This is a genomic window from Uniformispora flossi (assembly GCF_049534875.1).
In the GTDB taxonomy this organism is placed as follows: Bacteria; Actinomycetota; Actinomycetes; order Streptomycetales; family Streptomycetaceae; genus Yinghuangia; species Yinghuangia aomiensis.
Genome location: NZ_JBMULZ010000022.1, coordinates 1 through 115,343, shown reverse-complemented (window position 1 = coordinate 115,343; position 115,343 = coordinate 1). Strand labels below are relative to the sequence as shown.

Genomic DNA, 115,343 nt, shown 5'->3' with positions numbered 1-115,343 from the left:
GTTCTGGCGCAAGCTCGCCCAGTTGCTGCAGCAGGACACCGGGCTGTCGGAGCCGGAGTTCGCGATCCTCAGCGCGCTTCAGCGGTCGCCAGGCGGGCGCCTGCGGCCGTTCGAACTCAGCGGCGTCACCCAGTTCGAGAAGAGCCGGCTGCACCACCAGCTGACCAGGATGGTCGGCCGCGGCCTGATCAACCGGGACCGATGTCCCGACGCCGCACGCGCCACCATGGTCGCGCTGACCGACCACGGCCGCGAGGCCATCCTCGCCGCCCTCCCCCGGCGGGCCGCGCACATCCGCGAATGGCTGATCGAACCGCTGGAAGCGGGACAGCTCGCCGCGCTCACCGAAGCCGCGGACGCGATGCTGGAGAAGCTGCGGATCGACGAAACCGTGGGTCCGGACCCGGTGGCCGGCCTCGCCACCGGCCACGACGACGCGGGCGGCTGCTCGGCCGACTGACCGCCACCGGTCCCGGAGCACGGGTCACGCGTGCCCGGCCTGCCGCCGGCCGCGGCCCCGCCCGACCGCGCCGTCCCGGACGATCCGCGGATCGAGCACCGGGTAGAGGAGGTCGACCAGCAGGTTGACCGTGGCGAACACGGTCGCCCCCAGCAGGACCAGCCCTTGGACGACGGGAAGGTCCTGTTGGCTGACCGCGGTGGTCGTCAGCCGCCCGAGGCCGTCCCGCGAGAAGACCGTTTCGACGACCACGGACCCCGACAGCATGCCGCCGACCAGCAGGCCGACCATCGTCAAGGCCGGCAGCACGGCGTTGCGCAGCCCGTGCCGCACATGGACCGCGACCCGCCCGACGCCCTTCGCCCGGGCGGTGTCGACATACCCCTCGCGCAGGGCCGCCTCCAGGCTGCGGCCGAGCAGCTGGGCGATGACGGCCGCGGCGGGCAGTGCCAGGGTGATGGTCGGCAGCACCATCGCGCCCGGGGCGTCGTTGCCGATCGCCGGGAACAGATGCCACTGGAAGGAGAACTGCTGGAGCAGCAGCAGTCCCACCCAGTACGTGGGCAGCGACACGGCCAACGCCGGCAGGCTGTCGAGCAGTCCGCGCAGCCATCGCAGCCGCACCAGGGACGTCGCCAAGGCGAGGGCGGTGCCGAGCAGGACCCCGACCCCCAGACCCGCGGCGGTGATCGCCGCGGTCGGGGGCAGGGCCTGCCCGATCAGGTCGGAGACGTGCTCGCGGGATTGGATGGACTGGCCCAGGTCGCCGCGGAGCAGGTGCCCGAGTTGCGTGAAGTACTGCGCGAGTACCGGCCGGTCAAGCCCCAACTCGTGCCGCATAGCGTCGAGTTGGTCCGGGGTGAGTTCCGAGTTCGGGCCCGCCATCACCTCCACCGGATCGCTGGGCAGGGTGTAGAGGACCGCGAAGGAGACGGTGAACGCTGCCCAGATCACGAACAGCGCCTGGCCGACCCGCCACAGGAGATAGCGCGGCATCCCGCGCCCGCCGGCCACGGGGTCAGGGGCTCTCGTCGAGGGACCGGCTGGGGAGTTCGCGGCGCAGCACGGGGGCGATCTCGGCGAAGAAGACCTCCAGCGTGCCGAGGTAGTCCTTGCGGTCCAGGATGTCGCCGTCGACGTGGATGTGCAGCATCTCGTGGCCGAACTGCTCGTGCTGGGCCAGGACTTTCTCGACGATCTGCTGGGGGCTGCCGACCAGGACCGAGCTGTGCTCGATCCAGTCCTCGACGGTCTCGTACTTGATGGAGGAGGCGTCGTAGCGCTTGTTGATCGCGAGCCGGGCTTCGAAGGCGGGCCGGTACTTGGCGACGGCTTCCTGCGAGGTCGCTGCCGCGAAGTAGCCGGCGGTGCCCGCACCGACCAGGGCGTCGCGCGGATCGTGCCCGTGCGCCGCGAAGCGTTCCCGGTAGTGGCGGATCAGTTTGGCGTAGCGCTCCAGCGGGCCGCTGCCGTTGGACGAGAAGACCGGGTCGCCGTGCCGGGCGGCGAAGTCGGCCGAGTCCTCGCTGCTCGCGCTGCCGTGCCAGATCCGGATGTGCTTGCGTGCCGGGCGCGGCAACGGCTCGGCGTCGACGAGCGGGCGGCTGTGCCGCCCCTCCCAGGTGACGTTGTCTTCGGACCACAGGCGGCGGAAGAGTGCGTAGTTCTCCTGGAGGCGCGCCCATTGCGTCTCGGGAGTGACCCCGAAGAGCCTGCTGGAGCGGGGGTATCCGCCTTTCCCGATGATGAGGTCGAGTCGGCCGCCGGACAGGTTGTCCAGCGTCGCGTAGTCCTCGAAGGCACGCAGCGGGTCGAGCATGCCGAGGGTGGTCACGGCGGTGAACAGCCGGATGGTGGAGGTCTTGGCGGCGATGTGGGCGAGGATGACCGGCGGCGACGAGGAGACCGCGGGCCGGTCGTGCCGCTCGCCGATGCCGTAGGCGTCGAAGCCCAGTTGCTCGGCGAGGACGGCGTGCTCGACCAGGTCCTGCAATTGGACGTCGTCGGGCTTGTCCTGCCGGGGCAGGTGGGGAAGGAGGAGGAATTTCATCGCTGTTCCTGCTTGAGGTAGGTCTCGATCGCGTCGGCCGCGCGCCGGGCGCCGCCCGACTCGCGGGTGTGCTTCCGGAGCCGGGCCACGTTTGCGGCGATGTCTTCGTCCCGCGACACGGTCAGCAGCGCGTCGCGCAGGGCGGCGGCATCCAGGTGCTCGGGCGGCAGGACGCTGCCGATGCCCAGTTCGGTGACGCGCTCGGCGTACGGCAGGACGTCGACGCCCTGCGGGACGACCACCACCGGTGTGCCGCTGTGCAGCGCCTCGGACAGGCTGCCGGTGCCGCCGTGGGTAACGAAGGCGACCGCCTGTTCGAGCACCTTCAAATGCCGTATCCAGCGGTGTACCTCCACGTTGGAGGGGAGCGGCCCTAGGTCCTCGGGGTCCAGGCCGCCGCCGACCGAGATCACCGCGTGCAGCGGCTGATCGCGGAACGCTTCGACGGCGGTCTTGAAGAAGTCCAGGTGGACGTTGTTGACGGTGCCCAGCGAGATCAGGACGACGGGGTGGCCGTCGGCCGGCGGCTCCCAGTCGTCGAGGAACGCGCGCTCCCCCAGGCTCGGTCCGATGAAGACGAAGCGCTCGTCGAACGTCTCGTACGCGGCCTGGAATTCGCGCGGCACGAAGACGATGGTCAGCTCGTCCGGCTCGCGTTTGGTCCACAGGTAGTCCTGGACCTGGTCGGCGAGTCCGTAGCCGTCGAGAACGGCGGTGATCTCTTCGACGGGGTCGGTGAGCCGGAAGTCGGGGGCGAGCGCGAAGATCCGCTCGAAGTACGAGTAGTGCGCGTTCGATACGACACTCGGTGCCAGGTGGACGGCCGGGAGCCCCCAGGTCGCCCGCAGCACGCGCCCGGCCTGGAAGGCCGCTTCGTCGTAGGCGATCAGGTCCGGACGGTCGTCGCCGTAGTGCGCCTCGACGGCGCGCAGGATGGCGACGTTCTCGCGGAAGAACGCCTCCGTGGGGGTGATGGAGCTGTCGGCGGCCAAGCTCTCCAGCGGCTTGACCGAGGTGTACGGCAGCACTTCGGCACCGGTGCTCCGGACCTTGTCGGCGAACTCCTCGACGGTGACGTAGGTGACATGGTGCCCGCGGTCCACCAGTTCGGTGACGACCGCGAGTTTGGGGAAGAGATGGCCGTTGGACGGAATGTCGACGACCAGGATCCGGGACGGCATGGGAGTCCTCCTTCGTGTCGGGCCGGCGTCGTACGGGAAGCGGGAAGCGGGAACCGGATCAGGAGCGCTTACGTGCCGGGGAACGAGATGACCCGGTCCGGCACGACGCGCACCACCACGCGCGGCACTCCGTCGTCCTGCGCGTGCGTTTCGCCGAGGTATTTCCGGGCGAGTTCGTCGGACAATCGGCCGGCGTCCTGCTCGGTGAGCTGCGCGGTTCCCCGCAATTCGGCGGATTGGTACGGGTTTTCGGCGTCGTGGACGCTGATGCTGATCCGCGGGTCGCGGGCCAGGTTCGCGGTCTTGCCGCGGCCTGCCGGGGCGACGAACAGCAGCGTGTCGCCGTCCCGCTTGATCCAGACCACCGAGGCCTGCGGGCTGCCGTCGGCCTTCACCGTGGCGACAACGGGGAAGTTGCGGCCGTCGAACAGGGCGCGGGTGGCCGCGTCGAGTGGCACCGGCATGGCGGCGATCCTCCTTGTGCTGAGGTGAAGGTGGTCAGGACAGCCAGACGTTGACGAGCGGGGCGAGTCCGGCTCCGGCCGCCAGTTCGAGGCCGTGCACCTTCTTGCCGGCGGCGAGCACCGTGGTCTGCTCGTAGACCGGCAGGTACAGCGTCTGCTGCACGATCTGCTGCTGGGCCTGGGCGAGGAGCTGCTTGCGGGCGGCCGGGTCGCCCGCGGACAACTGCTGCTCCAGGAGCGGCTGCAGCGGCCCGTCGGGGATGCGGTAGTAGTTCGGCGCGGCATTGGAGAACGACGAGCGCAGGATGTCGCCATCGGCGGAGGTGCCGTTGGTCCAGAAGAAGTCGTACTTGACCTGCTTGAGCCCGTCCACGATCTGCAGTCCGGTCTGCTCGAGCAGTTGCAGGTCCACCCCGACCTTGGCGAGCTGCGCCTGGATCAGCTCCAGCGACTTCTGGGCCGCGCTGGAGATCCGGAACCAGGCCGCGACGAGCGTGAGCTTCTTCCCGTCCTTCTCCCGCACGTTGTCCCCCGAGCGGGTCCAGCCGGCCGCGTCGAGCAGCCGGCCGGCCTCGGCCGGGTCGAACGTCAGCGACGTGCCGAGGTCGACGTAGCCGGGCGTGGTGTGCGCGAGGACGCTGGTGGCGGTGGCGAAGTCCTGGGTGAGGACCGTGTCGCGGACCTCGGTGCGGTTGACGGCCAGGCTCAGCGCGCGGCGGACGTTGGCATCGTCCAGCGGGGCGCGGGCGGAGATCGGCACCAGGCCCCACACCAGACCGGGGCTCGGCGAGGTCACCACCTGCTGGCCGCTGTCGCGCAGCGTCCGGATGTCGGCGGCGGGGACGTCGTTGATGGCGTCCACCTGACCGGACTTGAGGCTCCCGGTCCGCACGCCCGATTCGGGGACGACTTTGAAGACGACCTTGTCGAGGTGCGCCGCGCCCGCGGTGTGCAGGCTGCCCCCCGCCCAGGTGTACCCGTCGCGACGGTTCAGGGTCACCTGGTTGGGACTGAACGATTCGAGGACGAACGGCCCGGACCCGACGACCTTGTCGACCCGCTGGTCCCACGGCAGCGCGAGCGTGGCCGGAGCCTGGATGGCGAATGCCACGCGGGCCGCGTTCACCAGGAACGCCGCGTTCGGCTTGGCGAAGCTCACGGTGACGGCCTGCGGGTCGACGACCTTCGCGCCGGTCAGCGCCTGCACGACGGGCACGATCGCCGGGTTGAGCTTGGCCTTGTTGGCGATGATGTCGTCGAAGTTGGCTTTGACGACGTCCGCGGTCAGGGGCGTCCCGTCGGAGAAGGTGACGCCGCTGCGCAGGTGGAAGGTGAACTCGGTGGCGGTCTCGTTGACGTGCCACGAGGACGCCAGCCACGGGAGGATCTCGCCGGTGGCGGGGTCCTGGTCGACCAGGGAGTCGAAGATCTGCCGGTTGACGTAGACCGCGGAGGTGTCGGTGAAGGCCCGCGGATTGGCGCTCTGCGACGAGGACTGGAGGGCCACCGTCAAGGTGCCGCCCTGCCGGGGTGCTCCGGCGTCCTTGGCCCCGGGCGCGGCGCTGTCGTCGGTCCCGCCGCCGCAGGCACCGAGCAGCAGGGCCGCCGCCACGGTGGCCGCCGCCAGGGCGACACGGGATCTGAACTTCTCGGCGTACATGCTTGTACTTCTCCTTAGAGACGGCATCCGTGCGGATGCGCGCAGAAATTCGGGCCGGCCGCTCGGGCGGCCCGGCTCCTTTCCCGGATTCAGGACCGGGCGGCGGGGGCGGATGCCCCGGGGACGGCGGCCAGCAGCGCCTGGGTGTACGGGTGGCCCGGACAGCCGAGGATCCGTTCGGCGGGACCGCTCTCGACGAGTCGTCCCTGCCGCATCACGCCGACGTGGTGGGCGAGTTGGCGCACCACGGCGAGGTCGTGGGAGATGAACAGGTAGCTCAGCCCGAGCCGGTCCTGGAGGTCGGCGAGCAGGTCGAGGATCTGCGCCTGCACCGACACGTCCAAGGCGGACACCGGCTCGTCGCACACCAGGAGTTCCGGGTCGAGCGCCAGCGCGCGGGCGATCGCGACGCGCTGCCGCTGTCCCCCGGAAAGTTCGGCGGGCCGGCGGTTGGCGACGTCCGCGGGCAGCGCCACCAGGTCGATCAACTCGGCGGCTCGGAAGGCGCGTTCGCGTCGTGTGCCGATCCCGTGCGCGGCCAGCGGGTCGCGGACGATCGCGGCGACCGTCATCTTCGGGTTCAGCGACTCGTACGGGTTCTGGTAGACGAGCTGGGCGCGGCGCCGCAACGGGCGCAGCGCACGTCCGCGCCGGTCGGTGACGTCTTCTCCCCCGATGTGGACGCGTCCGGCCGTCGGTTCGGCCAGGCGGAGCAGCAGCCGGGCGACCGTGGACTTGCCGGAACCGGATTCGCCGACCAGTGCGTATGTTTCGCCGCGGGGCACTTCGAAGGTGACGCCGTCGACGGCCCGGAGTGGTTCGGGGCTGCGCGGCACGCGGTAGTCCATGACCAGGTTCTCGACCCGGGCCGCCGGCGGCGCCTTCGGTGTCCCGGGCGCGGCGGCGACCGGGCGTCGGCGGGTCGCGGTGGAGAACGAGGGTGCCGCGGCGATCAGTTGCCGGGTGTACGGGTGGCGCGGGTCGCCCACGATGGCGTCGGGCACGCCTTCCTCGACGACCTCGCCCGCGGCCATCACCACGATGCGGTCGGCGCGTTCGGCGGCGACCGCCAGGTCGTGGGTGATCAGCAGGACGCTGGTGTGGGATGCCCGGGTCAGCTCGCCGAGGTGGTCGAGGATCTGGCGCTGGACGATCACGTCGAGCGCGCTGGTCGGCTCGTCGGCGACGATCAGCCGCGGACGGGCGGCCATCGCGATGGCGATGAGGACGCGCTGCCGCAGCCCGCCGGACAACTCGTGCGGGTACTGCAGGGCGCGCCGCTCGGGGTTGGGTATCCCCGCGTCGGCGAGGAGGCGCAGCACGGCGTCCGGTGCGCTCCTGCGGTCGGCCAGTCCGTGCGTGGTGAGTGCCTCGGCGACTTGCCGGCCGACCCGCCACACCGGGTTGAGGGCGGTGCCCGGGTCCTGGGGGATCAGGGCGATGCCGCGGCCGCGTACGGCGCGGCGGCGGCGTTCGCCGAGCCGGGTGAGGTCCTGTCCGTCGAACGTGATCGTGCCGCCGCCGATACGGGCCGCATCGGGCAGCAGGCCCAGTACGGCGTGCGCGGTGGTCGATTTGCCGGACCCGGACTCGCCGACCACGGCGACCGTCTCGCCCGGATCCACGCGCAGGCTCACCCCTTGGACGGCCGTGAGCAGCCCGCGGCGCAGCCGGTAGTGGACGACGAGGTCGTCGACGTCGAGCAGCGGTGCCGGGTCGCGGCGGGGGGCGGTCATCGGAGGATGGTCCGTTCGCTGTCGAAGGCCCGGGACAGCCGGTTGGCGGCGATCACGGTCATGGCCACCGCGAGGCCCGGGAAGGTGGTCAGCCACCAGGCGACGCTCAGGTAGTCCCGGCCGTCGGAGACCATGGAGCCCCATTCGGGGGTGGGCGGCAGGACGCCGTAGCCGAGGAAGCTGAGCGACGAGACGGCGAGGATCGCCGCGGCGAACTCGAGGGCGGCCAGGGCCCACACCGGTCCGAGCGCGTTGGGCAGGACGTGCCGGAACAGGACGCGGGTCCGGCGGGCGCCGCTGGAGTGGGCGGCGTCCACGTACCGGCTTTCCCGGATGCGCAGCACTTCGGCGCGCATGATCCGGGCGCACGTCGCGATGCTCGCCACGCCGACGGCGATGGCGGCGTTGTGGGTGCCGGGGCCGAGCGCGGCGATCAGGGAGAGGGAAAGCAGCAGGGCCGGGACGGAGAGCAGCATGTCGACGATCCGCATGATCACCAGGTCGGCGGCACCGCGCAGGAAGCCGGCGAGCAGGCCGAGCAGCGAGCCGGTGACCAGCCCGACGCCGGTCGCGATGAGCGCGGACAGCAGGGAGACGCCGGCACCGTGGACCAGCCGGGCGTACTGGTCCCGGCCGAGCGAGTCGGTGCCGAACGGATGCGCCCAGGACGGCCCGTGCAGCTTGTCGGCCGGATGCACGGCCAGCGGGTCGGCCGCGCCGAACAGCTCGGGGGCGAGGCCGGCCGCGACGACCACGAGGAGCCATCCGACGGCGAGCGCCAGTCCGGGCCGCACTCCGGGGCCGCGCAGCCGCGGGGCCGGCCGTGCCGCGGTCGTCCGGCCCTCGTCCGCGTCCGTCTCGCCCGGCGCGGACGCCGGACGGGGTGCGGTGGCGGAGCGCAGGGTCACAGCCTCTCCAGGTCGGTCTCGTGGTGGTGGCAGACGGGCGACGAACGGGGTGCCCGGAGAGAGTCTTGCGGGGCGGGGGCCGCCCGGCCCCCCTCAGTGACCCCCTACATACGCCCTCAGTTGGCGGGGAGTGCGCGGCCTCAGCGGCGGGCCGCGGTGAAGTCGCGGATCGTGGTGACGACGTAGTCGATCATCTCGTTGGTGATGCCGGGGTAGACGCCGATCCAGAAGGTGCGCTCGGTGATGGTGTCGCTGTTGCGCAGATCGCCGACGACCCGGAACTCGACGTCCTGATAGGCCGGTTGGCGGGCGAGGTTGCCGGAGAACAGCATGCGGGTGCCGATCCTGCGCGCCTCCAGATGGTCGACGATCTCGGCGCGGGAGAAGGACGCGTCGTCCGCGACGGTGAGTACGAAGCCGAACCAGCTCGGGTCGCTGCCGGGGGTGGGTTCGGGCAGCAGCAGCCCGCGCGCGCCGTCGAGGCCGTCGCGCAGCCGCTGCCAGTTGCGCCGCCGGGCGGCGCCGAACTCCGGAAGCTTGTCGAGCTGGGCCAGGCCCAGGGCGGCTTGCAGGTCGGTGCTTTTGAGGTTGTAGCCGACACGGGAGAAGGTGTACTTGTGGTCGTAGCCGTAGGGCAGGTTGCCGAGTTGGTGGCCGAAGCGCTTCTTGCAGGTGTCGCTGGCCGCCGGCTCGCACCAGCAGTCCCGGCCCCAGTCCCGCAGCGACTCGACGATCTTGGCCAGGGCGACGCGGTCGGTGACCACGCATCCTCCCTCGCCCATGGTGAGGTGGTGCGCGGGATAGAAGCTGGCGGTGGCCAGGTCGCCGAAGCTGCCGGTCGGCCGTCCCGCGTACAAGGACCCCACCGCGTCGCAGTTGTCCTCGACGAAATGCAGGTCGTGCGCATCTGCGAGCTGCCGGATCTCCGCCGCCGGGAACGGATTGCCCAGCGCGTGGGCGATCATGATGCCGCGGGTGCGCGGCCCGATGGCCTCGGCGACGAGATCCGCGGTGGTGTTGTAGGTACGCAGCGACACGTCGACCATCACCGGCACCAGGCCGTTCTGCACGATCGGGTTGACCGTGGTGGGGAAGCCGGCCGCGACCGTGACGACCTCGTCGCCGCGGCGGAGCCGCCGCTTTCCGGTCTCCTTCTGCGTGAGGGCGGTCAGGGCCAGGAGGTTGGCCGAGGAGCCCGAGTTGGTCAGGTGTGCCTTGCGCCGCCCCAGCAGTTCGGCGAACCGTCGTTCGAACGTCGCGGAGGCCGGACCTGCGGCAATGCGCATGAGCAGTGCCGCTTCGACCAGGGCCGCCCGGTCGTCCTCGTCGAAGACGGCGCCCGACGGCAGGATCGGAGTCTCTCCGGGTACGAACTCCCGCTGCGCCTGCTCGTCGCGGTGGTATTTGCGGGCAAGTTCGAGGATGAGGTCTTTGTCTGTCGCGCTCATGCCGGTCCGATCCGCTCGTTGGTGGTGACGCCGGGTCGGCAGAGCGCCATTTCCCGGACCCGGTCGACGAGTTGGGCTTGGCGTAGGACGGATTCGCCTTCGAGACCCGAGGGTTGGCCCTTCCGGACGCGGGCGACGAAGGCCGCCACGACCGTCGCGAACTGGTCCTCGGCGGGCAGTGTCAATTCCTCTACGTGGTCCTGCCGCTCGATCCTGATCACGGGCTGGTGGGTGGGTGGCGGGGTGTAAGCCCACTGCACGGATATGCGCCCGGAGCTGCCCCACAGCGCGTACCGGGACCGGTAGGAATGGCGCATGCCCCAGGTGAGATGGGCACTCGCTCCGCCGGGTGCCACCACGAGCGCGGCACCGGCTGTGTCGACCGCGCGTTCGGGATCGACGTCCAAGGTGGCGCCGACCACGTCGACGTACGCGCCGAGGTGGAACAGCGCGGTGCGGATCGGGTACACGCCGATGTCGGTGAGTGCGCCGCCGCCGATGTCGGGCTGCCAGCGGATGGCGTCGTAGTCGTGCGACGGGAAGGCGAACTCGGCAGTGAGACTGCGGAGTTCCCCGATGACGCCGTCGGCGGTCAGCTCCCGGACCCGGGTGTGCTGGGAGTGGCAGAGGAACATGAAGCTCTCCAGCAGCGCGAGCCCGCGTGCTTCGGCCAGGTGCACCAGCGCGACGGCGCTCTCGAACGTCGGGGCCAGCGGCTTCTCGGACAGCACGTGTTTGCCGGCCCGCAGTGCCCGCTCGATCCACTCGGCGTGCAGCAGTGCCGGCAGCGGCACGTACACCGCGTCGATGTCGTCGCGCTCCAGCAGCCGTTCGTACCCGGTCACGGGTTCGCCGCCGAAGCGGTCGGTGAAGGTCCGCGCCTTGGCCGCGTCGCGGCTGGCGATCGCCACCAGCTCGACATCGGGATTCGCGGCGATCGCGGGCAGCATGCGCCGCCAGGCGATTCCGGCGCATCCGATGACGCCCAACCTGAGGGGCCCTGCCTCCACGCGTTCCGCGCTCACTGCCAGACCTCCGGTTTTCGTGCAGGAAGAGCTGTCGACCGAACGCCGAGATTAGGAAGGGGATCTCCCGGGGGTCAACCCCTCGGGATATCGGGGAAAACCCCGGCGGCCACCCCTAAACGACCCTTGACTCCCGCAGTCCGAAGGCTGCGCCGAAAATTCCCTGGCATCGTGGGCGGGGCATTTTCTTGGCTGCTTTTTCCGGCTGCTCTGGGAGGCTCAATGTCCGGCATCATCGCCACGCCGGCGGCGGACCGGTCCACCGCCGTACGCATCACCGAGTCCGCGCTCGCGGTCGACGGCGTCTCCCTTCTGGCGGATCTCCAGGCATGGATCGCGGAACGCCGCGGTGTCGACGTGGTGGCCGTGGAGCGTGTCCCGCTGGACGCTTTGGACCGCTGGCACACCGATGCGGCGACCGGCAACATCGTGCACGAGAGCGGGAAGTTCTTCCGGATCGAGGGCCTGTCCGCGGAGGTACGCGGGTCGGCCGTGCCGGCGTGGACGCAGCCGATCATCACGCAGCCGGAGATCGGGATCCTCGGCATTCTGGCCAAGGAATTCGACGGCGTCCTGCATTTTCTCATGCAGGCGAAGAACGAACCGGGGAATTTCTACGGTGTGGAACTCTCCCCCACCGTGCAGGCGACCCGCAGCAACTACACAAAAGTCCATCGGGGATCCTCGGTGCCCTACGTGGACTACTTCCTCGACACCGCACGGAACCGCGTCGTCGCCGACGTCCTCCAATCCGAGCAAGGCGCTTGGTTCTACCGGAAACGGAATCGCAACATCATCGTCGAGACCGATGAGGACGTGGAACTCCGGGACGGATTCGCCTGGTTCACTTTGGGGCAGATCCACGTGCTCATGGCGCGCGACGCGGTGGTCAACATGGATTCCCGCACCGTGCTGTCGTGCCTGCCCTTCTCCGGCGCGGGCCTCGCGGCGTCGTTCGCCCGTCCCGAGGGAGACTTCCGGGCCTCCTTGCGGCGCTCGTGCAGCGACGACGCGGGCGGCCTGCTGAGCACCGGGTCGATCCTGAGCTGGATCACCGATACCCGGAGCCGCCACGAGGTGCGGGCCGCCCCCATGCCGCTGAACCAGGTCGAGGGGTGGACCCGCACCGAACTGGCGGTCTCCCATGAATCCGGGCTCTTCTTCGACGTCATGGGCATCAGCGTGCGGGCCGGGCACCGCGAGGTTGCCGGCTGGTGCCAGCCGATGGTGGAACCGATCGGCATCGGCGTCAACGCGTTTCTCGTCAAGCAGGTCGACGGAGTACTGCACGCCTTGGTGCACGCGCGCGTCCAGCCGGGCTTCCTCGACGTCATCGAGCTGGGACCGACGGTGCAGGCCACGCCCGGCAACTACGCCTGGCTGCCGGACGCGGCGCGGCCCCGGTTCCTCGACGAGGTGACCGCGGCCGCACCGGAAGCGATCCGCTTCGACAGCCTGCTGTCCGAGGAAGGCGGCCGCTTCTTCCACGCGAGGAACCGCTACGTGGTCATCGAAACCGACCCCGGTTACGCCCCCGACCCGGGGCCCGACTTCCGTTGGCTGACCCTGCACCAGCTCGTAGGCCTGCTGCGGCACAGCCACTACGTCAACGTCGAGGCGCGCAGCCTGATCGCCTGCCTGCACAGCCTGACGGGCGCCGCCGGCTGACCCGGTCGGCGCCCGCTCCCCCCTTCCCCCCAAGCGCTGTGAGCGGCGTCGGCTAATGCATGTGCTCGTGGCCCGTCGGATGCCCGCCCCCGTGGTGGCCCATCCGCGCGAGCACTTGCTTGGGTGCCACGACGAACGGGCGCATCATGCCCTCGTCTTCGTGTTCGAGGATGTGGCAGTGGTAGAGATATCGTCCTGCTGCTCCAGTGAACTGGCCTGCCACGCTCACCACTTCGGAGGGCTGCACGCGAATGGTGTCCTTCCAGCCCTGTTCTTCAGGACCGAGCGTCCCGGGAGCCTGGTAGGTCGCGGTCCACCGGACCACGTCGTCCGCCCCCGGTTCGGCGCGCGCGGTGTAGACGTCGCGGCCCAGCGCCTGGAACCCCAGCAGATGGACGTGCATGGGGTGGCCGGGCCCGGCCAGGTGGACGAAGTTCCACACTTCCCAGGCATCCTGGGCGACGAAGAAGCCCAGCGTGTCGTCGAGGACGCTCGCGGACTTGCGGAAGGACCGCGGAGTCCCGCCGCGGTCGGTGACGGTGACAATCCGGTCGCCGGGTTGCGCCTGGTAGCCGGCGGGTATCTCGGTCAGCTCCCATATCTGCGGGTGTCCGAGCGGTCCGCCGTCGTCGGTGGACAGCGCGATCCATCGTTCGACGTGGTCGGTGGGAAGGTCCGCCCGGGTCAGCCGCCGGAACGACGGCGACAGCACCGCCGGCAGCCTGAAGGTCTCGGCGGACCGCGCCCTTTCGACCCGGAACTGGAGCACCTCGGGACCCAGCGGAGAGGGCGCGCTCGTGTTGATGTCGGCCAGCACCAGGCGCTTGCCGGCGAACTGCGTGAAGTCGATGAGCACATCGGCGCGTTCCGCCGCGCCGAGAGTGAGTGCGTCGAGACGCACCGGTGCGGGCAGCAGGCCCTGGTCGCCGCCGATCTGCACCAGGGCGCCGGCGACCGGGGTGGTCGTGCCGTCGGGGTTCTCGACGCGCAGCTGCACGGTGTATTCGCGGGTGTTCGCGCCGTTGAGCACGCGGAAGCGCCACCAGCGGGCGTCCACCGAGGCGTACGGCCAGATGACGCCGTTGACCACGTTGTAGGGGCCGATGGACGGCAGTTTGAGCCGGGTCGGCATGTCGGCGGGACCGCCGTCGATGTAGCCGACGCGGTGCAGAAGCCGCCCGGTGGGGACGCCTTGGGCGTCGGTGTCGATGTTGCGGTCGGCGATGAGCAGCGGCACCTCGCGGTTGCCGGACGGCAGGTTCAGCGCGTCTTCCTCGGCGTCGCGGATCAGGTACTGCCCGGCGAGTCCGGCGTAGACGTTGAAGGCCGTGATGCAGTTGGCGTGGTCGTGGTACCAGAGCGCGGTGGCGCGTTGCGCGTTCGCGTACTCCACGAGCTGGGTGTCGCCGGGCGAGATGCCGTTCTCCGTCCATCCGTCGTTTCCGCCCCCGGTGACGGCGCCGTGCAGATGGACGACGTTCCAGGCGGGCAGCGCGGCGACGGACGCGTCGGGGGTGGCGGTCCCGCGTCCCGCATCGAGCAGCGAATTGAGGTCCGTGAACGGCACGGCGATGGCCGTCACCGGGAACTCCCCGCCGATCCGGTTGCGCCAAGCCACCCGCAACCGCTGGTCGCGGCGGACGACGATGGTCGGCCCCGGTACCGATCCTTCGTAGGCCCACACCGGCGTCGCCGGCAGCTCGGAGTGGAACTGCACCGTGGTGGCGACCTGCCGGACGGTGATCTGCGTGGTCGACGCGGAGGGTTCGATCACCGGAGGAATGCGCAGCGGATCACGGAACTTGGTGAGCCTGGTACTGGTCGCGGGCTGTGCGGCCTGCGGGCCGCCGCTGCCCTCCCGGGACTCGGACGAGGCGGCGGGCACGGCGCTGCGCACCAAGGTGGCCGCGCCGAGCACGGCGGCAGTGGCGCCGACGAATTGGCGTCGATTGGGCATGCGTGGGGACCCCCTGCGGTACGGACCGGTGACGGTGCCGATCGTCCGGGCGCGGTCGGCCCCGTCTCAACGCCGAGCGGCGAACTTAGGGGTGTAGGCCACCACGCACCGGGGTTTTCGGAGTCTCCTCCTCCGCGTAAGCCGGCGAATGGGCCGGGGATGGGCGCGCGGTTCCCGGCCAGTGGGTGCCGATCCGTGAGGATGGGTCACGGGCCGGCGGCGGCGATCACCTCGCGGATCGGACCGCGTCGTTGCCCAGGACGGAATTTCGCACGATCACAACCCCAGGGGGGTGTCACGTGGTTTCGCTGACGGAACGCGACGAACACTTCGACCACCTGGACCGGCTGCTCACCGGATGTCCGGCACGGAACGGACACGCGGTTCTCGTCGAGGGGCCGGTCGGCACCGGAAGGACCGCGCTGCTGCGGGCCTTCGCCGAGCGCGCCGGGCAGCACGGCATCCGGACCCTGGGCGCGAGCTGTTCCGCCGCCGAGAGCACCCTGCCGTTCGGGGTCGTCACCCAGCTGCTGACGGGCACCGCATGGCCGCCGGAGCACGCGGAGCGGATCGCGGCGGTCCTCGACGCGGTCGGCGGGCACGGCGTTCCCGGACCGGGCGACGGCCCGCCGCCGCCCGGACTCGTCCGTGCCTGCCACGAGGTGACCCGGGCGCTGCTCGCCGTCGCCGCAGACACCCCGCTGCTGATCACCGTCGACGATCTGCGCAACGCCGACCTGCCGTCGCAGCATTTCCTGCTGCACTTGGTACGTCGGCTGCCGCAGGCCGGCGTACTGCTGGTCATGACCGACGAGCCCGTGCTGCGCGCCGAGCACCGCCGCTTCCGCGCCGAGTTGTCCCGGCACCAACACGTCGACCAGCTGCGCCTGGCACCGCTGTCCCCCGCCGGGGCACGGGAGGTGGTCGTCCGCGGCCTCGGCGAGGCGGGCGCACGCAGTGCGGGCGAGGCAATCCTGGCTGCCGCGGGAGGCAACCCGCTGCTGCTGCACGCCCTCGTCGACGACCACCGGCGCTCCGGTGCCGTCCCGGGGCAGGAGTACGCCCTGGCGCTGCTCGGCTGCCTGCACCGGGCGGAGCCGGTCACTCTCCGGGTGGTCCGGGCGCTCGCGGTCCTCGGCGACGACGCCGACGACGACGAGACCGACCGGTTCGCGGACGACCCCGACGGACCCGAGACCGCCCGGGAGGTGCTGCGCGCGCTGGACGCCGCCGGCTTCCTCGACGCCGGCCGCTTCCGGCACCCCGCGGCCCGGACCGCGGTCCTGGACGATCTGTCGGCAACCGAACGGGCTTCACTGCACGGCAAAGCCGCCCACCTGCGCTACGCCCGCGGTGCCGACGCACCGACGGTGGCACGGCACCTGATCGAAGCCGACCCGCGCCACGGACCGGCCGGGGCCTTGGTCACCGGCCGCGTCGCCGACCGGGTCCGGCCCCCGTGGGCGGTCACCGTGCTGACGGAGGCCGCCGAGCACGCCCTGTTGGACGAGCAGACCGAACTGGCCGCGCAGTACCTGCGGTTGGCGCACCAAACCAGCACGGACGAGGCCACCCGGGCCATGCTGCGGTCCCGGCTCGCCGCGGCCGAGTGGCAGCTCGACCCCGCCACGGCCGCCCGGCACCTGACTCCGCTGGTCGCCGCCGTCCACGCCGGGCACCTGGATACCGCGGCAGGCCTGGTGCTTGTCCGGCAGCTGCTGTGGCACGGCCGCAACGACGAGGCGCTCGCCGTGCTCGACCGGCTGCGGACGGGGGTCGGCGCCGCCAACCCGGGCAGTATCGAGGAGGCGGCCGCCGTGCGGGACGCGGAGGTGTGGCTCGCCTACACCTACCCGGCGCCGGCCCGCGGCCGGCGCACCCCCGTGCTCCCCGCGGACCTGCGGCACAGTGTGGTCACGCCCGGCACCGACCCGCAGTTGCACGCCGCGGCGGCTCTCGCGGACGCGCTTTCCCGCGGGCGGGCCCACAAGACCGCCGACCGGGCCGAGCAGGTCCTCGGCGATCTGCAACTGCGCCGCCGAAGCCCGTGGGCGGAGGAAGCCGCCCTGCTGGCGCTGCGCGTGCTGGTGCTGGCCGGCCGCCTCACCGAGGCCGCGGGCTGGAGCGAACGGCTGCTCCGCGCCGCGGAGGACCGGGATTCACGGACCACCCGGGCCGTCTACGCCGCGGCACGGGCCGACGTGGCCACCCGCCAGGGCGACCTGACGTCGGCCGCCGAACTGTGCCGTGCGGCGCTCCGCCACCTCACCCCCAAGGGCTGGGGCGTCGCGGTGGGCCTGCCGCTGGGCACGCTCGTCCTGGCCGCCACCCGCATGGGGGAGCACGAGGAGGCCGCCAAACAGCTCACCCACCCGGTGAGCGAGGCGATGTTCCAGAGCCAATACGGGCTGCACTACCTCCATGCCCGCGGCCACCACTACCTCGCCACCCAGCACAGCCACGCCGCGCTCGCGGACTTCCTGTCCTGCGGCGAACTGCTCCGCGGCTGGGGCCTGGACACGGCAGGACTGCTGCCCTGGCGCACCAACGCGGCCGAAGCGTGGCTGCGGCTGGACAACAGGGACCAGGCACGGCGGCTCCTCCACGAACAGCTCGGCCGCCCGGACGTCGACGGCGCGAGCACACGCGGGCCCGCACTGCGCGTCCTGGCCGCGGCCGGTCCCCCCGGGCGCCGGCTTCCGCTGCTGACCGAGGCGATCGACCTCGCCGAGGAGTCCGGCGACCGTTTCGAGCAGGTGCGCGTGCTGGCCGACCTGAGCCGTGCGCACCTGTCCCACAACGACAAGCGCCGGGCCAGGCTGCTGCTGCGGCAGGCCCTGCACGTGGCGAACATGTGCGCGATGAAGCCGCTCGCCCAGGAGCTGCTGTCGGTGTCGACCGCGCTGGGCGGTGCCGAGTCGATCGCCGACGGTATGGAACGCACCGAAGGGCTCACGGACTCGGAGCGCCGGGTGGCTTCGCTGGCGGTGCTCGGCTACACCAACCGGGAGATCGCCGGGAAGCTCTACGTCACCCCCAGCACCGTGGAACAGCACCTGACCAGGGTGTACCGCAAGCTCGGCATCCGCCGCCGGAAGGACCTGCCCGCGGACCTGTGGGCCAACCTGAGGAAGACGGGATGAGGGAGATGACCGACTCGACGGACGCCGCCGTCCCGGCACGGACGGCGCCCGCCGCCCAGCAGCCCGACTGGCCCGACCGCGCCCGGCTCGCCCAGGTGCGCCGGCGGCTGCGGGAACTGCCGCCGCCCGTCGCGCCCCGCGCGGTGGACCGGCTGCACCGGCACCTCGCCCGCGTCGCCGAGGGCCGTGCGCTGCTGCTCCAAGGCGGCGACTGCGCCGAGACCTTCGCCGGCAACACCCCGGCGCACATCCGCGCGAACCTGCGCACCCTGCTGCACACGGCGGCGGTGCTGGAGGTCTCGTCCGGCCTGCCGGTCGTCCCGGTCGGCCGCATCGCGGGCCAGTACGCCAAGCCCCGCTCCAGCCCGGTCGACGCCCACGGCCTGCCCTCCTACCGCGGCGACAGCGTGAACGCCTCGGCACCCACGGCCGCCGCCCGCGTGCCGGACCCGGACCGCCTGCTGCGCGCCTACGCGGACGCCCGGTCGACGCTGGACATCGTGGCCGCGGTGGAGGCCGAGACCGGGACCGAACTGTTCGCGGGACACGAGGCGTTGCTGCTGGACTACGAGACCCCGCTGTCCCGGCGCGCCCCGCACGGTGCCCGCTACGGGCTGTCCGGGCACTTCCTGTGGATCGGCGAACGCACGCGGCACATCGACGGCGCCCACGTCGAATTCGCCCGCGGCATCGCGAACCCGCTGGGGGTGAAGATCGGTGCCGGCACCACGGCGGACGAGGTGCTCGCCTACGCCGAGTCCCTCGATCCGCACCGCACCCCGGGCCGGCTCACCCTCATCGGCCGGATGGGCGCGGACCGCGTCGCGGACGCCCTGCCGCCGCTGGTCGCGGCGGTGGCGGCGGCCGGTCATCCGGTCATCTGGTTGTGCGACCCGATGCACGGCAACACGCGCCTGGCGGCCTCGGGCCACAAAACCCGGCATTTCGACGCGGTCCTCGCGGAGATCCGCGGCTTCTTCGCCGTGCACGCCGACCTCGGCACCCATCCGGCCGGTCTGCACCTGGAGTTCACCGGCGACGACGTCACCGAATGCCTCGGCGGGTCGCAGGACGTGCGCGACGCGGACCTCCCGGCCCGCTACCGCACCGCCTGCGACCCGCGGCTCAACGCCCGGCAGTCCCTCGATCTGGCGTGCCTGGTCGCGGAGATCCTGCGGGAACGCGCGCGGGCGGCGGCACACCGGGAACCGACGCGCGTCGGCTGACCGGGGGCGCACCCTCGACAAGACGGGCTCGCAGGTCGCCGGCCAGCGCCGCGAGCCCGTCGTGGTCCCGCGCCGCACCGAACACGTAGAAGTCCGGCCGGACCAGCACCGCCGCCGAACCCGATGCCGCCAAATACGGCAGATACACGCCGTCGGAGTCCTCGACGACCCGGTCCCCCGCCGCTGCCCGGATCAGGCCTCCGGTTCCCGGCGTGCCGGGCGGCACGATCCAGACCACCTTCGCCCCCAACGCCTTCAGGACGAGGCGCTGTTCGTCGTCGAGCAGGGTGTCCGCGAAACGGTCGGCCACCAGCACGAAGCCGCGGCCCACCACCTCGTCGAACCACCCGGCAGGCCCGCCGTCGACCGATACCCGTCCCTGCGGCACGAGTTCGCCCGCCGGGGCCGCCGGGCGGCCGTCCGTGGTCCGATGCAGGAGTCCGCCGGTGAGCGCCTGTACGGGCGTGCGCGGCTTGGCCGCCCCGACCTGCCGATGCCGGGCCCGTTCCTGCGCGGCCAGCATCGCGGTGTCGCGGTCGCGTGCCGCGACCGGGTCCGTCTGGCAGATGACCCGCCCGAGGTCCATGGACATCCGCAGCGCGTGCCGCACATGCTCGCGCCGTTCGGCCGTGTACGTGTCCAGCAGGTCCGGACCGGCCTGTCCGGCGAGCACCAGGTCCAGCTTCCAGGCCAGGTTGGCGGCGTCCCGGAAACCGGAGCACATGCCCTGCCCCGCGAACGGCGGCATGAGGTGTGCCGCATCTCCGGCGAGCAGCACCCTGCCGCGCCGCCACTCGTCGGCATAGCGGGCCTGGAAGGTGTAGACGGCATGCCGCTCCAGGGTGGCGTGCGCCCGGTCGATGCCGAACAGGCCGAGCAGCCGCCAGGCGTTCTCGACCGTGCCGAACTCCTCGGCGTCCTCGTCGGGGAGGCGCATGAACTCCCAGCGGCGGTGTCCCGGGCCGGCCGAGACCGCGGTGCGGGGTCGGGACGGGTCGCAGACCTGGAGGTTGTTCGGCTCGAAGAGGCGCGGCTCGTGCAGGGCCACGTCACAGGTGAGCCAGTCGTTGAAGAATGCGAAGTCCGTCGAGGTGACGCCGAGTTCGCGGCGCACCAGGCTGTTCGCACCGTCGCAGCCCACGACCCAGCGGGCGGTCACGGTCCGGGCTTCGGGTCCGTCGACGTCCAGGGTCACCCGGTCCCCGTGGTCGGTGAGACCGGTGACGCGGCTGCCGCGCAGCACTCGCAAGGCAGGCAGCGTGGTGCCGTGCTCGGCGAGGGCCGCCTCGAGTCCCGGTTGGTACATGGAGGTGGAATCCGGCCAGCCGGAGTGCCCATGCTCGGGGACGTCGACCCGGAAGAGGGTCTGCCCTTCGTGGTTGTGCCAGACGTAATCCCGCGACGGCTCGGCAATGCGCTCCATCGCGCCGCCGATCCCCGCGGCGGCCAGGATGCGGGCGGACTCGCCGTCGAACGACACCGCGCGCGGCATCGGGTACGGACGCGGCCACCGCTCGACCACGGTCACCCGGTGGCCGCGCGCGGCCAGCAACAAGGCGGTGACCTGCCCGACCGGGCCGTACCCCACGACCGCGACATCCTCGACGGCGGTCACGGGGCATCCAGCCGCAAGATGTCAGCGAGGACCCGCGCGTAGTCGTCGGGACGGACGACTCCGCGCATCCGCTCGTGGCCGTCGTCCACCGACAGCAGGCGTTTGCCGATGAGGATCCGCTGCCCGTTGTCGACGGCGCGTCCGCGCACGACGATGCCGCTGCCCGCCAATTGTCTGGCGAAGGCGTCCAATTCATCCGAGGGGGCCAGCCATTCGGCCAGTTCGCGGGGGTGCGGGTGGAAACGGTAGACGGCGCGCCAGTCGCCGGCCCGCCCGCGGCGTTCCACGACGTGATAGCCGTCGGCGCACACGATCCGGTAGTCGGTGCCGTACTGGCGGGTGACCGTCTCGGGCTCCACCGGCAGCGGCTCGAGGTACGACGGCCCGACGAAGCCCACGTCGACGAGCAGCAACCGCCCGCCGAGACGGACGCTGGTGAAGACGTGTTCCAGATCGGGGCCGAAGGTGTCGTCCGGCTGCCGGATTCCGGCCGCCAACACCGCGGTTTCGAAGCCGAGGCGATCGAGCAAGTGCCGGAAGATTCCGTTGAGTTCATAGCAGACACCGCCGCGGCCGCCGAGCACGATCGCGTCGAAGACCGCGTCGACGTCGATGTCCACGCCGGCCCACAGCGAGGTGCCGCGGCCGGTGTTGAGCGACGAGTCGTACGGCAGGCTCGTCAGATGGCGCTTGTGGAGGTCGCGCAGTGTCTCCCAGGTCGGCTCCGGGGCCGCGGGGAAGTCCAGCGCTTTCAGATACGTGTCGACGGAGAAGGCCACGATCAGTTCCCCTCTTCGGACGTTCCGAAAAGCAACTCCGCAAGATGCGCGGCCAATTCCTCCGGGGTCGGTTGGTCGAACACGAGCAGGGTCGGGAGTTCGAGTCCCGTGGCGGTCTGCAGCCTGTCCCGTAGTTCCACGGCGGTCAGCGACACCAGGCCGATGTCGAAAAACACGCTGTCGGGTGCGACGGGTTCGCCCGCATCGTGACCGAGCACGGCCGCGGTCTCGGCCCTGACCAGTTCCAGCAGCAGTTCCCGGCGTCGCCGGGGCGATTCGTCCAGCCGCCGGGCGAAGTCGGTGCCGAGGGCGTCGTCGGTCGGCGTGTCGGTCTCGGATTCCATCGGCAGCTCTCCTGAGGTGGCCGCTGTGGCCGGCGTGGCCGGGGCGGACTCCAGCCAGTAGTGGCGGTGCTGGAAGGCGTAGGTCGGGAGATCGGCGGGGTGCACCGGCGGGGCGTCGGCGAAGGCCGGTGTCCAGTCGACGGCAACGCCTCGGACGTGCAGCTTCGCGGCGGAGAGCAGGAACCGGTCGAGGCCGCCGTCGTCGCGGCGCAGCGTCCCGGTGACCACGGCCGGGACACGGGGCCCGGCGTCGGCTTCCAGGGTCTCGGTGACGCTGTGGACGAGCACGGGGTGGGGGCCGACTTCGACGAACGCGCGGTATCCGGCGGCGGCGAGCGCCGTCGTCGCGTCGGCGAACCGGACGGTCCGACGCAGGTTGCGATACCAGTAGCCGGCATCCAACTCCGGTCCTTCGAGCCACCGGCCGTCGACGGTGGAGTAGAACGGGACCCGTGCTGCCCGAGGCTTCACCCCTGCCAGGGCCTGCGTCAACTCTGCCTCGATCGCCTCGACATGCGAGGTGTGCGAGGCGTAGTCCACGGGAACCCGCCGGACCCGTACGCCCTCGGCTTCGTAGGCGGCGACGAGCCCGTCCAGCGCGCCCGGATCACCCGCCACCACGACCGACGAGGGCCCGTTGACGGCAGCCAGCTCGATTCCGCCGCCGAGCCGTTCCCGAGCCCGCTCGGCGGACACCGCGACCGACACCATGCCCCCACGACCGGCAAGACCCCGCGCGATCGCCTGCGACCGCAACGCCACCACCGCCGCCGCGTCCGCCAAACTCAACGCTCCCGCGATGTGCGCGGCCGCGATCTCGCCCTGCGAATGCCCCACCACCGCATCCGGGACCACGCCAAAGGACTCCCACAACCGCGCAAGAGCCACCATCACCGCAAACGACACCGGCTGCACCACGTCGACCCGCTCCAACGGTGCCTCGTCGCGCAGCACATCGAGCAGCGACCAGTCCACGAACGGCGCCAGCGCTTCCGCCGCCTCCCCCAGCGCCTCGGCGAACACCGGCGAGGAGGCCGACAGCTCCCGGCCCATCCCCACCCACTGTGCCCCCTGTCCCGGGAACACGAACACCGTCTCGCCGTCGACGTCGGCCGTGCCGGTGACGACTTCGGGGGCCGGCTCGGCACGGGTGAGGGCGGCGAGGCCGTCGCGGAACCGGTCGCCGCGGGCGACGACGACGGCGCGGTGCGCCAGCGCGGCCCTGCCGGTGGCCAGGATGCGGCCCGCACCGGCCGCACGGCCGTTCGGCCCTTCCGCGAAGTCGTGGACGCGTCGGGCCTGTTCGCGCAGCGCAGGTGCGGTGGCGGCGGACAGGACCCAGGGAACGGGGGCCGCGGGACGGTGCTGCTCCGGCGCCACCGGCTCCGGATCGCCCTGTTCGAGGACGACATGGGCATTCGTCCCGCTGACGCCGAAGGCGGACACCGCCGCTCGGCGCGGGCGGTGCTCGTCGGGCCAGTCCCGGGCTTCGGTGAGCAGCTGTACGGCTCCCGCCGACCAGTCGACGTGTGTCGACGGCTTGTCCACGTGCAGAGTGCGCGGCAGCACGCCGTGCCGCATGGCCTCCACCATCTTGATGATGCCCGCGGCCCCGGCGGCGGATTGGGCGTGCCCGATGTTGGACTTCAGCGAGCCGAGCCACAGCGGCCGCTCGGCCGGCCGTCCGGCGCCGTAGGTGGCGAGCAGGGCTTGGGCCTCGATGGGGTCGCCCAGGGTCGTGCCGGTCCCGTGGCCTTCGACGGCGTCGATGTCGGCGGGGGCGAGGCGGGCGTTGGCGAGGGCGCGGCGGATGACGCGCTCCTGGGCGGGGCCGTTCGGGGCGGTGAGTCCGTTGGAGGCGCCGTCCTGGTTGACGGCGGAGCCGCGGACGACGGCCAGCACGGGGCGGCCGAGGCGCCGGGCGTCGGAGAGCCGTTCGAGGAGCAGTACGGCCACGCCCTCCGCCCAGCCCGTGCCGTCGGCGGCGTCGGCGAACGCCTTGCAGCGCCCGTCCCGGGCCAGGCCGCGCTGCCGGGAGAACTCGACGAAGGGCGACGGCTGCGCCATCACCGCCACTCCCCCGGCGAACGCCCGTGAACATTCGCCGGTGCGCAGCGCCTGCACCGCCAGGTGCACGGCGACGAGCGAGGACGAGCATGCGGTGTCGACGGTCATCGCCGGGCCTTCGAGGCCGAGCGCGTACGCCACCCGGCCGGAGGCCACGGAGCCCGAGTTCCCGGTGGCGAGGAAGCCTTCCAGGCCGGCCGGCACCTCCCGCAGTGCGGTGGCGTAGTCGTGGTACATCACGCCGGAGAACACTCCGGTGTCGGTGCCGCGCAGCCGGTGCGGGTCGATCCCGGCGCGTTCGGCGGCTTCCCAGGTCACCTCCAGGAGCAGGCGCTGCTGCGGGTCCATGGCCAGCGCCTCGCGCGGCGATATTCCGAAGAAGGCCGCGTCGAAGTCGGCAGCGCCGTGCAGGAATCCGCCCTCGCTGACGTACGAGGTCCCGGGCCGGTCCGGATCCGGGTCGAACAGTCCCGTCAGGTTCCAGCCGCGGTCGGCGGGGAACGGCCCGACGCCGTCGCGGCCTTCGGCGACGAGGCGCCACAGGTCGGCAGGCGAGGCCACGCCGCCGGGCAGCCGGCAGGCCATGCCGGTGATCGCGATGGGCTCGCCGGCGGCCGCGGTCAGCCGGGCGTTCTCCCGGGTCAGCCGTTCGTTGTCGGTCAGCGCCGTCCGCAGCGCCTCGACCAGCCGGTCCTTCGGGTCAGTGGTCGTGGTCATGACTGCCTTCCACCGAGGGCTCGTGCGACAAGTGCGTCGACGTCCATGTCCGCGATGGCGATCGCGGTTTCGGACGGGGCTTGTGCTTCCTGGGCTGCCGGATCGAATGCGGTCGCCGGTTCGGGGATGCCCGGCTCGTCCGGCTCGGGAAGCAGCCGGGTCAGCAGGTGGCGCGCGAGTGCGCCGGATGTCGGGTGGTCGAAGACGAGCGTCGCCGGGAGCCGGATGCCGGTGGCCTTGGTGAGGCGGTTGCGCAGTTCCACCCCGGCCAGCGAGTCGAACCCCACGTCCTTGAACGCCTGCCCGGCGCCGACCGCGTTCTTCGTCGCATGGCCCAGCACAGCGGCTGCGGCACCGCGGACCAGGTCGAGTACTTCCTTGGCCCGCTCGCGTTCGGTCAGCCGGGCGATGCGCCGGACGAAACCGCCGGTCTCCTCCTCGGCCGCCGTGGCCGTCCGGCGCGGCGGCCGGACGAGGGCGTGCAGCGTCGGGTTCAGCTCTCCGGCGCCGGCCTGCGCCCGGAGCGCCCCGTAGTCCAGCTTGGTGGGGACCAGCAGGGCATCCGTCGCACCCAAGGCCGCGTCGAACAGCGCCAAGCCTTCGTCGTCGGAAAGCCCCCGCAGCCCGCTGCGGGCCAGCCGTGCGACGTCGGCGTCGCCGAGGTGTCCGGTCATGCCGCTCGCCCGCGACCACAGTCCCCAGGCCAGGGACACGGCCGGCAGGCCCTGCGCGCGCCGGACGTGCGCGAGCCCGTCGAGGTAGCCGTTCGCCGCCGCGTAGTTGGCCTGCCCCGCGTTGCCGAGGACGCCGGCACCCGACGAGAAGAGGACGAACGCCGCCAGGTCCCGTCCTCGGGTCAGCTCGTGCAGGTGCCACGCGGCATCGACTTTGGGCCGGTACACCGCTTCGAGCCACGCCGGGTCCAGCACGGCCGGGACGCCGTCGTCCAGTACCCCGGCCGCATGCACGACGGCGGTGAGCGGGTGCTCGGCAGGTATCTCGTCGAGCACGGCGGCCAGCGCCTCCCGGTCGCCCGCGTCGACGGCGACGGCCGTGGCGTAAGCACCGTGCGCCGCCAACTCGGACAGCAGTTCCGCCGCTCCGTCGGCGGCGGGACCGCGCCGCCCGGCCAGCACGACATGGCGTACGCCGTGCGCGGTCACCAGGTGCCGCGCCACCAGGCCTCCGAGTGTGCCGGTACCCCCGGTGATCAGTACGGTGCCGTCGGGGTCCAGGGGCGTGGCCCGCGCCTCGCCGGCTCCGGCGACCCGGGTCAGCCGGGGGACCGTGGTGCGGCCGCCGGCGACCGCGGCTTGGGGGACGCCGGACGCGAGGATCGCCGGGAGCAGGCGGCGCGCGTCGGCGGCGGAGTCGGTGGCCACCAGCGCGACCCGTCCGGGCTGTTCGAGCTGGAGCGTGCGCGTCAGACCCCAGACGGCGCCCGCGGCGGGCGCGATCCCGGGGTGGTCGGTGAGGATCGCCAGAACCAGCTTCTCGTTTGCCGGGTCGACGAAGCGGCTGTGCAGGAACTCCACAGCGTCGACGACGAGTTGCCGAGCCGCCGCGGGGTCCTGCGCCGGGCGGCCGGTGAGGTCGAGGACGACCCGGTCCGGGACGGGGGCTCCGGTCGGCGACAGCGCGAGCGGAGTGCCCCAGTCGAGCCGGTAAAGGTGGTCGCCCGCGGCCGTGCCGAGGGCGGCGACGCGCGAAGCGGCGACCGGGCGCAGCGCCAGGGAGCCGATGTGCGCAACGGGGGCTCCGGCGGGATGGGTCAGGGTGAGGGCGAATGCCTCGGGACCGGTGCGGCGCGCGTGGACGCGCAGTGCGGTGGCGCCGGTGGCGTGCAGAGCAACGTCGTTCCACGCGAAGGGCAGCAGGAGGTGTCCCGGCTCCGGTTCGGCAAGACCGAGGAAGTGCGTGGCTTGGAGGGCGGCGTCCAGCAACGCGGGGTGCAGCCCGAAGCCGTCGGGGCTCAGGTTCTCGGGGAGAGCGGCCTCCGCGTAGACGTCCTCGCCGTGGCGCCACACCGACCGTAGGCCGCGGAAGGCGGGGCCGTACGCAAAGCCGTCCGCCGCCAGCCGGTCGTGGAATCCGTCGAGCGGTAGCGGCTCCGCGTCGCGGGGCGGCCAGGCCGCGGCCGCGGCGGAACCGTCGGGCGGAGGGACGTCGGTCGGCACCAGGAACCCGTCGGCGTGCCGAGTCCACGAATCGGCGTCCTCGGACCGCGAGTAGACCGCGACGGTGCGCCGCCCGCTCGGCACCTCTGCCGGGCCCACGGCCACATGCAGGCGTACGGCCTCCCGGGCCGGAACCGCGAGCGGCGTCTCGACCACCAGCTCCTCGATGCCGGCGAGCCCCACTTCTTCCCCGGCTCGCAGCACGAGTTCGAGCAGGGCCGCGCCGGGCACCACGACGCTTCCGGCCACCGCGTGGTCCGCGAGCCACGCGTGCTCCTTCTCCCCGGCGCGACCGGTCAGCACGACAGTGCCGTCGGGCTGGGCGACGACCGCGCCGAGCAGGGCGTGCTCCGCGGATTCGAGCCCGACTTGGCGCACGTCCGCCGAGGCCCGGACCGGGTCCAGCCAGTACCGCTCGTGCTGGAAGGCGTAGGTGGGCAGTTCCGGACGAGCCGGGGGAACCGTGCCGAACAGCGGTGTCCAGTCGACGGGGACACCCCGGACATACAGCTCGGCGGCGGACGACAGGAACCGGTCCAAGCCGCCGTCGTCGCGGCGCAGTGTGCCGGTGACCACGGTGGGCGCCTGCACGTGCTCGTCCAACGTCTCGATCACGCTGGGCACCAGGACGGGATGCGGACTCACCTCGACGAACGCACGGAAGCCTTCGGCGGCGAGCGCCGCCGTCGCGTCCGCGAAGCGCACGGTCCGGCGCAGGTTGCGGTACCAGTAGCCGGCGTCCAACTCCGGGCCGTCCAGCCGGCCGTTCTCCACCGTGGAGTAGAACGGAATACGTGCCGCCTGCGGCTTCAGGCCGCCCAGGAGCTGCGCCAACTCGTCGTGGAGCGCTTCGACATGGGACGTGTGAGACGCGTAGTCCACGGGGATGCGCCGGACGCGCACGCTTTCGGCTTCGTACGCGGCGACCAGGGCCTCAAGAGCATCCGTATCGCCCGCGACGACGACCGAGGAGGGGCCGTTCACCGCGGCCAGCTCCACCCCCGCGCTCAGCCGTTCCCGCACGCGGTCGGCGGGCAGCCCGACCGACACCATCCCGCCGCGACCGGCCAGGCCGCGCGCGATGGCCTGCGACCTCAGCGCCACGACCGCCGCGGCTTCCTCCAGCGTCAGGACGCCGGCCACGTACGCCGCGGCGATCTCCCCCTGGGAGTGGCCGACCACCGCATCCGGGACGACTCCCCAGGACTGCCACAGCCGTGCCAGGGCCACCGTCACCGCGAACGACGCGGGCTGCACCACGTCGACCCGTTCCAGAGGCGCCCCGTCGCGCAGCACGTCCCGCAGCGACCAGTCCACGAACGGCGCCAGCGCGTCGGCCACCTCCGCCACGGCCTCGGCGAACACGGGTGAGGAAGCCGACAGCTCCCGTCCCATGCCCGCCCACTGCGCTCCCTGCCCCGGGAACACGAAGACCCGCCGGCCGTCGACGTCGGCCGTCCCGGCCACCGCCCCGGGCGCGGTCTCCCCGCGCGCGAGCGCGTCGAGCGCTGCGGCTCGGTCGGGAGCGACGATCACCGCCCGGTGGTCGAGGGCGGCCCGCGCGGTATACAAGGCATGGCCGACGGCCGCGTCGGAGAGGTCCTGCGGCGCGGCGAACGACGCACGCAACCGGGCCGCTTGGCCGCGCAGCCCGGCCTCGGTGGCGCCGGACAGCACCCACGGCAGGACAGCGGCCCCGGGCTCCGGACGGGGTTCGTCCGCGGCTGCGGGTGCCTGTTCGAGGATGACGTGGGCGTTGGTCCCGCTGACCCCGAACGAGGACACCGCCGCCCGACGCGGCCGGTCCGCCTCCGGCCACTCCCGGGCCTCGGTCAACAGCTCGACCGCACCCGCCGACCAGTCCACCTTCGACGACGGCACTTCCGCGTGCAGCGTCCGCGGCAACTCCCCGTGACGCAAGGCCAGCACCGTCTTGATCACCCCGGCCACACCCGCCGCGGCCTGTGTGTGCCCGATATTCGACTTCAACGAACCCAGCCACAGCGGGCGTTCGGCAGACCGTTCGGCGCCGTAGGTGGCGAGCAAGGCCTGCGCCTCGATCGGGTCGCCCAACGTCGTGCCGGTCCCGTGCGCCTCCACCGCGTCCACGTCCGCCGCCGTGAGACCGGCGTCCGCCAACGCCTGGCGGATCACCCGCTCCTGCGACGGGCCGTTCGGCGCCGTCAACCCGTTCGATGCGCCGTCCTGGTTGACCGCGGAACCCCGGACGACGGCCAGGACCCGATGCCCCAACCGCTGCGCGTCAGAAAGACGTTCGAGTACCAGCACGCCGACTCCCTCGGCGAGTCCGGTGCCGTCCGCCGCGTCCGAGAACGCTTTGCAGCGTCCGTCCCGGGCGAGTCCGCGCTGCCGGGAGAAGTCCACGAAGACCTCGGGTGTCGCCATCACGGCCACGCCGCCGGCCAGCGCCAGCGTGCTCTCCCCGTCACGCAACGACCGGACGGCCAAGTGCAGCGCGACCAGCGACGACGAGCACGCGGTGTCCACCGTCACCGCGGGTCCTTCCAGGCCCAACGTGTACGCCACGCGGCCGGAGGCCACCGCGCCGGAGTTGCCGATCCCGAAGTAGCCTTCGAGCCCCGGGGGCAGGTCGAGCACGTGGTGTGCGTAGTCGTGGTACATCAGCCCGGTGAAGACGCCGGCCCGGTCGCCCCGCAGCGACGTGGGGTCCAGACCCGCGTCCTCCAGCGCCTCCCAGGACACCTCCAGCAGCAGGCGCTGCTGCGGATCGATCGCCAGGGCCTCGCGCGGGGAGATCCCGAAGAAGCCGGCGTCGAAGCCGCCCGGGTCGTCGAGGAAGCCGCCCTGATCGGTATACGTCCTGCCGACGGCGTCCGCGTCCGCGTCGACGAGAGTGTCGAGGTCCCATCCCCGGTCCTGCGGGAAACCGGACATCGCGTCGGTGCCGTCGCGCACCAGGCGCCACAGATCGGTGGGCGAACGGACGCCGCCGGGCAGCCGGCAGGCCATGCCGACGATCGCCACCGGCTCGTTCCGCCGGGACTCGGCGTCCTTGAGCCGCTTGCGGGTCCGCTGGAGGTCGGCGGTGGCGCGCTTGAGATAGTCGCGGAGCTTGTCGTCGTCGGGCATGGCTGTCTTCCCAGGGTCGTCGTGTCAGGGCTGGAGTTCGTTGTCGATGATCCGGAACAGCTCGTCGTCGGAAGCGCTGTCCAGGTCGACGCCGTCCTCGTCCGCCGGACCGGTCGCCGCCCACCGGGCGGCCAGGGCTTCCAGTCGGGCGGCAATCCGGGCCCGTTCGGCACCGGCGGCCTTGGCGTCGGCTGCCGCTCCCCGCAGCACGGCCTCCAGTCGTTCCAGTTCGGGCAGGTAGGACGGCTGTTCCGGCGCGGCGGCGAGGCCGAGGCGGTCGCGCAAGTGCCGCGCGAGCGCGGCGGGCGTGGGGTGGTCGAAGACCAGCGTCGCGGGGAGCCGGGCGCCGGTCGCCTCGGCAAGCCGGTTGCGCAGCCGCACAGCCGTCAGCGAGTCGAACCCGACATCGGTGAACGTCTGCGACGCCTTCACCGTCCCTTCCGCGCTCTGCCCGAGGACGTGGGCGGCTGCGCCGCGCACCAGATCGGTCAGCAGGCGCAGTTGCGCCGCGTCGTCGAGGGAACGCAGGCGCCGGGTGAGGGCGTCCGATCCGTCCTCGGCACCGGGCGCGGCGGCGGCGGTGCCGCGCGGCACCCGTACGAGTCCCCGGAGCAGCGGGTTGAGGTCGCCCTTCCGGGCCTGCCCACGCAGCACCGCATGGTCGAGGCGCGTGGCGACCAGCACGGCGTCGTCCGCCCGCAATGCGGCATCGAGCAAGGACAAGGCCTCGGCCGTGGACAGCCCGCGCTGTCCCCCGCCGCTCTCCAAGCGCGCTACACCCGCGTCCCCGAGGTGGCCCGTCAGGCCGCTGGCCTGCGACCACAGGCCCCAGGCGATCGATACGGCGGGCAGTCCCCGCTCGCGGCGCAGGTGCGCCAGCCCGTCCAGGAATCCGTTCGCCGCGGCGTAGTTGGCCTGCCCGGCACTTCCGAAGACTCCCGCGCCCGAAGAGAAGAGGACGAAAGCCGCCAGGTTCCGGTCCTGCGTCAACTCGTGCAGGTGCCAGGCGCCATCGGCCTTGCCACGGAGTACCGCGTCCACGCGGGCGGGTGTCTGAGCCGTCAGCACACCGTCGTCGAGAGCGCCGGCCGTGTGCACGACGGCGGTCAGCGGGTGCCGGGTGGGCAGGCCGTCGAGGACGGCGGCCAGCGCCCGCCGGTCCCCCGTATCCGCTGCCACGATCCGGACGTTCGCGCCTGCCGCTTCGAGGTCGGCGGCCAAGTCGGCCGCTCCCGGTGCGGCGGGGCCGCGCCTGCCGACCAGCACCAGATTCCGTGCGCCGTGCGCGGCCACGAGATGCCGCGCCACCAGGCCGCCGAGAGTCCCGGTGCCTCCGGTGATCAGCACGGTGCCGTCGGGGTCGAGCGGCCGTCCCGCGGCGGAATCCGTACCGCTCGCCGAGTCCGGGGCGGCGCCGTCGTCCGGCACGCGCGCGCGGCCCAGACGGGGGACCGTGACCTGGCCGGTGCGGACGGACACGTGGGGCTCGGACGCGGGAAGGGCCGACGGCAGCAGGGCCGCCGTGCCGTCGGTGTCCACGAGGTGGATGCGACCCGGGTGTTCGAGCTGCGCCGAGCGGACCAGGCTCCGGACCGAGGCGACCGCGGGGTCCTCCGCGGTGTTCGGCGTGATGACCAGCAACGGGCCGTCGCTCGCCACGATTCGGGTGTTCAGGAAGGCGAGGGCGCGCGTGGTGAGGTCGCGGACGGCGGCCGGAGGCGGGAGGTCGGTGGGAACGGTCAGGTCGAGGACGGCGTCCCGCGGAATCGAGCCGGTGTCCAGCGCGGCGGCGCCGGCCGGGACCGGCGTCCAGTCCAGGCGGAACAACGCGTCGGGTGCCGTCGCCGCAGCCGCACCGGGACGCAGCACGAGGCCGCCGATCTCCGCGACCGGTCCGCCCACTTGGTCGGTGAGGGTAAGCGAGATGCCGTCTGTGCCGAGCGCCTTGGCGTGCACGCGGAGTGCCGCGGCACCCGATGCGTGCAGCGCCACGCCGTGCCAGGCGAACGGGAGCAGGATCCGGCCGGGCTCCGGGGCCGGAGCCGCGCCGAGGTTCGCGGCCTGAAGCGCCGCGTCCAGCAGTGCCGGATGCAGGCCGAAGTCTTCCGCCGCGGAGACAAGTTCCTCGGGGAGTGCCACGTCGGCCCAGACCTCGTCGGCACGCCGCCACGCGCGGCGGAGGCCTCGGAAGGCGGCCCCGTAGCCGTATCCGGAGTCGGCCATCCGCTGGTAGAAACCGTCCACGGGTACTTCGTCCGCGCCGGGAGGCGGCCACTGCTCGTAGCCGAACTGCGGAGCGGCGGCCGGTCCCACCGCGAGGAATCCGGCGACGTGCCGGGTCCAGGGCTCTGCCTCGTGCGGCCTGGAGTGGATGTGCACGGGGCGTCGGCCGTCCGCGCCGGGGGCGCCGACCGTGCAGCGCAGCTCGGCGCTCTGCCGCTCCGGGAGCACCAGCGGGGTCTCGATGACCACCTCGTCCAGACCGTCCGCGCCCAGGTGTTCGCCGGCCCGAAGGGCGATCTCGAGGAATGCGGCACCGGGCAGGAGGACGGCCCCCGACACGACGTGGTCGGCGAGCCACGGATGCGTGCGTACCGCGATGCGGTTGGTGAACACCGCGCCGCCGTCGGGCAGATCCACGACCGCTCCGAGGAGCGCGTGGCCGGTCGACGCCAAGCCGAGGGACGCCGCGTCGGCTGCCTCGGACACCGGCTCCAGCCAGTAGCGCTGGTGCTGGAAGGCATAGGTCGGCAGCTCGGACGGGGTTGTCGGGGTGGTGCCGGTGAAGGCCGCAGTCCAGTCGACGGGGACGCCGCGGACGTGCAACTCGGCGGCGGAGAGCAGGAACCGGTCCAGACCGCCGTCGTCGCGGCGCAGCGTGCCGGTGACCACGGTCGGCGCCGACTCCCGCTCGTCCAGAGTGTCCAGCACGCTCGGGACCAGGACCGGGTGCGGGCTGACCTCGACGAAGGCGCGGTAGCCGTCGGCCGCCAGCGCGGCGGTCGCGTCGGCGAACCGCACGGTGCGACGCAGGTTGCGGTACCAGTAGCCGGCGTCCAACTCGGGTCCGTCGAGCCACGTGCCCTCGACGGTGGAATAGAAGGGGACTCGCGCGGTCTGCGGCGTCACGCCCGCAAGTACCCGCGCCAACTCCTGCTCGATCGCCTCGACATGGGAGGTGTGCGAGGCGTAGTCCACCGGGATGCGCCGGACCCGCACACCTTCGGTCTCGTAGGCGGTGACCAGCGCGTCCAGTGCGGCCGGATCGCCCGCCACGACAACCGACGAGGGGCCGTTGACGGCGGCCAACTCCACACCCGCGCCGAGCCGTTCCCGAACGCGATCGGCGGAGACCGCGACCGACACCATGCCGCCGCGACCCGCCAGACCCCGCGCGATCGCCTGCGACCGCAACGCCACCACCGCCGCCGCGTCCTCCAGACTGAGCACGCCGGCAACATGCGCCGCAGCGATCTCGCCCTGCGAATGCCCCACCACCGCATCCGGGGCGACCCCGAACGACTCCCACACCCGCGCCAGAGCCACCATCACCGCAAACGACACCGGCTGGACGACGTCCACCCGGTCCAGCGGCGCCCCGTCGCGCAGCACGTCCGGCAACGACCAATCCACAAACGGCGCCAGCGCCTCGGCAACTTCCGCCAGCGCCTCCGCGAACACCGGTGACGAGGCCGACAGTTCTTGGCCCATCCCCACCCACTGCGCCCCTTGCCCCGGGAACACGAAGACCCGTCGGCCTTCCACGTCGGCCGACCCCGTGACCACTCCGGGTCCGGTCTCACCGCGGGACAGCACCGCCAGCGCGTCCCGCACGGCGGCAGTGTCGGCGGCGACCACCACGGCTCGTTCCGTCAGCAGGCCTCGGCCGGTGGCCAGCGCGTGTCCGACCCCGGGCACGTCGAGCGCGGGCTGCTCGGAGGCGTAGTCGAGCAGGCGCGCGGCCAGGGCGCGGCGCGCGCTGTCCGTCGCCGCGGAGATCGGCCACGGCACGGCTCCGTCGACCGCCGCGGGTGCGTCGTCCCCGGCGCGGGCGGCGTCGGCCGGCTGGGCCTCTTCCACGATCACGTGTGCGTTGGTGCCGCTCACCCCGAAGGCGGAGACGCCGGCCCGGCGCGGCCGGTCGCCGTGCACCGGCCAGTCGCGGTGTTCGGTGAGCAGCCGGATGCCGCCCGTCGACCAGTCGATGTGCGACGAGGGCGCGTCGATGTGCAGGGTGCGCGGCAGTTGGCGGTGCCGGATCGCCTCCACCATTTTGATGATCCCCGCGACTCCGGCTGCGGCCTGGGTGTGTCCGATGTTGGACTTCACCGATCCGAGCCACAGCGGCCGTTCGGCGGGTCGTCCGGCGCCGTAGGCGGCGAGGAGGGCGTGCGCTTCGATCGGGTCGCCCAGGGTCGTGCCGGTGCCGTGTGCCTCGACGGCGTCCACGTCGGCCGCCGTGAGGCCCGCGTTCGCCAGGGCCTGCCGGATCACCCGCTCCTGCGATGGTCCGTTCGGTGCGGTCAGGCCGTTGGACGCGCCGTCCTGGTTGACGGCCGAGCCCCGCACGACTGCCAGCACCTCGTGCCCCAGTCGCCGGGCGTCCGACAGTCGCTCGAGCAGGATCACGCCCACGCCTTCGGCCATGCCGAATCCGTCGGCAGCGTCGGCGAAGGCCTTGCTTCGGCCGTCCGCGGCGAGCCCGCGCTGGCGGGAGAAGCCGATGACGCCTTGCAGGGTGGACATCACCGAGGCGCCGCCCGCGAACGCGAGGTCGCATTCGCCGCCGCGCAGCGCCTGCGCGGCGAGATGCAGGGCGACCAGCGAGGACGAGCAGGCGGTGTCGACCGTGACCGAAGGGCCTTCGAGGCCGAACGTGTACGAGAGCCGCCCGGACAGGATGCTGCCCGCGTTGCCGGTGACCAGGTAGCCCTCGTCGGCTTGGGCGCCGGTGCCCTGGGTGCCGTAGTCCTGGCCGTGGGTGCCGATGAAGACGCCGGTGGGGCTGCCGCGCAGGGCGGCGGGGTCGATGCCGGCGCGTTCCAGCGTCTCCCAGGCCACTTCGAGCAGCAGTCGCTGCTGGGGGTCCATCGCAAGCGCCTCGCGCGGGTTGACGCCGAAGAACGCCGCGTCGAAGTCCGCGATGCCGGGCAGGAACCCGCCGCCGCGCACATAGGTCCGGCCGGGCACGTCCGGGTCGGGGTCGTAGCTGCCGTCGAGGTCCCAGCCGCGGTCGGTGGGCAGGGCGGTGACGGCGTCGCCGCCGGCCGCGACGAAGCGCCACAGGGCGTCGGCGGAGTCCAGGCCACCGGGGAAGCGGCAGCCGGTGGCGACGATGGCGATCGGCTCGCCGTCGTCGGCCGGCGACGGCCGCCCGCTCGTGCGCGCGGGCACGGCGTCCCGGGTGCCGCCGAGCAGCTCGTCGCGCAGGTGAGCGGCGATCCCGGCGGGGGTGGGGTGGTTGAAGACGAGGGTGGCGGGGAGCCGCAGGCCGGTGGCGGTGTTGAGCCGGTTGCGCAGTTCGACGGCGGTCAGCGAGTCGACGCCGAGGTCCTTGAACGTCCGCCGGGGGTCGATGTCGCCGGCCGCGGTGTGGCCGAGTACGGCAGCCGCGGCGGCGCGCACGGTATGCACGAGGAGTTCGTCTTGTTCGGCGGCACCGAGCCCGGCGAGGCGGGCGGCGAGTGAGGTGCCCTCCTGCCCGGTGGTCGTCACGGCTTTGCGCAAACTGCGCCCGGCAGCGCGGGCGGGCGCAAGTTCCCGCAGGAGCGCGGGGACGTCGTCGAGACCGCGGAGGACGGACGTGTCGAGCCGGATCGGCACCAGTGCCGCCCGGTCGCTCTCCAGGGCCGCGTCGAAGAGCCCGAGTCCCTGCTCTGCGGACAGCGGCCGGGTGCCGGTCCGCGCCATCCTGGCCAGATCGGTGTCGCCGAGCCGCCCGCCCATGCCGGCGCTTTCCGCCCACAGGCCCCAGGCGAGGGACACGGCCGGCAGACCGAGGGTGTGCCGGTGTGCGGCCAGGCCGTCGAGGAACGCGTTGCCGGCGGCGTAGTTGCCTTGGCCCGCGCCGCCGAGGACGCCGGATGCCGAGGAGTAGAGCACGAACGCCGCCAGGTCGAGGCCGGCCGTCAGTTCGTGCAGATGCCAGGCCGCGTCCGCTTTGGGGCGCAGCGCGGTGGCCCACTTGTCGTCGTCCAGTGCGCCGATGACGCCGTCGGCGACGACTCCGGCCACGTGGACGACGGCGGTGAGCCGCTCCGCCACCGGGGTGATCACCGACGCCAGCGCGTCCCGGTCGGCGGCGTCCGCGGCCTCGACGCGTACCCGGGCTCCGAGCGCGGTGAGTTCGGCGCGTTGGGCGTCGGAGATGCCCTGGCGCGCGACGAGCACCAGCTCCCGGACCCCGTGGTTCCGCACGAGGTGACCGGCGAGCAGTCGGCCGAGGCCGCCGGTGGCCCCGGTGATCAGGACCGTGCCGCCGTCCAGCCGGGACGGAACGGCCGGGACGGGCTGTTCGGCGCGCCGCAGCCTCGGGACCAGGCGCCGTCCGTCCCGCACGGCGATCCGCGGTTCGTCCCGCACGGCCGCGAACGCTGCCGCGACTCCGTCGAGTTCGCCGGTCTCCACCAGCACGAACCGGCCCTGGTTCTCCGACTGCGCGGCCCGCACGAGGCCGCCCACCGCCTGGTGGACGAGGTCGTCGGGACGGGTCACGACCACGAGAACAAAGTCCTCGGTCCGCGGATCGGCCAGCCAATCCTGGAGGGCCCGCAGCACTTCGCGCCCTACGGCGTGGACGCGTTCGGGCACGGTCGCGTGCGGGTCGCCGTCACCGACCCGCAGCAGCACCACGGGCGGCACCGTGTCGCCGGATCCGATGTCGGCGTGGTCCGCCCACACGACGTTCTGATGTTCCGGCTCCGCAGCCGGAGCTGGCACCCACGCGACCTCGTGGAGCGCCGCATCGGACGGTGCCACCTGGGCGGGATCCACGGGCCGCAGGGTCAGCGCCGCCACTTCCACGACCGGCGCCCCCGTGTCGTCCGCGGCGCGCAAGGTGAGGGTGTCGGGTCCCGCCGGTGCCAGGACCACCCGAAGGGAGCCGGCGCCGGTCGCGTGCAGGTGGACACCCGACCAGGAGAAGGCAAGCCGGGGCCGGCCGCCGTCGGGGAAGAAGCCTGCGGCGGCAAGCGGGTGGAGGGCGGCGTCCAGGAGTGCCGGGTGGAGGCCGTATCCGTCGGAGTCGGCAGGTGCGGGCAGCCGCAGGTGGGCGTAGACGGTGCCTTCGCTGGTCCACGCGGACTCGACCGCGTGGAACGCGGGGCCGTAGTCGACCGCGAGGCCGTCGTAGAGTCCGGTGAGGTCGACGGGCCGCGCACCGGGCGGCGGCCACACGGTCAGGTCGGCCCATCCCGGTCCGGTCCCGGGGGTTCCGGGCCCGTCGGCGAGCACGCCCGTGGCGTTCTCGGACCATTCCCGACCCGTGCCCGCGCGGGTCAGCAGGCGCACCGTTCGGCGGCCGTCGACCGGTTCGGCGACGTGCACCTGAAGGTCGGTGCCGCCGCCGTCCGGCACGACGATCGGTGCCGATATCGTCAGCTCTTCGATCTCCGGGGCATCGAACGCTCCCCCGATGTGCGCCAGCACATCGAGCAGCGCCGTACCGGGCAGCAGGATCGCACCGCCGACCCGGTGGTCCGCCAGCCACGGCACGCCGCGCGTGGTCAGACGCCCGGTGAAGACCGCACCGTCTCCGCCGGCCAGGACCAATCCGGTGTCCAGAAGCGGGTGTTCCACGGCGTCGACACCGAGTGCCGCGACGTCGCCTCGCCCGGGGCCGGGTTCCAACCAGTAGCGCTGGTGTTGGAAGGCATAGGTCGGCAGCTCGGACGGGCTTGCCGGGGTGGCATCGGCGAAGGCCGGCGTCCAATCGACCGGGACTCCGCGGACGTACAGCTCGGCCGCGGAGAGCAGGAACCGGTCGAGGCCGCCGTCGTCGCGGCGCAGTGTGCCCGTGACCACCGTGGGTGCCGAAACCAGCTCGTCCAGCGTCTCGGTCACGCTCGGGACCAGCACCGGGTGCGGGCTGACCTCGACGAAGGCGCGGTAGCCGTCGGCCGCCAGCGCGGCGGTCGCGTCGGCGAACCGCACGGTGCGACGCAGGTTGCGATACCAGTAGCCGGCATCCAACTCCGGTCCCTCGAGCCATCCGCCGTCGACGGTGGAGTAGAACGGGACCCGCACCGCCCGAGGCTTCACCCCGGCGAGGACCTGCGCCAACTCCTCCTCGATCGCCTCGACGTGGGACGTGTGCGACGCGTAGTCCACGGGGATACGCCGAACCCGCACACCCTCGGCCTCGAACGTGGCGACGAGCGCATCCAGCGCGGGCGGATCGCCCGCGGCGACGACCGACGAGGGGCCGTTGACCGCGGCCAACTCCACACCCGTGCCAAGCCGTTCCCGAACCCGATCGGCGGACACCGCGACGGACACCATGCCGCCACGACCGGCAAGACCCCGCGCGATAGCCTGCGACCGCAACGCCACCACCGCCGCCGCATCCCCGAGACTCAGCGCCCCCGCGATATGCGCGGCGGCGATCTCCCCTTGCGAATGCCCGATCACCGCATCCGGGACGACGCCGAACGACTCCCACACCCGCGCCAGGGCCACCATCACCGCGAACGACACCGGCTGCACCACGTCGACCCGGTCGAGGAGCGCGGCGTCACCGTCGCGGACCGTGTCCGTCAACGACCAGTCCACGAACGGCGCGAGCGCCTCGCCCACGTCGGCCAGGGCCTCGGCGAACGCCGGCGACGAGGCGAGGAGTTCCCGCCCCATCCCCGCCCACTGCGCACCCTGCCCGGGGAACACGAAGACCCGTCGGCCGTCGACATCGGCCGTCCCCGACACCACGGAAGCTCCGGCCTCACCACGGCCCAGCGCCAGCAGCGCGTGATGCGCCGCGGCCTGGTCGGGTGCCACCACGACCGCGCGGTGCGCCAGGGCGGCACGCGAGGCTGTAAGGGTGCGTCCAACTGCCGCCACGTCCCACGTCCCCGGCGCGTCGGCGACGGACGCCAGGCGTTCGGCTTGCGACCGCAGCGCGTCGGCGGTGCGTCCGGAGATCGCCCAAGGCACGTAGGGCGAGGCCGCGTGCGGGCGATCGGCGGCTTCGACGCCCGGGGGCGCCTGTTCGAGGATGACGTGCGCGTTGGTCCCGCTGACCCCGAAGGAGGACACCGCCGCGCGACGCGGCCGGTCCACCTCCGGCCACGCGCGAGCTTCCGTCAACAGCTCGACCGCACCCGCCGACCAATCCACCTTCGACGACGGCGCGTCCACATGCAACGTGCGCGGCAGTACCCCGTGACGCAGCGCCAAGACCGTCTTGATCACCCCGGCGACGCCCGCCGCGGCTTGCGCATGACCGATGTTCGACTTCAGCGACCCCAGCCACAAAGGCTGCTCGGTCGAATGCCGCGCCCCGTACGTGGCCAACAGCGCTTGTGCCTCGATGGGGTCGCCCAGTGTCGTCCCGGTGCCGTGGCCCTCGACCGCGTCGACGTCCGCGGCCGTGATCCGGGCGTTCGCCAACGCTTGCCGGATCACCCGCTCCTGCGACGGACCGTTCGGCGCCGTCAATCCGTTCGACGCGCCGTCCTGATTCACCGCCGAACCGCGCACGATCGCCAGCACGTCGTGCCCCAGCCGCCTGGCGTCCGACAGGCGTTCCAGGACGAGCACGCCCACGCCCTCGGACCAGGCGGTGCCATCCGCCGCGTCGGCGAACGCCTTGCACCGGCCGTCCTCGGAAAGGGCGCGCTGCCGCGAGAACTCGACGAACGACGTCGGTCGGGCCATCACCGCGACACCGCCGGCCAGTGCCAGCGTGCTCTCCCCGTCGTGCAGGGACCGGGCAGCCAAGTGCAGCGCGACCAACGACGACGAGCACGCCGTGTCCACGGTCACCGCGGGCCCCTCGAAGCCCAGGGTGTACGAGACCCTGCCGGAGGCCACGGAGCCCGCGTTGCCGGTGCCGAGGTAGGCCTCAAGGCCGTCCGGAAGGTCGTCAAGTCCGGTCGCGTAATCGTGGTACATCAGCCCGCTGAAGACCCCGACGTTCGCGCCCCGCAGCGACGTCGGGTCCACGCCGGCCGTCTCCAGTGCCTCCCACGACACTTCCAGCAGCAGCCGCTGCTGGGGGTCCATCGCCAGGGCCTCGCGTGGGGAGATCCCGAAGAAGGCCGCGTCGAAGTCCCCGGCGTTCGTAAGGAATCCGCCGTGTCGTGCGTAAGAGGTGCCGGGTGCGTCCGGGTCGGGGTTGTAGAGCGCGTCGAGGTCCCAGCCTCGGTCTGCGGGGAACTCGCCGATGGCGTCCCGGCCTTCGGCGACGAGGCGCCACAGGTCGGCCGGCGAGGCCACCCCGCCGGGGAGGCGGCAGGCCATGCCCACGATCGCGATGGGTTCCTCGGAGCGCGTGCGGTTGGTGTTCGCGGTCGTCGGCGACGCGGTCGTCCCGTCGAGCAGGTCGAGCAGGTGGCGGGCGACGGCGGCGGTGGTCGGCCGGTCGAAGGCGAGGGTGGCGGGCAGGTGCAGTCCGGTCGCGGCGGCGAGCCGGTCGCGCAGGCCGACGGCGAGCACGGAGGTGTACCCGAGGTCTTTGAACGGGACGTCGGCGGGGACGGCCGCCCGGCCCGGCGCGAGTGCGGCGACCTCGGTGCGGGTGAGTTCGAGGACGGCGCGGTAGCGCTCGTCGTCGCCGAGGCCGGCGAGGCGGTGACGCAGCGCCGCGGCGGCGGCGTTGTCCGAAGTCCGGGTGGGTGCCGGGCTGTCGATGAGGCCGCGCAGCGGTGCCGGGACCGCGGCGGCGTCGAGGGCGTCCAGACCCTCGGTGTCGAGGCGGAGCAGCAGCAGTGACGTGCCGTCCACCAGGTGCGCGGCATCGAACAGGGCCGCGCTGTCGTGCGCGGTGAGGCGGCCCAGCCAGCCCGGTGCGGCCTGCCCGTCGCCCACGGCGGGGCCGGTGTGGAGCGCCAGTGCCGGCAGGCCTCGTGCGGCACGGTCGTACGCCAGCGCGTCCAGGAAGGAAGCCGCGGCGGCGACGTCCGCCGTGCTCCGCGGGGCGCCCAGCACGCCGTCGGCGGGCAGGTCGACCACGAAGGCGGACACGTCCGGGCCCGCGAGTGCTTCGTGCACGTTGAGCGCCGCCGCCACGGCTTTCCCAAGCCCGGGGAAGACGGCTCCGGTGGTGTGGACGACGGCGTCGATGCGGGCGTCCGCCCGGGCGGGCAGCGCGTCGGCCGCGTCGCGGTCGGCCAGGTCGGCGTCCAGCAAGGTGACGTGGGCGTGGCGGCCGAGGAGTTCGGCGCGCAGCTCGGCGGCGCCCGGATCGGCGGCGCCGCGCTCGCTGACCAGCACCAGCCGGCGGACTCCGCGCCCGGTGACCAAGTGCCGGGCGATGCGCGCGGCGGCAGGCCCGTCCGCTCCGGTGACGAGGACGGTCCCGTGCGGCGCGGCGCGGACGGCGGCACCGGGGTCGGGCGTGCCGCCCACCGGAGCCTCGGGCCCGCGGGCGGACGAAACACGGGACGCCCGAGGACGCAGCGGGACGCCTTCGCGCACGGCGAGCTGGGACTCGCCGAAGGAGGCCGCGGCAACGGCCTCCGACAGGCCGGTGTCCGGGGGGAGGTCGAGGAGGGCGAACCGGCCCGGATGGGACGCCTGCGCGGTGCGGACGGCTCCCCACAGCGCCGCCTGGACGAGGTCGAGGCGGGGATCGTCGGCACCGGTGGCAACCCCGGCCCGGGTGAGGATGGTCAGCGGTGTGGCGGCGAACCGGTCGTCGGCCAGCCAGGCGGCGAGGTCCGCGCCGAGGTCGTGCACCGCGGACACGACGGTGTCGGCGAGCGCCCCGGCACCGGCTTCACGGACGTTCGCGGACAGCACGACGATGTCCGGAACGGTCCCGGCGGCGCGCAGGGCGGTCAGATCGGGGTATGTCGTGGCGCCGTCGAGCCGTCCGGCCGCCGCCGCGGCGTCGGCGCCGACGACGGCCCGGCGCAGCGTGCCGGCCCCGGGGCCGTCGGGCACCGAGGACAGCGGCAGCCAGTCGGTGCGGTAGAGGTGTTCATAGGTCCCGCCGCCGGTGGCGCGCAGCCGGGCGGGCCCGTCCAGCAGGAGGTGGCGGGTGATCTTGCCGGAGGCGGTGCGCGGGATGCGGTCGGTTTCGTACAGCTCTTCGGGGACCTTGAAGTACGACAGCCGCTCGCGGCACGCGGCCAGCAGGGCGTCGGCGTCGAAGCCGTCCTCGGTCGGGACCACGAAGGCGACGGGCACCTCGCCGAGCACGTCGTGCGGTTTGCCGGCCACCGCGACGTCGGCCACGCCCGGCACCAACCGCAGCACCTCTTCGACCTCGGCGGGGTGGATGTTCTCGCCGCCGCGGATGACGAGTTCCTTGATGCGCCCGGAGATGGTGAAGTATCCGGCCCGGTCGCGGCGGGCGAGGTCGCCGGTGCGGTACCAGCCGTCGCGCAGCGCTTCCGCGGTGGCATCGGGCTGATTGTGGTAGCCGAGCATGACGCTGGGGCCGCGGACCCACACCTCGCCCTCGGTCCCGTCGGGGACGTCGAGGCCCGTCTCGGGGTCGACGACGCGCACGCCGAGGCCGGGCACGGGCAGCCCGCACGACCCTTCGACCCGGGCCCCGGTGGGCCAGTTGACGGTGATCGACCCGCAGGTCTCGGTCGATCCGTAGGCGTCGATGAGCGGTGCGCCGAACGCCGCTTCGAAGGACCGCCGCAGCGCGGCCGTGGTGGCGGCCCCGCCGACCAGGCACATCCGCAGGTCGGGTGCCTGGAAGCCGTCTTCCCGGGCGGCGCGCACCAGCTGGTGGTACATCGTGGGGACGCCCGCGAGGTAGGTCGCCGACTCCTCGCGGACCGCGTCGAGGACGTCGCCGGCCGCGAAGCCGTCGAGGATCCGGGCGGTGGCGCCCACCGCGGTGACGCTCAGGACGCAGGCGATGTGCGACAGGCTGTGGAAGAGCGGCAGCGGCCACACCACCCGGTCGTCGGGCCCCAGGCCCGGGACCGGCACGTAGCAGGCGGCCACCGACCACAGGCAGTTGCGCTGGGTGGACAGCACACCTTTGGGGCGTCCGGTGGTGCCCGAGGTGTAGAGCATCCAGGCCGGGTCGTCCAACGCGAGGTCGTCGCGGGCCGCGGCGGCCGGTTCCGCGCTCGCCAGTGTTTCGAAGGACAGCGTGCCCGCAGGCACGGGCCGGTGACCGGTCACCACGATCGTCAGGTCGGCGCGTTCGCGCAGCAGGGCGCCGAACTGCTCGGCGCGCACCGGGTCGATGACGACGGCGCGGGCCCCGCTGTCGTCGAGGAGGTAGTCCAGCTCGGCGGCGGTGACCCGCGGGTTGAGCGGTACCCCGATCGCGCCGGCGCGCAGGATCGCGAGGTAGCTTTCCACGGTCTCGACGCTGTTGCCGAGCAGAATGGCGGCGCGGTCGCCCGGCTGGATCCGGTGCTCTGCGAGGTGGCCCGCGACGCGCCGGGTCCGCGACTCCAATTCGCCGTAGGTGACGACGCGGGAGGCGTCCCGGAATGCGGGCTTGTCCGCGCGGTCCGCGGCATGCCCGGCCAGGATTTCGGGGAGCGGCCGGATCAGTTCGGTGCGCAGCATGCCGTCACTTCCAATTACTGGCAGGAGAAGGGCAATGGACGGCGGGCACCGCGGATTCCTCGCGGGGAATTCGCCGTCGATTCCAGTGTTGTCGCGCCGCCGCTCGCGACTTCCCCTAACCGTCCCCCTACGAAGACCCTGTCCGCGGTCCCGGCGATAGCGAAACGCGCCCCGGCACTCGGGTGAGTACCGGGGCGCGTGGCGGCGCGGGCATGGCTGCGGACGCGCAGCCGGGACACGGCACGGTCACGGGGCGGCCAGGGGCGGACACAGCGCCAGCAGGTCGGCGGGACGGCGCAGCGCGGCGTCGGGTTTCTCGGCGAGGAGCGCGGCCTCGTCCGTCTCGCCCCACAGCGCCGCGACGGCGGTGACGCCTGCTCCCCGGGCGCTGGCCAGGTCGGTGACCGCGTCGCCGATCATCATCGCGCGGCTTTGCGGCACGTCCAGCAGGCGGAGGGCGTGCAGCACGATGTCGGGTGCCGGTTTGGCCCGTGCGACCTCGTCGGAGCCGATCACGTGGTCGAAGTAGCGGCGCAGGCCGAGCTGTTCGAGCAGGTTCCGGGCGCGTGGGCCGCTCTTTCCGGTGGCGACGGCGAGCCGCAGGCCGCGGTCGTTCAGTTCGGCGAGTAACTCGCGTACGCCGTCGAAGACGGTGACCTGGTGGGCGAGCCGGTAGCTCTCCCGGACGAACGGTCCTTCCAGTTCGGCGGGCAGGCCCATGATGCGCATGATGTCGGGGAAATAGCGGCCGAGATGGCGGCTGTACTCCTCGAAGGGCGCCTGTCCGTCCCCGACCACTTCGGCGTAGGCGGCCAGGAATGCCTGGCGCATGACGCCGAAGCTGTCGACGAGTACCCCGTCGAGGTCGAAGACGACGGCGTGGGGTGCGGGAGTGGGGAGTGTGAGTGTGGTGCCGGGGGGCCGGTCGCGGCTCGCGGCGACGTTGTCGGGTAGGGCGGGGCCGGAAGTCGGCGCGGGTACGCCGGGGCTCTCTGCGGACACGGGATTCTCCCTGGAAGGTCGGGGATTCGCGGGTGGCCGGGCCGGTCAGCCGGCCGAGGTCACCGCGGCGGGCCGGGGTTCGGGCTTCGCGGTGGCGGCGCCGGGTGCGGCGGCCGCGGCGTAGAGGCGTTCGATCACGGCGATCGTGCGGCGCGCGTGGGCCGCGGCCAGGCCGCGTGCCGCCGGGTCGGCCAACTGTGCCGGAAGGGCGTCGAGCTGCCGGTCGTACTCGGCGCCGATCGGATCGGCAGGCAGCGGTATTTCGGTGGTCACGCCGTCGCGGGTGCGGACGAGGACCGGGGCGGGGCGCCGGTTGGGGCTGAAGCCGAAGGTGCAGGTCAGCGTGGCGGTGCCGGCGGCGCCTTCCACGGTGATCCGGGTGGTGTCGACTTGTTCGTGGGACGCCCACGACGCGTGCAGCGCCACCGACACCCCGTCCTCGGTGACGAGGAAGCCGCGCGCGGTGTCCTCCACGTCGCCGCGCCGTCCCCCGGCCGCGGCGCCCCGCCAATCGGCTTCGCGGGCGCCGCTGTTGACGAAGTCCGCGGAGACGGTGCCGAGGACGTGCCGGAATGCGGGGGCGGTGCCGAGGAGCGGGGTGGCGGTGTCCAGCAGGTGCCAGCCGAGGTCCACCAGCGCGCCGCCGCCGGACAGCCGACGGCTGGTGAACCAGCCCCCGGCGTCCGGCACTCCCCTGGCCCGGACCCAGGACACGCCGATATGCCGGATCGGCCGCAGCTCGGCCGCGAGCGCGCGCAGGGCTTGCACGTCGGCGCGGTGGCGGGCGGCGCTGCCCGCCAGGAGAACCGTGCCGCCGTCGCGTTCGGCCGCGGCCAGCAGGTCGGCTTCGGCGACGGTCAGGCACACCGGCTTCTCCAGGAACACCGCGATGCCGCGGCGGAGGAGCCGGGCGGCGACCGGGGCGTGCAGATGGTTCGGTACGGCGACCACCGCCAGGTCGACCGACGCCGGGTCCACGTCGTCGGCGTCCGCCAGGACCGGCACATCGCCGCCCGCCGCCGCGCGGACGCCCGGATCGGGTTCCACGAGCGCCGTGACCCGGTAGGCGGGGTGGGCGTCGAGCCGGGGCCGCCACAGGGTGCGGCCCGCCCAGCCGAGCCCGACGAGGGCGACCCGGACGACCGTGCCCGCGCCCGGACCGCGGGCGGGGGCGCCGCCGTCGTTCACAGCGCGGCCAGGGCGTCGGCGAGGATTTCCGCGATGTCGTGGATCTGCCGTTCGCCGGCGAGCAGGGTGCGGTGGTGCAGCCAGATCCCGTCGGCGGTGAGCGCCTCGGCGACCGGGTTGCGGCGGGCGAGTTCGTCCACGGTGGTCTCGGGGGCGCCGGTCTCCCAGAACCCGTCGGAGCGGTAGATCGCGCGGAAGACGACGAAGGCCGGCAGCCCGCGGGCGACCAGGTCGTCCACGAGCGCGTTGCGGCGTTCCTCGCCGATCCCGGGGATCCGGAACATCGCCATGTAGTGCGGCACCCGGTCGGCCCGGTCGTCGCGGCCCTGCGGCACGACGCCGGGGATCTCGGCGAGCAGGCGGCGCAGCAGCACCGACCGCTCCTCGCGCGTGGCGATCTGCTCGTCCAGTCGCCCGAGTTGGGCGCGCAGCACGCCGGCCGAGAATTCGTTGAGGCGGAAGTTCGACCCCGATGTCCGGTGGAAGTAGCGGCGGTCGCTTTGCGGGCGGCCGCAGCTGTGCCGCAGGAACGCCTCCTCGTACGACGCGTTGTCGGGGAACGTGACCGCTCCGCCCTCGCCCGCCGTCATCAGCTTGCCGTTCTGGAAGCTGAACGCGGCAAGCGAGCCGAGGGCGCCGGCGCGCCGGCCGCGCCACTGCGCGCCGTGCGCGTGGGCGGCGTCCTGGATCACCGGGACACCGGTGTCCGCGGAGAGCTTGTCGAGCGCGTCCATGTCCGCGAAGTGGCCGGCCATGTGCACGGGCATGATCGCCCGCGTGCGCGGGGTGACCGCGTCCGCGGCGGCCGCCACGTCCAGGCAGTACGTCTCGGGGTCGACGTCCACCGGTACCGCCACCGCGCCGAGCCGTTGCGCGGCCTGCGAGGACGAGATGAACGTGAACGAGGGGACGATGACCTCGCTGCCGGGGCCGACGCCCAGGACTTGGAGGGCGAGTTCGAGGGCGTGGGTGCCGTTGGTGACGGCCAGTGCCCGTTCGGCGCCGTGGTACTCCGCGAACTCTCGCTCGAACGCGTCGACTTCGCTGCCGCCGATGCGCCACCACTGGCCCTGCTCCAGCGCCCGGATCAGTCCTTCGCGTTCGGCGTCGTCGTACTGCGGCCACGCCGGGAATTCCGGGGCCGGGGTTCGGTTCGCACTCAAGATTCCCACTGCCTTTCCCTGGAGGGGCATGCTGCGCGAAGATGCCCGGAACGGCGCATCAATTCCGCGACCGGCACGCTAACCCAGGAAATACAAGAACGTCACCTCCCCTATCGGCCCCCCTATATTTCCCTTGTTCCGCATCTCCCCCGGCACTTCCGCCGAGGCCCCCGAAGAATGCTGTTATAACCGCTGCATGAGCGAGCTGCTTTTGTTGAACGGACCCAATCTGGGGATACTCGGCCGCCGCCAGCCGGAGATCTACGGCACCGACACTCTCGCCGACATCGTCGACGCGGTCGGCGAGGAAGTCGGCGAGCGGGGCTGGAAGGTCGTGTCGGTCCAGCGCGAATCCGAGGGCGAACTGATCGCGGCCGTGCACGAGTCGTCCGACACGGTCGGGGCGATCGTGAACCCCGGCGCGCTGATGATCGCCGGCTGGGGGCTGCGGGACGCGCTGGCCGCGTACCCGCGGCCGTGGATCGAAGTGCACTTGTCGAACGTGTGGGCACGCGAGACGTTCCGGCACGAGTCCGTGCTCGCCCCCCTGGCCGACGGCGTGATCGTAGGCCTCGGCTCGCTCGGCTACCGGCTGGCGGCGCGGGCGCTCCTGGCGAAGGTGCCGCAGTCCTGATGGCGGCGCGGCCCGCTTCCGGCCCTGTGCTGGGCATCGACCTGGGCGGCACCAAAGCGGCGCTGCGGGCGGAAGGCGAGGGCGGTGCGTCCGAGGAGTCCGTGTTGCGCTGGCGCACCCCCGCGGACCCCGCCGCGGACTGGGCCGCGCTCACCGCGGACGTCCGTGCGCTGCAGAGCCGTTGGGGGGATTTCGCGGCCGTGGGGGTGGCGATGCCCGCGCTGCTCGATCGGGATGGCACCGTGTCCGCGTGGCCGGGCCGACCGAGCTGGTCGGAGTTCCGCTTCGGCGACGGGCTGCGCCGCCTCTTCCCCGGCACACCGGTGCGCTGGGCCGACGACGGCGATCTCGCGGCCTTGGCCGAGTCCGTGCACGCGGGCCGCGACGACGTCGTCTACCTCGGTGTCGGCACCGGGGTCGGCGGCGGCATCGTCCGCGCCGGACGGCTCTTCCCCGGTCCCGAGCGCGGGTCGTGCGAGGTCGGGCACATCGTGATCGACCGCGCCGGCGCACGCTGCGACTGCGGGCGCCGCGGTTGCCTCCAAGCCGCCGCCTCGGGGCCCGCGACACTCCGCAGGGCCGCCGAGCTGCGCGGCTCCGCGACCGATTTCGCCGGACTTCGCGACGCCCTGGCCGACGGCGCGCCCTGGGCGGTCCGCGCGGTGGACGAGACCTGCGCCGCGGTGGCCGCCGCCGTCGTCTCCCTCGCCGAACTCGCGCACCCCGAAACGACGGTGATCGGCGGCGGCGTCGCGGCGGGCCTGGCCGGCTTCACGGCCCGTGTCGAGGCACACACCCGGCAACTCGCCCGGCCAGGCACGGCCGTACCCGCGGTCGCCCCGGCGGCTCTGGGCGCGCTGTCCTCGCTGCACGGCGCGCTCGCCCTCGCGCGCGAGGCCCGCACCGCCTCCGGCCGCACCGATACGCCGAACCACGTGGAAGGAACGACACGTTGACCATCGCCCTCCCGCCCGCGGCGCCGGCGAACGCCGCGCTGCGCCGCATCGACGTCGAGCTTGGCGACCGGGCCTACCCGGTGCTGATCGGACCGGGGGCACGGCACGAACTGGCGCGTGTGATCGCCGGACTCGGGGCGCGCCGTGTCGCCGTGGTGTCGGCCCGGCCGCGCGCCTGGGTGCCCGACCCCGGAGTGCCCGCCCTCCATGTCCCCGCTCGGGACGGCGAGCCGGGCAAGACCCTCGCCTGGGTCGAGGAACTGTGCAGCCGATTCGCCGAGTTCGGGCTGACCCGGGACGACGCGGTGGTGTCCTGCGGCGGCGGGACGACCACGGATGCCGTAGGTCTCGCAGCGGCGCTCTACCACCGAGGTGTACCGGTCGTGCATGTGCCGACCTCGCTGCTCGCGCAGGTCGACGCCAGTGTCGGCGGCAAGACCGCGGTGAACCTGCCGCAGGGCAAGAACCTGGTCGGCGCATACTGGCAACCCGCCGCGGTGCTGTGCGACACCGACTACCTCGAGACCCTGCCGCCGCGCGAACGCATCAACGGCTACGGAGAGATCGCCCGCTGCCACTTCATCGGCGCCGGCGACCTGCGGGACGCGCCGCTCGCCGACCAGATCGCCGCGAGCGTCTCGCTCAAGGCCTCGGTGGTCGCAGCCGACGAACGCGACAGCGGCCCGCGGCACATCCTCAACTACGGCCACACCCTCGGGCACGCCCTCGAACTCGCCACGGACTTCCGGCTGCGGCACGGCGAAGCGGTCGCCATCGGCACGGTCTTCGCCGGGCGCCTGGCCGGCGTGCTGGGCCGAATCGACGCCGCCCGGGTCGCCGAGCACCTCGACGTCGTCGGCCACTACGGATTGCCGACCCGGGTGCCCGCGGACGTGGCCACCGCGGAACTCGTCACGCTGATGCGCCGCGACAAGAAGGCGACCACCGGCCTGGCCTTCGTCCTGGACGGCCCCCACGGTCCCGAAGTCGTCCGCGATGTCCCGGAGCAAGCCGTGGCCGACCTCCTGGACGCCATGCCGCGCGAGGCGGGCTGACATGCCCGGCGTGCCCGTCACCGGCCGGACCCGGGTGTTCGCGGTCCTGGGCGACCCGGTCGCCCAGGTCAAAGCACCCGCGCTGCTGAACGCCGAGTTCGCCCGGCGCGGCGTCGACGCCGTCGTCGTCCCCGTCCACGCCCCCACCGACCGCTTTGCCGACGTCGTGACGGGCCTTCAGGCCGCGGGGAATGTGGACGGCTTGCTGGTGACCGTGCCGCACAAGCTCGCCGTGTGCGCCCACGCCGACAAGCTGAGTCCGACCGTGATGCTGGTCGGCAGCGCCAACGCGCTGCGCCGGGAGCCGGACGGAAGCTGGTTCGCCGACAATTTCGACGGCGTCGGCTTCGTCCGCGGCCTCGCCGAACACCAACGCCCGGTACGCGGCCGCCGCGTCGCACTCGCGGGGGCGGGCGGTGCCGGGTTGGCCGTGGCAGCGGCGCTGCTGACGGCGGGCGCGGCTCACGTTGCCGTCCTCGACCCGGATCGCCCGAAGCTGGCCGCCCTGCTGGACCGGCTCGGCGCGGCATGGCCGGGGCGCGTGGCCGCCGGGCCCGCCGCTGGACCGGTGGATCTCGCCGTGAACGCGACGCCGCTCGGGCTGCGCGCAACCGATCCGCTGCCCTTCGCTCCGGAGGACCTGGCGCCGGGCACGCTGGTCGCGGATCTCGTCATGGAACCGCACGACACCCCGTTACTGCGGGCCGCCGCCGCGCGGGGTCTGCCCGTGCACCACGGTATCCACATGCTGAGATGTCAGATCGGACTCTACTCCCGGTTTTTCCATGCGAACACGAACTCGGAGAATATGAAAGATGCATGAATTGATGGCGCAATTACCCATGCCCAGCCCTGACTTAACGTCCGTCTGCGACACCATCACCCCATGGCGGTTCAGGATGTCTCCGCGGCCGAGGGCCGCTTGACCGACGACGTGGCGATCGGACTTCTGACCACAGCCTTCCCCCGCCCGCTGGTGGACGCTGTCGTCGAAGCGACCGGCACACGGGAGCGGCGTACCCGCATGCTGCCGGCGTGGCTCATGGTGTATCTGTCGATGGCCCTGTGGCTGGACCTCGGCAAGGGCTACCTGCGCGTGCTGCGGAGCCTGCTTGGCGGCCTGCGGTGGGCCCAGGGCTGGGACGGCTCTTCGGTGCCGACCGACGGGGCCGTCTCGCGGGCCCGAGAGCGCCTGGGCAGCGCGCCGATGAAGGCCCTGTTCGAGGCCACCGCCTTCCCGACGCCTCCGGGCGCCGACGACGACGTGCTCTGGCGGGGACTGCGGACCGTCGCCGTGGACGCCGTGGACTTCGACCTGCCCGCCGGCCCGGACACCAACGCCGCTTTCGGCGTGCCGGCCGACGGGACACTGCCGCAGGCGCGGCTGGCCGCCCTGGCCGAGTGCGGCAGCCTGGCACCGATCGGCGCCGTCGTCGAATCCGCCGACGTCGACGAACAGGCTTTGCTGGAAGGGCTTTCGGGGCACCTCGGACCCGGCGTACTGCTGCTCGCCGACCGGCCCTTCGTCTCCGCCGCGTCGTATCTGTCCGCGGCCGCCACCGGCGCCGAACTGCTGTGGCGTGTCGACGAGTCGCTCGACCTGCCGGTCGAGGAGCGGCTGCCCGACGGCACCTACCGGTCCGAACTGCACGACGCCCACGGCCGCGGCAGGGCGAGCGTCCGGGTCGTCGAGTACCACGTGGCCGCGGACGACGGCACGTGCGAACGCTTCGTCCTGATCACCACACTGACCTCTCCCGAGCGGGCACCGGCCCTCGAACTGGCCCAGCTCTATGCGGGCCGCTGGCACATCCGGATCATCCTGCGCCTCGTGAAGGCCGACCTCCGGCGGCCCCGCGGCGTGCTTCGCTCGCGCACGGCGGAGGGAGTCCGCCAGGAACTCTGGGCACTGCTGTGCGTCTACCAGGCACTGCGGCAACTCGTCGCGAAAGGCGCCGTGACGACCGAAATCACCGCGGACCGCATCCGCTTGCCCTCTGCTAAGTCATGACTCCGAATTCCGGTCCCCCGCTCCTAGACTCCCGTTCCGATCAGAATTCTTCGCCGACGGGGGCGGTAATGCGATTCACCATGCTGGGTCCCTTGGAAGCCGTCCGCGACGACGGCCCGGTGCCCCTGGGCGGGACCAATCAACGCGCCCTGCTCGCCTTTCTGCTGCTCCACCCCAACCGCGTCGTCGCCACCAGCGAACTGGTCAAGGCCCTGTGGGGCGAGGCAGCGCCGCCGACCGCCCGCAAGATGGTGCAGAACGCCGTCGCCGGCCTGCGCCGCGCCCTCGGCACCGACACCGGCACCGGCACCGGCACCGGCACAGACACCGGCCCCGAACTCGCGACCGTCTCCCCCGGCTACGTCCTCCGCATCGATCCCGACGCGATCGACCTGACCCAGTTCGACACGCTGATACGCCGCGGCCGCGCCGCCCTGCGCGCCGGCGACAGCGAGCCCGGAGCACTCCTCCTGCGCGAGGCGCTGGGACTGTGGCAGGGCCCGGTCGTCGCCGATGTCGCGGAGACCGGTGTGCGCTGGCCGGAGCTGGCCGTGATCCGGGAGACCCGGCTGACCGCGTTCGAGGAATGCGTCGAAGCCGAGCTGGCGCTCGGCCGACACCGCGAAGTCGTCGGCGAGCTGGCCGCCATGGGCCAGCAGGAGCCGACCAGGGAACGCACCTGCGGCCTCCTGATGCTCGCGCTCTACCGCTGCGGCCGGCAAGCCGAGGCGTTGGCCGCCTATCAACGCCTGCGCGACGGCCTCGTCGACGGCTTCGGTCTCGACCCGGCCCCCGAACTGCAGAGCCTGGAGCGGTCGATCCTCAACCAGCACCCGGTGCTGGACCTCCTGCCCCCGCCCGGACACCTACCGAACGCCGCCCCGGTGGCGCCGGACACCCGCACGCGCTCCGCCCCCGCCCCCGCCGACGCTCCACCCGCCGCCCCAGCCCTCACCGAACGGAAACAGGCGAGCATCCTCCTGATCCGCGCCCGGGCGGGCACCGACGACCCGGAACAGCTCGACGAGGCGCAGCGCGACCTGCACCGGATCATCACCGAGGAGGCGGCCCGCTTCGGCGGCCTGGTGCGCGAACCCGTCGGCCCCATTCGCCCCGTCCTCTTCGGGTTGCCCCGCACTCACGAGGACGACCCGTCCCGCGCGGTCCGCACCGCCGTGTCCATCCGCGACCGGCTCGACCTGCCGGACCTCCGTATCACCGTGCACATGGCCGTCGCCACCGGCGAAGTGCTGGCCCGCTACCGCAGCGAAGACGACCGGCATCCCGCCGAGGTGACCGGCGCCGTCCTCGACCACTGCGAACAACTGCTCCAATCGGCCGGACCGCAGGACGTGCGGACGTGCGACCGGACCCGCGCGGCCGCGGCCGATGTCCACCCGGTGGCGGCCGACGCCGCCGGGAGCCCGCCGGCACAGCCTCGGGAGCAGCCGCGGACGTCCGTCCCGCTGATCGGCCGGGACCGCGAACTCGATCTCCTGTCCGGCCTGTTGGACGACGTGCGACGCCGCGAACGACCGCACCTGGTCACCGTGCTCGGCGAGCCCGGGATCGGGAAGAGCCGACTGGCCGCCGAGTTCGGCCGGCGAATCGACGCCCTGCCGGTCCCCGTGCGCCGACTTGCGGGCCGGGTGACGGCCTTCGGGCGGACGGACGCGCTCGCGCCGCTGGCCGCGGTCGTCCGGGCGTACTGCGGCATCCCCGTCGGCGCCACCGCCGCGGTCTCCGACCGCCGGCTGGCCGGCGCCGTCCGGGATCTGCTGGGCGCCGGGCCGGCCGCGGAACGGGTCCTGTCCGGCCTCCGCCCCTGCCTGGGCCTCGGCGCCACTGTGCCGCCCCAGGACGGCCCCGCCTTCGCCGAGGTGTTCGCGGCTTGGCGGACGCTGGTCGAGGAGATCGCCGCCCGGCAACCCGTCGTCCTGGTCCTGGAGGACCTGCACCTCGCCGACGAGGCCTTCCTCGACCAGGTCGAGGATCTCACCGAACGCGCCCTGCGTGTCCCGCTGCTGATCGTCGCCACCGCGCGCACCGAACTGCGCCGGCGTCGCCCGCGCTGGTGCTGCGGCAAGCGCGACGCGACGGCCGTCCTGCTCGACCCGCTCTCCGACACCGCGACCACCGCCCTGCTGGACCGCCTGCAGACCCGTCCCCCCGGCATCCCCGTCGCTCCGAACGTGCTCGCCCTCATCGGCGGGATACCGCGGTACGCCGAGGAGTACGCGCCTACGCTGCCCGGCCTGCCCGCCCACGCGGTGCCGGAGGTGCCGCCCGCCTTGCGCGCCCTGGTCACCGCCCGCCTCGACACCCTCCCCGTCGCGGAGAAGGCGGTGCTGCGCGACGCGGCGGCTTTCGAGGGGCCGTTGTGGACGGCAGGGGTGGCAGCGGTCGGAGGGCGAACGCTTCCCGAGGTCGACGCGGCACTCCGAGCGCTGGAACGCACGGACTTCCTGCGCCGGGTCCGGCGCAGCCGCATGCCCGACGACACCGAATACGTCATCCGGCACCGCCTGGTCCGCGACATCGCCTACGCCCAGCTCACCCGGCAGGACCGGCTGCTCAGGCACCGGCGGGCCATCGCGTGGATCGACACCCTGCCCGCCGACTGCGCGGACCTCCTCGTCCACCACTTCCGCAAGGTCGGGACGCTGTCCGCGACGAGCGGACGCCCGGCCGACTCCGTGGTCGAGGAGGCATGCCAGGCGCTCATCGACGCGGGCCGCAGGGCCGCGGAAGCCGGCAGCCACGACAGCGCGCTGCGCTGCTACCAGGGGGCCGTCGAACTCTCCGCGAGCCCGGTGCCCCGATCCCCCCGCGGGATCCTCTCCGGCGCCAGGCCACATGGCGCGCGGAGGCCGCCGCTTCCCGCGGGTTCGAGCCGATCCGTCCCGGCCTGAGCGTCCCGTCGGTCAGCTCGCGGCGCGTACGGCGGCGCGGGCCATTTCGCGTCGGGCGGGCAGGTAGTCGGCGACCGCGAAGTGCTGTGTACAGCGCTCGTCCCAGATCACCAGGTCGCCCAGCGTCCAGCTGTGGCGCATCTGGAAGTTGGGGTTGGCGGCGTGGTCGACCAGCACACGCAGCACACCCTCGCTTTCGTCCGGCGTCATCCCCAGGATGCGCCGTGTGAACTCCTTGTTGACGTTGAGGTAACGCCGCGAGCTGCCCGTATGCACATCGACGACGGGGTGCGTCGCCCCGGGGTACAACTCGCGCATGCGCAAGGCGACATCTTCGCCGGCCTTGCCGGCGAAGGACCGTCCCGCGCCCATGTCGTGCCAGGCTTCGAGGTCCGCGATCAGCCGTTGCATGAGCGGCGACAGCGCGTCGTGCGCGGCGCGCATGTCGACCCAGATCGTGTCCCCGCCGCGCGGCGGGATCTCGCAGGCCCGCAGGGTGCCGTACGTCGGGGGCTCGACATCCCAGCTGACGTCGGTGTGCCACCGGTCCTGGTACGGCGGCTGGTCCACACTGTCGACGATGTGCTCGACCCGTGCTTCGGTGCGCCCCATGACACGCGCCGCGGGGTGGATGTAGGGCCGGCCGAACGCGAGGGCGAACGCCAAGTGCTGGGTGTCGTCGAGGAACTGACCGGGGAACACGAGCACCAGGTGTTCGTCGAGCAACGCCTTGATCTCGTCGGCGGACTCGTCCGACGGTGCCGAGCGCAGGTCGGCGCCGAGGACACGCGCACCAAACGAACTCCCCAGGGGAGTGACAGTCAGTGAGGTTGCCATGGGCGGGAACGTAGCTCCACCCCGATGCACTGTCAATCGATCGTTTTAAATTTTGAAACGACCGTTTTTGCCTTATGGTGTGGCCATGCCAGGCGACCGCACTCTCCGCGAGCGTGACGACACGTCGACCCGGCTCCTGGATGCCGCGGAGCGCATCTTCGCCACCCGCGGCATCGAAGCCGCGTCGGTCCGGGCCATCACGGATGCCGCCGGGGCGAACGTGGCCGCCGTCCGCTACCACTTCGGGTCGAAACACGACCTCGTGAGAGCCCTCGTCGAGCGCCGCGTCGAAGAGATGGCCGAATGCCGACGTCCGCTGTTCGACGCCGCGATGCGCCGCGACACGGTCACCTCCCGCGACATCGCCGAAGCCTGGGTGCGGCCGCTCGCCGCGATGGCGCTCGACGGTCGCGGTACCCGCCGCGCGTACCTGTCGTTCATCGTCGTGATCCAGGGCGCCTCGCCGGAGCTGCGCGCGATGACCACCGCGGCCTTCCAGCCCCAGCACAAGCAGTTCGCGCCCCTGCTCGAACGGGCTCTGCCGGACATCCCCGAGGCTGTGCGCTGGTTCCGCTTCGCGCTCGCCGCCGAATCCACCGTCCGCGCGCTTGCGAACCTCGACCGCGCCCGCGCCCCTTGGACGGCTCACGGCGGCATCGACGACGCAGACGTCGTCGAGCACCTCGTCGACGCCATGGCCGGGCTCCTCGACAGCCCCTGCTCCACACCCCGCGCGAACCGCGCCCCTTCCGCCCGATAACACGGCCGGTCGACCTGTCGGTACCAGGCGGCGCAGCCGCGTTGTGCATACGGCGGCGATACGTCCCGTTGCCTAGGCTCCCGCTATGCGCGTGCCCAGCCTGGAGGACGAGTCCCGCCTGCGCCCAGAGAGGCCCGTCGACCGACGACCCGGACTCAGCACCCGGCTGAAGCTCACGCTCAGCTACGCCGGCTTCGTCGTTCTCGCCGGAACACTGATGCTGGCCGTGTTCTGGGTGTTCGTACTGCGCTGGGTGCCGAGCCGCAACGACCCCGACGACTACAAAGAGGTCGGCGCCGTCCTGATCATCACCGGGCCCAGCCGCCCCGTCCTGTTGCGCGGCTTCATCCCCGCCGCCGGTATCGCGCTGGGCTTCCTCGTGGTGTTCGGCCTGGTCGGGGGGTGGTTCCTGGCCGGCCGGATGCTGGCGCCCCTGACCCGGATCGCCGACGCGGCCCGGATGGCCGCGAACGGGTCGCTGTCGCACCGGATCCGCATGCAGGGCCGCGCCGACGAATTCCACGCACTCGCCGACGTGTTCGACACCATGCTCGAGCAGCTGGAATCCCATGTCGGCGAGCAGCGCAGATTCGCCGCCAACGCGTCGCATGAACTCCGCACCCCGTTGGCGATCTCCAAGACGCTGCTCGACGTGGCCCGCAACGACCCCACGCGGGACGTCGGTGAGATCATCGAACGCCTGCATGCCGTCAACGCGCGGGCGATCGAACTCACCGAAGCCCTCCTGCTGCTCAGCCGCAGCGACCGTACGAACATCGACCGCGGACCCGTCGACTTGTCCCTCATCGCCGAAGAAGCCGCCGAAACGCTGCTTCCGCTCGCCGAAAAGCGGCGACTCACGCTCGAGGTCACCGGCGACAGGGCACTCGCGCTCGGCTCCGCGGCCTTGGTCGCGCGGATGACCACCAACCTCGTCCAGAACGCCATCGTCCACAACCTTCCCGCGGGCGGCACCGTGACCGTCCGCACCGGATTGCGGGACGGCAGCGCCCTGTTGTCCGTCGAGAACACGGGGCGGCCGCTGTCGCCGGATCTGGTGCCGACGCTCACCGAACCGTTCCGGCGCGGCGCCGAACGCACCCGGGCCGGCACCGACGACCACGCCGGCGTCGGCCTCGGACTGGCCATCGTGCACAGCATCGTGCGGGCCCACGACGGGACACTCGACCTCACCCCCCTCCCCACCGGAGGCCTCATCGTCACGGTCGCCCTTCCTGCGGCCGCCGGTCGGCAGGGCACGTCCTGATCAGTTCCGGATCGAGGTTCGTACGGCGGCGTGGTCCAAGGCGATGCGGCGCTGCCGGCACGTATGGGGTTTTGCATACGCGGGCGATATGCGGCGGCTCGTACCATCGAGAAGCATGCGCGTGTTGATCGTCGAGGACGAGCCCTATCTGGCGGAAGCCATCCGCGACGGCCTGCGTCTGGAGGCCATCGCGGCCGACGTCGCGGGTGACGGAACCACCGCCCTGGAGCTGCTGAGTATCAACAGCTACGACATCGCCGTACTCGACCGCGACGTGCCCGCGCCGACCGGTGACGAGATCGCCGCGAGCATCGTCGCCTCCGGCAGCGGCATGCCGATCCTCATGCTCACCGCAGCCGACCGTCTCGACGACAAGGTCTCGGGATTCGAGCTGGGCGCCGACGACTACCTCACCAAGCCGTTCGAACTCCGGGAGTTGGTGCTCCGGCTCAGGGCGCTCGACCGCCGACGCGCCCACAACAGGCCCCCGGTACGCGAGATCGCGGGCCTGCGGCTCGACCCGTTCCGCCGCGAGGTCTACCGGGACGGCCGTTATGTCGCCCTGACCAGGAAGCAGTTCGCCGTGCTGGACGTCCTCGTCACCGCCGAGGGCGGCGTCGTCAGCGCCGAAGAGTTGCTGGAACGCGCGTGGGACGAGAACGCCGACCCGTTCACCAACGCCGTGCGTATCACCGTCTCGGCGCTACGCAAGCGACTCGGCGAACCGTGGATCATCGCCACGGTGCCGGGCGTCGGCTACCGCATCGACGCGCGGCCGGGGGCCGAACCCGAGGCGGCGGGCCGCGGATAGCGGCCCGGGTTCGGTCCCCTGCGCGAGGGGTGCCTTCGGATGGGTGGCGCGACTACGCGATGGGGAAGTCGAAATAGGTGTCCGGGTACGGTTCGCCGTTGAGCGTGTAATGCCACCACTCGCAGTCGTATGCGCTGAAGCCGCAGCTCTCCATCACCGCGCGGAGGCAATCACGATTCCGCGCCTCCTCCGGCGTGATTCCGGGCGCTCCGTGGTGGGAGACCGGGTCCATCAGGTCGTGGCCGCCGCCCATGGGCGCGAGTTCGCCGGAACCCAGGTGATAGAGCGTGAGGTCGACGGTACTGCCCCGGCTGTGGCCGGATTTGGCGGCGACGTATCCCTTGGCGAACATCCCGGGCCTGGTGATGTTCGGGTAGTGCCGCCGCTTCGTCCGGCCGTCGTCCGGCTGTCGCGACCAGCGGACAAAGCAGTCGACAGCGCGTTGCGGGCGGTAGCCGTCCCACAGCAGCAGGGCGAAGCCCAGGGAGGCGGCCTTCTCGCGCGCCCGTTCCAAAGCGGCACACAACGCGGTGGTGCCGACTATCCGGTTGACCTGATAACCGTCCACCGGCGTGCCGGTGAAGTTGTCCCAGGTCGCATACTTGGCGTCCCAGCGGATTCCGGGTACCTGCTCGTCCACGAAAACGAAATCGTCCTTCACCGGCCCGCCCCCTCCAAAGCCGACGACAGCAGCCGGTCGATCACCTCGGCGAGCGGCAGTCCCGCAGCCGCCATCATGCGCGGAAAGCGGCTGTACGAGGTCAGGCCGGGAAGGGTGTTGACCTCGTTGAGGACCACCGTGCCGTCGTCCTTGAGGAACATGTCCACGCGCGACAGGCCGCGGCAGCCCAGGGCCCGGTAAACGGCCTGCGCCGTCTCCCTGACGAGCGCGCGCTCGTCCGGCGAAATGTCCGCGGGGACGACGGGTGTCGAGTTCTCCGAACCGCTTTCCGGCGCGCTTTCCTGATGGATCCGGAAGAATCCGTGGGAGAGCGCGATATGGTCCACCTCGCCGACCGTCACGTACCTGCCGTCGCCCAGGACCGCACATCCCACTTCCTTCCCGGCGACGGCTTCCTCGATCAGCACCTTCGTGTCATACCGGCGTGCCGACTCCAGAGCTTCCGGCAGGTCTGCTTCGCAGGACACCTTGCCGACCCCGAACGACGACCCCGAACGGGCCGGCTTCACGAAAACGGGATAGTTCAGGCCGTGCGCGTCCGCGGGTTCGTCTCCCGTGACGATCCGGAAATTCGGGGTGGCGATTCCGGAGCTCCCGGCGACGAGGTACGCGAGGGATTTGTCCATGCACAGCGCGGAACTCGGGACGTTGCACCCCGCATAGGGGATGCCGGACAGCTCCAGGAGGCCCTGCACGGCACCGTCCTCACCGAACTTGCCATGCAGCACGGGCAAGACGACGTCGAGGCCGATCGTTTCGTACTTTCCGTCCGCCAGAACGAGCAGGCCGGGCGCGCTTCGGTCCGGCGACAGGACAGCCGTCCGGCCATCGCCGTTCTCCCAGTCCTCATGCGGGCCGTCGCACAGCTTCCAGGCGCCGCTTCGGGTGATCCCGACATAGAACGGCTCGTAGGTGGCGGCGGCGAGGTTCCGTGCGACCTCGCGGGCGGATTTGACGGAAACGTCATGCTCTTCGGAGCATCCCCCGAAAAGGATGCCGACTTTGAGGCTGCCGGTCATGGCTGTACGTCCTTTCGTCGATCGCTGCGATTGCCGTGCTCGTGCGCGAATGCCAGACAATTGGCGAGGGAGTTCTCCACGGTGTCGCAGAGGGCGTGCTCCGTGTAGTAAGCGGTGTGCGGGCTGATGACCACGTTCGGCATCTGCTGCAATCGCGCCAACGTCGATCCCGCCCACGGGGTGGCTCGCCGGTCGGCGTAGAAGACTCCTTCCTCGCCTTCCAGGACGTCCAGGGCCGCACCGCCCAATCGGCCGCTTTCCAGCGCCGAAACCAAGGCTTCGGTGTCGAGGAGAGCCCCGCGTCCGGTATTGACGACGAATGCGCCGGGCTTCATCCGGCCGATACGGCGGCGACCGAGGAGGTGCCGCGTGTCGGCGGTGAGCGGTGTATGGAGCGTGACGATGTCGCTTACCCGCAGGAGTTCGTCGAGCGGAACGTGATCCGCAGCGGACGTCGGGCGAGTGTCGTACGCCAGTACGCGGCACCCGAAACCGCGCAGCCTGGTCACGACCGCCGTGCCGATGCGCCCGGTGCCGACGACGCCGACGGTCAGGTCGCGGAGTTCCTTCCCACGCGCGTCGTGCAGCCGGTAATCGTGGAGATCCGAGCGCCGAATGGTGGACTTCGCGTGGCGTACCGCCATCAGGATGAGCATCAGGGTGTAGTCGGCCACGCTGTCGGGCGAGTACGCGACGTTCTCCACGGAAATACCGAGGCTCTTCGCGTACGCCACATCGATATGGTTGTATCCGATACTTCGCGTGGAGATGTAGGCAACGCCGGCGCGACCGAGCGCAAGCAACGCCGAGTTCTCGACCCGGGTTTTGTGGCCGATGCTGATGCATCGATTTCCGTGCGCCAGGTCGGCATTGGCCTCGGACACCGGTTCGCCGGTGACGGTCGGGGTGATGCCGAAGCGCGGCGCCAACTTCCGGAACAAGGCGGCCTCGTCCGGCTCGCATCCGTAGACGGTGATTCCCGTCGTCGTGACGGGGCGAGAGGGCGCCGGCGATCGGGTACGGCGGATAGTTGGCAGTGCTGGTTCGCGGGGTTCGCGGTGGGCCATGCACTCAGTCCAGCCGGTGGAGCGTTGTCGCCCCGTATGGGATTCCGGATACGCCGACCATAAGTTACTTTCGCGTAGCGCCGGGCGGGGCTTACACCGAATTTCGGGCGCGGGCTCGACCCCATATCCGCGGTGTATCGAAAACCGCATACGAACCCACAACACCATGGCGAATTGTCTGGAGGGATGACCTCCAGAGAAAAGCCCACCCACACCGCCGTCCCCCTCGCCAAGTCCGAATCGGCGGCCGCTCCGAGCCCAGGAGTCCTCCCGCTCCTTCTTCGGGAGATCGCCGATATCGTCGGCGGTACGGCCGTGCCCGGCCTCGTGGCCGACGTGGATGCCGTAACCGTGACCGCACCCGCCGTCCTCGACAGCCGACAGGCAACACCGGGCAGCCTCTTCGTCGCCTTCGCAGGCGAACACGCCGACGGCCATGCCTTCGCCGAACAGGCGGGCCGAGCGGGCGCCGTGGCGGTGCTCGGCTCCCGGCGCACCACGCTGCCGACGGTGGTCGTCGTCGATGTCCGGGCTGCGCTGCAGGCGCTCGCCGTCCACGTCGTGGCGCGGCTGCGCGGCGGGCTGACGGTAGCCGGGGTCACCGGCTCGCAGGGCAAGACCAGTACCAAGGACCTGCTGGCGGCCGTGCTGGCGAGCGCCGCGCCGACGATCGCCACGGCCGGCTCGTTCAACAACGAGCTGGGCGTGCCGCTCACCATGGTGCGCGCGGGCGCGGCCACGCGGTTCCTCGTCCTGGAGATGGGAGCCCGCCGGGAAGGCGACATCGCGGCGCTCACCGGCTTGGCCGCCCCCGATATCGCCGTCGTCCTCAACGTCGGGCAAGCCCACCTCGGCGAGTTCGGCTCGCGTGCGGCCATCGCCCGGACCAAGGGAGAACTGGTACGGGGGCTCGCGGCCGGCGGGGCGGCCGTCCTCAACGCCGACGATCCGCGCGTCGCCGCGATGCGGACGCTCACCGGCGGACCGGTGCTGACGTTCGGCCGGGCACAGGACGCCGACGTTCGCGTCCACGACCTGTCGCTGGATCGGTGCGGCCGTCCGTCGTTCACGCTGCGGACCGCGGGCGCCTCGGCTCCCGTCAGGCTGCGGATTGTGGGCGCTCACCAGGCGCTCAACGCGGCAGCCGCCGTGGCTGCGGGCCTGGCGGCCGGCGTATCCCTCGACGAAGCAGCAGTGGCGTTGGCGGGTGCGTCAGTGTCCAAGTGGCGCGTGGAACCGCGTCGGCTGGCCGGCGGTGCGGTGCTGCTCAACGACTCCTACAACGCCAACCCCGACTCGACCCGCGCCGGCTTGGACGCACTGGCGGCGGTCGAGGGCAGGCGCCGTATCGCCGTTCTCGGCGAGATGCTCGAACTCGGCGAGGCAAGCGACGCGGAGCACTTCGCGGTCGGGAAGTACGCCGCGTCGCGTGCCGACACGGTGGTCACGGTCGGCGCAGCCGCCCGCCCGATCGCGGAGGGCGCCGGCGTACGGGCGGTGCCGTTGGACGACAACGACGTGGCAGTGGGCTGGCTGCGCGCTCACCTCGCCGCCGGGGACGTGGTGCTGATCAAGGCCTCCCGCGGCGCGCGCCTCGAAGAAGTGGCGGCTGCACTCGATTAGTTGGGGAAGAGGGTTGGTTGCGGAAGAGGCGTGGGGATGGGAGTAGACGCGATGCCGCAAGGCACACGTGGGCTGGGCAGGGCGCGATGCCGTGGATGCTCCCTCCCCGCCCCGGTCGGCCTCAGCCCGATCGGCGCCGCATGTACAGGTCGAAGGCCCGGTAGACCATCGGCCGCAGCGGCAAATCCCACTCGCCGACATACCGCACCGCCTGGCCGCCGGTCCCGACCTTGAAACGGATCAGGCCGACGTGCGGGTCGTCCGCGTCGAGGGTGGAGGTGATGCCGCGCAGGTCGTACACGTCGCAGCCGGCCGCCAGCGAATCGGGGATCATCGCCCACTGGCACGCGTTGGAGCCGCGCACCTCGCGCTTTGCGGTGGAGGAGGCCCCGTAGGTGTACCACGCGTGGCCGCCGACCCGGACCAGGATGGTCGCCGCGACCAAGTCGCCCTGGTGACGGGCGAGATAGAGCTTGATGCGCTCCGGGTCCTCGGCGCCCATCTCGGCGAACATGGTCGCGAAGTAGCGCAGCGGACGCGGCATGAAGTGGTCGCGCTCGGCCGTGTGCACGTACAGCTCGTGGAACGCCTTGAGCTCCGCCCCGAACGCACCGCCGTCGGCGCCGCCACGGCCCACCCTCCTGGCCGTGACCTCCACTCCCTCCTTCTCCGCCTTCTTGATGTTGCGGCGCCAGACCTGATTCATCCCCTTGAGGAGGTCGTCCTCCGTCCTCCCCGCCAACGGGATCTCATAGGTGAACTGCGGTTGCCCGACACCGAATCCGTCCTCCGGACTCTGCGGCAGCCAACCGGCGTCCCCCAGCCACCGCGCCACGCGGCTGCCGACCGCGTCGACGCGCCCACCGGCCGCCTCGGCGAGCCGCCTGACCCCAGGAGCGGCAATCCCGTCCTTGACCACGGCGGCGTTCCAGGTGTCCGTACGCACCGGCGGACAGAGCCGGATGGCGAACGCCCCATCCGCCTTGAGACACACCGCCAATGGGTCGAGCCACGCGGCGATGTCACCCGCCCAGTCGATCGTCGGCCCCTGCGGCACGTAGGCCAACGTGAACCGCTCGAACCGAGGGACGGGTCGATGCAACACGAGCCCTGCGCCGACCAACTTCCCGCCGTCGAACCAGCCGAGCGACTCGCTGCGCCACTCGGTCTTGACGCGGCCCCACCCCGGCGTCTGCAGAAAGCTGACCGACCGCCGCCCCCGCACGAACCCCAGATGCGCGGCAGCACTGATCCGCGCAACCCTCAGCGCCATACCCGCGCCCTCCGATCCCAGCGCAGAGCCCAGGCCGCCACGGGAGCCGATTCACAACAGAACATCCCGGCAGTCAACCCGGCCCGCTGTTGCCCTCACGTATCCGCTTTTCCCTACACCGACGATACGCACCCGGACCCGAAGACAGCCCGCATCGGGCCCGCGTCGCCGTCGAGCACCGACCAGCCTGCGATGCGTGGACAAGCGTGCACAGATCAACCCGCGGAGCTCGTGGGCGATCGACCTGGGCAGGCCGGGCCACGCCGCCGATCCTGTCCTGCCTACAACACCATCACCCTGTGGGCGGTTCAGACTACGAGCAGGCGGAGACCGAGGTCTGCCGCGGCAAGGTCGACAAGGTCGCTGTTGCGCTCGGCCCATCGACCGGAGTCGAGGTCCTCGCTGAGGCTTCGCACCGCCCGCTGCTCGGTCTGAGCCCCGACCCTGGTCCACACCGACATCGCACGGCGAACGTGATCCTCCAAGTACGCCCCCGGCCGACGCCAGTACGCCTCGAACAGGCCGTCGGCGCAGTCCCACGGGATGGGCACCGGCTCAGCGCGGGCGCCGATCGCGTCGGCCATCCCGGCCAGGGACGGGAATTGCGCGAGGACGGCGGCGAACTCGGGCAGGTAGTCGCGGGTAAGCCAGAACCGGTCCTGCCATCCGGGCTCGTCGGTGTCGAAGGTGAGCACCACCACGCGGCGGGCCACGCGCCGCATCTCGCGCAGCCCCGCTATCGGGTCCTCCCAGTGGTGAACGGTGGAGACAGCCATCGCGACGTCGAAGGACCGGTCCTCGAACGGCAGGTTCTCCGCAGCGGCCGCCACGCACGGCGCCGAGCCGGCAGGCCGCTGCCCCCGCATGACCGCCGACGGTTCCACCGCGGTCACGTCGCGATCCGCGGGCTCGTAGGAGCCGGTGCCGGCGCCGACGTTCAACACGGTCTGCGCATCCCCGAGCGCGTCCCAGATCTGCGCTGCGATCCGCGGTTCGGTACGCCGTGTCGCGGTGTAGGCGCCGCCGATCGCGTCGTAGAGCCGTACGCCGAGCATCTCCAGTTGCTCCTCCGGCGTCACGTTCAATCCCTTCGCCCGCGCCGCAAGTTCCCTGTCGATGGCCGCCACCATGGCAGCGGCGCGATCACGCCGCTCCAGCAGCAAGCCGCGCAGTCGGCGCAGGTGCGCGACCGCGTCGGTGGACGGGTCGCCGATCAGTTCCGCAATCTCCCGCAGCCCGAAGCCCAACCGCCGGTAGGCCAGCACCTCCCGCAGCCGCTCCACGTCGCCCGGCGCGTAGGCCCGGTAGCCGGCCGGGGTCCGCGCCGAAGGACGCACGAGCCCGATCTCGTCGTAGTGATGCAGCGTGCGGACGCTCACGCCGGCCCGCTCGGCCACGCGTCCCACGGTCCAGTGATCCTCCACGGCACCGACTATCCAACCTGACGTCACGTGAGGGTCAAGAGCCTCAGCAGAACATCGAGCGGCTGCCCGGACTCGTCCGACCTCACAACATGGCCGCGAGCAGTTCGCCGTCCTCGACGGTCTCTCGCGGCAGCGTGACGCCGAATTCGGCGTGCATCATCCGCAGGGTCAGCCGTTGCTCCTCGGCGATCCCGAGATCGGGCATATCCCCGTCCGGAAACAACACCCCCGCACGGATCAGCTCCGGCACCAGCCGGTCGGGGTCACTGCCACCACGCTGGAGCGGTGACTCGTACTGGCACACCACGAGCCCGGACTCCGCATAGCTGAACACCGTCACCGCGTTGACGTTGCGGAAGATACTCGTCGCGACGGTGCCTGCCGATACCTCGGCAAGCACCTCTTCGTCGATGCCGCGGGTCCCGCCATCCTCGACCGCGAAGGCCCAGCCGTCGGACTCGCCGGCACGGATCACCCTTTCCTTGTCCCCGACGTCCGGGTGGCCGTCGTCAAGGAGATCCTCGATCCAGTGGTTGGCGTCGATCCGGGTCTTCATCGCCGCTGTCGCCACGTCGCAGCCCATGCGTCGCAGCAGCTCGACAGCGTCCAACCCCCGCGCGAACGTGACGCAGTAGCCGAACTCAAGGAACGTCGAGTCCTCCAGCCAATCAACTCCGACACCACTCATCGCGTACCCCGCCCGAATCACCGTCATCGCCTGTGGTCGGGTGACTGTAGCCGAGCGATCGGACGGGGCCACCCGCCGCGTCTCTCGGGCCCAGACCCGTCATGGCGAGAGCCAATGGGCTCGCAGCCCTTGTGGGATAGCCGATTTGCGACGCGATCAACGCGGCGTGCTCCTCCGCTGACGCGTGCTGGGTAGGTTGTTCGTTCATGATCCTGCTCAGCGATCCGCGGGTGCGGTCCGTTCCTGTCCGTGAGTGCGGTGAGCCGCTTGTTCAGGTCACCGACGTTGCGTCCCTCCGCCTGGACGACCGAGAGAAGGACATCCACGGAGTGTGGGGCCAGGTGCGGTCCGGCGTGTTGGACCGGCTGAAGTTGGTCGCGGCCGCATTGCCTGCCCACACGGCGCTCCTCGTCATCGAGGGGCGTCGCAGTCGGGCGGAACAACAGCGTCGGTTCGACACCTACGCGGACAAGCTGCGGCAGTCAGGCGTCACGGACCCCGCGGAACTACGGGTACGGACGAGCGCATTCGTGTCCCCGGTCGAGGTGGCCCCGCATTGCGCCGGGGCGGCGGTCGACGTGACGCTCGTGGGCGACAGCGGCGCGGAGTTGGACATGGGCGGCCCGGTCAACGGGCACCGCTTCGGCGCCGAGGCCTCGTGTCCCATGGATGCGGTAGGCATCTCCGACAACGCACGCCGGGCCCGACGGCTTCTGGCGGTGGCGATGGGCGACGCCGGGTTCGTGAACTACCCGCCCGAGTGGTGGCACTGGTCGTACGGAGACCGCTACTGGGCATTGGCCACAGGCGCCGAAAGCGCTCTCTACGGACCGGTCTGACCACCGGTCCGGGTTCCAGAGCTCACGCGGTTCCGCAGCACCGCGTTTGTCCTCGACATGGATGACGCACAGTCCGGTGCCGCCAGCCGTCGGCTTCCTGAACGTGGATCACCCCGAAGCCTCCTGCTGGAGAACCGGCATGCACCTTGCCGAAGGGCCGTAAGGGGGCTGCGGCCGTGTCGGCCGTCAGGCCCGGGTGGCCTTGAGGACGAAGTCCTCCCCACGGCCGGCGTCGGGTCTGCGGGCGGTGAGGGTCGTGCCGTCCCATGTGACGTCCACCGGGAACGTGCCGCGTGCCCCGCGCTCCTCCCCGTACATCCAGGTGACCGTGGCCTTGGCGGAGTCGGCGACCTGGCCGGGAACGCCCGTGGCACGGATGTCCGTGTCCGTGTCTTCGTCCTTGGTGACGGTCAGCGCCCCCGCGGCGAGCGAGTAGGCGCCGGACTCCTCGCGAATGCGCGGGGTGCCGGTGCCGTCCTCGGCCTCCGGCGGGGTCGTCATACTCCAGCGTCCGTCCGCCACGGTGAGCGTGGTGTAGTCGTAGTTCGGCTTGGGCGTGATGCTCAGGTTCCATGTGCCGCGGACGAACGCCTCGACGGCGTGTCCGGCCAACGTCGTCGGTGGCGCGCCCGCCGGGCCGACCGAGCCGTCGGCCGCCTTGTCGGACTTCCCGCCGCCTGAGCCGCACGCGGCCGCGGCCATGCCGAGCAGCCCGACCATGCCGTAACGCACCACGGTGCGGCGGCCGACGGCCCGTTCCATTCTCTTCCAGTCGTCGAACAAGAGCGTGCCCCTTTCCCCACCCCCGCCGCCGAGGGAACGGCAGCGTGCCACAGCATGGCAGTCGTTGCCCGTCCGGCGGGACGAAACAGCAGAGAGCCGCTGCGGCTTCGCACAGCTTTGCGGACCCATCTCAGCCGCACCCCACGGCAAGGGAGTTGACCGGTGCGGAGGCGACGCAGCCCCTGACTCCGCACACTCCGGCACATCACGCGAACAAGGGCCCGGTGCCGCAGGTCGGGCATCGTGATCCACGGCAAACGCGGCGGCCGTAGGCATCGAATCTCGCCAAAGGCCCTACGGCGCACACCCATTCACGCCAAGCTTGGCAACCACAGGGTGGGGACCCCGAGCAAAATCGATCCGCCATACACGCACGCCCAAAACCAGGCATGCGACGGCCCCTGCCTGCCCGAACCCCGAACACACGGAGGCACGGTGCAGCCCAACCCGCTATACCCCGAACCCAACTACCCGCCGCAACCCCCGAACCCGCAGCCCCGACCAGGCGGTATCCGCCGCATCCTCGGCAAGAGCTGGGTCCGCTACACACTCGTCGGCGTCATCGCCTTCGGCATCGGCGTCGCAGCAGGCGGCGGCAGCAAGAAGGACGACGACAAGCAGAACGCAGCGGCCGAAGCCCCGCAGCCGACCGTCACCGTCACCGTCACCGTCACCGCGCCGCCGCCGAAGGACGCACCCGCACCGGCCACCAGCCAGGCCCCAGCACCCGCCGCACCCGCGACCAGCACTGCACCCGCGACCAGCGCCGCGCCCGCCAAGGCCACCATCCCCGGGGACGGCACCTACACCGTCGGCGACGACATCCAACCCGGCACCTACAAGTCCACCGGCAACAACGGCTGCTACTACGCGCGCCTGAAAGACACATCCGGCGACTTCGGGGCGATCATCACCAACAACATCTCCGACGGCTCCGTCACCGTCACCATCTCCAAGAGCGACGGCGCGTTCCAAAGCCGCGGCTGCAAGGAATGGACGAAGACAGGCTAACTACGCCACCAGCACGTCGACTTGGCACTCGCACGGCCCCGTGGGACGGACGCCACCACCGCGTATTCCCACGGATGCCTGGTCCCGGCTTCGGCCCGGCCGTCGGCGACCCGCCTGCCCGAGTGGTCCGGCCGGGGGCGGAACGCTCCGGGTGGTTCGCGCCGTGTGCCCTTTTCGACTATGCGGGTTGAGGGGTGGTGGCCGGTACCCCGGCCGCGTCAGGCGAGGTCCAGCAGCTGCTCGTGGAAGCCGCCGATGCCGCGGTCGCGGTCGACGAGGTGGAGTTCGAGGATCCAGTGGCAGATCCGGCCGTTCCGGTCGGTGCGGCGCAGCGGGTCGGGGTTGTCCGGGTTGATGTAGGACGCCGCTTTGTCGCCGTCGACCGTTTCGTGGGGGAACTCGCCGACCAGGTGGCCGGCGTGCCAGATGCCGATCTCCCAACCCGCGTCCGCGGCGAGGCGCTCGACCTGCGCGTACAGCTCTCTGCCGGTGATGTGCGGGTCGGCGGCGAACGAGGCGCGGCCGGCGTCGAAGATGCGCGGCAGGTCGGCCGCGAGCCGGTGCTTGTGCGGGTCGTTGCCGAAGACGTAGGTGCGGCCGAAGTCCGCCTCGTACTCCTCGAAGATCGGGCCGAAGTCGGCGAACGCGATGTCGTCGGGGCCGATGACCCGGTCCGGCGGGTTTTCCTGGTAGGGGGCGAGGGTGTTCGGGCCCGAGCGAATGATCCGCTTGTGCCAGTGCTTCGTGGTCCCGAACATCTCGTTCGCCAGGTCCCGGATCCGGTCGCTTGCCTCGCGCTCGCCGACCCCGGGGGCGACCAGGTTGCGGGCGGCGACCTCCGCGAACAGCGCAGCGGCCTTGTCCTGTGCCGCGACCAATCCGGCCGCCCGCGCGGCCTCGTCGGCACCGGGCTGTTCCGCAGCCATGGTCGCCACCCTTTCGACATCCCTGATCCGGTTTCTGCTTGCTTCCGCAACCCTAGAGCGACGGGTCAACCGTTTTTGACCGGGCCGGGGGGGCGTGGATTGCCTCCGCGCATACGGGCAGAGTCGTGTCCGCCGGGCCGTGCGCATCGCCGGGTGCGGAGCGGGTCAGCGTGTCCGGGTCACCTTGGCCAGGGCGCGGGGTGCATCGGGGTCGAGGTTGCGGTCGAGGGCGATCTCGCAGGCGAGTGTTTGCAGCGGGAGGATCTGCACGATTGGCTGCACTTCCTCGCACAGCCGGACGGGCAGCGGGAAGAACCCGTCCGGAGGTCCGAGCAGTGCCGTGCGGGCGCCGGCCGCACGAAGGCGGTCCAGGACGGGTGCCAGGGCGCGGCCCCCGGCGCCGTCGGGGACCACGGCAATGACCGGCGCATCCCCGTCGATCATGGCGAGTGGCCCGTGCAGCAGGTCCGCGCCGGAGAAGGCCTGCGCGTGCAGGTAGCTCGTCTCCATGACCTTCAGGGCGGCTTCGCGCACGGTCGGGTAGCCGTATCCCCGCGAGGTGAGCACGAGGCGGTCGGCGAAGCGGTACTCGCGGGCATGGTCGCGTACTTCGCCGCCGCGCGCGAGGACCTCGGCTGCCGCACTCGGAATGCCGCGCGCGAAGTCCCCGGTGCCGCCGCGGACGGCGTCCACGAGGAGGTACAGAGTGAGCAGTTCGGCGGTGTACGTCTTGGTGGCGGGCAGCGCGAGTTCGGGCCCCGCGAGCACGTCCAGGTGCAGGTCCGCAGCAGAGGCGAGTGCGCTGTCCGGGTTGTTCGTGACCGCCAGGGTCAGCGCCCCGGCCTCGCGGGCCGCGCGGGTCGACTCGATCAAGTCCGGCGAGCCGCCCGATTGGCTGACGGTCACGAACAGCGTGCCGTGGAGGCGTGGTCGGGCCCCGTACGTCGTCATGGTGGACATCGACGCCAGTCCGGCGGGCAGGCCGAGCAGGATCTCGACGAGGTACTTGGCGTAGAGGCTCGCGTTGTCGGACGTGCCGCGCGCGGCGAACACGACGAAGCGGGGTTGCGCGGCACGGATGGCCTCCGCGGCGGCCCGGATGTCCGGCAGCCCACGCTCCAGAATCCGGGCCAGCACGGCGGGCTGCTCCGCGATCTCCCGGGTCATGACGGCGCCCCGCACGGCGCCGGAACCCGCTTCGGGGACGGCGGCGGTCATGCGTCGGCCTCCGTACGGTCGGCATCACGGACCGGGGCGGCGGCGGGCAGGGCAGGCAGCGCCTTCCTGAACTGCGCGGTGAGCCAGCCGGGGGACGTGATGGCGGTACCGACGACGACCGCGTACGCTCCCGCCGCGATCGCCGCCGCGGCGTGCTCCGGCTGGTGGTAGCGGCCTTCCGCGACGACCGGCACGGGCAGTTCGGAAGCCAGCACGCGCACCAGGTCGAGGTCGGGGCCCCCGTCGCCCGGCGGGCTGTCGGGGGTGTAGCCGGACAGCGTGGTGGCGACCACGTCGGCGCCCGCCGCCACCGCGGCCAGCGCGTCGCCGCGGGTGCCCACGTCGGCCATGGCCACGAGCCCGCGGTCGTGCACGGCGGCGATCGAGTCGGCGAGGCTCCGCCCGTCGGGGCGCGGTCGGCGGGTGCCGTCGACCGCGATGATGTGCGCGCCCGCGTCGGCGACTTCGTGGACGTGGCGGGCGGTGGGCGTGATGTATACGCCCTCGCGTCCGTCCTTCCACAAGCCGATCACCGGCACGTCGACCGCGGCACTGATGGCGCGCACGTCGTCCGGGCCACCGATGCCGCCGCAGCGGATGGCGGCCGCGCCGCCCGCGACCGCGGCACCGGCCATACGGGCCATGGCGTCCGGATTCCGCAGGGGGTCGTCGGGGCGGTGGACCTGCACCGAGACGATCAGGCCGCCGCGCAGGCGTTCCAGGAGGGGGTGCATCAGGGACGTTCCTCGTTCGTAGCGATCGCGGCACCGTGTGCGGCGGTTTCGGCGTCGGCAGCGGTCTCGGCTTCGGCGTCGGTTTCGGCGTCGTCGGCGGGCGTGCCGGGGGGTGCGGTGATATCCGTGTCGTCGAGCAGTGCGGCGGCGCCGACAAGGGGCGCGTTGGTCCCCAACGCCGCGCGAAGGAGCGGAAGTTCCGCCATCGTGGGGAGCAGGCCGCGGCGCAGCGCACGGTCGAGGGGTGCGGTGAAGCGCGCGCCGATGCCCGCCACTCCCCCGCCCAGGACGACCGCTTCCGGGTCGAACGCGCAGGTCAGGCCGCCCAGAACGGTGCCGAGGACCTCCGCCGCGCCGGTGATGGCCGCAGCGGCGACCACATCACCCGCGTCCGCGCGCTGCACGATCTCCCGGAGCCCCACGAGTTCGGCCGACACCCCGGCCGGGCCGGACGCCCCGCATGCCTCGGCGTAGGCCGCTTCGATCGCCGGCCCGCTCGCGACCGACTCCACGTGCCCGGTGCCGCCGCAACTGCACGTGCGGGAGCCGGATGCCACGAGATGGCCGATCTCGCCGGCCGCGTGGTGGGCGCCGCGCACCAGGCGGCCTTCGATCGCGTACGCGCCGCCGATGCCGGTGCCGACCGAGACATACAGCACCGAGTCGAGTCCGGACGCCGCGCCGAAGCGAAGTTCGCCCAGCGCCATCGCGTTGACGTCGTTGTCCACGGCGACCGCAAGGCCGGGAAAGGCGGCGCGGAGGTACGCGCGGATCGGCGTCCCCGCCCAGCCGGACAGCAAGGCGGTCGACGAGAGCACGGTTCCGGCCGAGGCGTCGACCACGCCCGGGGCGCCGACACCGATCCCCGCGACCGGGCCCGCGGCGGCGGTGCGGACCCCCTCCGCGGCGTCGCGGACCGCGTCCAGGACCGCCCGGGGCCCGGCCTGGGCCGGTGTCGGACAGGTGCGGGCGAACCGCACGGAGCCGTCCGGGCCGACGAGTCCGGCGGCGATCTTCGTGCCGCCGACGTCGACGCCGATGCGCGGCCAGCCGATCGGGCCGGTGGTCGGCCCGGCGGCCGACCGACCAGCTGCTGTGCGACCGCCGGTACCGCATCCGACGGCGTTTGCTCCCTCCGGCATCAGCCGAGCAGTCCCGCGCGCTCGACGTACCCGCGCACCGTCGCGACCTCGGCGGCGTCCAGCGGGATCTGCGGGGGCGCGGTCACCGGGTGGTCGATGATGCCGCGCAGGTGCAGCGCGGCCTTGAAGGCGCCGAGTGCCGACGAGCCTCGGCCCATGCGCTCCGCCGCGCCCGCGTCGACCAGCCCGAACAGGGCGATCAGCCGCTGCTGTTCGGCGCGGGCCGCGGCCATGTCGCCGCGGCGCGCGGCGTCCCACAGTCGGGCGTAGCCGTGCGGGTCGACGTTGCCGAGGCCCGGGACGACACCGTGTGCGCCCATGAACGCGGCTGTGTCGACGGTCAGTTCGGATCCGGTCAGGACCGAGAAGCCGGGGGTCTCGGCGGTCGCCAGGAGCAGTCGGCGGAATCCGCCTTCGTCGCCGCTGGAGTCCTTGACGCCCTGGATGACCTCGTCCGCGGCGAGCCGCGCGAGGAGGTCGCCGCCGAGCTTGCTGTGCACTGAGACCGGCAGGTCGTAGGCGATGATCGGGAGTTCCGTCGCCGCGCGCAGCAGGCGGAAGTGCCGTTCGATTTCGGCGGGATGGGTCCGCGTGTAGAACGGCGCGGTCGCGACGACGCCGTCCACTCCGGCCTTCGCGGCCTCCTGGATGTGCGCCGCGACGCGCATCGTCGCCGTGTCGATGACGCCGGCGACGACCGGCACCTGGCCGGCGACCGCGCCGACGGCGATCTCCAGGACGCGGGCCCGGTGGGTGTCCGGGAGGAAGGCCACCTCGCTGGAGGAGCCGAGGAAGAACAGGCCGTCCACGCCGCCGTCGAGGAGGTGTGCGATGAGGCGTTCGAGCGACCGGGCGTCGATCTCGTGGTCGGGGGTGAGCGGGGTGCAGACGGGCGGGACGACGCCGCTCAAGAGGGACGGCGTGGTGCTGGCCATGCGGAACGTGCTCCTTGCGGGGATGGGTTCGATAGCGGAATGAATGCGTGGGCCGCCGGACGGGCGGGGCACGGCACGGGCCCACCGGGGCCGGGTCACCGCGGCGGGCGGTGCGGCCCCGGCGGGAGTCCGGTGCGGCCGTGGATCACGGCTCGACGGGGTGGTGGCAGCGGAAGCGGTGGGCGTCCACGGCGCCCGCCATGTCGGGCGGGTCGGTTGCGCACGTCTCGTCGGCGCGCCAGCAGCGGGTGCGGAACGGGCAGCCTTCCGGCGGGTTGACCGCCGACGGCAGCGGCCCGTGCAGCGGGATCCGCTCCGTGCCGCCGAGCAGCGCGGGCGCGGCGGAGAAGAGGGCCGCGGTGTAGGGGTGGCGTGGTGTCCGGGTGACGTGCTCGACCGGTCCTTCCTCGACGATCCGACCGAGGTACATGACCACGATGCGGTCGGCGAGGTGCCGCACGGTCTGGATGTCGTGCGAGATGAACACCAGGCCCAGGCCGAGGCGTTCCTTGAGGTCGTGGAGCAGGTTGAGGATCTGTGCGCGGACCGACACGTCCAGTGCGGACGTCGGTTCGTCGGCGACCACCACGCGGGGCTCCAGGGCGAGCGCGCGGGCGATGGCGACGCGTTGGCGCTGGCCTCCGGACAGCTGCCCGGGCAGCGCGTCCGCCGCACTCGGCGGAAGCCCGACCAAGCCCATGACCTCGCTGACGCGGTCCTCGCGCTGAGCGCGGGTGCCGCGGCCGTGGACGTCGAGCGGGTCGCGGATGACCTGGCGGACGGTCAGCCGCCGGTTGAGCGCGGTGGCCGGGTCCTGGAAGACCACGCCGACCGCGGCTCCGAATTCGGCGGCGCGCCGTCGCGCGGGCATGTGCCACAGATCGGTGCCTTCGAAGGCCACCGTGCCGTCGGTGGGTCGCTGAAGGCCGACCAGGACGCGGGCGAGCGTCGACTTGCCGCAGCCGGATTCCCCGACCACGCCGATGGTCTCGCCTTGGCGGACCTCCACGTGCGCGCCGGTCAAGGCGTGCACGTGCGCTTTCGAGAAGAGGCGGGGTCCCGGCACCGGGTGGCGGACGTGCACGTCGTCCAGGGTCAGCAGCGGCGCGTGCGGTGCTCCGGTTGTCATGATCCTCCTCCGACGGGGGTGGGCACGGCGGCCGGGTGATGGCAGGCCAAGGCATGCGTGTGCAGGTCGCCGTCCAGCACCGGCGCGGTGTCGCGGCACAGGTCCGTCGCCGCGCGGCACCGGTTGGCGAAGCGGCAGCCGGGCCCGAAGGCCGACGGGGGCGGGACGACCCCGGGGATCTGGTGCAGGCGCTCTTCCCCGGCTTCCAAGGAGAGCACCGAACCGAGAAGGCCCCGTGCGTAGTGGTGGCGCGGCGAGCGCAGGAGTTCCCCGGTGCGCGCGGTCTCGACGACCTGGCCGCCGTACATCACGACGACGCGGTCCGCGAGGTCGGAGACCAGCGCGAGGTCGTGGGAGACCAGCACCAGGGCGAAGCCGAGTTCGTCGCGCAGCCGGACGAGCAGGTCGACGACTTGGGCCTGCACGGTGACGTCGAGTGCGGTGGTGGGCTCGTCGGCCATGATCAGCCGCGGGGCGCGGGACAGGGCCATGGCGATCAGTACGCGCTGGCGCTGTCCGCCCGACAGTTCGTGCGGGTACGCGCGCAGCGTGCGCGCCGGGTCGAGGCCGACGAGTTCGAGGAGGTCGGCGGGTGTCCGGGTGCCGCCGCGCCGGGTGAGCTGGGTGAGTTGGGCGCGGATCGTCATCGCCGGGTTCAGCGAGCTGAGCGCGTCCTGGTAGATCATGGCGATGTCGTGCCCGAGGAGGGCGCGGCGTTCGCGCGGGGCGAGGGTGAGCAGGTCGCGGCCGTCGAACAGGATTTCACCGCCGGTTTCGGCGCCCCGCGGGAGCAGCCCCATGACGGCGAGGCTGGTGAGGCTCTTGCCGCAGCCGGATTCACCGACGAGTCCGACGGTCTCGCCGGGGCGGACGTCGAAGCCGACGCCGTCGACGATGCGCACTCCGTCGTGGCGGTCCGGGAAGCGCACCGTCAGGTCGCGTACGGACAGCAGGGGCGGCACGTCGGGCACGTCGCGGTCGGTGTGCCGGGCGGCGGCCGCGGCGAGCCTCTCGGCGAGTTCGGCGGGCTCGGGTGCGGCGAGGGCGGCGTCCGTGTCGGCGACGCGGATGTCCGGGCGGGGCGCGGAGCCGGTTCCGGACGGCGCTGCCCACGCGTCGGAGACGCCTTCCGCGAGCACGTTCAGTGCCAGCACGGTGAGCAGGATCGCCATGCCGGGGAAGAAGGTCGCCCACCAGCCGCCGGACAGCACCAGCGTCTTGCCGTAGGCGAGGACGGATCCCCAGGACGGGTCGGGTTCGGGCACGCCCGCGCCGATGAAGGACAGGCTGGCTTCGAAGACGATCGCGTCGGCGACCATGACGGTCGCGAACACCAGGATCGGTGCAGCGCAGTTGACGGCGACGTGGCGCATCAGGATGTGCGGGCGGCGCGCGCCGATGACCCGTTCCGCGGCGACGTAGTCCTCGCCGTACTGGGCTTGGACGTTGGCGCGGACCACGCGGGCGAGCGACGGGGTGTAGAGGAACGCGATGGTCAGGATGATCACGGTCAGCGAGCTGCCGAAGACGGTGACGAACACGGCGGCCAGCGCGATGCCGGGGAACGCCATGACCACGTCGAGGAGCCGCATGATGCCTTCGTCGGCCCAGCGCCGCGACGTGGCGGCGAGGGCGCCGAGGGCGGCGCCGCAGACCAGCGCGAGTGCGGTCGCGCCGATGCCGATGGCGAGCGACCAGCGGGCGCCGGACAGCACGCGCGAGAAGATGTCGCGCCCGGCCCGGTCGGTGCCGAACCAGTGGTCGCCGGACGGGCCCAGCGCGGGGGTGCCGGACGCGAGCGGGTCGTGCGGGGCGATCCACGGCGCGAGCAGGGCGGCCAGGGACAGCAGGAGCAGGGCGGCGAGGCTGATGCGGGCCGGCAGCGACATGCGGCGCAGCTTGATGCCCGGACGGGACAGCCGGGCGGTCAGGCCCTGCCGGACCACGGGACCGCCGGGTGCCACGGGTGCCGCGGCTGCCGGAACGGTTGTCTTCGGCATGGTCAGGCCCCCCTCAGGCGCGGGTTGGCGAGCAGGCAGGCGAGGTCGGCCAGGAAGTTCACGACCACGAACGAGACGGCGATGGTGAGGACCGTGCCTTGGACGAGGGCGACGTCGCCGGAGGTGACCCCGTTGAGGATGAGCGTGCCCATGCCGGGAAGGCTGAAGATCGCTTCGATGACGACGGCGCCGCCGAGCAGGTAGCCCACCCGCAGGCCGAGCACGGTCAACGGGGTGATGAGCGCGTTGCGCAGCACGTTGCGGCCGACGACGACCAGCGGGGGCAGGCCGTTGCCGGTGGCGGTGCGCACGTAGTCGCGGTCGAGTTCCTCGACCATGGAGGTGCGCACGATGCGGGTGAGCGAAGCTCCGACGGGGACGGCGAGCGCGAGCGCGGGAAGGGTCAGGCTGCGCAGCCACTCCCCCAGCCCGTCGACCGGGTTGACGTAGCCGCCGGTGGGGAACCAGCCCCAGCGGATCGCGAATTGCTGGATCAGCAGGATGCCGAGCCAGAACGACGGCGTGGCGATGCCGGCCATGGACAGGACGCGGATGACCTGGTCGGGCCACCGGTCCCGGAACAGCGCCGCGGTGATCCCCAGCACGAGTGCCGCGACCACCGCGAACAGCAGGCCGAGCAGCGTGAGTTGGAGCGTCAGCGGGAACGCGGTGCCGATCATGTCGGCGACCGGCTTGCCGGGCGGCGCCGTGATCCCGAGGTCTCCCGTGCACAGGTCGCCGAGGAAGCGGAAGTAGCGCACGATCAGCGGGTCGTCGAGGCCGTGCGCGGCGGCGAACGCCGCGCGGGCGGACTCGGTGGAGCCTTCGCCGAGCGCGTTGTACGCGGGGTCGTTGGGCGAGAACTGGAGGATCACGAAGACGAACAGGGTGATGCCCAGCAGGAGCGGGGGCAGGGTCAGAAGCCGTCTTCCGGCCATGCGCAGAATCGTGGTCATGGGCTTTCCGGCAGGTTGTCGCGGACGGGGGCCGGGGCCCGGCACGGCGGTCGGGTGGAGCGCCGTGCCGGGGAGCCGGGCGTCAGCTCGGGCCGACGCCGAGGAACGACAGGCCGGTGGTGGGCAGCGGACGGAAGCCGGTGAGCGTCTTGGCGTCCCAGGCGGTGGCCAGCTTGCGGTGCAGCACGGGGTAGAGCGGCACCTGCGCGGCGAGGATGTCGCCGGCCTGGGCCCACAGCTCGCGGCGCCGGCCGGCGTCGCTTTCGCGCGCGGCCTGGTCGAGAAGCGCGACGACCTGCTTGCCCTCGGGGGTGTTGCTCCAGCGGAAGCGCTTCTCGGGCCACAGGCCGACATACCACCAGCGCATCAGCAGGTCGACGTCGTTGCCGAACACCGAGGGGTCGCCCGGGGCGGCCATGACCTGGAAGTTGCCGTTGTCGATCTTGTTCTTGTACTGGCCGCCGGATTGCCCGATGTCCAGCGTGGTCTTCACGCCGATGCCGTCCCAGCTCTCCTTGATGAGGGGGGCGATGTCCTTGATCCACGCCGTGTCGGTGGTGACCAGGGTGACGTCGAGGCCGGAGACACCGGCTTCGGCGAGCAGGCTCTTCGCCTTGGCCGGGTCGTAGCCGTACACGGTGCCGGCCCGGCGGTAGTCCGGGTGGCGTTCGTCGAGGAACGACGAGGCCGCGGTGGCGTTGCCGAGCATCGCGGTCTTGACGATCTTCTCGGTGTCCAGGCCGTAGTGCAGGGCTTGGCGGACCCGCGGGTCGTCGAACGGCTTCTTCTCGCAGTTGAACATCAGGAACATCAGGCCGAACGACTGCACGGACTCCGCCTGCGCGTTCTTCTTGACCTGGTCGAGGTTGATGTACGGCACGTCCTCGATCGCGCGCACCCGCCGCGAGTCCATGGCCGCGACGCGGGCCGACGCGTCCGCGAGCAGCAGCCAGTTCATCGCCTGGGCCTTGGCGGGACGCGGACCGTTGTAGGCGTCGTAGGCGGCGAAGACGATCCGGTCGTCCTTGGTCGCGGACACCATGCGGTACGGGCCGGACCCGACCGGCAGGGCGTCGAATGCCTGCTGGCCCTTCGCGACCAGGGCCTTGGGGACGATCTTGACCACCGAGATGCGCTGCGGGAAGAGCGGGAACGCGTACTTCAGCTTGAACTCGACGGTCCCGGCGTCGACCGCCGTCACCTTGTCCAGGAAGGGCAGGAACTGGACGATCAGCGAGTTGTTCGCGGGGTCGAGGACCCGGGTGAAGCTGAACACGACGTCGTCGGCGGTGACCGGCGAGCCGTCGTGGAAGGTGGCCCCCTGACGCAGGGCCACACGCCAGGTGGTGGGGTCCGCCGGGGTCTGCGGAACCGCGGAGGCCAGCGCCGCATACGGCTCGCGGGTGACCGGGTCGAGGTCGACGAGCCCTTCGAAGACGTGCATGTTCGCCGCGACCGGCAGCGCGCCCGACGCGGTCATCGGGTCGAAGCCGGTGCTCAGCGTGTAGGACAGGCCGGCGTCGATAGTGCCCTTGGCCCCGCCGCCGCCCCCGCCCCCGCCGGGGGCGTTGGTGGAGGCCGGACCGCCGCAGGCGGCGAGCGTGCCGGAGATTGCCGCGGCTATGCCTGCGGCGCCGGTGAACCGGAGGAACTGCCTGCGGTCGAGCCCAGCGGCCACGACGCCTCCCTGAATTGTGACAAGTGCGGGAATGCACGATAGAAAACAACGCAACGGATATCCAACGTGGGATATCCGACGTGGAACGTAGGACGTCCTACGTCTAGAATGAGGGAGACCCTAGGGCCGGGACCTCCCCCGGTCAAGGGTCGGGCCCGCGCGAGATGATGCGGGACGCAGACGAATCGACAGCACCGGCGCGCGCGACGCGGCCGGGACAGGGGGCAGGACAGCGCGATGCCGACACCGCCGAAGCGGCCCAGCCGCAACTCCACGGTCCAGGAACAGATCAAAGACCTGATCCTGCGTCAGGGCCTGGCCCCGGGCGACCCCATGCCCACCGAAGCCGAACTGATGGAGCACCTGGCCATCAGCCGCAACTCGGTCCGCGAGGCGCTCAAAGCCCTCCAGGCCGTCGGCATCGTGGAGATCCGGCACGGTTTCGGCACCTACGTCGGCAGCATGTCCTTCGGCGCGCTCGTCGACGAACTGTCCTTCCACGGACGCCTCGCCCTGGCCGCCGGCACCGCCAACCTCGCCGACCTGGTCGACGTCCGCGAAGCCCTCGAAGGCAGCCTCATCACCCAAGTCGCCGCCGCGGCCGACCAGGACGACCTCGACGCCCTGCGTCGCGCCGCCGAGCGCATGCGCGCCGAAGCCGCCACCGGCGAGGTCAGTCCCGCGGCGGACCGGCAGTTCCACGAGGCGCTCTACCGCCCGGTCGGCAACAGCCTCATGCTGCGCCTGCTCGCGGCCTTCTGGGACGCCTACAACCGGCTCAGCGACGAACTCCCGCCGATCCTGGAGGCCCCCGAGGAAGTCGCCGCCCGGCACTGGGAGTTGTACGAAGCCGTCGCCGCCCACGACGCGGAACGCGCCCGCCGCGGCATCACCGACCACTTCCTCGGCATCCGCAGCCGCACGCCGCGCGCCACAGCCACCCCGCACCCCCACGAAGAACCCCACGCCGCGGCGGGCTGAGCCCGCTCCACGGCATCTCTCGCTGCCCCGCACTGCGGACCCCCGGCGGCCCCGGCGAAACGCCGGGGCCGCCGGAGCCGCCGACAGCCCGCGGGACACGCGCAAGGCGTGCGGAAGACACCACAGGCCGGGCAACGTCGCCCCCGAGCGCGCACCATACGCACGGAGCGGGCGCAGCCGTCCTCCAACGGCTGCGCCCGCCACATCCGCGTGCCGGCTGCACCCGCACGACGCGCGGCTACCCCCAACGTGGCGGAGAACGGCCGTCTACCTGCTCTCCACCATCCCGGCACACGGATGCCGTCTCGCCGCCCGCCGGAGCGGCACATCCGCCTCCCCCGCCAGGGTGGCGTGGCCACAATCCTGACAGTTGGTCCGAGATCCCCGCAGCCGCCGCTTGTCGGCCATTGCAGGTCCGACACCCGACACCCGGCACCCGGCACCCGGCAAAGCAGCACCGAGCAACACGCCAGGGAGACCAGCGTTCTGGTCTCACGGCCTGGGGTGGGGGCATGCAGCGGCGTTCGCGGTCGGGACAGTCGCGGCCGACGGGATACCGGGCGCGGTCACCGGCTTGCGGGCGGGGGCGGGGGCGCGCACCCGCGTGGGCCCGCACGCTGTGTGCAAGCCGTGTTCGGGCACCACCCACGCGAACAACGACGCAGGTCAACCGCGGCCAGGCAAGACCCTCCCCGACCGTCGGCCCCGCCCTGGCGGGACCCCGACTGGGCGCGGGAGCCCGGCCCGGCATCGCCGGCGGTGATCGCTACGACGTCGGATGCACCGCCCGCCCGCGCCGGTCGGCAGGGCAACGCCCCTGCCGCTTCCGGGGCTAGAAATTTCCGTGTTGGCGGTGGAACCCCTGATTGCGCTGCGTGCCGTTGTTCTGGTCGGTGGAAGTGGTCGACGTGCGTGTGCTGTCCGTGCGCGGATCGGCGGAGGAGCGTGTGGGCCTGCGGAGCCCGAAGGTTGTAGCGCCAGGTCGCGGTGCGCTCTGATTCTGATGGAGGTCGTTGCGGGCGATCTCCTTGCGGGCGAGCAGGTTGAGATGCTGGTTCAGGAGGGCGTGCGCTTCGTTCGCTGCCTTGGCGTCCCTGGTGCCACCTGTGACGTACGCGGAAAGCCTGAGCGCGACGAGGCGTTGCGCCTTCTCTCCGATCGATGCGTCCAATACGCCCTTGCCGAGCCGGACCGGCGCTTCGCGTGCCCCGGCCTCGGCAACGGCCGCCGACCGGCCGTCCTCGGCCATCGTTGCGGCGGTCTTCTCAAGTTCCCGGTCGGCTCGAGCAACTCTATGCCTGACCTGTCGGCGCTGCCACCAGCGCACTTGGTCGATGCTGTTCATGACCCGTCGGTTGATCTCACCCTGCAGTTCGACGTCGGCTTGTTGTCGCAGGACTGAGGCATACCCCGCGAACTCGCGCGCTTCGGCATCCGAGATCTCCGAGGCGGCAGGTTGCCGTGCGTACCGATCGGCCTTCCGCTCGTACCAGTTGGCGGAGTAGACCAGCCACCCCACACGTTCCAGCGGATCCGCCTGCGAAAGCGTGTCCTCCAACGTGGCCATCGAAATCCCCGCCTTCCGCGCCGCGGATGCTCAGCCTACACAGCGGCGGCAGTTCGTCCTTGTCCACGTGACGGGCACGAATCGCATCATGGGGAGCTGTTCGTATCCTGGCTGCGGGAAGTGCCGGATGCCCCTGACTGCTCGACCAGTTGGTCGGCCTCGGCCGGGTTATGGACGACCACCCGCTCGGCGGTTTCGGCGACCGGCTTGGGTGTCAGCCGCGATGCCTGTCGACGACTCGCCCTGGGTGAGGCGCACACACGGCGATTTGGCGCATCGGGCTGAAGGCGACGAACAGCCGCGGGTTCAGCGCGGCATCCCTGTCCGTGCAGGTAACGCTGCCCGCTGGGGTCAGGGCCTGCCGTCCGCGCGGTCGACCCACGGCCCGCCGCCGCTCGTCACCGTCTACAGCGCGGTCCGCAACTTCACTTCCAGGTTTTCGAGATCCGCAGGCAACGTCCGTGTGCGTGAGGGGACTCCCCCCATGCGAAAGCCCGTACCGAACTACGGTGCGTGAGCTGCGCTATGGGAGATCTGCCTATGCACCCCCACAATCCACACCGTTCGTCGAGGCGGCGGTCGCGTCGCCTCTCCGTGCGGCCTTCGGTGGCTGCCGCGTTGGCGGCCGCCATCACCGTCGGTATAGCCGGTCCTGCGTCCACGGCGTCGGCCGGTTCTGCTGCCGGGCCGTCGACGGCCGGTTCCGGGCAGCGTGCGGTCGCGCACACGACGATCACGCTGCTGACCGGCGATACCGTCTCCGTGGACACGTTCACGGACGGCAGGCAGTCCGTCATGCCCAAGCCGGGTCCGGGCCGCGACGGCATGTCGTTCCTGAGCCAGACGCGCGGGAAGGACGTCAGCGTCGTGCCGGCGGACGCGCTGCCGTTACTGTCCAAGGGAGTTCTCGACCCCGCGCTGTTCGACGTGAGCAGTCTGGCCCGCCAGGGCTACGACGACCGGTCGACGCCCACGCTGCCGCTGATCGTCCAGTACGAGGGCGGCGCCCGGGCCTCACTTGCGCCGAACGCCCGCGGTTCGGTCGCGCAGACCGGTTCCACAGGCCGCGACCTGCCGAGTATCGGCGCTCAGGCGATCGGCGAACGCAAGGACGGTGCAGGCGAGTTCTGGCGTACCGTCGCCACATCCGCCCCGTCCGGCGGGTCCAGGCTCGCCCCCGGCGCGACCGGGTTGGCGCCCGGCATCGCACACATATGGCTCGACGCGCGCGTCCAGGCGGTCCTCGACCGAAGCGTCCCGCAGATCGGCGCGCCCGAGGCGTGGCAAGCCGGGTACACCGGGGCGGGCGTGCGAACCGCCGTCCTCGACACCGGCATCGACGCGACGCATCCCGATCTGGTGGACGCCGTCGCCGCTTCCGCCGACTTCACCGGCAACCCGCGAGGCGTCGTCGACGGCAACGGGCATGGCACGCACGTCGCGTCGATCATCACCGGCAGCGGCGCCGCCTCCGACGGCCGCTACAAGGGGGTCGCCCCCGACACGCAGCTCCTCGTCGGAAAGGTGCTCGGCGACGACGGCTTCGGTTCGGCGTCGGAGATCATCGCCGGGATGGAGTGGGCGGTCGCGCAGAAAGCCCGCGTCGTCAGCATGAGCCTCGGCGGCGGTCCGACGGACGGCACCGACCCGATGTCCCTGGCGGTCAACGCGCTCAGTGCCTCTTCGGACGCGTTGTTCGTCATCGCCGCGGGCAACAGCAACAACGCCCAGCCCGGCTCGGTGTCGCAGCCCGGCGCCGCCGACGCGGCACTGACCGTCGGCGCGGTCGACGGCGACAACAAACGCGCGTCGTTCTCGAACCAGGGCCCCCGTGTGGTCGACCACGCGGTCAAGCCGGAGATCACCGCACCGGGCGTCGGCATCGTCGCGGCGCGCGCCGCGGGCACCTCGGCCGGACAGCCCGTGGACGACCGCTACACGGCCCTGAACGGCACGTCGATGGCGACACCGCACGTCGCCGGGTCGGCGGCGATCCTCGCGCAGGAGCACCCCGGGTGGACGGGCGCGCAGCTCAAGGCCGCGCTGATCAGCTCGGCCACGCCCGGCGACGCCGGCGTGTTCGCGCAGGGCACCGGCCGGGTGAACATCGGCGCGGCGGCCGTGCGCACGGCGTACGCGAGCCCCGGCGCGGTGTCCACGTATCTGCGCTGGCCGGCGAACAGCCCGGTCACCAGCACGGTCACGTACCACAACGACGGGGACGTCGCGCTTGTGCTCGACCTCGCCGCGGTCCCCGACGCGGGCACCACGCTGCCCGTCCGGCTCGGCGCGACCCGGATCACCGTGCCCGCACACGGGACGGCCGACGCGACGGTCGTCACCGACCCGGTGCCGAACGGCGCCGGCAGCACGTACGGCGGCGTGCTGACCGCGACCGGCTCGGACGGCGCGGTCGTCATCCGCACCGCCCTCGGCGTGTTCGACGAGCCCGAGCTGTACGACCTGCACGTCACCGGCTTCGATCGCGACGGCGGTCCGGTGACCGGCGGCGGGATGTACGTGGTCAACCTCGACACCGGCGCGGAGTTCCCCCTTCGCTACATCGACGACTTCGTGTCGGCCGCCCGTGTCCCCAAGGGCCGCTACACCGTCAGCGGGCTCGTCCACACCAATGCGACCGCAGCCCACCCGCGAAGCTGGACCGCGGTCGCTCGGCCCGACGTCGCGGTAGCGGGCGATACCGCGGTGACCCTGGACGCGCGCGCCGGACTGCCCGCCAAGATCGACCTCGACCAGGGCGGCACCAGGGTCGACGGGCGCATCGTCGGCTTCCGCGAGCAGATCGGCGACGCGGCCCGCGAAATCAGCGCCATGCTGTCCGACGCCGCAACCGAGGCGTACGCGGTGCCGGCCGCCACGACGAGCCACCCGTTCTCGTACCGCCTCAGCGCGTTCCTCAGCGGACCGGCCGCGTCCGGTTCGCCGACGTACAACCTGGCGCTCGCCCGCGACGGCGGCATCCCGGCCGACCCGACGCTGCACGCCAGGACCGCGGACCTCGCTGTAGCCGACGTGAGCGTGCACACTCAGGGCGGCACGGGCACGGCGATGATCTCCCGGCTCGCCGGCTGGTCGGACGGCGGCGGCTGGAGCGGGTGGTTCCACCAGGTGTCCGTGCCCGGCACCGCCAAGGAGTACTTCACCACCGCACCCGGACTGACGTGGCTCGGGGTCCTCGGCACCGACACCGGGAGCGAGGACGCCGCTCCGGTCTCCTATCCGCTCGGACGCACCACCGCCGAACACTGGAACAAGGCACCGATCGGCGCCGCCGGAAGCTTCGGCCGCTGCGGCGACTCCGGCTTGCCGATGCTCTCGCCGTTCGCCTCGCCGACCGGGTCGCACCACAGCGAATGGTGGGGCGACACCACCGCAACGGTGACCCTGTCCAAGAACGGCTCGGTCCTCGCCACCACCGACGACTTCCGGTACGGGCAGCTCCCCGGCATGGTCGAGGGCAAGGCCGATTACGCACTACGCCTCCAGGCGCAGCGCAACGACCCCGGCGCCCAGCTCGGCACCACGGTCGACGCGACCTGGACGTTCTCGTCCGCACGCCCGGCGGACGGCGGCTGCACCACCGGCTCCGCACCGCTGCCGCTGGTGCGCGTGGACGCCGACCTCGACCTCGCCAACGCGGCGCCGGCCGACCGGCCCCTGGTCATGACCGCCGCCGTCACACGCCCGGACGGAACGGCGCCGCGCGTCAGGGACTTCCGGATCGAGGCGTCCTTCGACGACGGCAAGCACTGGCTCGCACTGCCGGCATTCCCGACGGGCGACGGCACGTACAAGGTCGTCGCACCGCCGCCGGGGCCGCTCGGCACCGGGTACGTGGCCTTGCGCACGACCGTCCGCGACGCGGACGGCAACGGCCTCAAGCAGACGGTCGACCGCGCCTACCGGGTGGCCGGCCGCTAGGCCCCTTCTTGTGGATCATCGTGCGGCCCAGATGTGGATGGCGGCGATGACGAGGCCGCGGCGAATCAGCCGCGAGGAACCGGCCCTGTCGGCGAGCACGACGTCCGGCCGGGCGCGGGAACGCCACTGACGGCCCGTTGTGGGTCACGTCGACCGCGACGGTGGCGCGGATCGTGCGGGACACGGGCGACGGAGGCACCGAGAAGCGGACGACCTGGCCTTCGGGCCGGTGCGTCAGTGTCCGCCGGTGCCCCGGGGCCGGGCGGCCGTGACACGGCCACCCACTCCCGGGGCACCGGTCAGGACGGGGGCGGGCAGCAGCGAGAGCGCAAGGCACCCGCGTGGTGGTGAGTACCGACGGGTCGACCAGGGCAGTCCGGCAATCCTGCCGAAGGTTGACGCCAAAAGCGTCTACGCCCCGCCCCTGCCCCTCGGCGTAGCCCACCCCCGTCCTCGGGCCCAACTATCTTTGCTCTGGCTCAATTTCGGGCAAAGCGGTGGGCGGTTCCGGTTGCGGCGCTGGGAGAGTCTCGCTGGGTCGGCGGTCGGCGTGGGGGCCCGGCCGGGATGTCGGCGTGGAGACGAGGGGGATCGGCCATGCATAGTGGGGGTTGCGGGCTCCGTGCGCGGCGGGCGTCTGCTGCGTTGGTCGTCGGCGCGGTGGTCCTACTGTCGGGTTGTAGCGGGGGCGGGGGTTCGCCGTCGGGGGCCGGTACGCCTTCGGCGGTGGCTTCGGCAGGAGGGCCGGACAGCCCGGGCTCGGGTGCGCCTACGTCGGCCGAAGCACCGGCGCCCAAGCCTGCGGGCGACGGGTCCCTGGTGTACGTGGCCGGGGGCAATGTCAGCAAGGTGTTCGGGGTCAACGCCGCCAACGGCGAGCAGGTGTGGGGTAGTCCGGTCCCGGCTCGGCAGGGGACGGTGGCCTACTCGTCGCAGCAGGTGGTCGGGGGCACGTTGTACGTCTCGACGGGGGCTTCCGTGCTCGCGCTGGACCCCAAGACGGGGAAGATGCTGCGGACGTACACCCTCCCCGCCCCTGCCATGCCGTACCTGCAGACCGGCGGAATGCCCGCGGTGGTGGGCAATTCCCTGTACGTGTACCGCTCCGACGGCACGCTCTACGCGTTCGACGTGGCGACCGGCGCGCAGCTGTGGAACGACGGCAACGGGACTGGTGCGCTGCAGAACCGCGGCGTGATCGGACGGCCGGTCGTCGGCGAGGACGAGATCTTCATGCCGAACCCGGGACTTCCGGTGAATGCCTGCATCAACGCGAAGACCGGCGCCAAGCTCTGGGGCAACACCGACCTCAACGCCGCGGGCGCGGCTTTCGGCGGCACCAGTGTGTACGTGGACGGGTATACCCAGCGCTCCGGCCAACTGCCGGTCTACGTGGTCGAAGCCATGGACGCCGCCACCGGTGCGGTGAAGTGGACGTGGACGGCCGCCGGAGCAACCAGCGCACCCGCGTTCGCGAACGGCACGGTCTACGTCCTCCAGGGCAGTTCCGTATTCGCCCTCGACGCCGCGACCGGCTGGCAGACCTGGACGAGCACCGTCCCGGACCGGGACTACTCCGCGGTGCCGACCATCGCGAACGGGCGCGTGTACCTCACCGGCTACGAGGGTGCGATCTACACCTTCGACGCCACCACGGGTGCGGCCGGCTGGAGCACCGAAAGCACCGGCTCGCAAGTCGAGGTGACGGTCAACGGGGACACCGCTTACCTCAGCGACCGGGACGGCAACTTGACGGCGATGGACGCCGCGACCGGCAAGTCGCGCTGGACGCACGGCCCGTACACGTGACCGGGCCGTCAAGGCGATCCGGGGTGTGAGTGGCACGGCCGGTGGCTGCGCCCCACACCCGGACGCCGCTTGCGCCGCCGGTCGCGAGGGAGCGCGCGCACGGCGGGGGGGGCGAACCCGCCGCGAGGACGCGAAGCCTCACACGCCGCTCAGTTGAACGGCGGGCTGCGGAAGTCCATTGGTCCCGGCATGTGCACGTTCCAGGAATCCTTCTCGGCGGCCACGGCGTCCTTGGCGGCTTTTTCCCGATAGGCCTTGAGGCGTAGGGGCCATTCCGCGAGCCACATCACGGCGGCCGTGACCATGAGCGCCCACCACGTATCGATGTGCACGGAGGGTTCGAACTCGCCCGCCGGGATCGTGGCCAGCCAAAGAACACCGAACGTGCCTATGAGAGCGATCAGTTGCTGAAGCGGCACCAGTCGCGCGTAAGACCACGGCGATATCCGGAACGTCAGGACGACGAACAGGAACAGGGACGCGTCCGCGTCCATCGCCCGGGACAGCAGCAGATAGATCCCCGCGAACCCCAGCACCGCAGCCGTCTGTTGCACCGCCGAAGCCGACTCGTCGGTGTGGACAGGGCCCAGGACCACAAGCGCACAGGCGAACGCGGCGAGGGGAACGACGTACCGCGCCAGGTTCCAGGCCGCCGCCCGATGCGACGCCCGTCGGGCCGAGAGCCGGACGGTGGGCCCGACCCCCGTGCTCACGCAGCCGTAGACCAACCCTGCCGCGACGGCGGGCCACGGAGTCGCCAACACGACGTGCGGGCCGTAGGCGTCGCAAACCCGCACCGACGCCCACAGGCACAGCGGAACCAGTGCCGCGACCATGGCGACCTGGAATGCCGACCAGAGCATCATGATCAGCCCGAACCCGACCGGAAAGGTTCCTTTGTCCAGGCTGTCCGGGGCATCAAGCCACCGGTTGCCGCACCAGGCCCACAGGATGCCGACGAGCAGCATGAAGCCGGCGACCGCGAGCAGCATCGGCACCGCAAGTACGGTCATCGCCACCGAGATGACCCCAACGGCCACGACACGGTCGCCCGTCCCGTCGGGGAGTTCCAGGCCCGCAACCAGCCAAGCGGCAACGCACACGGAACCGGCCGCCACCGCGACTGCCGACAACCTGCTGCCGATGCGCTTGACGACTCCGCGAACGGACCAGGCGGAGAACCAGCGACGCGCTGCCATAAGCCCCCGATCGGCTGCTGGACAACTCCATTGCCAACACTGCGTGTTGACATCCATTGTGACGCACGACGCACTCGCCCGCCGGAGGAGGGATACGTCGCCCCACGATCACGCGAAGCCCCCCGAGCCGGTCAATTGCCGTACGCCGGGCGGGCGTACGCGGTGCGGTAGGTGCTCGGGGTCACGCCGACGCGCTGGACCAGATGGTGCCGGAGCGAGTCGGCGGTGCCGAAACCGCTCTGCCGGGCGACCTGTTCCAGCGGCAGGTCGGTGGTCTCGAGGATCTCGCGGGCCCGGTCGACGCGCTGGTGGAGCAGCCACTGGAGCGGGCTGGTGCCGGTCTCGGCGTGGAACCGCCGGGTGAGGGTGCGCACGCTGGTCCCCGCGTGCCGGGCCAGGTCGGCGAGGGTCAGCGGCTCGTCCAGGCGGGTCAGTGCCCAGGCCCTGGTCGCGGCCAGCGCCGTACCGCGTTCCGGCGGCAAGGGTGTCTCGACGATCTGCGGTTGGCCACCGGGCCGGGACGGCGCGGCCACCACGAGGCGGGCGGTGGTGTGCGCGACGGCGGCGCCGTAGTCGGAGCGAACCATGTGCAGGCACAGGTCCATGCCCGCGGAGAGTCCGGCGGAGGTGAGGATCGGGCCGTCCTCGACGAAGAGCACGTCGCGGCGCAGTTCCACGTCGGGGAAGCGCCGGGTGAACTCCTGCGACATGACCCAGAACGTGGTGGCGGCCCGCCCGTCGAGCAGGCCCGCCTGGGCCAGCACGAAGGCGCCGGTGCAGATGGAGGCGATCCGCTTGCCCGCCGCGGCGGCCGAGCGCAGCGCCTCCAGGACGCGGGGGTCGGCGTGTTCGCGGGCGCCGGTTCCGGTGACCAGCACGGTGTCGGCGGTCTCCACGGCTTCCAGGCCGCGACCGACCACGACGTCGAGGCTGCCGGAGGCCGCAACGATGCCGGGCTCGGGCGTGCACACGGCGACCTCGTACCCGGGGCGGCCGTCCACGAGCGTCGCACCGAAGACCAGTTCGGGGATGGACAGGTCGAACGCGGTGACCGGAGGCACCGCGACGACCGCCACCCGGTGCGGATCGGCTTCGTGCGGCTGACGGTCTGCGGCTGCCACGGGGGTCGGCCTCCTGTTGGTCGTGGTGGCTGGAACTTCCGGATCTCCGGCATTCAGGCCAGTAGTTTAGGCGGCTGGGGGGCCACAGGCTGGGCGCTGTACCCGCCGCCGGCACGCGTCGACGTCGTCCGGCGGCTCACGAACCACGCGCCAGGAGAATTCCGTGACCCTGCATGTCGTCACCGGCGCCGGCCCTGCCGGCCACGCCACAGCCGCTCTGCTCGCCGAGCGGGGCGACCGCGTCCGCGTCGTCACGCGTTCCGGACGCGGCCCGGACCACCCGCTCGTCGAACGGATCGCCGCCGACGCGACCGATCCGGACGTCCTGACGGGACTGCTCGACGGCGCCCGCACCCTGTACAACGCGGCCGCCCCTCCGTACCACCGCTGGCGCACCGAATTCCCGCCGCTGGCAGTGGCCTTGCTCACCGCCGTCGAGCGCTCCGGCGTGGACTACGTGATGCTGGGCAACGTCTACGGCTACGGTCGCCCGCCCGCGCACGGCCGCATCCGGCCCAGCGCTCCGATGGCCCCGGTGTCGGACAAGGGCCGGGTTCGCGCCACGATGTGGGAGGACGCGCTGGCGCTGCACCGGACGGGGCGGGCTCGCGTCGCGGAAGTACGCGCCGGCACCTTCCTCGGCAAGGACGCGCTGTCGCTGTTCACCCTGATGGTCGCCCCGGCCGTGCGCGGCGGCGAGGAAGCGGCCTTCCCGGGTGATCCCGAGGCCGCGCACAGCTGGACGTACATCGGCGACGTCGCCCGCACCCTGGTCGCGGTCGGCGACGCCGCGCAGGACGACGCCGTGTGGGGACGGGCGTGGCACGTCCCGTCGGTGTCCGAACTGTCCGCCCGCGGCCTCGCCGTACGACTCGCCGAGGTGCTCGGTGCGCCGCCCCCGCGCATGACGCGCATGCCCGCGGAACTGTTTGCCCGGATGGCCGCCTCCGACGAAGTCATGGCCGAACTGCCCGAGATGCGCTATCTCCACGACGCGCCCTTCCTGCTCGACACGTCCGAGACCGAACTCGCCCTCGGGGTGAAGCCTGCCGGGCTGGACGACGTCCTGCGGGAAATGCGCGGCTGACCACACGCCGCCCCGCGCTCCGGGCCCGTCCCGCGTCCGGCGTGGGCGCCACGGTGCGCGTCCGCCGCTCGCGGCGGTGGACGGTCAGGCGCGCAGATGAGTGCCGATCCGGGCGGCCGCGGCGGTGAGCAGCGCGCCGAAGCGGGCGACGAGTTCCTCGCTGAGGCGGTGGGTGGGGAACGTGACCGCGAGCGCCGCGGTGCGCCCGTCCGGCAGCACGATGGCGGCGGCGACACCGCCGACGTGGTCGTGGGCCTCCTTCCAGACGCGGGCGTAGCCCAGGACCCGGGCCTCGACGACCTGGCGTCGCAGCTCGGCGGGGTCGGTGACGGTGCGTTCGTTGACCTGCCGCAGCGGCGCGGCCAGGTACGCGTCCAGGTCCGCGTCGGGCCAGGTCGCCAGGATTGCCTTGCCGACCGCGGTCGCGTGCAGGGGGATGTCCGCGGCGATCTCGGGGACGACCGCGCGGACCGGGTGGGGGCCTTCGACGTCGGCCACCAGGAGGAAGGTGTCCTTCTCCACCAGCCACAGCCGCACCGATTCCTCGGTCGCGGCCGAGAGTTCGGTCATCACCGGGCGGGCGAGGTCGGCCAGGCCGGCGGCCGGCGCGACGCGGCTGCCGACGACGCCGGCCTTGAGGGTGAGGGACCATGCCCCGGACGTGTCCTGCCGGATCCATCCGGCGCTCGCCAGAGTGGTCAGCATGCGGTAGGCGGTGCTCTTGGGGACGTCCAGGGCCTTGGCGACGCCGCTGACGCCGACGGGCTGGTCCTGGCTGACCTGCTCGAGGACCCGCAGCGCGATCACGACGCTGTTGGTGGGCCGGGGCATACCGCGCCTTTCCTCGGGAGCGAACCGCTCGGCCACCGCGCCGGGCCGGGACGGGCCAGGGCGGAACCGATGGAACGGCCCTTGTTGTCGTCAAGGACTCTGCCTAGGCTGTGCCGACAAACGGTACAGCGTGCCAACAGGTGGAACAAGGAGGGATCGTGGACGATCTCGTGATCCGCGGCGGCACCGTCGCCGACGGAACCGGAACACCCCCGCGCACCGCAGACGTCGCCATCACCGCCGGGCGCATCACCGCGGTCGGCGACAACCTGCCTCGCGGCCACCGCGAGCTGGACGCGGACGGACTCCTGGTCTCCCCGGGCTGGGTGGACGTGCACACCCACTACGACGGCCACGCTCTGTGGGACCCGCTGCTCAGCCCCTCCTCCGGCCACGGCGTGACGACCGTGGTCACCGGGAACTGCGGTGTGGGCATCGCCCCGTTGCGGCCCGCGGACCGGGACTGGACCGTCGCCCTGATGGAAGGCGTCGAGGACATCCCCGGGGACGTGCTGCGCCGCGGACTGCCTTGGAACTGGGAGACGTTCGGGCAGTACCTCGACGCCGTCGACGGCATCCCCCGGGCCGTGGACGTGGCGACCCAGGTCCCGCACTCCGCGGTACGCGTGTTCGTCATGGGCGAGCGCGGCATCGACCACGAGGCCGCGCCGACCCCCGAGGAGATCGGGCGGATGGGCGAGGTGGTCGTCGACGCGCTCACCGCCGGCGCCCTGGGGTTCAGCACCTCGCGGTCGGCGAACCACAAGGCCTCCGACGGCCGCCTGACCCCCACCCTGACCGCGGGCGAGCCCGAACTCCTCGGCATCGCCGCCGCCGTCGGCCGTCTGGGGACGGGAGTGTTCGAGGCGGTCTTCGACGACGCCGACATCGCCGCGGAGTTCGCCCTGCTGCGCCGCGTCTGCCGGACCAGCGGCCGCCCCATGTCGGTGACCACCCTGCAGCGCCCGGGGCAGAACCCCTCGTCGTACCGGGAGATCCTGCGCGAACTCGAACGCGCCAACGCCGACGGACTGACCATGCGCGGCCAGGTCGCCCCGCGGCCCGTCGGACTGCTCATCTCCCTGGGCGGCCGCGTCAACCCGCTGCTGCCCTCCGCCACCTACCGCGCGCTCCGCCCCGGCGACGGCGCGGACCTGCCCACGCTGCTCCGGAACACCGAAACCCGCCGCCGCATCCTGGCCGAACTCGACGACGCCGGCACCGATGTGATCGCGAGGTTCCCCCACGCCTACGCGCTCCAGGACCCGCCGCGGTGGAGCGACGGCCCCGGCCCCGCCATCACCCGCCTGGCCGCCGACCAGGGCGTGTCCCGGCTGGAGGCCGCGTACGACGTCCTCGCCTCCGGGCGCATGGTCTACGTGCCGGTCGCGAACTACGTCGACGAGGACCTGTCCGCGGTCCGCGAGATGCTCGTGCACCCGTTCACCGTGCCGGGCCTGGGCGACGGCGGCGCGCACACCACGATGATCGCCGACTTCGACTTCCCCACCTTCCAGCTCGCCTACTGGGGCCGTGACGTCGCCGAACAAGACCGCCTCGCCCCCGAATGGATCGTCAAGCGCCAGTGCGCCGACACCGCCGCCCTGGTCGGTCTGCACGACCGCGGGATCCTGGCTCCGGGAATGAAGGCCGACGTCAACCTCATCGACCTGCCCCGGCTGAACGCCACCGCGCCCCGGATCACCGCCGACCTGCCCGGCGGCGGCTCCCGCCTGGTCAACGACGCCACGGGCTACGTCGCCACCGTCGTCGCGGGCGAGGTCACGTTCGAGAACGGCCGGCACACCGGTGCCCTGCCCGGCGCGCTCGTCCGCGGCGCCCGCGGACCCGAGGAGCGCGCGTGACCTACCTGCCCACCGACGAGGTCTCCGCGGTCCGCGACCGGCTCGGCCACCCCGTCATCGACAGCGACGGCCACCTGATCGAATACCTGCCCCTGGTCCGCGACTTCATCGATGAGGACGCCGGCACCGACCTCGCCGCCGTGTTCGAGAAGATGAGCAACACCGCCGACCGGCGCCGTGCCGTCCCCGACCGCGCCAAGCGCCGCGACCTGGGCATCCACGCCACCGCCGTGTGGGGCATCCCCGCCGCCAACACCCTCGACCGCGCCACCTGCATGCTGCCGGACCTGATGTACAAGCGCCTCGACGAGATCGGCGTCGACTTCGCCGTCCTCTACCCCACCTACGGCCTCACGGTGACCCAGCTCGCCCACGACGAGCTGCGCCGCGCCCTCGCGCGTGCGCTCAACCGCTACTACGCCGAGGTGTACGGCCCTTACGGCGACCGCCTCGCCCCGGTCGCCGCGATCCCCATGTTCACCCCCGAGGAGGCCGTCGCCGAACTCGACCACGCGGTCGGCGAACTCGGCCTCAAGGCCGTCATGATGGGCGGCGTCATCCCCCGCACCCTCGCCGGGGGCGGACGGTGGATGGACACCCTCGGGCACGACTCCCCCTACGACTACGACCCGGTGTGGCAGCGCTGCGAGGAACTCGGCGTCACCCCCACCTTCCACTCCGGCGGCCAGGGCTGGGGCAGCCGCATGTCGACGGTCAACAACTCCTACAACCAGGTCGGCAACTTCGCCGCCGCCGACGAGGCCGTGTGCCGGTCCCTCGTCTTCGGCGGCGTCCCCGCCCGCTTCCCCAACCTCCACTTCGCCTTCCAGGAAGGCGGCGTCGCCTGGGCCGCCGCCCTGCTGGCCGGCATCGTCGGCCACTGGGAGAAGCGCAACAGCGAGGCCATCCAGCACTACAACCCCGCCCGGATGGACCGCGACCTACTGCGCACGCTCTTCCGGCGGCACGCCACGGGACCGGTCGCGGACCGCATCGACCGGTTGGAGACCGGGCTCGCGATGCACTCCGACCCCGACGAGCTGCCCCAGGACATCGACCAGTTCGGTGAATCCCTCCTCACCTCCGCGCAGGACGTCCTCGACTTGTTCAGCACCCGCTTCTCCTTCGGCTGCGAAGCCGACGACCCCATGAACGCGCTCGCGTTCTCCGCAGATCTGAACCCCGGCGGCGTCACCCTCCCCGCGGTGTTCGCTTCCGACGTCGGGCACTGGGACGTCCGCGACATCCGCGACGTCCTCCCCGAGGCCTACGAGCTCGTCGAACGCCACCAGATCGACGAGGCACAGTTCCGCGACTTCGTCTTCGCCAACCCCGTCCGTCTGTGGACCTCCATGAACCGCTCGTTCTTCCGCGGCACCCACGTCGAAGACGCCGTCGACAAACTCCTGGCCGCACCACAACCCGAAGCCGCCCACTGACCCCGGGCCCCTCTGCGGAGGCGCCCCGGCTCTCCGCGCCCACCGCGGACCAGCGGCGCGGCACACGTCCGCAGGCTCCCCGCCCCCGACCGTGCGCCGCACCTCTGATCCGTGAGGGGCTGCGGAGGCGCAACGGTGCTACAAAGAAGAAGTGAGAGGACGTTTTGTCCGCTTTACGCGGTCGCGCGTCCACGGCCCCCGCACCCTGGCGGGGCAGATATTCGTGCTCCAGGTCGTGGTCGTGGTCCTCCTCGTCGCCGCGGCCGTCGCCGTCCTGCTGGTGCAGGCGCGCGGGGACAGCGAGCACGACGCGCAGCACCGCTCGCAAACCGCCGCGCAGACGTACGCGCACTCCCCCGGCCTTGTCGACGCCCTGTCCGGCCGGGACCCGGCCGCGGTGCTCGGACCGTCGGCGCAGGCCGCCCAGCAGGCCGCGGACGTGGACGCCCTCACCGTGCTCGACGCGGACGGGGTGCGGCTGACCGGCCCGGACCCGGCCCTGATCGGGATGCGCTACCAGGGGAACCTGGGGCCGTTCCTCGCCGCCGGACAGTCCCTGACCACGAAGTACACCACCCACGAGGGCCAGGCGTACGTCACCGTGGTTCCGGTCTACGGACACGCCGGCGAGCCGCTGGGCGTGGTCGTCGCCGCGATCGCACTGGCCCGGGTCAACGAAACGGTAGGGCGGCAGATCCCGTGGTTGGCGCTCGGCGCGGCCGGCGCGCTGGCCCTGTCCGCGGGCGCCACGGCGCTGATCAGCCGGCGCCTACGGCGCCAGACCCGTGGCCTCGGACCGAGCGGGATCACCCGGATGTACGAGCACCACGACGCGGTGCTGCATGCGGCCCGCGAAGGCGTGCTGATCCTGGACGCGGACCGCCGGGTGGTACTCGCCAACGACGAGGCCCGGCGCCTCCTGGACCTTCCCCCGGAGACGGACACAGCCGCGGACGCCGACGTCGTCCGGGGCGGTGCGGCGGCTCTGGGACTGCCGGCGGGGCTGACCGATCTGCTGATGTCCGGACGGGACGCCTCCGACGAGGTCCATGTCGTCGGCGACCGGCTCCTGGCGGTCAACCAGCGGCCCACCGCCCCGTACGGATCAGCCGGCAGCGTGGTCACCCTGCGCGACACCACCGAACTACGGGCGCTGGCCGGGCAGGCCCAAGCCGTACGCGAACGGCTGCGCCTGCTCTACGAGGCCGGTGTGCGGGTCGGCACCACCTTGGACGTGGAGCGGACGACCCAGGAGCTGGCGAACCTGTGCGTGCCGCGGTTCGCCGACATCATCACGGTCGACCTGCTCGACGCGATGCTGGACGTCGACGAACCCCGGACGCCGGCCACCGCGCCGGGCCGGATGCGGCGGGTCACCTCGCACTGGGCCGGTTGGGGCGGCGGCGTGCCGGCGCTGTACCCGATCGGGGAGGTGATCGAGTTCGCGCCGACCACACCGATGGCGGAGGCCCTGCGGAACGGGCGCGGGGTGTTGCGGGCGGACCTGGGCACCGACGGGGCGTGGCAGGCGCAAGCTCCCGACCGCACGGCGCGGCTGATCGAGGCCGGGGTGCATTCGTTGGTCACGGTGCCGTTGCGGGCCCGCGGCCTGGTGCTGGGACTGGCGACATTCTGGCGCGGGGCCGGGTCGCCGGCCTTCGACGCCGACGATGTGTCCTTCGCCGAGGAGGTCGCCGCGCGGGCTGCGGTCGCGGTGGACAACGCCCGCCGCTACACGCGCGAGCACACCACCGCGGTCACGCTGCAGCGCAGCCTGCTCCCCCAGGCGCTGCCCGGCCAGGACGCGGTCGACGCCGCGTTCCGCTACCTTCCCGCCCGAGCCGCGACGACGGCGAACGCCGGAGGAGGCGAGCCGGACGACGCTGCCGTCGTGGGGGCGACCGCCGCGGCGAGCGTGGGGGGCGACTGGTTCGACGTGATCGTGCTGCCGGGCGCCCGGGTGGCGCTCGTGGTCGGGGACGTGGTGGGGCACGGACTGCACGCGGCCGCGACGATGGGACAGCTCCGGACCGCGGTGCGCAACTTCTCCGCGCTCGACCTGCCGCCGGACGAGGTCCTGGGACACTTGGACGAACTCGTCGCCGGGATCGACCAGGACCTGGACGCGGACGGCCCCGGCACCGAAGACGTGCGGATGACCGGCGCGACGTGCCTGTACGTGGCCTACGACCCGGTCGCCGGGCGGGCGGTTGTGGCCCGGGCCGGCCACCCGGGCCCGATGGTGGTCGACCCCGCAGGCGCCGTGGACTACCCCGACGTGCCCGTCTCACTGCCGCTGGGACTGAACGAGGGACTGCCGATCGAGACCGCCGCGTTCGACCTGGCCGAAGGGTCGCGGCTGGTGCTGTTCACCGACGGCCTGGTCGAACGCCGCGACCGGGATGTGGATGCCGGCCTGCGCCTGCTCCACGACGCACTGGTCGCCGCGGGACCGGCCGCGACCCCGGAGGAGACGTGCGACGCGGTGATCGCCGCGCTGGTCGCCGAGGGACCGCGCGACGACGTGGCTCTGCTGGTCGCTCGCACGCAGGTACTCGAGGACACGCAGGTGGCGTCGTGGGGCGTGCCGTCCGACCCGGAGGCAGTCGGCGCCGTGCGTGCCGCGTGCGCGAGCCAGTTGGACGCGTGGGGGCTGGGCGGAATCGACTTCACCGCCGAGCTGATCCTCAGCGAGCTGGTGACCAACGCGATCCGCTACGGCACCGCACCGATCCGCGTCCGGCTGATCCGCGAACGCGCTCTGACCTGCGAGGTGTCCGATGCGAGCAGCACCGCCCCGCACCTGCGCCGCGCGGCCACCACCGACGAGGGCGGCCGCGGGCTGTTCCTCGTCGCCCGGTTCGCCGCCCGCTGGGGCACCCGCTACACCGCGCGCGGCAAGGTCATCTGGGCCGAACTCCCCCTCGCCGACACCAGCGACACGCCCAACCCGGACCTCGGTGAGGCGCTTCTCGACCAGTTCGACGACTCCGGCTGGTGACGCCGGGCGATTCGGGAATCGCAGGGTAGTCCGCCCCCTCCGCTCTGTCTGCTTGCTCCGCCGCACCATTCCGGGATCGTCGCCGCTGCGGCACGGACGACGGATCCGTAGATCTACCGGGTAGCCTCGTTCGACGTCGCCGGCGGCGAACTCCCCCGTCCGGGCGCTCTGTTCCGCCCCGTCCTGGGCTCCTTCTGCGACTGCCCGCGACGACGCCGCCCCGCCTTGCGCTCACCCCAGGCGGAAGCTCTCGACCTCAGTCGGAACGAGTAATCCCCGTAGGCACGGGGCCGACGCGAGCTGCACCCAGCCGGTCATGTCGTGAAGCGGGCAATCCCCGCATGTACGGGGCCGACTCCCAAAACTCGTGCACCGTCTCGCTGGTCGACGAGAGATCCGCGCGGCGGGCCGACGCGGCGAGTACCTGCTGCACCTGTTCGACGTCCGGGCCATCCCCGCATGTGCGGGGCGGCTTTCCCATCGTGGGGTTACCGTGCTTCAGGAAAAGAGTATCGGTCTCCCCGGAACGGCGGACACCGCTTGGCACTGGTCGGCGTCACCCAACACGTACACGCGCGTGATGCCGAGCGCCGTGGACCATCGACTTCCGCGGTCGCACTACCTGCTGCGGCCCGGAACCGTCGAGTCCATCGGCCGGCTCTCCGGACGTCCTTTGGCTCGTGGCTTCTTCGCTGCCGACGATGCCCCGGATGTACTCGATCTGGGCGGCGCCAACCGCCGATGCCTCCGGGAGGTGCAGCGATCACCATGCCCCGACAACCGACCGCCCTTGAAGACCGCACACACACGGTTGCGCTGGGCGGTCGTCCTCGACGCCGAGAACCACCACGAGCAGGCCGAGTTCACGCTCACCGGGCGCCGGACCCGCACGCTCCTGGTCCATGCCGCGAGCCGGGACACCCTCGACGAGCTGGTGGGTTTCAGCGAGGACCTCGCACGTCATGACTGGCTGCTCACCGTCATGGACGAGTTGCTGAACCGCCTCGACGAGGCTGCGATCCGCAGCCGACGGCTGCGCATGGCCGCCGAGCACCTGGCGCACCTGTGGATGCCGTCCCCGACGCCGAGCCCGCTGACCGCACTGTTCTGGAGCGGCTTGGAACAAGACCCCGGATTCACCCGGCAATGGTCCGCCGTCGAGTCCCAGGTCCGCCGCACCGTCGCAGCCCGCTCCTTCGCTCTGCTGGACGAACGGCGGCCGGACCGGCCACGTGCGGATCGTCCGCTGTGATGGGCTGACTCCGGTACGGCGGGCAGATCTACAGCTTGCACTCCGCAGCGTTCTCGCTCACGGTCGCGGCGCGCGCCTGCCACGTTCCCGCCGGCGTGGGAAGTCGGGTCATGACGAGGTCGAACAACACCAGGTTCCGCATGCTCGAGTCGGACGTCAGATGGACCTTTCCGGTCTCGACTTCTTTGCTGTACACCTTTGTCTGGTCCTCACACAGGCGAACGTCGATGACCGTTCCGGACGTAGTCGTGATGACAGGCCGGTAGTAGTGGTCGTGTCCCGTCATCGCCAGCTTGAGGTCGACGTTCTCCTGCACATAGTGCCGTGCGTAGGCCAATGCCTGGTCAGTCGCGTATTGAGACAGGGGCGGATCGGCCGCGTTCTGGACAACCACCGCGTGCATGATCGACTGCAGGTAATCCGCTGCCGCGGTCAGTGCCGCTGCCTGCGAGGGGTCCGCCGGCACGGCCCATTCGAATTGCACGGTCAGATCGGGCGGCAAGGCAAGCGAGGAACCGGCGCCGGATGCGGGTGCGGCAGCCGAGGACGTGGCAGCTGACGGCCTGTCGGCCGACGGAGGCGGCGCAGCCGTCGGAGCAGTCGCCTGAGGGGCAGCCGTCGCAGGAGGCGTAGCCTCCGCATGATGGGCGGAACCGCCGTCGCAGCCGGACACAAGCACAGCACTTGCGAGTACACCGACAGCTGCAGGCAGCCTGGCTCGCATGTTCACGACTCTCCTCCACCGGTCGTCCGGTCTGGGCACGCGCGTTGGCAGATTCCCGCATTCGGCGTCGGCGGTGACTCATTGGCGCTGCGTGCGGATAGCGCCATGCAGCCGAGCCCCGACCCGAATATTCGCGCGCAGATCCCCGCATGTGCGGGGCCGACCCTGCCTGACGTGGAAGTGTCAGTTGACACTTCGCTCACGCACGCCATCACGCGCACGCAACTGGGCGAGTCGATGGTCGCGTTGAATTCAGTCTATGCACGGAGTCGAACGGGAAGCCGGCATAGGGTCTGTCGGAGACACGTGAGCATCTGCACGCTACGGCACGACCCGGCCAGAGCGAAGACAACTTCCGTGCCGGTGGCAGGAATGTTGGCTTTTCTGTCAATGCCGCCCTGCGGCCGTGGCATCAAGCCGATGCCACAGGAGCAGTCGCAGCCGCTCCGCCGCATCGAGGAGGTTGCCCCGCGAACGCCACATGCCGCAGGCCCAAGACTGCTGCGGAGTGGGGGCGCCCGGCAGATGCTCGGTCACCGCGGGGTCAGCCTGAGCACGCGCGCGCCGCCGAGCCAGACCAGCTCCAGGTCGCCGGGGTCGGGCCGGCCGTCTTCGGAGACGCGAATCCTGTTGAACTTGGCGAACGTCGGGTTGACGCAGGCCATGTGGGCGTACGTCCCGACAACTTCCTCCTGCCGCGCACTGATCCGGACGTCGGCTTGGCGGAGCCGCCCTCGGAGGCGGATGGCGAGGGACTCGCCGGTGCGCAGGTTGCGTAGCCAGGCGGCGGACGTGCCGATCAGGAGGTCCTCGCCTTCGGAGAGGTAGGCGACCGGAACGGCGAAGCGGCGCTTCGACTTTCGACCTACGACGTAGAGGGTGACCAACCGACCGCCGATAACTCTGCCGAGGCCTGGGGAACGCAGCAGGGCGCGGACGACGAGGTTCACCAAGCGTTGTGCCGGCATGGTCCGTGCCCTCGGCTCCGGGCCCGGGCCGGTTTGCGCCGCGCCCGGGTTACCGGTCATCGCCGGCCGTCGTCACCTTGCGGACCTGCGGAAGCCGCTGGTCGGCGGCCGACTTCGGGACCATCCGGGCGACGCCGTCGGGCATCGGTCCGACGGTGAACACGTGCGTGACCCGGCCGACGGTGACGGCGGCGAAGGACGCGACCGACGGCACCAGGTCCGGCAGGTGAATCACGTGGGACCCCGCGTCGAGTCGGCCGTCCGACACCTGCGTCGAGTCGCTCTTCGGCTCCGGGGGCACGAAGGACGTGCCCCACCACGCCTCGACCGTGACCTGGGCGGGCTCGTCCAGCACGAGGTGCACCGAGCGCTGATCCGCGTCGTACGCCACCTGACCGCCGTCGCGGAGTTCGGCGGTGGCTGCGGCCTGCACCTGGGCGGCGATGAGGCCGGGGATTCCGGCGAGCCCCTGGATGATGGCCACGCGCGGATTGAGCCGGGAAACGTCCTCGCGCAGACGTTCCTTGGTGTCGGCCGGGATCATGCCGCCGAAGACCAGGACGTCGAGATCGGCGACGTCGTAGTCGTCGAGGACCCGGTCGAACTGGTTCGTGGCGTCGGCGGAGTAGCCCTTGGCCCGCAGGATGCCGACGGCGGTGACCAGCACGCCGGGGCTGCGGCCGACGACGAGAACGCGTTCGCGGTCGCGGTTCGGCGACGATTCCATGACGGTGTCCCCTTGAGGGTAGATCCAATGTTGGTCCGGCCAACATAACAAGCGTTGGTACGACCCACAACTGTTACTCTCACGGTGTGCCTACGACCCCTCACGAATCCGACGCCGTGCCCACCCGGCTCGCACAGCGCGCGACCTGGCAGGTCAGTCGGGCGTATCTGCGCGCGACCGGACTGCTCAACGCCGGCTTCGAGGCCCACGGCCGGGGACTGCGCGGGTACCACTACCGGCTCCTCGCCGCGCTCGACGAGTCCGGACCCCTCAGTCAGGCCGAACTCGGCCGCAGGACCGGGATCGACCGCAGCGACGTGACCGCCGCCTTGACCGAACTCGAGTCGCGCGGCCTGCTCGCCCGCTCGGTCGACCCCGAGCACAAGCGCCGCAACATCGTCACGATCACCGCGGAAGGCGTGGCGCAGCTGCTCGAACTCGACGACGTCGTCAGCGGGATCCAGGACGAGTTCCTCGCGCCCTTGAGCGCGGCCCAGCGACGCCAGTTCCTCGGTCTCATCACCCGGCTGGCCGACGGAAGTCGCTGATTCGACCTCGGTTGGCACCTATCCCGTCGGTGCCGACGTACCGTCCGGCCGGTTCACCGACGACCGCGGCTCCGACGGTCCGGCGGCCCGCGGCAACGTCCTGGGACTCCCATGCTCGCGGCGCGAGACCCAGCACCTTGCCGGGAAGTCGCAGTCCGTCAGCCACTCGCTCCAGCACGTTTTGATCCCGAACGCGCATCCGGCCCTTCGCGTACGAGCTGACCCGGCTCGGAGTCATGTCGCACAACCGCGCCATCCGGCTGATGCTGATACCGGCGTACTGGTGCGCCAAACGAAATATCGCGCCGACATCCCGATTAGCGCCCGCAATCCACAGCCGCCGGTCTTTCAGCAAGGCTGCCGGCAGGGGCCCGCCCGGGTCCCCTGCTGCGCCGGTGAACGCGAATGTCGGTGAGTTGCGCATGACCACTCCACACGAATTTTGCCCCCGCACGCTCGAATGCGAGCCGCTGGATGAGCAGTTGAACCGTCTTTTCCGACGCGGATTCCTCTCCTCACGTGTGAAGGTGCGTCTGTCCGGTCTTCCGTACAAGTACGAGGTCGGCGTCGCTCGTGGTCGAGGCGGATCAGGTCGGAGGCAGAGCCACTCGCGGTGCGTGGCCGCGGGCAACGGTGCGGAAGCGGCGACGGTATTCGCCCGGCGTGATCGCCAGGAGCCGCAGGAACGCTCGACGCAGGACTTCGGACGAGCCGTATCCGGAAGCGTGGGCGACGTCGTCGAGGGAGTCGTCCGTGGATTCGAGTCGGCGTCGGGCTGCGTTGAGGCGGACGCTGTCGACGTACTTGCCGGCCGTGACCCCGGCGGTGTCCCGGAACACCCGGGCGAACTGGCGCGGCGACAGGGCAACGCGTCCCGCCAGCGCATCGACGGACAGGTCCTCCGCAGGGTTGTCGATGATCCACTGCTGAAGCTTGCGGACCGGGTGGCGTTCGGCGTTCGCGGCGGTGGGGCCGTCGGCGAACTGGCCCTGGTCGCCGGGCCTGCGGAGAAACACCAGCAGGTCCCGGGCTACGCGCAGGGCCACGTCGCTGCCGAGATCCGCTTCGACCAGAGACAGCGCGAGATCGATGCCGGCGGTCACACCGCCGGAGCTGTAGACGTTGCCGTCGCGGACGAACAAGGGATCCGGCAGAACGGTCACCGCGGGGAATTTCCGGGCGAGTTCCTCGGCGGAAGCCCAGTGCGTGGTGGCCCGCCGGCCGTCCAGCAACCCGGCTTCGGCCAGCAGCAGCGTCCCCGTGCAGATCGAGACGACACGCTCGGCACCGGCGGCGAGTTCGGCAATGCGTTCGACCATCCGCGACGGGACGCCGCTTTGCCCCGGGCCGCCGGGGACCAGGAGCGTATGGGGCGGCTTGCATGCAGCGAGGTCGTGCGTCGGCGTCATGGCGAGCCCCATCGAACTGGCCACCGGCCTGCCGTCCAACGCTGCCGTTCTCAGACCATAGGCCCCCGGCGGGGAGGCAAGTTCCGCGGCCCTGGCGAAGACCTCGAGCGGGCCTGTCACGTTCAAGCCCAAGACTCCGTCGTACAGGACCGCGAGCACGGTGCGACGGTTCTTCATGCCGGTCAGCTTCACAGGTGCCCCGCATGGCAGCAATGACATAGAACCCACTTTTCCTGCCATGGCCGATGCGTCGACCGGACCCGTGCCGATTGATGGCAGGGAGCGTGGGTTTCGTGTCATTGCTCCGTGTGTGGCCGCCGAGGAAACTGCGTTTCTCAGGGCGTGGCTTTCCACGGGAGCTTGGAAGGGCAATGTCGAATACCGTCAACCTACCGGCCGATGGGTGGTCCGAAGGGGCTGGAGCCGCGCGGCTGTGCAGGTCCAACCCCCGCATGTCGTCGGATGCCGGCGCTCCTGCTCCTCCGTAGCCTTACCGGTGCGCAGCCTTTGATCGTTTGGGATGGGCTGCTGCGACGCCTTCTCCGGGCCCGTCGTTCTGTGGGTCTCCCGAACGACATCTCCCCACAAGGACACCGGCCCGGCGTGGGGCGACTTGTCAGGTTCTCCCGGCTCCGGCCCTGCCCGGAGCCATACGAAGCGCTCGCTTCACCTCTGTTGTGGGCGATGACACGTGTACAGGTGGGTACAACATGGCCGACGTGATCCGCTCTGCGGCGGCAACGCAGCATGTTCTGCTGGGCCGCCGGTCCGAGACCGACATGATCGTCGATCTTCTCGAAGCGGCGCGGCGAGGACGCAGTCGGGCCCTTGTGCTGCGAGGTCCGGCAGGGATCGGGAAGAGCGCACTGTTGGACTGGGCAGCAAGAGCATTTGCGGAAGATGCCACAGCACGCGTGATACATGTCCGAGGCATCGAAAGCGAGGTCGAACTCCCTTACGCCGCACTACATATGCTGTTCGGCGGATGGAGTGCGGAAATTGCTGCTCTGCCCCTTGCCCAGGCCGGCGCGCTGCACGCCGCTCTCGGCAGCCCGGAGAGCGACTCCCCCGCGGGCGGGTCGTCCAGGGACCGTCTGCTGGTGGGCCTCGGTGCGCTCACGCTCTTGTCGGACGTTTCCGCGTCCGCTCCGCTGTTGTGCATCGTCGACGATGCGCAATGGTTGGACGAAGCTTCGGCCACTGCCCTCAGCTTTGCCGCGCGGCGCCTCGATACCGAGGGAGTGGTCATGCTCTTCGCCGTGCGCGATCACGAGGACTCCCATATCGGCTCGGACCTTCCGGAACTTCGCGTGGCGCCCCTGTCGCGGGAGGACTCTTATGAGCTTCTCGCCGGGCGGGCGCCCGGGCTCCAAGCGGCAACACTCCAGCGTGTCATCGATGTCGCGGACGGCAACCCGCTTGCCTTGATCGAGCTGTGCGCGCTGATTTCGGACTCCGATCAAGCGGTCTTCGCCGGTGACGACCTGGTGCTGGCACCCGGCCCGGTGTCGGACCGCATCGAGAGGACCTTCGGCGCCCGGGTTCGCGCGCTTCCCGAAGAAGCCCGTTCCATGCTTCTGACCGCGGCCACCGAGGACACCGGGGTTCTGACGGTCTTGGCGGCCGCGGCAAACGAGCTGGGAGATTCGCTCGCGGCCTTGGAAGCCGCCGAGCGAGCCAAGCTGATCGACGTCACCGGTGATGTCGTCACTTTCCGGCATCCCTTGATACGCCGCGTGGTGTACCGCCAGGCGCCGCTTGTCCGGCGGCTGGCCACGCACCAGGCTCTCGCACGCGTGCTGACCAGCGATGAGTACGCCGATCGACGAGCATGGCACTTGGCCGCCGGAACTGCCGGAACCAGTAGGGAAGTCGCCACTGCGCTGGAATCGGCAGCCGATCGGGCACAGAACCTCGGTGCCTACCGAACCAGCGCCATGGCCTACGAACGCGCAGCCTCTTTTGCCACGGAGGACCATGCACGTGCGAAGCTGCTTGCTTCGTCCGCGCAGGCCATGCTGGTGACCGGTCGTCTCGATGCCGCACAGAAGCTCGCGACGCGTTCCATGCTGCTGTCGTCGGATCCCCTGACCCGCGCCGAATCTGCCGCCGTTCGTGCACACGTGGAGCAGGTCCGTTCTTCGAGCTCGGACGCGTGCCGGACGGTGCTCGATGCAGCAGCCCCGTTGGTCCGGAGTCACCCGTCGGCGGCCCAGACGATGCTGTCGGCCGTCTTCCGCTGGCTGACCTACGCACCCGATCCGAGCATGATCGAACTGGCCGCGCCGTTGGCCGACGCGATCGCGGCGGAACTCGGTTCGGAGGCCTCGGTACAGCTGACGGCGGGACGGCATGCGGCGCTCGTCTCGGCAGGACGCTTCGATGCCGCGGCCCCGCTCGTGCACGCCCTCGCTCCGCTGCGCAAGCGGCCGGTCCAGATCGGCTCCCCCGAAGACGAACTGGCCAACATCTTGCTCCTGTTGGCGGTGGAAGACGCACACGAAGCCCTCTTGCGGGCCCTCGAACTTCTGCGGACCTGCCGAGAACGGGGAATGACAGGGCTGCTTCCCGAGGTCCTCCACCGGGTAGCCCTCGCCCAGTTGGGGCTGGGCGCCTTGCGGCAGTCCAAGGCCGCCGCGACCGAGGGGTTGGCCGTCGCCGACGCCATCGGAACCCCCCTGGCCGCAATCCGGCTCTGCGAGATCCTGGCCGTACATGCGGCCATCTCGGGCGACGAAGAGGAGTGCAGGAACCTCGGCAACCGGTGCGCGGCCTCGACCGGCGAGCACGACGAGCCGCAGTACACCGCCCACGCGCTGTCCACACTCGACATGGGCTACACCCGCTACGAGTCGGCTATCTCACGCACCGACTTGGGCACGAGGCCGTTCCACGGATTGCTGTATCTGCGGCTTGCCCCGAACCACATCGAGGCGGCGGTGCGCCTGGGCCGGCGCAGCGAGGCCGCCGAGCGCCTCACGTATTACCTGCAGTGGGCGGCGGCCCTCGGCGACAACCCGGCCGTGACCGCGGTGGCTTACCGTTGCCGCGCGCTGGTCGCCGACGATGAGGACGCCAAAGACCTGTGGCTCGCCGCCATCGAGTGCCATGCCAAGGACGAGCGTCCGTTCGAGTACGCACGAACGCTGCTTCTGTACGGCGAGTGGCTGAGGCACATGCGCAAAAGGGCCGACGCCCGGGAAATGCTTCGCGGCGCGCTGGCGCGCTTCGAGCGTCTCGGTGCGCGCCCCTGGGCCGAGAGGACGCGTGTGGGGCTGCGCGCGTGCGGAGTCACCGTTTTCGACGGCGAGCGCAAGAGCGAAAACCCCGTTCAACTGACCGGCCAGGAAGCCACCGTCGCACAGTTGGCCGCCGAGGGACTAGCCGACCGGGAGATCGCCGCACGGCTCTTCCTCAGCCCCCGCACGGTCTCGTATCACCTGTCGAACTCGTACCGGAAATTGGGTGTTTCGTCCCGCATGGCACTCACACGGGTCCTCGCGCAGGGACGAGCGCTGCGGGTCGACGGATCGGCGCCCCCGACGTCCGACACCATTTCGCAACCGTCGGCTCATTTCGCATGAGAAAAGACGAAAGAGACCTTCCTCGGAATGCAGCGCTCCGCTGCCGCTTCTCCCGCAGATATACGGGGCCGATTCGACGCCACGCCACCGCCGACAGCCGTCGGCCTCGCATTTCCGCCCTCATTCCACACCATGGCGAAAATAGTGGGTTTCGTGTCATTGCCGCCCGAGATCGACAATGCCAATCTGCATGCGTGCCCGGCGGTGGCGAACCACCGACGGCGGGCCCGGCCTCATGCCCCGATCAACCATGGAGTTCCCGGATGACGAAAGCCCACGGATTCACGCGCCGCCACGTCGTGGCAGGCACCTCCGCCGTGCTCGGCAGTGCCGTGCTCGGGACGGGGACCGCCGCCGCACGGCCTGCCACATCCGCACCGCCGACTGCGCGGCCGACGGTCGTCCTCGTGCACGGCGCTTTCGTCGACGGTGCGAGTTGGGCGCCGGTCATCGCACGTCTGCAGGCCAAGGGCCACACGGTGATCGCCGCCGCAAACCCCTTGCGAGGGCTGGAAGCCGACGCCGCACACGTCAGGTCCGTCCTCGCCCGTGTCGACGGACCGGCGGTCCTGGTCGGCCACTCCTACGCCGGCGCTGTCATCACCCAGGCGGCTGCGTCCGCACCCAACGTGAAGGCTCTCGTCTACGTCGCCGCACTCATCCCCGATGTCGGGGAGGCCACCGGCGAACTCGCTTTCCGTTACCCGGGGTCGGAGTTGCAGCCGACACTCGAGCAGGTACCGGCTCCGGGCACGGACGGATCCGCGGGCGTCGACCTGTACATCCGGCAGGAGGCATTCCCCCGCGTCTACGCCGCGGACTCACCGAACGCGGACGCCCGGATATTCGCCGCCGCACAGCGTCCCCTTCATGCTGCGGCGCTGGCCGAGCCGGCAACCGCGGCGGCCTGGCACACGCTTCCTTCTTGGACGCTGATCACCACGGCCGACCGCATCCTCCCCCTCGATCTGCAGAAGTTCCAAGCCGACCGCGCGCGTTCCGTCACGCGGTCGGTGAGCGCGTCCCATCTCGTCCAGCGGAGTTGTCCCGGTGCTGTCGTGAGCATGATCGACGCGGCTGTACAAGCCACACTCCACTGATCCGGTCACCCCCAGGGATTCCGGAAACGGGAGAGCCGTGGCGCAGGGTTGCCCTCTCCTGCGCCATGGCTCATGTGGAGGTGTCCGGCTCAACAGGCGACGAACTCGCCATGGGCCCAATGCCCTTGGCATCGGTGCGGCAGGTCAGAACTCGGGGCCTATGTCCAGGGTGTAGCCGGAAGGCGCAGGCGGCGGCGGGAGGTTTCCGCCGCCGGTGTTCCCGGTCTGGCCGAGGTCACTTGTGTCGAGCCTGAAGGCGGGATGGTCCCAGATCTCCGGGGGCGACGGGGCCATGGGCAGCGGCTCCAGTTCGCGGACTGCGTGGCCTTCCCGCGGGTCGCAGAGCGCGAACGGTCCGAACTCCGGGTCCATGAGGACGCGCATGTGCGGGTCGGCGTGGTGGAGCCAGAACGTGGACATGCCCAGAGCGGCGTCGACGCGCAGGTATTCGAACGCCCGCCACATCGCGCCCAGCCGAACGATGGCTTCGGGGTGCCGCCACCATTCGGGGCACCAGATCGCGGTGGTGCGGTTGAGCCGCCGGCGAAGGACTTGCCCGATGTACTCGGTGACGAAGCTGTCGAGTGAGGTGAAGGCAAGACCGAATTCCACCTGCCGCTCTTCACCAGGGTGTTCGGTCGTCTTCGGGTCGTTCTTCGAACCGAGGGCATCGGCGTGCGGCGTGGAGCCGGGGTCGGGGGCGGGGGCGGGGGCGGGGGTGGGGGTGGGGGCGGGGTCAGGTTGGTTGATGAAAGCACTCATGGCGTCTTCCGCAGGGTCTCCGGCATTGCTTCCTGGGGCCCCAAGGGGCCTCCGGTTCCGCCGGGTTCAAAGTAGGCAAGGGATGTCCGGATCTCGTCGGCATAGGGGCCTTCCCACCACGGCACGGGCTTCACGAGCGTCGGCCGCGTGCCGCTGTACTGGACCAGCGCGCGGCCGCGCGGCATCGACGCCAGATCGGGCACGTCGAGCACAGGCTCAGTGCGCGACCCGGTCGTGACGTTCTTGTCCCACAAGTCGTGCACCTTGCGGCTTGTCGACGTCGTTTCCGGTTCGAAGATGCCGGCGGACGAGGAGAGGTCGCCGAGGAACTTGGTGTCGGAGACGCCGCCGCCGTAGACGCGGACGTTCGCCGCGCCCCACAGCTTGGCCATGCCCGTGTCGCCCCACGCCGCGGCGCCCTGGGCCCACGACTGCAGGATCGTCATCATCACGATGCCACGCGAACCAAAATGCGAGTACTTGTCCGGAAGCGCCTTCCACGGACAGACGTTCGCCGCCTCGTCCAGCACGAACAGAATCGGCATGTCCACACGCCCGCCAGGCGACGCGATCCCCTCGTTCTCCGCCGCCTCCGCCAACGCCGCCGTCAAGGCCAGCACCAGCGGCGCGGCCATCTTGTTCGTCTCCTCGGACAACAGGTAGATCGTGTCGGCGCCCTCCTTCACGAACGACAGGTAGTCGAAATGCGGACGGCTCGGATCGGAACCACCCGTCACCCACTCGGCGATACCCGGCGCGATCAGGAACGACATGATCTGCGCCGCCGTGCCGTACACACCCGCCCGCTGCCGGTCCGGCGCGGTGATCACGTTCTCCACCGCATCCGCCGACATGTCGTGCCCGAACGCCCGCAGGATCCGCTCCGGAGTGTCGTCCGTCGGCCGCGTCAGCCACGTGTAGACCCGCGTGATCGGAAGGTTGTCCAGCGACGCCGCGAGCAGCATGTTGCTGATCAAGTCCTCGGCCGCGGGCTCGAAGTACGCGTCGCTGCGCGCATGGTCCGGGCGGTTGATCGACGAGAACCGGCTCGTCATCTTCACCGCGCGGACGATGCTGTCGCCGACATACGACAGCGGGTTCCAGTACCAGCTCGGCGGCTCCCCGGCCTGCGCCTGCGGGTCGAACACCCACACCCGGCCACGCCGCATCCGCGAGTACCGCGTCGCATCCACCACGTCGCGCTTGTTGGACGTCACCACCGTCGGCCCCGGAGCCGCCACGATGTTCGGAATCGCCCGGGTCGCCGTCTTGCCGGTACGCGGACCCCAGATGTCCACGTGCATGTCCTCCCACGTGCCCCACAACTCGGCACTGCCACGCACCATCCGACCGATCTGCACACCCGGCGGATCCAGACCCGGCAGACCCAGCCGCCGCGCCGTATTCGACGCACCCCTCGTCGTGATCGCCGCCAACTCCCGCTTCTGCGCCAGATACGGCGCAGCCCGGTCCACCAGCACCTCACGGCGGCGCTTCAAGGCGACCGACACGCCGATACCCACACCGGCCGCGGCCACCACCGCGCACATCACGAACACCGCCGCCGTCGCGGTCGCACCAGGCCACTGGTACTTGTCCATCGCCAGGAGAACGACCAGCACCGGCGGGAACCCCGGCGGGTTCTCCTGACCTTCGCCGGTGCCGATCCACGCCCCGGCCCACGCCACCACGCACCCGAGGAACAACACCCCGATCAGCGCGCCCAACGCCTGCATCTCCGCGTATGGATTGGGCCCCCGCCGCTTGGTCGTCGCGCTCAACGGCGTCCTCTCTCAAAGACTTTCCGGCGCCCGCATCCGCCGTCGGACAGACCACGTGCGGCCGTCATGAGTCGCATGAAACGGATGCAGTACGGGTTGGATGTCACTCCGGAGAAATGGCACCGACGCGCATCGAGCACGAAGCGACACCGCCCATCAAACGAGAAGAGCAGGAATCACGCAATACAGAATACGCAAATGCGCGAGACCCCTCGGAAAAGACTGCAGCAAATAAATCGCCCGCGCGGGAGAGAAAGAAGAAGTGTTCGGCTTGGTTGAGGTGCCGACCGCCGGCCGTCCATGGCCACACACCCGTTCCGCGCCGGGTGTCAGGTCATCGTCGGCGGCCTGCCGAAGGAGCAAGCCTTCACCCCGTGGTTTTCGAAGAGGCGCTCCAGCTCGACGGGTTACATCGCGGACAACCGTGTCGACGACGGCAGGTTTGCGGGCGACCGCGCCCCGGAAGCCGGGGCAGAGGAGGGAGTCCCGATGGGAGATCCCCGCATGTGCGGGGCCAACGACGATGGCAGAGAGAACGACGAGGTGTTCGGCGAGTCATCCCCGACCCGGGGCCCACACAACTGAACCTCGCCCATGCGGGAAGCGAACGATTCCACGCGGGCAGACGGTCGGTTGATCTCTCGACGAGCGGTGTCAGTCGTCTGTGGCGGGAACCGGCTGACGCGGGCAGTCTACCCACTCCCCCGGTGGACGCACTGCCCCGACCGACGAGTCCCCGGCACCGCCGGAGTCGTTCGGCGGAGCGCTTGTCCGCGCCGCGCGTCGAGCCACGGCACCGCCGGCCTGGCCCAAGCACGCACCGCGTGGGCCGACGACCCTGGCGGCAAACCAAAGCCGAAAACCTCTTCTTTTCTCTTTTATCTTTGCTTTCACCGCCGCGAGGATCCGAAAAGAACCGCGTTGCCTCTCGGCGCCACATCGCCGGCGGCCACGCTCGATTTGCTCGCGTCCGGCGCGCTGCTTTCCGCGTGATTCGGATTGCCGGAGACCACACACCGGGCAATAGTTCCGTCAAGCTGGACCGGCCCGTGAAACTCCGGGCCCAAAAGGGGCATCGGTGGGCTGCCCCGTCGGCACGTGAAAATTCTCGGAGGACGCCATGGCAGCAACGATGCTGGATCTCGGGATCCGGATTTATCTGGCGATGCCCACGACCCAGCCCCTGCCTGCCGACGATTGGTACAAAGATCCGGGGGGAGATGACGCCCCCGACACCACCACACCGCTGTCGCCGAGCCGCAATGTCAGCATCGGCGGTGACTTCATGAAGAAGTTGCACGACATGCTCGGCTGGGTCCAGTTGGGGGCCTGGACGGTCGTCATGCTGGGCCTCATCGGCTGCGGCGGAATGATGGCCTGGTCGTGGGTCAGCGGCAAGGGATTCCAGGCATTGGGCCGGGTCGGCTGGGTTGTCGGCGGCGCAGTGCTCATCGGCAGCGCAACCTCGATTATCGATGCCTTCAGTTAGCCCCGGTCTCCGCGGAGTAGCGCATGGCTGTTTTCCGGCGGACGGCCCGCAACCGTCGCCGTCAGAACGAAAGTCCTTTCCAGGCAAGGGGGTTCCTGGCCTCCGTCGGCTTCATCGTTGCCATGGTCGTTTTCGGTGTGGTCGCCCTCGTCCACAGCGACACGCCTGGCTCGCAGACCAATGGGGACGGCAAGGAAGGCACGGCCTCGGCGCCCGCGGCCGGCTCGGGACCCGAGGAGGCGGGTCCCACCGCGGGTCCCGAGCCGGCCGCCTCGTCGACGACGCTTTTGCCTTCGGTGGCTGCCGAAACACCGTGTCCGCCGCTCGATGCCAAGGACCGCGCCGTTCCCGCACTTGCACCGTCCGGGCTGACGTGGTCCCTGTACCACGAATCCCTGCTGCCGATGTCGGCGACGACCGGCCCCTTGCGAGCCGACGGCGATGCGGTGCGCTGCTTCGCCCGCACACCTGTCGGCGCGCTGATCGCCGCGGCGCAGATCAGCGTCCGCTATTCGTTCTCGGAGGACTGGCGGCACATCATGGAGCTATCGGTTGCCCCGGGACCGGAGCGCGATGCGGCTCAGACCGCACGGGATTCCGTTGCCCGGGCCCCGGCAGCTTCGCAGCCCGCCGGCGGCGGCACCATCATGCAGCTAGCCGCGTTCAAGTTCGTGAGCTACGCGGACGACGCTGCCGTCGTCCAGCTCGTGCGCGCCACGGATGGCGGTGTCCATCTGGTCAGCGCCCTATACACCGTCAAGTGGATCGCCGGGGACTGGCGGCTCCAGGTCCAAGCCTCCGGCGCGCAAGCCTCGATGGTCCAGACGGAGTCGAGCTTGAGCGGCTTCACGCCGTGGCCGGCGGGCGGTTCGAGATGACAAAGTGCCGTCACGGCCGTGGCGCTCTGGTCGTCCTGGCCTTGGCAATCGCTCTGTTGGCGCTGAGCGGAAGCCTGGCCGGGCGCGCGCAGGCGGCAACCGGACCGCGGACCGCTCCTGCCGCCCCCCGGGCTCCGATGTTGGACCCTGACAACTGCGGGCAGTACGCGGCATTGCCGGGCGGGTTGGATGCCAACTGCTACGCCGACGCATTTGACGAATACGGCAACGATCCCGAGAACGGCTGCGACGGCTGGGGCGAACCGACCGGCTACTGCCTGAGCAAGATCGAGGAGACGGGCGGCCCGAGTTGGTGGAAGGACTTCCCCGGCTGGCTGAAATTTCAGGTTTTCGACATGGCCACCAACGTGTTTTCCTGGTGGGCGGTCATGGGGGATCCGCAGCTTCGGAAGAGCGACGGCTCCGCCAACGGCACCGTCGGCTACGTCGCGAAATACACCAACGTACTGGTGATCTTCTTCCTCATCCTCTCCGTGCTCATCGCCGTCGTCCGCCTGGCATTCTCACGCGACGGTAGGCCGGCCAAGGAACTCGCCAAGTCGCTGGTGACGTTCTCGCTCATATCCGGACTCCTGCTCCTCTTCGCCGACATGCTGATCCGTACATCCCGGGAACTGTTCGACTACATCATCCGCACGGGCATGCAAAAGCCCGGCGAAACTGCTCCCAGCGCGCTCTCCCATGCCATCAGGGAAATCCTGACCGGTATCAACAGCGGCTCCGGCTTCCATCTGCTGGACGTCGTCGGCGGGATCATCGTCATCTGCGTGTCGCTGGTGCTCTACGTGCACATGGTGATCCGGTACTTCCTCATCATCTACTACGTCGGCACCATGCCCCTGATGGCGGCCGCGGCCTCGCTGGGCGAGAGCGGAAAGCAGGCGCTCAAGGAGCAATGCGTGCGCCTCGGAGTATGGATTTTCATCCTGGACCTGATGGGTCTGATGATGGTCATCGGCTACCGCGAGATCATCATCGGCGCCGCCAACTCGACCGTGACCGGCGCCGCCGCGACGTGGCGCGGGCTGATCATCCTGTGCCTGATCACGATGGTGCTGCCCGCGACGATGCGTGCGGCGGCACCGTTCATGTCGCATGCTGCCGGGTCGAACCAGGCGACTGTGGGCGCGGTGCGCGCGGGCTTCGCCGTCGGTGCGATGGCGGTCGGCGGAGCCGCGTGGGGCCTGACTCGCGGCTTCCGAGGGCCGGGGGCGGGAGGAGCGTCCGCAGGCGGCGCACCCGCGGCTCCTCCTGCACCCCCAGGGGTCGGAGCGCCACCCGGCAGTCCGGAAGTGCCGCCACCACCAGCCAGGTCGGGCTTTCGCGCGCCCGGCGGACCGGCACTACCGGCGCGGTCGGGCCGGCCACCAGGGAGACTTACGCCCGCGCCGCCCCGTCGCCCCGGTGGCGGTGGCGGGGTGCCTGCGCACCCTGCCGGCGCGGTCGGCGGCGCCGGCAGTCCGGCGGACCTCGCCGCCGGAAACCTGGAGCAGAGCGACCCGCGTGTCGGCCTGCCGGACCCGCTGCCCCGCGGCGATGTCGGCACCAACGCATACGAAGGCCCGGACGGCAGCACCAGCGATGCCGCGGTCCTCGTCGACGCGGCCGAAAAGAAGATCCAGTGGCTGCACGCACAAGGAGACACCAACATGGGCAGCGCCGCCTTCGGCCGTGTCGAAGCCGCGCATCAAGAAGCGCAGGAACGCGCGCGCGGCTTGGCCCCCGCGGCCGGCGGCGCGGACCAAGTCCAACTCGACCAAGTCGGGCGCTACATCGACGAGCGCCGCATGGGCCGTGTCGAGAACCCGATCACACCTGCGGAGGCGGAGAGCGCGTCGCGGAACGGCACGCTTCCGTCGCTGCTGAACGCCCGTATGGGTCTGGGTGGTTCGGGGGGTTCCGGCGATACGGGCGGTGGCGGGATGCCGCCGGGTCCTGGTGGTGCGGGCAGGCCGCGTCCTCCGGCCCCTCCGACGGTGTAGGAGACGCGCATGTCCGAATCTGACGTTCGTACGTACGGGAACTGGCGTAAGCCGACGTCTCCGGGCTTCGGCAAGCTGGGCATGGGCGGATCGCTCGTGGTGCTCGGCGGCCTGGT

The 115,343-nt window shown here is 71.6% G+C and carries 75 protein-coding genes and 2 pseudogenes (1 of these 77 running past the window's edge); 31 read left to right on the top strand and 46 right to left on the bottom strand.

The features are described 5' to 3' along the window. A protein-coding gene (locus tag ACPA54_RS33665; protein ID WP_423535543.1) for a MarR family winged helix-turn-helix transcriptional regulator crosses the window boundary here: on the top strand, positions 1–460 show its 3' portion. 110 nt of this gene lie to the left of the window's left edge; the window shows 460 of its 570 coding nt (coding positions 111–570); its start codon lies off the left edge, out of view; it ends in the stop codon at positions 458–460. A 24-nt stretch (positions 461–484) separates the two neighbouring features. Here ACPA54_RS33665 and ACPA54_RS33660 read toward each other — a convergent pair whose 3' ends face one another. From ACPA54_RS33660 to ACPA54_RS33620, 9 genes are all read right to left on the bottom strand, one after another. Further along, positions 485–1,456, bottom strand: coding sequence for an ABC transporter permease (locus tag ACPA54_RS33660; protein WP_423535542.1), 972 nt, complete (start codon positions 1,454–1,456; stop codon positions 485–487). A 22-nt stretch (positions 1,457–1,478) separates the two neighbouring features. Continuing rightward, entirely contained in the window at positions 1,479–2,510 is a 1,032-nt protein-coding gene (locus ACPA54_RS33655) for an LLM class flavin-dependent oxidoreductase (RefSeq protein WP_423535541.1), read from the bottom strand. Further along, the gene (locus ACPA54_RS33650; protein WP_423535539.1) at positions 2,507–3,691 is read right to left on the bottom strand and encodes a macrolide family glycosyltransferase; all 1,185 of its coding nucleotides are present in this window, start codon (positions 3,689–3,691) and stop codon (positions 2,507–2,509) included. The genes ACPA54_RS33655 and ACPA54_RS33650 overlap by 4 nt, the downstream gene beginning before the upstream one ends. Positions 3,692–3,759: 68 nt before the next feature. After that, positions 3,760–4,155 carry a PPOX class F420-dependent oxidoreductase gene (locus ACPA54_RS33645; protein ID WP_423535537.1) on the bottom strand — a complete coding sequence of 132 codons (396 nt, stop codon included), beginning with the start codon at positions 4,153–4,155 and terminating at the stop codon, positions 3,760–3,762. A 34-nt stretch (positions 4,156–4,189) separates the two neighbouring features. Next, positions 4,190–5,815: an ABC transporter substrate-binding protein gene (locus tag ACPA54_RS33640; RefSeq protein WP_423535535.1), complete on the bottom strand. Its 1,626-nt coding sequence runs from the start codon at positions 5,813–5,815 to the stop codon at positions 4,190–4,192. Positions 5,816–5,904: 89 nt separating this feature from the next. Then, the gene (locus tag ACPA54_RS33635) at positions 5,905–7,551 is read right to left on the bottom strand and encodes a dipeptide ABC transporter ATP-binding protein (RefSeq protein WP_423535533.1); all 1,647 of its coding nucleotides are present in this window, start codon (positions 7,549–7,551) and stop codon (positions 5,905–5,907) included. Beyond that, a complete protein-coding gene (locus ACPA54_RS33630; protein ID WP_423535531.1) occupies positions 7,548–8,459 on the bottom strand; it encodes an ABC transporter permease in 912 nt (303 codons plus the stop codon). Before ACPA54_RS33630 ends, ACPA54_RS33635 begins: the two co-directional genes overlap by 4 nt. 140 nt (positions 8,460–8,599) lie before the next feature. Next, positions 8,600–9,907, bottom strand: a complete 1,308-nt coding sequence (gene rfbH, locus ACPA54_RS33625) for a lipopolysaccharide biosynthesis protein RfbH (protein ID WP_423535529.1) — start codon at positions 9,905–9,907, stop codon at positions 8,600–8,602. Beyond that, the gene (locus tag ACPA54_RS33620; RefSeq protein ID WP_423535527.1) at positions 9,904–10,932 is read right to left on the bottom strand and encodes a Gfo/Idh/MocA family protein; all 1,029 of its coding nucleotides are present in this window, start codon (positions 10,930–10,932) and stop codon (positions 9,904–9,906) included. Before ACPA54_RS33620 ends, rfbH begins: the two co-directional genes overlap by 4 nt. Before the next feature lie 222 nt (positions 10,933–11,154). Between ACPA54_RS33620 and ACPA54_RS33615 the strand changes: the two genes are divergently transcribed. After that, the gene (locus ACPA54_RS33615) at positions 11,155–12,600 is read left to right on the top strand and encodes an NDP-hexose 2,3-dehydratase family protein (RefSeq protein WP_423535525.1); all 1,446 of its coding nucleotides are present in this window, start codon (positions 11,155–11,157) and stop codon (positions 12,598–12,600) included. A 52-nt stretch (positions 12,601–12,652) separates the two neighbouring features. On the opposite strand, the gene ACPA54_RS33610 is transcribed toward ACPA54_RS33615, so the two are convergent. Then, the gene (locus tag ACPA54_RS33610) at positions 12,653–14,557 is read right to left on the bottom strand and encodes a multicopper oxidase family protein (protein ID WP_423535523.1); all 1,905 of its coding nucleotides are present in this window, start codon (positions 14,555–14,557) and stop codon (positions 12,653–12,655) included. 299 nt (positions 14,558–14,856) lie between these two features. Here ACPA54_RS33610 and ACPA54_RS33605 point away from each other — a divergent pair, with 299 nt between their 5' ends. Both ACPA54_RS33605 and ACPA54_RS33600 read left to right on the top strand, forming a co-directional pair. Then, positions 14,857–17,700: an AAA family ATPase gene (locus tag ACPA54_RS33605; RefSeq protein WP_423535522.1), complete on the top strand. Its 2,844-nt coding sequence runs from the start codon at positions 14,857–14,859 to the stop codon at positions 17,698–17,700. A gap of 5 nt (positions 17,701–17,705) precedes the next feature. Continuing rightward, complete coding sequence (locus tag ACPA54_RS33600) at positions 17,706–18,926, top strand: 3-deoxy-7-phosphoheptulonate synthase (RefSeq protein WP_423535520.1); 1,221 nt, start codon at positions 17,706–17,708, stop codon at positions 18,924–18,926. Here the strand turns inward: ACPA54_RS33600 and mhpA are convergent. The 8 genes and pseudogenes from mhpA to ACPA54_RS33560 form a co-directional block, all read right to left on the bottom strand. Next, positions 18,826–20,541 (bottom strand): bifunctional 3-(3-hydroxy-phenyl)propionate/3-hydroxycinnamic acid hydroxylase MhpA, encoded by a 1,716-nt coding sequence (gene mhpA / locus ACPA54_RS33595; RefSeq protein WP_423535518.1) that lies wholly within the window; start codon positions 20,539–20,541, stop codon positions 18,826–18,828. The genes ACPA54_RS33600 and mhpA overlap by 101 nt on opposite strands. Next, entirely contained in the window at positions 20,538–21,320 is a 783-nt protein-coding gene (locus ACPA54_RS33590; protein ID WP_423535516.1) for an arylamine N-acetyltransferase family protein, read from the bottom strand. The genes mhpA and ACPA54_RS33590 overlap by 4 nt, the downstream gene beginning before the upstream one ends. A gap of 2 nt (positions 21,321–21,322) precedes the next feature. Continuing rightward, a pseudogene (locus ACPA54_RS33585) lies at positions 21,323–26,983 on the bottom strand (SDR family NAD(P)-dependent oxidoreductase); the annotation flags it as partial. A 41-nt stretch (positions 26,984–27,024) separates the two neighbouring features. Then, a pseudogene (locus ACPA54_RS33580) lies at positions 27,025–29,736 on the bottom strand (type I polyketide synthase); the annotation flags it as partial. A 24-nt stretch (positions 29,737–29,760) separates the two neighbouring features. Beyond that, complete coding sequence (locus tag ACPA54_RS33575; RefSeq protein ID WP_423535515.1) at positions 29,761–43,437, bottom strand: SDR family NAD(P)-dependent oxidoreductase; 13,677 nt, start codon at positions 43,435–43,437, stop codon at positions 29,761–29,763. 246 nt (positions 43,438–43,683) lie between these two features. After that, positions 43,684–44,439, bottom strand: coding sequence for an HAD-IA family hydrolase (locus tag ACPA54_RS33570; RefSeq protein WP_423535513.1), 756 nt, complete (start codon positions 44,437–44,439; stop codon positions 43,684–43,686). A gap of 45 nt (positions 44,440–44,484) precedes the next feature. Then, positions 44,485–45,627 (bottom strand): Gfo/Idh/MocA family protein, encoded by a 1,143-nt coding sequence (locus ACPA54_RS33565; protein WP_423535512.1) that lies wholly within the window; start codon positions 45,625–45,627, stop codon positions 44,485–44,487. Beyond that, positions 45,624–46,820 carry a DegT/DnrJ/EryC1/StrS family aminotransferase gene (locus ACPA54_RS33560; protein WP_423535511.1) on the bottom strand — a complete coding sequence of 399 codons (1,197 nt, stop codon included), beginning with the start codon at positions 46,818–46,820 and terminating at the stop codon, positions 45,624–45,626. The genes ACPA54_RS33565 and ACPA54_RS33560 overlap by 4 nt, the downstream gene beginning before the upstream one ends. 166 nt (positions 46,821–46,986) lie before the next feature. Here ACPA54_RS33560 and ACPA54_RS33555 point away from each other — a divergent pair, with 166 nt between their 5' ends. The 6 genes from ACPA54_RS33555 (at position 46,987) to ACPA54_RS33530 (ending at position 54,358) form a co-directional block, all read left to right on the top strand. Next, entirely contained in the window at positions 46,987–47,424 is a 438-nt protein-coding gene (locus ACPA54_RS33555) for a type II 3-dehydroquinate dehydratase (protein WP_423535510.1), read from the top strand. After that, on the top strand, positions 47,424–48,380 hold the full coding sequence (locus tag ACPA54_RS33550; RefSeq protein ID WP_423535509.1) for an ROK family protein: 957 nt from the start codon (positions 47,424–47,426) through the stop codon (positions 48,378–48,380). Before ACPA54_RS33555 ends, ACPA54_RS33550 begins: the two co-directional genes overlap by 1 nt. After that, positions 48,377–49,435 carry a 3-dehydroquinate synthase family protein gene (locus tag ACPA54_RS33545; protein WP_423535508.1) on the top strand — a complete coding sequence of 353 codons (1,059 nt, stop codon included), beginning with the start codon at positions 48,377–48,379 and terminating at the stop codon, positions 49,433–49,435. Before ACPA54_RS33550 ends, ACPA54_RS33545 begins: the two co-directional genes overlap by 4 nt. A 1-nt stretch (position 49,436) precedes the next feature. Continuing rightward, complete coding sequence (locus tag ACPA54_RS33540; RefSeq protein WP_423535507.1) at positions 49,437–50,258, top strand: shikimate dehydrogenase family protein; 822 nt, start codon at positions 49,437–49,439, stop codon at positions 50,256–50,258. Positions 50,259–50,321: 63 nt separating this feature from the next. Continuing rightward, positions 50,322–51,446: an IS4 family transposase gene (locus ACPA54_RS33535; protein WP_423535506.1), complete on the top strand. Its 1,125-nt coding sequence runs from the start codon at positions 50,322–50,324 to the stop codon at positions 51,444–51,446. A gap of 68 nt (positions 51,447–51,514) precedes the next feature. Next, entirely contained in the window at positions 51,515–54,358 is a 2,844-nt protein-coding gene (locus ACPA54_RS33530) for an ATP-binding protein (RefSeq protein WP_423535505.1), read from the top strand. A 12-nt stretch (positions 54,359–54,370) separates the two neighbouring features. Here the strand turns inward: ACPA54_RS33530 and ACPA54_RS33525 are convergent, their stop codons facing one another. After that, a complete protein-coding gene (locus tag ACPA54_RS33525; protein WP_423535504.1) occupies positions 54,371–55,195 on the bottom strand; it encodes a TauD/TfdA dioxygenase family protein in 825 nt (274 codons plus the stop codon). An 85-nt stretch (positions 55,196–55,280) separates the two neighbouring features. On the opposite strand from ACPA54_RS33525, the gene ACPA54_RS33520 reads away from it, so the two are divergent. The 3 genes from ACPA54_RS33520 to ACPA54_RS33510 all read left to right on the top strand — a co-directional run bounded on the left by ACPA54_RS33520 (position 55,281) and on the right by ACPA54_RS33510 (position 58,033). Further along, positions 55,281–55,955 (top strand): TetR/AcrR family transcriptional regulator, encoded by a 675-nt coding sequence (locus tag ACPA54_RS33520; RefSeq protein WP_423535503.1) that lies wholly within the window; start codon positions 55,281–55,283, stop codon positions 55,953–55,955. Positions 55,956–56,040: 85 nt separating this feature from the next. Then, a complete protein-coding gene (locus ACPA54_RS33515) occupies positions 56,041–57,222 on the top strand; it encodes a sensor histidine kinase (RefSeq protein WP_423535502.1) in 1,182 nt (393 codons plus the stop codon). 115 nt (positions 57,223–57,337) lie between these two features. Further along, positions 57,338–58,033, top strand: coding sequence for a response regulator transcription factor (locus tag ACPA54_RS33510; RefSeq protein ID WP_423535501.1), 696 nt, complete (start codon positions 57,338–57,340; stop codon positions 58,031–58,033). Between the two features lie 52 nt (positions 58,034–58,085). On the opposite strand, the gene vanX is transcribed toward ACPA54_RS33510, so the two are convergent. Genes vanX through ACPA54_RS33495 form a run of 3 tightly spaced genes read right to left on the bottom strand, consistent with a single transcriptional unit; the run spans position 58,086 to position 60,801 of the window. Then, entirely contained in the window at positions 58,086–58,694 is a 609-nt protein-coding gene (vanX, locus tag ACPA54_RS33505; RefSeq protein ID WP_423535499.1) for a D-Ala-D-Ala dipeptidase VanX, read from the bottom strand. Beyond that, a complete protein-coding gene (vanA, locus tag ACPA54_RS33500; RefSeq protein WP_423535497.1) occupies positions 58,691–59,734 on the bottom strand; it encodes a D-alanine--(R)-lactate ligase in 1,044 nt (347 codons plus the stop codon). Before vanA ends, vanX begins: the two co-directional genes overlap by 4 nt. Continuing rightward, positions 59,731–60,801 (bottom strand): D-isomer specific 2-hydroxyacid dehydrogenase family protein, encoded by a 1,071-nt coding sequence (locus ACPA54_RS33495; protein ID WP_423535496.1) that lies wholly within the window; start codon positions 60,799–60,801, stop codon positions 59,731–59,733. Before ACPA54_RS33495 ends, vanA begins: the two co-directional genes overlap by 4 nt. 186 nt (positions 60,802–60,987) lie before the next feature. Here ACPA54_RS33495 and ACPA54_RS33490 point away from each other — a divergent pair, with 186 nt between their 5' ends. Beyond that, entirely contained in the window at positions 60,988–62,424 is a 1,437-nt protein-coding gene (locus ACPA54_RS33490) for a UDP-N-acetylmuramoyl-tripeptide--D-alanyl-D-alanine ligase (RefSeq protein WP_423535495.1), read from the top strand. A gap of 121 nt (positions 62,425–62,545) precedes the next feature. Here the strand turns inward: ACPA54_RS33490 and ACPA54_RS33485 are convergent, their stop codons facing one another. The 3 genes from ACPA54_RS33485 to ACPA54_RS33475 all read right to left on the bottom strand — a co-directional run bounded on the left by ACPA54_RS33485 (position 62,546) and on the right by ACPA54_RS33475 (position 65,836). Further along, entirely contained in the window at positions 62,546–63,697 is a 1,152-nt protein-coding gene (locus ACPA54_RS33485; protein ID WP_423535493.1) for a lipid II:glycine glycyltransferase FemX, read from the bottom strand. Between the two features lie 308 nt (positions 63,698–64,005). Continuing rightward, positions 64,006–65,103 (bottom strand): MerR family transcriptional regulator, encoded by a 1,098-nt coding sequence (locus ACPA54_RS33480; RefSeq protein ID WP_423535579.1) that lies wholly within the window; start codon positions 65,101–65,103, stop codon positions 64,006–64,008. A 100-nt stretch (positions 65,104–65,203) separates the two neighbouring features. Beyond that, positions 65,204–65,836, bottom strand: a complete 633-nt coding sequence (locus tag ACPA54_RS33475) for a DUF6461 domain-containing protein (RefSeq protein WP_423535491.1) — start codon at positions 65,834–65,836, stop codon at positions 65,204–65,206. 179 nt (positions 65,837–66,015) lie between these two features. Here ACPA54_RS33475 and ACPA54_RS33470 point away from each other — a divergent pair, with 179 nt between their 5' ends. Beyond that, positions 66,016–66,648 (top strand): M15 family metallopeptidase, encoded by a 633-nt coding sequence (locus ACPA54_RS33470; protein ID WP_423535490.1) that lies wholly within the window; start codon positions 66,016–66,018, stop codon positions 66,646–66,648. A gap of 186 nt (positions 66,649–66,834) precedes the next feature. Here ACPA54_RS33470 and ACPA54_RS33465 read toward each other — a convergent pair whose 3' ends face one another. Then, the gene (locus ACPA54_RS33465; protein ID WP_423535488.1) at positions 66,835–67,410 is read right to left on the bottom strand and encodes a hypothetical protein; all 576 of its coding nucleotides are present in this window, start codon (positions 67,408–67,410) and stop codon (positions 66,835–66,837) included. Positions 67,411–67,866: 456 nt separating this feature from the next. Here ACPA54_RS33465 and ACPA54_RS33460 point away from each other — a divergent pair, with 456 nt between their 5' ends. Beyond that, on the top strand, positions 67,867–68,442 hold the full coding sequence (locus tag ACPA54_RS33460) for an Rv1352/Rv1906c domain-containing protein (protein WP_423535486.1): 576 nt from the start codon (positions 67,867–67,869) through the stop codon (positions 68,440–68,442). Between the two features lie 218 nt (positions 68,443–68,660). On the opposite strand, the gene ACPA54_RS33455 is transcribed toward ACPA54_RS33460, so the two are convergent. The 9 genes from ACPA54_RS33455 to ACPA54_RS33415 form a co-directional block, all read right to left on the bottom strand. Then, the gene (locus ACPA54_RS33455) at positions 68,661–69,368 is read right to left on the bottom strand and encodes a M24 family metallopeptidase (protein WP_423535484.1); all 708 of its coding nucleotides are present in this window, start codon (positions 69,366–69,368) and stop codon (positions 68,661–68,663) included. A gap of 165 nt (positions 69,369–69,533) precedes the next feature. Then, positions 69,534–70,586: an SIS domain-containing protein gene (locus ACPA54_RS33450; RefSeq protein ID WP_423535482.1), complete on the bottom strand. Its 1,053-nt coding sequence runs from the start codon at positions 70,584–70,586 to the stop codon at positions 69,534–69,536. Beyond that, a complete protein-coding gene (locus ACPA54_RS33445) occupies positions 70,583–71,320 on the bottom strand; it encodes an N-acetylmannosamine-6-phosphate 2-epimerase (protein WP_423535480.1) in 738 nt (245 codons plus the stop codon). Before ACPA54_RS33445 ends, ACPA54_RS33450 begins: the two co-directional genes overlap by 4 nt. Next, the gene (locus ACPA54_RS33440) at positions 71,320–72,462 is read right to left on the bottom strand and encodes an ROK family protein (RefSeq protein ID WP_423535478.1); all 1,143 of its coding nucleotides are present in this window, start codon (positions 72,460–72,462) and stop codon (positions 71,320–71,322) included. Before ACPA54_RS33440 ends, ACPA54_RS33445 begins: the two co-directional genes overlap by 1 nt. Further along, the gene (locus ACPA54_RS33435) at positions 72,462–73,397 is read right to left on the bottom strand and encodes a dihydrodipicolinate synthase family protein (RefSeq protein ID WP_423535476.1); all 936 of its coding nucleotides are present in this window, start codon (positions 73,395–73,397) and stop codon (positions 72,462–72,464) included. Before ACPA54_RS33435 ends, ACPA54_RS33440 begins: the two co-directional genes overlap by 1 nt. A gap of 145 nt (positions 73,398–73,542) precedes the next feature. Continuing rightward, entirely contained in the window at positions 73,543–74,526 is a 984-nt protein-coding gene (locus ACPA54_RS33430) for an oligopeptide/dipeptide ABC transporter ATP-binding protein (RefSeq protein ID WP_423535474.1), read from the bottom strand. After that, positions 74,523–76,415 carry a dipeptide/oligopeptide/nickel ABC transporter permease/ATP-binding protein gene (locus tag ACPA54_RS33425; RefSeq protein ID WP_423535577.1) on the bottom strand — a complete coding sequence of 631 codons (1,893 nt, stop codon included), beginning with the start codon at positions 76,413–76,415 and terminating at the stop codon, positions 74,523–74,525. Before ACPA54_RS33425 ends, ACPA54_RS33430 begins: the two co-directional genes overlap by 4 nt. 113 nt (positions 76,416–76,528) lie before the next feature. Then, on the bottom strand, positions 76,529–77,482 hold the full coding sequence (locus ACPA54_RS33420; RefSeq protein WP_423535473.1) for an ABC transporter permease: 954 nt from the start codon (positions 77,480–77,482) through the stop codon (positions 76,529–76,531). Between the two features lie 82 nt (positions 77,483–77,564). Then, the gene (locus ACPA54_RS33415; protein WP_423535472.1) at positions 77,565–79,160 is read right to left on the bottom strand and encodes an ABC transporter substrate-binding protein; all 1,596 of its coding nucleotides are present in this window, start codon (positions 79,158–79,160) and stop codon (positions 77,565–77,567) included. A gap of 237 nt (positions 79,161–79,397) precedes the next feature. Between ACPA54_RS33415 and ACPA54_RS33410 the strand changes: the two genes are divergently transcribed. Continuing rightward, a complete protein-coding gene (locus tag ACPA54_RS33410; RefSeq protein ID WP_423535471.1) occupies positions 79,398–80,141 on the top strand; it encodes a FadR/GntR family transcriptional regulator in 744 nt (247 codons plus the stop codon). Positions 80,142–80,973: 832 nt separating this feature from the next. On the opposite strand, the gene ACPA54_RS33405 is transcribed toward ACPA54_RS33410, so the two are convergent. Further along, positions 80,974–81,708, bottom strand: a complete 735-nt coding sequence (locus tag ACPA54_RS33405; protein WP_423535470.1) for a hypothetical protein — start codon at positions 81,706–81,708, stop codon at positions 80,974–80,976. Between the two features lie 606 nt (positions 81,709–82,314). Here ACPA54_RS33405 and ACPA54_RS33400 point away from each other — a divergent pair. Both ACPA54_RS33400 and ACPA54_RS33395 read left to right on the top strand, forming a co-directional pair. Continuing rightward, complete coding sequence (locus ACPA54_RS33400; protein WP_423535469.1) at positions 82,315–85,650, top strand: S8 family peptidase; 3,336 nt, start codon at positions 82,315–82,317, stop codon at positions 85,648–85,650. An 825-nt stretch (positions 85,651–86,475) separates the two neighbouring features. After that, entirely contained in the window at positions 86,476–87,459 is a 984-nt protein-coding gene (locus ACPA54_RS33395) for an outer membrane protein assembly factor BamB family protein (RefSeq protein WP_479729425.1), read from the top strand. Between the two features lie 149 nt (positions 87,460–87,608). Here the strand turns inward: ACPA54_RS33395 and ACPA54_RS33390 are convergent, their stop codons facing one another. After that, complete coding sequence (locus ACPA54_RS33390) at positions 87,609–88,715, bottom strand: hypothetical protein (RefSeq protein ID WP_423535465.1); 1,107 nt, start codon at positions 88,713–88,715, stop codon at positions 87,609–87,611. 74 nt (positions 88,716–88,789) lie between these two features. Continuing rightward, positions 88,790–89,779 (bottom strand): GlxA family transcriptional regulator, encoded by a 990-nt coding sequence (locus ACPA54_RS33385; protein WP_423535463.1) that lies wholly within the window; start codon positions 89,777–89,779, stop codon positions 88,790–88,792. A 163-nt stretch (positions 89,780–89,942) separates the two neighbouring features. On the opposite strand from ACPA54_RS33385, the gene ACPA54_RS33380 reads away from it, so the two are divergent. Next, on the top strand, positions 89,943–90,866 hold the full coding sequence (locus tag ACPA54_RS33380; protein WP_423535461.1) for an NAD-dependent epimerase/dehydratase family protein: 924 nt from the start codon (positions 89,943–89,945) through the stop codon (positions 90,864–90,866). An 84-nt stretch (positions 90,867–90,950) separates the two neighbouring features. On the opposite strand, the gene ACPA54_RS33375 is transcribed toward ACPA54_RS33380, so the two are convergent. Then, positions 90,951–91,697 (bottom strand): IclR family transcriptional regulator, encoded by a 747-nt coding sequence (locus tag ACPA54_RS33375; protein ID WP_423535459.1) that lies wholly within the window; start codon positions 91,695–91,697, stop codon positions 90,951–90,953. Positions 91,698–91,855: 158 nt separating this feature from the next. Here ACPA54_RS33375 and ACPA54_RS33370 point away from each other — a divergent pair, with 158 nt between their 5' ends. From ACPA54_RS33370 to ACPA54_RS33355, 4 genes are all read left to right on the top strand, one after another. Further along, positions 91,856–93,562, top strand: coding sequence for an N-acyl-D-amino-acid deacylase family protein (locus ACPA54_RS33370; protein WP_423535457.1), 1,707 nt, complete (start codon positions 91,856–91,858; stop codon positions 93,560–93,562). Further along, complete coding sequence (locus ACPA54_RS33365) at positions 93,559–95,001, top strand: amidohydrolase family protein (RefSeq protein WP_423535455.1); 1,443 nt, start codon at positions 93,559–93,561, stop codon at positions 94,999–95,001. The genes ACPA54_RS33370 and ACPA54_RS33365 overlap by 4 nt, the downstream gene beginning before the upstream one ends. A 151-nt stretch (positions 95,002–95,152) precedes the next feature. Further along, positions 95,153–98,002: a SpoIIE family protein phosphatase gene (locus ACPA54_RS33360; RefSeq protein ID WP_423535453.1), complete on the top strand. Its 2,850-nt coding sequence runs from the start codon at positions 95,153–95,155 to the stop codon at positions 98,000–98,002. A 367-nt stretch (positions 98,003–98,369) separates the two neighbouring features. Then, a complete protein-coding gene (locus ACPA54_RS33355; RefSeq protein ID WP_423535451.1) occupies positions 98,370–99,254 on the top strand; it encodes an SCO2521 family protein in 885 nt (294 codons plus the stop codon). A 28-nt stretch (positions 99,255–99,282) separates the two neighbouring features. Here the strand turns inward: ACPA54_RS33355 and ACPA54_RS33350 are convergent, their stop codons facing one another. The 3 genes from ACPA54_RS33350 to ACPA54_RS33340 form a co-directional block, all read right to left on the bottom strand. Further along, positions 99,283–99,738 carry a hypothetical protein gene (locus ACPA54_RS33350; protein WP_423535449.1) on the bottom strand — a complete coding sequence of 152 codons (456 nt, stop codon included), beginning with the start codon at positions 99,736–99,738 and terminating at the stop codon, positions 99,283–99,285. Between the two features lie 773 nt (positions 99,739–100,511). Further along, the gene (locus ACPA54_RS33345) at positions 100,512–100,946 is read right to left on the bottom strand and encodes a PNPOx family protein (RefSeq protein WP_423535448.1); all 435 of its coding nucleotides are present in this window, start codon (positions 100,944–100,946) and stop codon (positions 100,512–100,514) included. A 49-nt stretch (positions 100,947–100,995) separates the two neighbouring features. Then, on the bottom strand, positions 100,996–101,673 hold the full coding sequence (locus ACPA54_RS33340) for a hypothetical protein (RefSeq protein WP_423535446.1): 678 nt from the start codon (positions 101,671–101,673) through the stop codon (positions 100,996–100,998). 86 nt (positions 101,674–101,759) lie between these two features. Here ACPA54_RS33340 and ACPA54_RS33335 point away from each other — a divergent pair, with 86 nt between their 5' ends. Then, positions 101,760–102,221, top strand: coding sequence for a MarR family winged helix-turn-helix transcriptional regulator (locus ACPA54_RS33335; RefSeq protein WP_423535444.1), 462 nt, complete (start codon positions 101,760–101,762; stop codon positions 102,219–102,221). Here ACPA54_RS33335 and ACPA54_RS33330 read toward each other — a convergent pair. Next, positions 102,193–102,645, bottom strand: a complete 453-nt coding sequence (locus ACPA54_RS33330) for a helix-turn-helix domain-containing protein (protein ID WP_423535443.1) — start codon at positions 102,643–102,645, stop codon at positions 102,193–102,195. The two genes, ACPA54_RS33335 and ACPA54_RS33330, sit on opposite strands and share 29 nt — an antisense overlap. A gap of 163 nt (positions 102,646–102,808) precedes the next feature. Beyond that, positions 102,809–103,807 carry a GlxA family transcriptional regulator gene (locus tag ACPA54_RS33325; protein ID WP_423535441.1) on the bottom strand — a complete coding sequence of 333 codons (999 nt, stop codon included), beginning with the start codon at positions 103,805–103,807 and terminating at the stop codon, positions 102,809–102,811. 533 nt (positions 103,808–104,340) lie between these two features. On the opposite strand from ACPA54_RS33325, the gene ACPA54_RS33320 reads away from it, so the two are divergent. Together ACPA54_RS33320 and ACPA54_RS33315 are read left to right on the top strand one after the other, a co-directional pair. Next, entirely contained in the window at positions 104,341–107,214 is a 2,874-nt protein-coding gene (locus ACPA54_RS33320; RefSeq protein WP_423535439.1) for a helix-turn-helix transcriptional regulator, read from the top strand. A 263-nt stretch (positions 107,215–107,477) separates the two neighbouring features. Next, positions 107,478–108,314, top strand: coding sequence for an alpha/beta hydrolase (locus ACPA54_RS33315; protein WP_423535437.1), 837 nt, complete (start codon positions 107,478–107,480; stop codon positions 108,312–108,314). A 144-nt stretch (positions 108,315–108,458) separates the two neighbouring features. On the opposite strand, the gene ACPA54_RS33310 is transcribed toward ACPA54_RS33315, so the two are convergent. Both ACPA54_RS33310 and ACPA54_RS33305 read right to left on the bottom strand, forming a co-directional pair. Further along, a complete protein-coding gene (locus tag ACPA54_RS33310; RefSeq protein WP_423535436.1) occupies positions 108,459–109,076 on the bottom strand; it encodes a DUF4913 domain-containing protein in 618 nt (205 codons plus the stop codon). Further along, entirely contained in the window at positions 109,073–110,857 is a 1,785-nt protein-coding gene (locus ACPA54_RS33305; protein WP_423535434.1) for a TraM recognition domain-containing protein, read from the bottom strand. Before ACPA54_RS33305 ends, ACPA54_RS33310 begins: the two co-directional genes overlap by 4 nt. 300 nt (positions 110,858–111,157) lie before the next feature. Here ACPA54_RS33305 and ACPA54_RS33300 point away from each other — a divergent pair, with 300 nt between their 5' ends. The 4 genes from ACPA54_RS33300 (at position 111,158) to ACPA54_RS33285 (ending at position 115,227) form a co-directional block, all read left to right on the top strand. Then, complete coding sequence (locus tag ACPA54_RS33300) at positions 111,158–111,442, top strand: hypothetical protein (RefSeq protein WP_423535432.1); 285 nt, start codon at positions 111,158–111,160, stop codon at positions 111,440–111,442. A gap of 535 nt (positions 111,443–111,977) precedes the next feature. Beyond that, the gene (locus ACPA54_RS33295) at positions 111,978–112,346 is read left to right on the top strand and encodes a hypothetical protein (RefSeq protein WP_423535430.1); all 369 of its coding nucleotides are present in this window, start codon (positions 111,978–111,980) and stop codon (positions 112,344–112,346) included. 23 nt (positions 112,347–112,369) lie between these two features. Beyond that, positions 112,370–113,224 carry a DUF8175 domain-containg protein gene (locus ACPA54_RS33290; RefSeq protein ID WP_423535428.1) on the top strand — a complete coding sequence of 285 codons (855 nt, stop codon included), beginning with the start codon at positions 112,370–112,372 and terminating at the stop codon, positions 113,222–113,224. Between the two features lie 56 nt (positions 113,225–113,280). Further along, positions 113,281–115,227, top strand: coding sequence for a TrbL/VirB6 family protein (locus ACPA54_RS33285; protein ID WP_423535426.1), 1,947 nt, complete (start codon positions 113,281–113,283; stop codon positions 115,225–115,227). Positions 115,228–115,343 lie beyond the last annotated feature (116 nt).

Bases quoted from the DNA above. Each gene is read 5' to 3' on its own strand.
- ACPA54_RS33465 (WP_423535488.1), bottom strand. From the start codon at position 67,410: ATGGAACGGGCCGTCGGCCGCCGCACCGTGGTGCGTTACGGCATGGTC.
- ACPA54_RS33475 (WP_423535491.1), bottom strand. From the start codon at position 65,836: ATGACGGTGATTCGGGCGGGGTACGCGATGAGTGGTGTCGGAGTTGAT.
- ACPA54_RS33540 (WP_423535507.1), top strand. From the start codon at position 49,437: ATGCCCGGCGTGCCCGTCACCGGCCGGACCCGGGTGTTCGCGGTCCTG.
- ACPA54_RS33515 (WP_423535502.1), top strand. From the start codon at position 56,041: ATGCGCGTGCCCAGCCTGGAGGACGAGTCCCGCCTGCGCCCAGAGAGG.
- ACPA54_RS33635 (WP_423535533.1), bottom strand. From the start codon at position 7,551: ATGACCGCCCCCCGCCGCGACCCGGCACCGCTGCTCGACGTCGACGAC.
- ACPA54_RS33440 (WP_423535478.1), bottom strand. From the start codon at position 72,462: ATGCCGGAGGGAGCAAACGCCGTCGGATGCGGTACCGGCGGTCGCACA.
- ACPA54_RS33425 (WP_423535577.1), bottom strand. From the start codon at position 76,415: ATGTCGCTGCCGGCCCGCATCAGCCTCGCCGCCCTGCTCCTGCTGTCC.
- ACPA54_RS33310 (WP_423535436.1), bottom strand. From the start codon at position 109,076: ATGAGTGCTTTCATCAACCAACCTGACCCCGCCCCCACCCCCACCCCC.
- rfbH (WP_423535529.1), bottom strand. From the start codon at position 9,907: ATGAGCGCGACAGACAAAGACCTCATCCTCGAACTTGCCCGCAAATAC.
- ACPA54_RS33495 (WP_423535496.1), bottom strand. From the start codon at position 60,801: ATGGCCCACCGCGAACCCCGCGAACCAGCACTGCCAACTATCCGCCGT.
- ACPA54_RS33610 (WP_423535523.1), bottom strand. From the start codon at position 14,557: ATGCCCAATCGACGCCAATTCGTCGGCGCCACTGCCGCCGTGCTCGGC.
- ACPA54_RS33485 (WP_423535493.1), bottom strand. From the start codon at position 63,697: ATGGCGCTGAGGGTTGCGCGGATCAGTGCTGCCGCGCATCTGGGGTTC.
- ACPA54_RS33410 (WP_423535471.1), top strand. From the start codon at position 79,398: ATGCCGACACCGCCGAAGCGGCCCAGCCGCAACTCCACGGTCCAGGAA.
- ACPA54_RS33455 (WP_423535484.1), bottom strand. From the start codon at position 69,368: ATGGCTGCGGAACAGCCCGGTGCCGACGAGGCCGCGCGGGCGGCCGGA.
- ACPA54_RS33345 (WP_423535448.1), bottom strand. From the start codon at position 100,946: ATGCCGGCACAACGCTTGGTGAACCTCGTCGTCCGCGCCCTGCTGCGT.
- ACPA54_RS33600 (WP_423535520.1), top strand. From the start codon at position 17,706: ATGACCGACTCGACGGACGCCGCCGTCCCGGCACGGACGGCGCCCGCC.
- ACPA54_RS33660 (WP_423535542.1), bottom strand. From the start codon at position 1,456: ATGCCGCGCTATCTCCTGTGGCGGGTCGGCCAGGCGCTGTTCGTGATC.
- ACPA54_RS33445 (WP_423535480.1), bottom strand. From the start codon at position 71,320: ATGCACCCCCTCCTGGAACGCCTGCGCGGCGGCCTGATCGTCTCGGTG.
- ACPA54_RS33535 (WP_423535506.1), top strand. From the start codon at position 50,322: ATGGCGGTTCAGGATGTCTCCGCGGCCGAGGGCCGCTTGACCGACGAC.
- ACPA54_RS33520 (WP_423535503.1), top strand. From the start codon at position 55,281: ATGCCAGGCGACCGCACTCTCCGCGAGCGTGACGACACGTCGACCCGG.
- ACPA54_RS33490 (WP_423535495.1), top strand. From the start codon at position 60,988: ATGACCTCCAGAGAAAAGCCCACCCACACCGCCGTCCCCCTCGCCAAG.
- ACPA54_RS33640 (WP_423535535.1), bottom strand. From the start codon at position 5,815: ATGTACGCCGAGAAGTTCAGATCCCGTGTCGCCCTGGCGGCGGCCACC.
- ACPA54_RS33575 (WP_423535515.1), bottom strand. From the start codon at position 43,437: ATGCTGCGCACCGAACTGATCCGGCCGCTCCCCGAAATCCTGGCCGGG.
- ACPA54_RS33390 (WP_423535465.1), bottom strand. From the start codon at position 88,715: ATGGATGTCAACACGCAGTGTTGGCAATGGAGTTGTCCAGCAGCCGAT.
- ACPA54_RS33510 (WP_423535501.1), top strand. From the start codon at position 57,338: ATGCGCGTGTTGATCGTCGAGGACGAGCCCTATCTGGCGGAAGCCATC.
- ACPA54_RS33405 (WP_423535470.1), bottom strand. From the start codon at position 81,708: ATGGCCACGTTGGAGGACACGCTTTCGCAGGCGGATCCGCTGGAACGT.
- ACPA54_RS33430 (WP_423535474.1), bottom strand. From the start codon at position 74,526: ATGACAACCGGAGCACCGCACGCGCCGCTGCTGACCCTGGACGACGTG.
- ACPA54_RS33295 (WP_423535430.1), top strand. From the start codon at position 111,978: ATGGCAGCAACGATGCTGGATCTCGGGATCCGGATTTATCTGGCGATG.
- ACPA54_RS33320 (WP_423535439.1), top strand. From the start codon at position 104,341: ATGGCCGACGTGATCCGCTCTGCGGCGGCAACGCAGCATGTTCTGCTG.
- vanA (WP_423535497.1), bottom strand. From the start codon at position 59,734: ATGACCGGCAGCCTCAAAGTCGGCATCCTTTTCGGGGGATGCTCCGAA.
- ACPA54_RS33330 (WP_423535443.1), bottom strand. From the start codon at position 102,645: ATGCGCAACTCACCGACATTCGCGTTCACCGGCGCAGCAGGGGACCCG.
- ACPA54_RS33420 (WP_423535473.1), bottom strand. From the start codon at position 77,482: ATGACCACGATTCTGCGCATGGCCGGAAGACGGCTTCTGACCCTGCCC.
- ACPA54_RS33650 (WP_423535539.1), bottom strand. From the start codon at position 3,691: ATGCCGTCCCGGATCCTGGTCGTCGACATTCCGTCCAACGGCCATCTC.
- ACPA54_RS33655 (WP_423535541.1), bottom strand. From the start codon at position 2,510: ATGAAATTCCTCCTCCTTCCCCACCTGCCCCGGCAGGACAAGCCCGAC.
- ACPA54_RS33300 (WP_423535432.1), top strand. From the start codon at position 111,158: ATGGCCACACACCCGTTCCGCGCCGGGTGTCAGGTCATCGTCGGCGGC.
- ACPA54_RS33615 (WP_423535525.1), top strand. From the start codon at position 11,155: ATGTCCGGCATCATCGCCACGCCGGCGGCGGACCGGTCCACCGCCGTA.
- ACPA54_RS33325 (WP_423535441.1), bottom strand. From the start codon at position 103,807: ATGAAGAACCGTCGCACCGTGCTCGCGGTCCTGTACGACGGAGTCTTG.
- ACPA54_RS33470 (WP_423535490.1), top strand. From the start codon at position 66,016: ATGATCCTGCTCAGCGATCCGCGGGTGCGGTCCGTTCCTGTCCGTGAG.
- ACPA54_RS33315 (WP_423535437.1), top strand. From the start codon at position 107,478: ATGACGAAAGCCCACGGATTCACGCGCCGCCACGTCGTGGCAGGCACC.
- ACPA54_RS33530 (WP_423535505.1), top strand. From the start codon at position 51,515: ATGCGATTCACCATGCTGGGTCCCTTGGAAGCCGTCCGCGACGACGGC.
- ACPA54_RS33560 (WP_423535511.1), bottom strand. From the start codon at position 46,820: ATGCCCCTCCAGGGAAAGGCAGTGGGAATCTTGAGTGCGAACCGAACC.
- ACPA54_RS33550 (WP_423535509.1), top strand. From the start codon at position 47,424: ATGGCGGCGCGGCCCGCTTCCGGCCCTGTGCTGGGCATCGACCTGGGC.
- ACPA54_RS33375 (WP_423535459.1), bottom strand. From the start codon at position 91,697: ATGCCCCGGCCCACCAACAGCGTCGTGATCGCGCTGCGGGTCCTCGAG.
- ACPA54_RS33645 (WP_423535537.1), bottom strand. From the start codon at position 4,155: ATGCCGGTGCCACTCGACGCGGCCACCCGCGCCCTGTTCGACGGCCGC.
- ACPA54_RS33555 (WP_423535510.1), top strand. From the start codon at position 46,987: ATGAGCGAGCTGCTTTTGTTGAACGGACCCAATCTGGGGATACTCGGC.
- ACPA54_RS33290 (WP_423535428.1), top strand. From the start codon at position 112,370: ATGGCTGTTTTCCGGCGGACGGCCCGCAACCGTCGCCGTCAGAACGAA.
- ACPA54_RS33435 (WP_423535476.1), bottom strand. From the start codon at position 73,397: ATGGCCAGCACCACGCCGTCCCTCTTGAGCGGCGTCGTCCCGCCCGTC.
- ACPA54_RS33450 (WP_423535482.1), bottom strand. From the start codon at position 70,586: ATGACCGCCGCCGTCCCCGAAGCGGGTTCCGGCGCCGTGCGGGGCGCC.
- ACPA54_RS33340 (WP_423535446.1), bottom strand. From the start codon at position 101,673: ATGGAATCGTCGCCGAACCGCGACCGCGAACGCGTTCTCGTCGTCGGC.
- ACPA54_RS33525 (WP_423535504.1), bottom strand. From the start codon at position 55,195: ATGGCAACCTCACTGACTGTCACTCCCCTGGGGAGTTCGTTTGGTGCG.